General features: G+C 64.7%; 94 protein-coding genes, 2 tRNA genes, 1 other RNA gene and 1 pseudogene. 59 read left to right on the top strand and 39 right to left on the bottom strand.

The features are described 5' to 3' along the window. Positions 1-290 precede the first annotated feature (290 nt). Complete coding sequence (locus SR3_RS12775; protein WP_157098824.1) at positions 291-485, top strand: hypothetical protein; 195 nt, start codon at positions 291-293, stop codon at positions 483-485. 60 nt (positions 486-545) lie between these two features. On the opposite strand, the gene SR3_RS12770 is transcribed toward SR3_RS12775, so the two are convergent. Both SR3_RS12770 and SR3_RS12765 read right to left on the bottom strand, forming a co-directional pair. Beyond that, entirely contained in the window at positions 546-974 is a 429-nt protein-coding gene (locus tag SR3_RS12770; protein ID WP_068086320.1) for an organic hydroperoxide resistance protein, read from the bottom strand. 236 nt (positions 975-1,210) lie between these two features. Beyond that, positions 1,211-1,717, bottom strand: a complete 507-nt coding sequence (locus tag SR3_RS12765; RefSeq protein ID WP_068086311.1) for an Lrp/AsnC family transcriptional regulator — start codon at positions 1,715-1,717, stop codon at positions 1,211-1,213. A gap of 201 nt (positions 1,718-1,918) precedes the next feature. On the opposite strand from SR3_RS12765, the gene SR3_RS12760 reads away from it, so the two are divergent. After that, entirely contained in the window at positions 1,919-2,374 is a 456-nt protein-coding gene (locus SR3_RS12760) for a hypothetical protein (RefSeq protein WP_157098823.1), read from the top strand. Between the two features lie 7 nt (positions 2,375-2,381). Here the strand turns inward: SR3_RS12760 and SR3_RS12755 are convergent, their stop codons facing one another. The 4 genes from SR3_RS12755 to SR3_RS12740 form a co-directional block, all read right to left on the bottom strand. Beyond that, entirely contained in the window at positions 2,382-3,791 is a 1,410-nt protein-coding gene (locus SR3_RS12755) for a nicotinate phosphoribosyltransferase (protein ID WP_068086305.1), read from the bottom strand. Between the two features lie 148 nt (positions 3,792-3,939). Continuing rightward, positions 3,940-4,506, bottom strand: coding sequence for a dCTP deaminase (dcd, locus tag SR3_RS12750; protein ID WP_068086302.1), 567 nt, complete (start codon positions 4,504-4,506; stop codon positions 3,940-3,942). A 59-nt stretch (positions 4,507-4,565) separates the two neighbouring features. Beyond that, the gene (locus SR3_RS12745) at positions 4,566-5,561 is read right to left on the bottom strand and encodes a GDP-mannose 4,6-dehydratase (RefSeq protein ID WP_068086299.1); all 996 of its coding nucleotides are present in this window, start codon (positions 5,559-5,561) and stop codon (positions 4,566-4,568) included. 90 nt (positions 5,562-5,651) lie between these two features. Next, positions 5,652-5,975: a GNAT family N-acetyltransferase gene (locus tag SR3_RS12740; protein ID WP_068086296.1), complete on the bottom strand. Its 324-nt coding sequence runs from the start codon at positions 5,973-5,975 to the stop codon at positions 5,652-5,654. Positions 5,976-6,294: 319 nt separating this feature from the next. Here SR3_RS12740 and SR3_RS12735 point away from each other — a divergent pair, with 319 nt between their 5' ends. Together SR3_RS12735 and SR3_RS12730 are read left to right on the top strand one after the other, a co-directional pair. After that, complete coding sequence (locus SR3_RS12735) at positions 6,295-7,296, top strand: threonine aldolase family protein (RefSeq protein WP_068086292.1); 1,002 nt, start codon at positions 6,295-6,297, stop codon at positions 7,294-7,296. Then, positions 7,293-8,210: a DMT family transporter gene (locus SR3_RS12730; protein ID WP_068086290.1), complete on the top strand. Its 918-nt coding sequence runs from the start codon at positions 7,293-7,295 to the stop codon at positions 8,208-8,210. The genes SR3_RS12735 and SR3_RS12730 overlap by 4 nt, the downstream gene beginning before the upstream one ends. A 258-nt stretch (positions 8,211-8,468) precedes the next feature. Here the strand turns inward: SR3_RS12730 and SR3_RS12725 are convergent, their stop codons facing one another. Further along, positions 8,469-9,263 carry a Rossmann-fold NAD(P)-binding domain-containing protein gene (locus SR3_RS12725; RefSeq protein ID WP_068086287.1) on the bottom strand — a complete coding sequence of 265 codons (795 nt, stop codon included), beginning with the start codon at positions 9,261-9,263 and terminating at the stop codon, positions 8,469-8,471. A gap of 59 nt (positions 9,264-9,322) precedes the next feature. On the opposite strand from SR3_RS12725, the gene pepN reads away from it, so the two are divergent. From pepN to SR3_RS12680, 9 genes are all read left to right on the top strand, one after another. Then, positions 9,323-11,962 (top strand): aminopeptidase N, encoded by a 2,640-nt coding sequence (pepN, locus tag SR3_RS12720; RefSeq protein ID WP_068086285.1) that lies wholly within the window; start codon positions 9,323-9,325, stop codon positions 11,960-11,962. Continuing rightward, positions 11,928-12,716: a peptidoglycan editing factor PgeF gene (pgeF, locus tag SR3_RS12715; RefSeq protein WP_068086282.1), complete on the top strand. Its 789-nt coding sequence runs from the start codon at positions 11,928-11,930 to the stop codon at positions 12,714-12,716. The genes pepN and pgeF overlap by 35 nt, the downstream gene beginning before the upstream one ends. A 254-nt stretch (positions 12,717-12,970) precedes the next feature. Next, complete coding sequence (petA, locus tag SR3_RS12710; protein ID WP_068086279.1) at positions 12,971-13,537, top strand: ubiquinol-cytochrome c reductase iron-sulfur subunit; 567 nt, start codon at positions 12,971-12,973, stop codon at positions 13,535-13,537. 41 nt (positions 13,538-13,578) lie between these two features. Next, the gene (locus tag SR3_RS12705) at positions 13,579-14,880 is read left to right on the top strand and encodes a cytochrome b (protein ID WP_068086276.1); all 1,302 of its coding nucleotides are present in this window, start codon (positions 13,579-13,581) and stop codon (positions 14,878-14,880) included. Positions 14,881-14,898: 18 nt separating this feature from the next. Further along, positions 14,899-15,711 (top strand): cytochrome c1, encoded by an 813-nt coding sequence (locus SR3_RS12700; protein WP_068086273.1) that lies wholly within the window; start codon positions 14,899-14,901, stop codon positions 15,709-15,711. A 175-nt stretch (positions 15,712-15,886) separates the two neighbouring features. After that, the gene (locus SR3_RS12695) at positions 15,887-16,456 is read left to right on the top strand and encodes an adenine phosphoribosyltransferase (protein WP_068086271.1); all 570 of its coding nucleotides are present in this window, start codon (positions 15,887-15,889) and stop codon (positions 16,454-16,456) included. 154 nt (positions 16,457-16,610) lie between these two features. Continuing rightward, positions 16,611-17,921 (top strand): flavin-dependent oxidoreductase, encoded by a 1,311-nt coding sequence (locus SR3_RS12690; protein WP_068086268.1) that lies wholly within the window; start codon positions 16,611-16,613, stop codon positions 17,919-17,921. Further along, positions 17,905-18,360 (top strand): DUF3237 domain-containing protein, encoded by a 456-nt coding sequence (locus SR3_RS12685; protein ID WP_068086265.1) that lies wholly within the window; start codon positions 17,905-17,907, stop codon positions 18,358-18,360. Before SR3_RS12690 ends, SR3_RS12685 begins: the two co-directional genes overlap by 17 nt. Before the next feature lie 143 nt (positions 18,361-18,503). After that, positions 18,504-18,577 (top strand) — tRNA-Gly (locus SR3_RS12680). A 104-nt stretch (positions 18,578-18,681) separates the two neighbouring features. Here the strand turns inward: SR3_RS12680 and SR3_RS12675 are convergent. Continuing rightward, positions 18,682-19,413 (bottom strand): superoxide dismutase, encoded by a 732-nt coding sequence (locus tag SR3_RS12675; RefSeq protein WP_068086263.1) that lies wholly within the window; start codon positions 19,411-19,413, stop codon positions 18,682-18,684. Between the two features lie 82 nt (positions 19,414-19,495). Here SR3_RS12675 and SR3_RS12670 point away from each other — a divergent pair, with 82 nt between their 5' ends. Further along, a complete protein-coding gene (locus SR3_RS12670) occupies positions 19,496-19,792 on the top strand; it encodes a 4a-hydroxytetrahydrobiopterin dehydratase (protein WP_068086260.1) in 297 nt (98 codons plus the stop codon). 81 nt (positions 19,793-19,873) lie between these two features. Further along, positions 19,874-20,992 carry a bifunctional DNA-binding transcriptional regulator/O6-methylguanine-DNA methyltransferase Ada gene (gene ada, locus SR3_RS12665; RefSeq protein WP_084455492.1) on the top strand — a complete coding sequence of 373 codons (1,119 nt, stop codon included), beginning with the start codon at positions 19,874-19,876 and terminating at the stop codon, positions 20,990-20,992. Positions 20,993-21,052: 60 nt separating this feature from the next. On the opposite strand, the gene SR3_RS12660 is transcribed toward ada, so the two are convergent. Continuing rightward, complete coding sequence (locus SR3_RS12660; RefSeq protein WP_068086258.1) at positions 21,053-22,168, bottom strand: NADH:flavin oxidoreductase; 1,116 nt, start codon at positions 22,166-22,168, stop codon at positions 21,053-21,055. Between the two features lie 124 nt (positions 22,169-22,292). Here SR3_RS12660 and modA point away from each other — a divergent pair, with 124 nt between their 5' ends. From modA to SR3_RS12645, 3 genes are read left to right on the top strand one after another with little or no spacing between them, the layout of a single operon-like run. Further along, positions 22,293-23,060 carry a molybdate ABC transporter substrate-binding protein gene (modA, locus tag SR3_RS12655; RefSeq protein ID WP_068086358.1) on the top strand — a complete coding sequence of 256 codons (768 nt, stop codon included), beginning with the start codon at positions 22,293-22,295 and terminating at the stop codon, positions 23,058-23,060. After that, complete coding sequence (modB, locus tag SR3_RS12650; RefSeq protein ID WP_068086255.1) at positions 23,041-23,790, top strand: molybdate ABC transporter permease subunit; 750 nt, start codon at positions 23,041-23,043, stop codon at positions 23,788-23,790. Before modA ends, modB begins: the two co-directional genes overlap by 20 nt. Continuing rightward, positions 23,780-24,397 carry an ATP-binding cassette domain-containing protein gene (locus SR3_RS12645; protein WP_068086251.1) on the top strand — a complete coding sequence of 206 codons (618 nt, stop codon included), beginning with the start codon at positions 23,780-23,782 and terminating at the stop codon, positions 24,395-24,397. Before modB ends, SR3_RS12645 begins: the two co-directional genes overlap by 11 nt. Positions 24,398-24,410: 13 nt before the next feature. Here SR3_RS12645 and SR3_RS12640 read toward each other — a convergent pair whose 3' ends face one another. The 3 genes from SR3_RS12640 to SR3_RS12630 form a co-directional block, all read right to left on the bottom strand. Further along, positions 24,411-25,415 (bottom strand): inorganic phosphate transporter, encoded by a 1,005-nt coding sequence (locus SR3_RS12640; RefSeq protein WP_068086247.1) that lies wholly within the window; start codon positions 25,413-25,415, stop codon positions 24,411-24,413. An 11-nt stretch (positions 25,416-25,426) separates the two neighbouring features. Beyond that, the gene (locus SR3_RS12635) at positions 25,427-26,530 is read right to left on the bottom strand and encodes a DUF47 family protein (protein WP_245653898.1); all 1,104 of its coding nucleotides are present in this window, start codon (positions 26,528-26,530) and stop codon (positions 25,427-25,429) included. Positions 26,531-26,729: 199 nt separating this feature from the next. Continuing rightward, positions 26,730-28,262: a methyl-accepting chemotaxis protein gene (locus tag SR3_RS12630; protein ID WP_068086241.1), complete on the bottom strand. Its 1,533-nt coding sequence runs from the start codon at positions 28,260-28,262 to the stop codon at positions 26,730-26,732. 244 nt (positions 28,263-28,506) lie between these two features. Here SR3_RS12630 and SR3_RS12625 point away from each other — a divergent pair, with 244 nt between their 5' ends. Both SR3_RS12625 and SR3_RS12620 read left to right on the top strand, forming a co-directional pair. Further along, positions 28,507-29,403 carry a tetratricopeptide repeat protein gene (locus SR3_RS12625; protein ID WP_169805624.1) on the top strand — a complete coding sequence of 299 codons (897 nt, stop codon included), beginning with the start codon at positions 28,507-28,509 and terminating at the stop codon, positions 29,401-29,403. Between the two features lie 15 nt (positions 29,404-29,418). Beyond that, positions 29,419-29,649: a hypothetical protein gene (locus tag SR3_RS12620; RefSeq protein WP_068086235.1), complete on the top strand. Its 231-nt coding sequence runs from the start codon at positions 29,419-29,421 to the stop codon at positions 29,647-29,649. 277 nt (positions 29,650-29,926) lie between these two features. Here the strand turns inward: SR3_RS12620 and rpoH are convergent, their stop codons facing one another. Then, positions 29,927-30,832, bottom strand: a complete 906-nt coding sequence (rpoH, locus tag SR3_RS12615; RefSeq protein ID WP_068086232.1) for an RNA polymerase sigma factor RpoH — start codon at positions 30,830-30,832, stop codon at positions 29,927-29,929. Between the two features lie 44 nt (positions 30,833-30,876). Next, positions 30,877-31,932, bottom strand: a complete 1,056-nt coding sequence (locus tag SR3_RS12610; RefSeq protein WP_084455489.1) for an RluA family pseudouridine synthase — start codon at positions 31,930-31,932, stop codon at positions 30,877-30,879. 16 nt (positions 31,933-31,948) lie between these two features. Here SR3_RS12610 and SR3_RS12605 point away from each other — a divergent pair, with 16 nt between their 5' ends. The 4 genes from SR3_RS12605 (at position 31,949) to rnpB (ending at position 34,292) form a co-directional block, all read left to right on the top strand. Continuing rightward, positions 31,949-32,359: a Mov34/MPN/PAD-1 family protein gene (locus SR3_RS12605; RefSeq protein WP_068086355.1), complete on the top strand. Its 411-nt coding sequence runs from the start codon at positions 31,949-31,951 to the stop codon at positions 32,357-32,359. Between the two features lie 61 nt (positions 32,360-32,420). Continuing rightward, entirely contained in the window at positions 32,421-33,092 is a 672-nt protein-coding gene (locus SR3_RS12600) for a histidine phosphotransferase family protein (protein ID WP_068086229.1), read from the top strand. An 18-nt stretch (positions 33,093-33,110) separates the two neighbouring features. Further along, positions 33,111-33,839: an N-acetylmuramoyl-L-alanine amidase gene (locus SR3_RS12595; protein WP_068086225.1), complete on the top strand. Its 729-nt coding sequence runs from the start codon at positions 33,111-33,113 to the stop codon at positions 33,837-33,839. Positions 33,840-33,870: 31 nt separating this feature from the next. Further along, an RNA gene (gene rnpB / locus SR3_RS12590) (RNase P RNA component class A) lies at positions 33,871-34,292 on the top strand. Positions 34,293-34,602: 310 nt separating this feature from the next. On the opposite strand, the gene SR3_RS12585 is transcribed toward rnpB, so the two are convergent. Then, positions 34,603-35,283: a hypothetical protein gene (locus SR3_RS12585; protein ID WP_068086222.1), complete on the bottom strand. Its 681-nt coding sequence runs from the start codon at positions 35,281-35,283 to the stop codon at positions 34,603-34,605. Positions 35,284-35,499: 216 nt separating this feature from the next. Further along, entirely contained in the window at positions 35,500-36,312 is an 813-nt protein-coding gene (locus tag SR3_RS12580) for a metallophosphoesterase family protein (RefSeq protein WP_068086352.1), read from the bottom strand. A gap of 147 nt (positions 36,313-36,459) precedes the next feature. Here SR3_RS12580 and SR3_RS12575 point away from each other — a divergent pair, with 147 nt between their 5' ends. The 6 genes from SR3_RS12575 to SR3_RS12550 all read left to right on the top strand — a co-directional run bounded on the left by SR3_RS12575 (position 36,460) and on the right by SR3_RS12550 (position 43,291). Further along, positions 36,460-36,888 (top strand): VOC family protein, encoded by a 429-nt coding sequence (locus SR3_RS12575; RefSeq protein ID WP_068086219.1) that lies wholly within the window; start codon positions 36,460-36,462, stop codon positions 36,886-36,888. 183 nt (positions 36,889-37,071) lie between these two features. Beyond that, positions 37,072-38,541 carry a glycosyl transferase family protein gene (locus SR3_RS12570; protein ID WP_245653897.1) on the top strand — a complete coding sequence of 490 codons (1,470 nt, stop codon included), beginning with the start codon at positions 37,072-37,074 and terminating at the stop codon, positions 38,539-38,541. After that, positions 38,538-39,713, top strand: coding sequence for a hypothetical protein (locus SR3_RS12565; RefSeq protein ID WP_157098821.1), 1,176 nt, complete (start codon positions 38,538-38,540; stop codon positions 39,711-39,713). The genes SR3_RS12570 and SR3_RS12565 overlap by 4 nt, the downstream gene beginning before the upstream one ends. Before the next feature lie 111 nt (positions 39,714-39,824). Next, positions 39,825-40,727 carry a sulfite exporter TauE/SafE family protein gene (locus tag SR3_RS12560; RefSeq protein WP_068086214.1) on the top strand — a complete coding sequence of 301 codons (903 nt, stop codon included), beginning with the start codon at positions 39,825-39,827 and terminating at the stop codon, positions 40,725-40,727. Next, positions 40,727-41,497 (top strand): TIGR02186 family protein, encoded by a 771-nt coding sequence (locus tag SR3_RS12555; RefSeq protein WP_068086347.1) that lies wholly within the window; start codon positions 40,727-40,729, stop codon positions 41,495-41,497. The genes SR3_RS12560 and SR3_RS12555 overlap by 1 nt, the downstream gene beginning before the upstream one ends. Before the next feature lie 168 nt (positions 41,498-41,665). Next, positions 41,666-43,291, top strand: coding sequence for an ATP-binding protein (locus tag SR3_RS12550; protein ID WP_068086344.1), 1,626 nt, complete (start codon positions 41,666-41,668; stop codon positions 43,289-43,291). Between the two features lie 258 nt (positions 43,292-43,549). On the opposite strand, the gene SR3_RS12545 is transcribed toward SR3_RS12550, so the two are convergent. Genes SR3_RS12545 through SR3_RS12535 form a run of 3 tightly spaced genes read right to left on the bottom strand, consistent with a single transcriptional unit; the run spans position 43,550 to position 48,436 of the window. Further along, a complete protein-coding gene (locus tag SR3_RS12545) occupies positions 43,550-44,959 on the bottom strand; it encodes an MATE family efflux transporter (protein WP_068086211.1) in 1,410 nt (469 codons plus the stop codon). Then, a complete protein-coding gene (locus tag SR3_RS12540; RefSeq protein WP_068086341.1) occupies positions 44,956-45,699 on the bottom strand; it encodes a 7-carboxy-7-deazaguanine synthase QueE in 744 nt (247 codons plus the stop codon). The genes SR3_RS12545 and SR3_RS12540 overlap by 4 nt, the downstream gene beginning before the upstream one ends. Before the next feature lies 1 nt (position 45,700). Next, positions 45,701-48,436 carry a valine--tRNA ligase gene (locus SR3_RS12535; RefSeq protein ID WP_068086338.1) on the bottom strand — a complete coding sequence of 912 codons (2,736 nt, stop codon included), beginning with the start codon at positions 48,434-48,436 and terminating at the stop codon, positions 45,701-45,703. A 145-nt stretch (positions 48,437-48,581) separates the two neighbouring features. On the opposite strand from SR3_RS12535, the gene SR3_RS12530 reads away from it, so the two are divergent. From SR3_RS12530 to SR3_RS12515, 4 genes are read left to right on the top strand one after another with little or no spacing between them, the layout of a single operon-like run. Further along, entirely contained in the window at positions 48,582-49,691 is a 1,110-nt protein-coding gene (locus tag SR3_RS12530) for an MlaE family ABC transporter permease (RefSeq protein ID WP_068086208.1), read from the top strand. Then, entirely contained in the window at positions 49,688-50,572 is an 885-nt protein-coding gene (locus SR3_RS12525) for an ABC transporter ATP-binding protein (RefSeq protein WP_068086205.1), read from the top strand. Before SR3_RS12530 ends, SR3_RS12525 begins: the two co-directional genes overlap by 4 nt. Before the next feature lie 8 nt (positions 50,573-50,580). After that, on the top strand, positions 50,581-51,519 hold the full coding sequence (locus tag SR3_RS12520) for an MlaD family protein (protein ID WP_068086202.1): 939 nt from the start codon (positions 50,581-50,583) through the stop codon (positions 51,517-51,519). Positions 51,520-51,548: 29 nt separating this feature from the next. Continuing rightward, entirely contained in the window at positions 51,549-52,136 is a 588-nt protein-coding gene (locus tag SR3_RS12515; RefSeq protein WP_169805623.1) for an ABC-type transport auxiliary lipoprotein family protein, read from the top strand. 83 nt (positions 52,137-52,219) lie between these two features. On the opposite strand, the gene SR3_RS12510 is transcribed toward SR3_RS12515, so the two are convergent. From SR3_RS12510 to SR3_RS12490, 5 genes are read right to left on the bottom strand one after another with little or no spacing between them, the layout of a single operon-like run. Next, entirely contained in the window at positions 52,220-52,915 is a 696-nt protein-coding gene (locus SR3_RS12510) for an ATP12 family protein (protein ID WP_068086197.1), read from the bottom strand. A gap of 3 nt (positions 52,916-52,918) precedes the next feature. Then, a complete protein-coding gene (locus tag SR3_RS12505) occupies positions 52,919-53,137 on the bottom strand; it encodes a hypothetical protein (RefSeq protein WP_068086194.1) in 219 nt (72 codons plus the stop codon). Further along, positions 53,134-53,793 carry an HAD-IA family hydrolase gene (locus tag SR3_RS12500; protein ID WP_068086191.1) on the bottom strand — a complete coding sequence of 220 codons (660 nt, stop codon included), beginning with the start codon at positions 53,791-53,793 and terminating at the stop codon, positions 53,134-53,136. Before SR3_RS12500 ends, SR3_RS12505 begins: the two co-directional genes overlap by 4 nt. Further along, entirely contained in the window at positions 53,790-54,404 is a 615-nt protein-coding gene (locus tag SR3_RS12495) for an FMN-binding negative transcriptional regulator (RefSeq protein ID WP_068086189.1), read from the bottom strand. The genes SR3_RS12500 and SR3_RS12495 overlap by 4 nt, the downstream gene beginning before the upstream one ends. Then, positions 54,404-55,747: an RluA family pseudouridine synthase gene (locus SR3_RS12490; protein WP_068086186.1), complete on the bottom strand. Its 1,344-nt coding sequence runs from the start codon at positions 55,745-55,747 to the stop codon at positions 54,404-54,406. The genes SR3_RS12495 and SR3_RS12490 overlap by 1 nt, the downstream gene beginning before the upstream one ends. A gap of 324 nt (positions 55,748-56,071) precedes the next feature. Here SR3_RS12490 and rpsU point away from each other — a divergent pair, with 324 nt between their 5' ends. From rpsU to SR3_RS12460, 6 genes are all read left to right on the top strand, one after another. Then, a complete protein-coding gene (gene rpsU / locus SR3_RS12485; protein ID WP_039331685.1) occupies positions 56,072-56,278 on the top strand; it encodes a 30S ribosomal protein S21 in 207 nt (68 codons plus the stop codon). Positions 56,279-56,563: 285 nt separating this feature from the next. Continuing rightward, a complete protein-coding gene (locus SR3_RS12480) occupies positions 56,564-57,118 on the top strand; it encodes an FKBP-type peptidyl-prolyl cis-trans isomerase (RefSeq protein WP_068086184.1) in 555 nt (184 codons plus the stop codon). Between the two features lie 253 nt (positions 57,119-57,371). Continuing rightward, a complete protein-coding gene (gatC, locus tag SR3_RS12475) occupies positions 57,372-57,674 on the top strand; it encodes an Asp-tRNA(Asn)/Glu-tRNA(Gln) amidotransferase subunit GatC (RefSeq protein ID WP_068086181.1) in 303 nt (100 codons plus the stop codon). Continuing rightward, complete coding sequence (gene gatA, locus SR3_RS12470; protein WP_068086179.1) at positions 57,674-59,155, top strand: Asp-tRNA(Asn)/Glu-tRNA(Gln) amidotransferase subunit GatA; 1,482 nt, start codon at positions 57,674-57,676, stop codon at positions 59,153-59,155. The genes gatC and gatA overlap by 1 nt, the downstream gene beginning before the upstream one ends. A gap of 1 nt (position 59,156) precedes the next feature. Continuing rightward, the gene (gene gatB, locus SR3_RS12465) at positions 59,157-60,653 is read left to right on the top strand and encodes an Asp-tRNA(Asn)/Glu-tRNA(Gln) amidotransferase subunit GatB (protein WP_068086177.1); all 1,497 of its coding nucleotides are present in this window, start codon (positions 59,157-59,159) and stop codon (positions 60,651-60,653) included. Positions 60,654-60,729: 76 nt separating this feature from the next. Beyond that, positions 60,730-61,614 (top strand): hypothetical protein, encoded by an 885-nt coding sequence (locus tag SR3_RS12460; protein ID WP_068086175.1) that lies wholly within the window; start codon positions 60,730-60,732, stop codon positions 61,612-61,614. Positions 61,615-61,635: 21 nt separating this feature from the next. On the opposite strand, the gene SR3_RS12455 is transcribed toward SR3_RS12460, so the two are convergent. Beyond that, positions 61,636-64,491, bottom strand: coding sequence for a M16 family metallopeptidase (locus SR3_RS12455; protein ID WP_068086172.1), 2,856 nt, complete (start codon positions 64,489-64,491; stop codon positions 61,636-61,638). A gap of 176 nt (positions 64,492-64,667) precedes the next feature. On the opposite strand from SR3_RS12455, the gene clpB reads away from it, so the two are divergent. The 4 genes from clpB to mtnP all read left to right on the top strand — a co-directional run bounded on the left by clpB (position 64,668) and on the right by mtnP (position 69,944). Further along, positions 64,668-67,244 carry an ATP-dependent chaperone ClpB gene (gene clpB / locus SR3_RS12450; RefSeq protein ID WP_068086169.1) on the top strand — a complete coding sequence of 859 codons (2,577 nt, stop codon included), beginning with the start codon at positions 64,668-64,670 and terminating at the stop codon, positions 67,242-67,244. A 318-nt stretch (positions 67,245-67,562) separates the two neighbouring features. Beyond that, positions 67,563-68,348, top strand: coding sequence for an SDR family NAD(P)-dependent oxidoreductase (locus SR3_RS12445; protein WP_068086166.1), 786 nt, complete (start codon positions 67,563-67,565; stop codon positions 68,346-68,348). Next, positions 68,348-69,010: a TetR family transcriptional regulator gene (locus SR3_RS12440; RefSeq protein ID WP_068086163.1), complete on the top strand. Its 663-nt coding sequence runs from the start codon at positions 68,348-68,350 to the stop codon at positions 69,008-69,010. Before SR3_RS12445 ends, SR3_RS12440 begins: the two co-directional genes overlap by 1 nt. Positions 69,011-69,065: 55 nt before the next feature. Then, on the top strand, positions 69,066-69,944 hold the full coding sequence (gene mtnP, locus SR3_RS12435; protein WP_068086161.1) for an S-methyl-5'-thioadenosine phosphorylase: 879 nt from the start codon (positions 69,066-69,068) through the stop codon (positions 69,942-69,944). A 176-nt stretch (positions 69,945-70,120) separates the two neighbouring features. Here mtnP and SR3_RS12430 read toward each other — a convergent pair whose 3' ends face one another. Beyond that, positions 70,121-70,825: an extensin family protein gene (locus SR3_RS12430; protein ID WP_084455483.1), complete on the bottom strand. Its 705-nt coding sequence runs from the start codon at positions 70,823-70,825 to the stop codon at positions 70,121-70,123. Between the two features lie 190 nt (positions 70,826-71,015). Between SR3_RS12430 and SR3_RS12425 the strand changes: the two genes are divergently transcribed. The 3 genes from SR3_RS12425 to SR3_RS12415 all read left to right on the top strand — a co-directional run bounded on the left by SR3_RS12425 (position 71,016) and on the right by SR3_RS12415 (position 75,279). Continuing rightward, a complete protein-coding gene (locus tag SR3_RS12425) occupies positions 71,016-72,152 on the top strand; it encodes a phosphoserine transaminase (RefSeq protein WP_068086159.1) in 1,137 nt (378 codons plus the stop codon). Between the two features lie 78 nt (positions 72,153-72,230). Beyond that, positions 72,231-73,814, top strand: coding sequence for a phosphoglycerate dehydrogenase (gene serA / locus SR3_RS12420; protein WP_068086156.1), 1,584 nt, complete (start codon positions 72,231-72,233; stop codon positions 73,812-73,814). A 343-nt stretch (positions 73,815-74,157) separates the two neighbouring features. Beyond that, positions 74,158-75,279 (top strand): ATP phosphoribosyltransferase regulatory subunit, encoded by a 1,122-nt coding sequence (locus SR3_RS12415; protein WP_068086152.1) that lies wholly within the window; start codon positions 74,158-74,160, stop codon positions 75,277-75,279. Between the two features lie 227 nt (positions 75,280-75,506). On the opposite strand, the gene SR3_RS12410 is transcribed toward SR3_RS12415, so the two are convergent. Next, the gene (locus SR3_RS12410) at positions 75,507-76,406 is read right to left on the bottom strand and encodes an alpha/beta hydrolase (protein ID WP_245653896.1); all 900 of its coding nucleotides are present in this window, start codon (positions 76,404-76,406) and stop codon (positions 75,507-75,509) included. Positions 76,407-76,664: 258 nt separating this feature from the next. Between SR3_RS12410 and SR3_RS12405 the strand changes: the two genes are divergently transcribed. The 4 genes from SR3_RS12405 (at position 76,665) to SR3_RS12390 (ending at position 82,703) form a co-directional block, all read left to right on the top strand. Continuing rightward, complete coding sequence (locus tag SR3_RS12405) at positions 76,665-77,954, top strand: adenylosuccinate synthase (RefSeq protein WP_068086149.1); 1,290 nt, start codon at positions 76,665-76,667, stop codon at positions 77,952-77,954. A gap of 276 nt (positions 77,955-78,230) precedes the next feature. Beyond that, positions 78,231-79,238: a winged helix DNA-binding protein gene (locus tag SR3_RS12400; RefSeq protein WP_068086146.1), complete on the top strand. Its 1,008-nt coding sequence runs from the start codon at positions 78,231-78,233 to the stop codon at positions 79,236-79,238. A gap of 289 nt (positions 79,239-79,527) precedes the next feature. Further along, positions 79,528-81,036 (top strand): DUF4139 domain-containing protein, encoded by a 1,509-nt coding sequence (locus SR3_RS12395; RefSeq protein ID WP_084455481.1) that lies wholly within the window; start codon positions 79,528-79,530, stop codon positions 81,034-81,036. Between the two features lie 17 nt (positions 81,037-81,053). Then, positions 81,054-82,703, top strand: coding sequence for a DUF4139 domain-containing protein (locus tag SR3_RS12390; RefSeq protein WP_245653894.1), 1,650 nt, complete (start codon positions 81,054-81,056; stop codon positions 82,701-82,703). Between the two features lie 129 nt (positions 82,704-82,832). Here SR3_RS12390 and SR3_RS12385 read toward each other — a convergent pair whose 3' ends face one another. Further along, the gene (locus tag SR3_RS12385) at positions 82,833-83,888 is read right to left on the bottom strand and encodes an NAD(P)-dependent alcohol dehydrogenase (RefSeq protein ID WP_068086140.1); all 1,056 of its coding nucleotides are present in this window, start codon (positions 83,886-83,888) and stop codon (positions 82,833-82,835) included. Between the two features lie 108 nt (positions 83,889-83,996). On the opposite strand from SR3_RS12385, the gene SR3_RS12380 reads away from it, so the two are divergent. From SR3_RS12380 to SR3_RS12370, 3 genes are all read left to right on the top strand, one after another. Continuing rightward, entirely contained in the window at positions 83,997-84,923 is a 927-nt protein-coding gene (locus tag SR3_RS12380; RefSeq protein ID WP_068086137.1) for a LysR family transcriptional regulator, read from the top strand. Between the two features lie 66 nt (positions 84,924-84,989). Next, a tRNA-Val gene (locus tag SR3_RS12375) sits at positions 84,990-85,065 on the top strand. 167 nt (positions 85,066-85,232) lie between these two features. Beyond that, complete coding sequence (locus SR3_RS12370; protein ID WP_068086133.1) at positions 85,233-86,456, top strand: tyrosine-type recombinase/integrase; 1,224 nt, start codon at positions 85,233-85,235, stop codon at positions 86,454-86,456. Between the two features lie 313 nt (positions 86,457-86,769). Here the strand turns inward: SR3_RS12370 and SR3_RS12365 are convergent, their stop codons facing one another. Then, a complete protein-coding gene (locus SR3_RS12365; protein WP_068086130.1) occupies positions 86,770-87,150 on the bottom strand; it encodes a response regulator in 381 nt (126 codons plus the stop codon). Between the two features lie 308 nt (positions 87,151-87,458). Between SR3_RS12365 and SR3_RS12360 the strand changes: the two genes are divergently transcribed. From SR3_RS12360 to SR3_RS32800, 3 genes and pseudogenes are all read left to right on the top strand, one after another. Continuing rightward, positions 87,459-88,463: an HWE histidine kinase domain-containing protein gene (locus SR3_RS12360; protein ID WP_068086122.1), complete on the top strand. Its 1,005-nt coding sequence runs from the start codon at positions 87,459-87,461 to the stop codon at positions 88,461-88,463. Positions 88,464-88,689: 226 nt separating this feature from the next. Continuing rightward, positions 88,690-90,231 (top strand): Fic family protein, encoded by a 1,542-nt coding sequence (locus SR3_RS12355; RefSeq protein WP_068086120.1) that lies wholly within the window; start codon positions 88,690-88,692, stop codon positions 90,229-90,231. An 86-nt stretch (positions 90,232-90,317) separates the two neighbouring features. Next, positions 90,318-90,452: pseudogene (locus SR3_RS32800) on the top strand (hypothetical protein); the annotation flags it as partial. Positions 90,453-90,505: 53 nt separating this feature from the next. Here the strand turns inward: SR3_RS32800 and SR3_RS32415 are convergent. From SR3_RS32415 to SR3_RS12330, 5 genes are all read right to left on the bottom strand, one after another. After that, a complete protein-coding gene (locus SR3_RS32415) occupies positions 90,506-91,561 on the bottom strand; it encodes a hypothetical protein (RefSeq protein WP_245653893.1) in 1,056 nt (351 codons plus the stop codon). A gap of 73 nt (positions 91,562-91,634) precedes the next feature. After that, positions 91,635-92,264 (bottom strand): JAB domain-containing protein, encoded by a 630-nt coding sequence (locus tag SR3_RS12345; protein WP_169805621.1) that lies wholly within the window; start codon positions 92,262-92,264, stop codon positions 91,635-91,637. Next, positions 92,216-92,644 (bottom strand): hypothetical protein, encoded by a 429-nt coding sequence (locus SR3_RS31845; RefSeq protein WP_068086103.1) that lies wholly within the window; start codon positions 92,642-92,644, stop codon positions 92,216-92,218. The genes SR3_RS12345 and SR3_RS31845 overlap by 49 nt, the downstream gene beginning before the upstream one ends. A 63-nt stretch (positions 92,645-92,707) precedes the next feature. Continuing rightward, entirely contained in the window at positions 92,708-93,040 is a 333-nt protein-coding gene (locus SR3_RS12335) for a hypothetical protein (RefSeq protein ID WP_068086101.1), read from the bottom strand. A gap of 68 nt (positions 93,041-93,108) precedes the next feature. Then, positions 93,109-93,600, bottom strand: coding sequence for a helix-turn-helix domain-containing protein (locus tag SR3_RS12330; RefSeq protein ID WP_157098819.1), 492 nt, complete (start codon positions 93,598-93,600; stop codon positions 93,109-93,111). A 549-nt stretch (positions 93,601-94,149) separates the two neighbouring features. On the opposite strand from SR3_RS12330, the gene SR3_RS12325 reads away from it, so the two are divergent. Beyond that, on the top strand, positions 94,150-94,344 hold the full coding sequence (locus tag SR3_RS12325) for a helix-hairpin-helix domain-containing protein (RefSeq protein ID WP_068086326.1): 195 nt from the start codon (positions 94,150-94,152) through the stop codon (positions 94,342-94,344). On the opposite strand, the gene SR3_RS12320 is transcribed toward SR3_RS12325, so the two are convergent. From SR3_RS12320 to SR3_RS12300, 5 genes are all read right to left on the bottom strand, one after another. Beyond that, on the bottom strand, positions 94,331-95,860 hold the full coding sequence (locus tag SR3_RS12320; RefSeq protein WP_068086094.1) for a cryptochrome/photolyase family protein: 1,530 nt from the start codon (positions 95,858-95,860) through the stop codon (positions 94,331-94,333). The genes SR3_RS12325 and SR3_RS12320 overlap by 14 nt on opposite strands. Before the next feature lie 191 nt (positions 95,861-96,051). Next, on the bottom strand, positions 96,052-96,288 hold the full coding sequence (locus SR3_RS12315) for a hypothetical protein (RefSeq protein ID WP_068086091.1): 237 nt from the start codon (positions 96,286-96,288) through the stop codon (positions 96,052-96,054). A 310-nt stretch (positions 96,289-96,598) separates the two neighbouring features. Next, entirely contained in the window at positions 96,599-97,318 is a 720-nt protein-coding gene (locus SR3_RS12310; protein WP_068086088.1) for an RES family NAD+ phosphorylase, read from the bottom strand. Beyond that, on the bottom strand, positions 97,290-97,664 hold the full coding sequence (locus tag SR3_RS12305) for an antitoxin Xre-like helix-turn-helix domain-containing protein (RefSeq protein WP_157098818.1): 375 nt from the start codon (positions 97,662-97,664) through the stop codon (positions 97,290-97,292). The genes SR3_RS12310 and SR3_RS12305 overlap by 29 nt, the downstream gene beginning before the upstream one ends. A gap of 373 nt (positions 97,665-98,037) precedes the next feature. After that, positions 98,038-98,253, bottom strand: a complete 216-nt coding sequence (locus tag SR3_RS12300) for a helix-turn-helix transcriptional regulator (protein ID WP_068086083.1) — start codon at positions 98,251-98,253, stop codon at positions 98,038-98,040. A 606-nt stretch (positions 98,254-98,859) separates the two neighbouring features. On the opposite strand from SR3_RS12300, the gene SR3_RS12295 reads away from it, so the two are divergent. Further along, positions 98,860-99,591: ArdC family protein (locus tag SR3_RS12295; protein WP_157098817.1), on the top strand; the 732-nt coding region annotated here is incomplete at its 3' end.

The raw sequence follows: 99,591 nt of genomic DNA, 5'->3' as shown, positions 1-99,591 counted from the left end.
GGTTTCGGCCTTGCGCCCAGCTTGCCGCGCCGCAGGCATAACGCTCATTGCCCAGCCAAACATTCACTGCCTGCGGCGCCTTACCTCGCGCAGGTGGACAGGTCCCGCACAACGACCGGGTGCCACCAACCCATCGCCGGAAGACGTCATGGGAGCGCGAGGGGGTAACCCCCTCGCTTTCTTCCCTTCCTTAAATCCCCTTAAAACAAGGATTCATGTTCAAACTGGGTTCAGCATTCGGCGGCAAAAAGAGCCATCGGTGCGACGCTCTTTTTGAGCAAGATCTTATCATGCAACGCAAAACTCAGCCTGATCCGCGTCAGGTCCAATCCCTTATCGCTGTCCTTGATGGCGTGCTGATCGAACTCGATCGCGCCCAGCTTGGCCTTGCGGCTGTGGATGTCGCTTCGGCGATCATCAAGCTGCAGAGGTTGCATGATCCGGCGCCTCAGCCCGCGATCTACACGCTGCGTTCGACGGCTTGAGAACGACAAAAGCCGGAAAGGGCACCCCCTTTCCGGCCTTGTCAGAACGCAACCCGCAAATCAGGCGACCGACAGGTCCACCGTGATGTTGCCGCGCGTGGCGTGGCTGTAGGGGCAGATGGTGTCGGCCTCGGCGACCAGCGCCTCGGCGGCGGCGCGTTCCACGCCGGGCAGGTTGATCGACAGCTTGACGGCCAGACCGAAGCCCTTGTCGGCGCGCGGGCCGATGCTGACGGTGGCCGAGACGGTGGTGTCGTTGGGCACGCGGGGCAGGTCCTTGTCCTGGCTGGCGGCGAACTTCATCGCGCCCAGGAAGCAGGCGGCGTAGCCGGCGGCGAAGAGCTGCTCGGGGTTGTTGCCCTGACCGTTGCCGCCCATTTCGACGGGAACCGCCAGCGTCACGTCCAGCGCGCCATCTTCGGTGCGGCTGCGGCCGTCGCGGCCTCCGTTGGCGGTGGCGGTGGTGGAGTAGAGGATCTTGCTGGCCATGAGACTGTCCTTTCGTTCGGGGGGATGTTGGCAATTAGATCGTGTGCGACCTATATGGATCAGGTGGGCATGCATGTCAATAGCGCACGATATAATCGTGCAATATTTAATTTCCGTGACGGCTCCAGACGACAAAAGGCGCAAACCGCAAGGGGTTCCGCCTCAGCCTTGCTGAAACAATCTGGCAGGAATAATGGATGATCCGGGCCGGGCAGGCCAGCCCGCCCGGTGTGGAATCACAGACCCGAAAGGGTAGGCCGCTCGAAAATGGCGGGGGGCACGCTGCGGTGAGTCACGCTGCGCATCACAAAGCTGGAGCGGATGCGCGCCACATGCGGCAGCATCGACAGTTCGCGGCGATAGACCCGGTCGTAATCGTCGAAGGAGCGGACATGGACCATCATCATGAAATCCATATCGCCAGAAATGAAGCTGCAATGGGTGACCGAGGGGCAGCGCACCACTGCGGCCTCGAACTCCTCCAGCACTTGGTCGGTCTGGGATTTCAGCTCGATGGCCACCATCACCATGATGCCCAGCCCCAGCATCGGCATGTCCAGCGCCGCCGTATAGCCCGCGATGGCGCCGCGATCCTCAAGGATCTTGCGCCGGCGCGCGGCCGCCGTGCTGGAAAGATTGACCTGCTCGCCCAGCATCACATCGGACATGCGGCCATCATGGGTGAGGGCGCGCATGATCCGGAAGTCGGTCATGTCGAAGTCGATCTCGATTTTGTCCGTCATCAACACCACCCCTGTTGATGGATTCCTGTACGCGGCGCGCGTTGGATGCCCGAAAGCGAGAGGACATCACAGAAGCGACGCGCTCAATACGCAAATCGCGCAGGGTTAAGTGATTCCACGGGGACAAGCCGGAACTCTTTATAAGCTCTGACCATGCATGGTTAACGCGTGCTTGCCATGGCCTGAAAGGAGGCGATGACGATGAGTTTGCCCCCCACGCATCTGACCCCGCTGACCCCCATGCCGCCCACGGTGGTGACGCTGACCCCCTGCTGGTACGCGCGCGACCATGAGCCGATGGAGCCGCCGTTGGATCTGGCCCCGGGCGAGCTGGCGGTTGACCGCTGCTGCCATTGCCACCGCCCGATCGTCAGCGCCGACCTGCGCCGCTGGCATATCGCCGGGGGCTTCAACATGGAGGCCTGGGGCACGCCCCGTTCACAGCCGTGCCTCGCCGTGGTCGACGAGCAGCAGGAGCGGGTGATCGCCCGTTTCCCGATCAAGGATTCCTCCGCCACCGGGGTCAACACGTTGCGCGCCCGGCTGCGCAGGGATTACCATATCGACGAGCCGAACAGCCCCTTCGTTCTGCGTGACTGTCTGCCGCCACATCTGGCGCAGATGGCTCAGTCCGGCGGTTACGGCGCGCTCTATTAACCCCTGATCAGGCCGGGAGTCTGATCCGGCTTTCATGCAGGCGCGAGCGCTGCCGCACCGCCTCGAAATCGTGGTGGAACAGCAGCCGTCCGTCGCGCCACACTTCGGTCAGCAGGTTGGTTCTGCCGCCCAGATCGTCCAGCCGCACCGCGCGCAGCGTGCCGTCTTCCCGCACCACGGCCTGACGCCCGGCCTTGCTGCGCTTGCTCGGATCGGTCGCGGGATCCTTGGCGATATCATGCCACACACCCGCATCGTCGCGCAGGGCATTGGCCTTCATGGCGAAGCGCAGCGTGTCGCGGTTGACCTGCTGCAGCAGCCCGCCGCCCATGCCGAAAGCGATGTTGTCCACCGCGAAGCCTTCCTCGATCAGCCTCGCGATCAGGCGCTCGATGGTGGCGGGGGTCATGCCGTCGCCCTGAATGACGCGCAGGCGCGGATCGAGCAGGCGATAGCCCTTGCCGTTGGTCGTGCCGCCAAAATGCTCCCACAGCGTGTTCAGCACGCGCAGCGGCGTTTCCACCGGATCGCCGCTGTCGGGCCGGATCACCAGCGTGCCCTTGTGGGCCAGCACGGCATCATGCAGATCCTCGCCCCAGAGATGGCCGACCGCGGCATCCAGATCATAGCTGTCCGACACCACCGCGACCATGCTGCCTTCCCCGGCGAAATGCCTGAGGATGTTGGCATAGGCCTCGCGCTCGCGCTCGCGGCCCCAGGCGGTGATGGTGGAATGCTCGGCGGCGGGGATCGAGAAGCCGGCCATGTCGGCGCTGTAATAGCGCCGCGCGGCCAGCAGGGCCTCCATCGTGTCGGTGCCCATGAAATTGACCAGATGCGCCATGCCGCCCAGCGCCGCGCTTTCCCCGCTGGAGACGCCGCGCGCGCCGAAATCATGCAGCTTGAAGGGGAGCTGGCCTTCCGGATCGTCGCTGGTGGTCAGCAGCCCGGCGCGGATGATCGCGCGACAGCGCCAGCTGACCGTCGCCACGGTGGTGGGATACCAGATGGCGCGCAGCAGGGCGGTTTCCACGAAGGTGGTCAGCCAGGGCAGCGCCGGATCGGTGTTTTCCACCTGCAGCAGGGGCACGCCGGTGGGGACGATCATCCCCTCGGGCAGGGCGGTGATCGAGAGCGGCAGATGGCCGCCATGGGTGCCCACGATGCGGTCCCACCCGGCGCGGTTGAAGGGCAGGCCATGGGCGCGGGTGATCTCTTGCGCTTCCTCCACATCATGGCGTGTGATGGTGTGGCCCAGAACATCGAGCAGGAAGGGTTGCAGGCCCAGAAACAGGATCTGGTCGGAAAAGCCGCCCGGGCGCGCTTCGACATAGGCTGAAAGCGTGCGCGTTTCGGGGGGATATTGCAGGAAGTGGCTGTGCTTGTAGCTGTCTGTCGTAAGGATCGGGTTGGTCACGCGCTGCTTCCTGCGGTGCCCGGCTCAGGGGGAGAGCCGGGCGGAGGTTGCAGGTTCATAGCCACAGTCGGGCGGCGAGGCCAAGCATGGAGTATCGTCGCAGCGGATCACCCGGGGCTGGTGTGCGCCGGGCGATCAAGGGCGCGCTTTACAGACGCGGCAGTGTCACGCCGCGCTGGCCCATATATTTGCCCGCACGGTCGGCATAGCTGACCTCGCAGGGTTCGTTGCCCTGCAGGAACAGGAACTGGCAGGCACCCTCATTGGCGTAGATCTTGGCGGGCAGCGGCGTGGTGTTGGAAAACTCCAGCGTCACATGGCCTTCCCAGCCCGGCTCCAGCGGGGTGACGTTCACGATGATGCCGCAGCGGGCATAGGTGCTCTTGCCAAGGCAGATCACCAGCACGTCGCGCGGCACGCGGAAATATTCCACGGTGCGGGCCAGGGCAAAGCTGTTGGGCGGAATCACGCAGCAATCGGTCTGGCGGTCCACGAAGGAGTTGGCCGCGAAATCCTTGGGGTCCACCACGGCGGAATCGACATTGGTGAAGATCTTGAATTCGTCAGCGACGCGCGCGTCATAGCCATAGGAGGACAGGCCATAGGAGATGATCCCGCCGCCCGCGTCATTGCGGGTCTGGCGTTCGACAAAAGGCTCGATCATGCCGTTTTCAAGGGCCTGCGAGCGGATCCAGCGGTCGGAGAGAATAGCCATGCGCGCGTTCATGGCGGATTGGCGCAGGCGGGGCAAGGGGGCAGGGAGGGACTGTCCCCTTACCCATGATACTCGCGATACCAGCGCACGAAATTGGGCACGCCCACATCGATGCTGGTGGTCGGCTGATAGCCCAGATCGCTGGAGATCGCCTCGATGTCGGCGAAGCTCTGGCGCGCGTCGCCCGGCTGCATCGGCAGCAGCTCGACTTCGGCCTTTTTGCCCAGCTCGCTCTCCAGAATCTCGACCACCTTCATCAGATGCTCCGACTTGTGGTTGCCGATGTTGTAGAGGCGATGCGGCTTGGTCGATCCGCCCGCCTTCACCAGACCGTCGTCGGGCGCGGGCGTGTCCAGCGTGGCCATCACGCCGCTGATGATGTCGTCGATATAGGTGAAGTCGCGGTACATGTCGCCGTGGTTGAAGACGGGGATCGGCTCGCCCGCCAGAATCTTCTTCGTGAAGATCCACATCATCATGTCCGGGCGGCCCCACGGCCCATAGACGGTGAAGAAGCGTAGCCCCGTGAGCGGCAGGCGGTAGAGATGGGCGTAGGTCTCGCTCATCAGCTCATCGGCCTTCTTGGTGGCGGCATAGAGGCTGATGGGCTGGTCCACCCGGTCGTCCACGCTGAAGGGCAGCTTGGTGTTGCCGCCATAGACCGAGGAGGAGGAGGCATAGACCATGTTCTCCACCCCGCGATGCCGCCCGATCTCCAGCAGGTTGAGGTGCCCGGCCAGATTGGAGGAGAGATAGGCATGGGGATTCTCGATCGAGTAACGCACCCCCGCCTGAGCGCCCAGATGCACGATCCGGTCGAACTCCAGCCCCTTCAGGCTCTCCACCAGCCCGGCGTAATCCGAGAAATCCTGCCTCAGAAAGGTGAAGCGGTTGCCGCCAGCCTCTTTCAGCCGCCCGATGCGGGCCTCTTTCAGCCGCACATCGTAATAGGCATTGACCATATCGACGCCGATCACCGTGTCGCCGCGCGCCAGCAGCCGCGCGATCAGGCTGTAGCCGATAAAACCCGCCGCGCCCGTGACCAGAACCTTCATGCTCAACCCTTTGCTGCTGCCATGCCTGCTCGGCGCGACCATTCAGCAAGGGGCGATAGGGAGCAAGCCCTAAGAAATTGATACAGACTCTCAGGCCTTCAGATCGGCCCATTCGGGATGACGGGCAAAAGCCACCGCCACATAAGAGCAAGCCGGAACGATGCGCGCGCCTTCTTTGCGGGCATCGTTGATGAGCGCCTCCACCAGCTTTGCCGCAATGCCGCGCCCGCCGATGGCCGAGGGCACCAGCGTGTGATCGGCGATCCACACGGGGCCTTCTTGCGAGGGCGCGTTCCGCCCGGTTGCGTTTTGCCACGTAAGCAGGCCGGTGGCCTCATGGCCTTCCAGTTTTGCGCGGTACTCGCCGCCGCCGGGTGAGGGGTGGCGGGTGATGGTGAGGGTTTCGTCGGTCATGTTCAGGGATGTAGGAACGGCATGAAGGAAAAGAAGATGCGAGGGTCATCACCCTCGCGCTCCTTTTACGTCTTCCGACGATAAGGTTGTGGCGCCGAAATGGCATGCCCAGCCTCTCCACCTGCATAAGCTCAAGGCGCCGCGGGCAGGGGCAGTTTTTATGCCTGCGGCGCAGCGTGGTTGCTCTGCTGCCGAACCTGTGGCGCAAGGTAGACGCTCAAAAGGAGCGCGAGGGTGATGACCCTCGCATTTTCCCCATCTTTCTGATCCGTCTTTCACTCTCTTGACGCCCGCCCCATTCCTCCTATCGAACACGCCCATGCAGTTCCTCTCCGACAACGCCGCCGCCGTTCACCCCGCCGTCTGGGAGGCGATGAGGGACGCTGACGCGCCTCAGCCGCCCTATGACAATGACGCTCTGTCTCAGGCGCTGGACGATGCTTTTTCGGCGCTGTTCGGCAGGCCTGTCAGCGCGATCTGGGTGGCCAGCGGCACGGCGGCCAACTGCCTTGCCCTGGCCACGATGGCGCCTCCGCATGGCGGCGTGATCTGCCACCGCGACGCGCATATCGAGAATGACGAATGCGGTGCTCCGGGCTTTTTCACCCATGGCGCCAAGCTGATGCTGGCCGAGGGCGATCACGCCAAGCTGACGCCCGAAAGCATCAACGCCGTGATCGGCCCGATCCGCCGCGATGTGCACCGGGTGTGGCCGCATGCCATCTCGATCACACAGGCCAGCGAGGCGGGTTGCGTCTATCAGCCCGGGGAACTCGCGGCGATTGGCGCCGTGGCGCGGGCGCAGGGCCTGAAGCTGCATATGGATGGCGCGCGCTTCGCCAATGCCGTGGCCCATCTGGGCTGCACCCCGGCGGCGGCGAGCTGCGAGGGGGGCGTGGATGCGCTGTCCTTCGGCTTTGTGAAGAACGGCGGGATGAGCGCCGAGGCGCTGGTCTATTTCGATCAGGCTCTGGCCGAGGATGTGAAATTCCGCCGCAAGCGCGCGGGCCATCTGCAGAGCAAGGGCCGCTTTCTGGCCGCGCAGATTCTGGCGATGCTGAAGGGCGATCTGTGGCTGGCCAATGGCCGCGCCGCCAATGCCGCCGCCGCGCAAATCGCCAGCAGCGTGGCCGACCGCCTGCTCTATCCCGTCGAGGCCAATGAGGTCTTCCTGCGCCTCTCCGAAACCGAGCGCGATGCCCTGCGCGCGCAAGGCTTCGGCTTCTATGACTGGGGCGCGGATGGCGCGCGTTTCGTGACGGCATGGAACGCGCGGGACGAGCATGTAACCGCGCTCTCCCGCGCCCTGTCCGCGCTGTGAGCGGGGAGGCTGCCTCCAAGAGCGGATTTTCCACGCAGGACATTCTGGGCTTCGCCACGGTCTGCCTGATGTGGGGCTCGACGTGGCTGGTCATCAAGGACCAGATCGGCTTCCTGCCCATCGGCTGGACCGTGACGGCGCGTTTCACCATGGCGGCGGCGGGCATGTTCCTGCTGGCCCGCCTGCGCGGCGAAGACCTCAGCCTGAACCGCCAGAGCGCCCTGCTGGCGCTGGCGGTCGGCCTGCTGCAGTTTTGCGGCAATTTCCAGTTCGTCTATCGTGCCGAGCATTATGTCACCTCGGGCCTCGTCGCGGTGATGTACGCCCTGCTGATGGCGCCCAACGCCCTGCTGGCGCGCATTTTCCTCGGCGCGCGCATGACCGGGCGCTTCCTGGCGGGCACGGGCGTGGCAGTGATCGGCATCGCTCTGCTGATGGTGCAGGAATACCGCAATGCGCCGCCCTCGGCCGCGATGGATGTGGCGCTGGGCGTGGGCTTCGCCATTGCGGGCACGCTCTGCGCCTCTTTCGCCAATGTGCTGCAGGCCAGCCCCATCGGGCGGCGGCAGGCGGTGGTGCCGCTGATCGCGTGGTCGATGCTGTTTGGCGCGGCCATCGATGCGGTTCTCGCCATCTTTTTGCATGGCGCGCCGGTGCTGCCGGCATCGCCGCGCTTTTGGGGCGGGGTGGCATGGCTGGCGATCATGGGCTCGGTGGTGACCTTCCCGGTCTATTTCAGCCTGATCCGCTCGATCGGGCCGGGGCGGGCGGCCTATTCCAACGCCGTGGTGCCGATTGTGGCGATGGCCTTGTCGACGTTTTTTGAAGGGTATCACTGGACGGCTTTGACCGCAGTGGGGGCGGTGGTGACGCTGAGCGGGGTGTTGATTGCGCTTTCCGGAAGGAAGGGGTGAAAGGAAGATGCGAGGGGGGGAAGTCTTAAGTTGGTCGCATCTCTCAAGAGAGATGCTCCGGCCCCTCGCGCTCCCATTCCGTCTTCCGACGAAAACGCAGTGGTGCCGCATCGTGGCGCTTGACCTCTCCGCCTGCGCAACCCAGAGCGCCGCAGGCCTTAAGATATTCTGCCTGCGGCGCGGCAAACTGGGCGCAAGGCCGAACCCGATGCGCCACGCAGACAGCAAAGGGAGCGCGAGGGCGATGGCCCCTGCATTTCACCTTTCGCCTTCTTCTTCCAGAATGCCTCTCAACCCTTCCCGATAGCTGGGGAAGGAGGGCCTCCACCCCAACTCCCGCCGGGCCTTGCCGTTCGCGACACGGCGGTTCTCCCGATAGAAACCCCGGCTGGCCTCGGACAAGGACGGATCGTCCAGAGCCACAGCAGGCGGCGCCTCAACGCCCAGCAACCGGGCTGCTTCCTCGATCACACGGTTCTGATGGCAGGGCTCATCGTCGGCGATGTTCCACGGGCCGGGCGTGGCCTCGCTCTCCAGAGCCAGCAGCACGGCGCTGACGATATCCGCCACATGGATTCGGCTGAACACCTGCCCCGGCAGATCCAGACGGTGAGCGCGGCCCTCACGCAACCGGTCGAAGGCGCTGCGGCCCGGACCATAGATGCCGGGCAGGCGAAAGGCGTGGGCGCCGCGCCCCAGCCACTGCGCCTCGGCGAAGACGCGGGCCGCGCGGCGTCCGGCGCCGATGGGCGCGCTTTCGTCCACCCATGCCCCGCCCGCATCGCCATAGACGCCGGTGGAGGAGATATAGCCCAGCCATGGCGAATGCAGCACCGCGCCATAGCGGCTGAGCACGGGGTCTTCGCCCTGGGCGGGAGGCACGGTGGAGATCACGGCGGTGGCTTGCGCCAGCGCGCGGTGGACGCGATAGGTGTCGTCGAAGCTCATGGTGCCGTGCGCGCCGGTGCCGTCGACCAGCCAGCCCCGGGTGCGCAGCGCGGTTGCGATGGCCGAGCCGGTGTAGCCCATGCCGAAGATCATCATCACTTTCATCGTTCAAGCATAAGGAGCGGACTGGAAAACCGAAACCCTTTGCGTCAGAAGGAGGCATGATGGATGCCCAGACGAGCCCTAGCGCCCCCGCCGCCCCGCAAGCTCCCACCGTGATCCGGCGTGAGGATTATCAGCCTCCGGTGTGGTTGGTAAGCGAGGTCGATCTCGACTTCCATCTGGGGCTGGAGGCGACGCGGGTGACCAGCCTGCTGCGCGTGCAGCGCAATCCCGATGGCAGCGGGGAGGGGACGATCCGCCTCAATGGCGACGGGCTGACGCCGCTGGTGGTCAAGGTGGACGATGTCGTCCGCAATGACTGGCGGCTGGAGGGCGAGGATCTGCTGATCGACCTGCCCGACGACAGCCATGAGATTTCCATCGTTACCCAGATCCATCCGGCGGCCAACAGCCAGCTGATGGGGCTTTATGCCTCGGGCGGGATGCTCTGCACGCAATGCGAGGCCGAGGGCTTCCGCCGCATCACCTATTTCCCGGATCGCCCCGATGTGCTGAGCGTCTATCGCGTGCGGATGGAGGGCGACAAGGCCCTGTTCCCGGTGCTGCTGGCCAATGGCAACTGCCTTGCCAGCGGAGACTGCCCGGATTCAAACGGAAAAGCGGGCGCACATTGGGCCGAGTGGCACGATCCCTGGCCCAAGCCGTCCTACCTCTTCGCGCTGGTGGCGGGCGATCTGGTGGCGAGTAGCGACAGCTTCACCACCGTGAGCGGGCGCGAGGTGGCGCTCAACATCTGGACGCGCGCCGGGGACGAGACCCGCACCGCCCACGCCATGCGCAGCCTGATCAATTCCATGCGCTGGGACGAGGAAGCTTTCGGGCGCGAGTATGATCTCGACCTGTTCAACATCGTGGCCGTGTCCGATTTCAACATGGGGGCGATGGAGAACAAGGGGCTCAACATCTTCAACACCCGCTATGTGCTGGCCGAGCAGGACACCGCCACCGATGGTGATTTCGACGCCGTTGAGGGCGTGATCGGCCATGAGTATTTCCACAATTGGTCGGGCAACCGCATCACCTGCCGCGACTGGTTCCAGCTTTCCCTGAAGGAGGGCTTCACCGTGCTGCGCGACCAGCTGTTCAGCGCCGACATGGGCAGCGAGCCGGTCAAGCGCATCGAGGATGTGCGGGTGTTGCGCGGCAGCCAGTTCCCTGAGGATTCAGGCCCGCTGGCTCATCCGATCCGCCCGGATTCTTATCAGGAAATCAGCAATTTCTACACCGCGACCGTCTACAACAAGGGCGCCGAGGTGATCCGCATGATGCGGACCATGGCAGGCACGGAACGCTTCCGCCAAGGCACCGACCTCTATTTCGAGCGCCATGACGGTGAGGCGGCGACCTGCGAGGATTTCGTCAAGTCCATCGAGGATGGCGCCGGGCTGGATCTCACCCAGTTCCGCCTGTGGTACGCGCAGGCCGGCACGCCCACCGTCACCGCGACGCTGAGCCATGAGGGCGATAACGCCACGCTGCATCTTACCCAGAGCGTGCCCGCCACGCCCGGTCAGCCTGACAAGGCGCCCATGCCCATTCCGCTGCGCATTGCCCTGTTCGACCGCGCCTCGGGCCAGCATCATGGCGAGCAGCTGGTGGTGCTGGAGAAGGAAGGCGCCAGCTTCCATTTCGCGGGCCATGCCATGCGCCCCGTGCTGTCGATCAACCGTGGTTTTTCCGCCCCCGTGGTGGTGGAGAGCGACGAGAGCGAGGAGGATCTGGTCTTCCTCGCCGCGCATGATGACGATCCCTTCGCCCGCTATGAGGCGATGCAGAGCCTGATCCTGCGCCATCTGGTGGCCGCCACCTCGGGCGCTTTGTCGGATGAGGCGCGCGGCGCGGGCCGCACAGGCATCGCCACCGCTCTGCGCGCCATTCTGGAGGATGGTTCGCTCGACGATCTGATGCTGGGCGAATTGCTGATGCTGCCCACGCACTCCTATCTGTCGGAGCGCCTGCCCGTCAGCGACCCGGGCGTGCTGAACGCCGAGCGCGAGGGGCTGAAGGCATGGCTGGGCGTGCAGCTGGGCGATTTGCTGCGCGCGCATCATGATCGCGTCAGCGCGGTGCCGTTTGGCCATGATGCCGCCTCCAAGGGCGCGCGCAAGGTCAAGACGCAGGCACTGGTCTATCTGGCCGCCAGCGAGCCTGAGGCCGCCGCCATCCGCGCCGCCGCCCAATATGATGCGGCGGACAATATGACCGATCGTCAGGGCGCGCTGGCCGTGCTGTGCAGCCTTGAAAGCCCGCTGCGCGAGGAGAAGCTGGCTCACTTCCACGCCCGCTATCAGGGCAATCCGCTGGTGATCGACAAGTGGTTCAGCCTTCAGGCCGGTTCGCTGCATCCCAAGGTGCTGGATCACGTCAAGGCGCTGGCCGGGCAGGCCGATTTCACCATGAGCAACCCCAACCGGGTGCGCGCGCTGTTTATGTCGCTGGCGGTCAACCCCGCCGGTTTCCATGACGCCAGCGGCGAGGGTTACCGCATGATCGGCGATCTGATCCTCGCGCTGGACCCGATCAACGCCCAGACGGCGGCGCGTTTCGTGCCGCCCTTGGGCCGCTGGCGCCGGGTCGAGCCGGGGCGCGGCGCGCTGATGCGTGAGCAGCTGGAGCGGATCGTCGCGCAGCCGGGCCTCTCCAAGGATGTCTTCGAGCAGGCGAGCAAAAGCCTTGGTTGAGGTTCCCGCGCTCCGCGCCGATGTTCTGGCTGGCGTGCCGCATGGTTTCCTCGGGCGGCGCGGTGGCGTGTCCACCGGCGCCGTCGCCGGGCTGAATGTTGGTCTGGGCGCCGATGATGCGCCCGAGGCGGTGAGGGAAAACCGCGCCCGCGCCGTGGCGGCGGTGGCGCCGGCTGCGCGCCTCACCACGGTCTATCAGGTTCATTCCGGCGATTGCGTGGTGGCGGGCGACTGGGATGACGCCCATCGCCCCCATGCCGACGCTCTGGTGACGGACAAGCCCGGCGTGGTGCTGGGCATCGTCACCGCCGATTGCGCGCCGATCCTGCTGGCTGATGCGCAGGCCGGCGTGGTGGGCGCGGCCCATGCCGGATGGAAAGGGGCGTTCGGCGGCGTGGCCGAGGCGACCGTCGAGGCCATGGTGGCGCTGGGCGCCAGCCGCAACCGTATCGTGGCGGCGATCGGCCCCTGCATCGCCCAGGCCAGCTATGAGGTCGATGACGGCTTCCGCGCCCGCTTTATCGCGCGGGATGAAACGCTTGGCCGTTTCTTTGCCCAGGGGCGGGAAGGGCACTGGCAGTTCGCGCTGGAGCCTTTTGTGGCCCATCGGCTGGCTTTGGCCGGTGTCGGGCATGTCGAGTCGCTCTCACGTGATACTTATGCTGATGAAGAAGGATTTTTCTCATTCCGGCGCGCCACGCATCGCTCTGAAGCGACCTATGGACGGCAGTTTTCGCTGATCGCCCGCCCCTGATCGCATCGAGAGAAGAAAAATGCGGTTGAGGTGAAGGGTTTTGATGTTTATCAAACTCAAAAAAGCCGTCGTCAGCCAGTGAAACACACGGGTGAAACGGCGGCAGGGGATTCCTGAACACGCGCCGTTACGCGTTCCGATGAAGTGTTTCGTTTGGTTTCTCGCCGGTGGTGGGAAGCCAGTGGTGCAGGGCGTTCTTGTGGGCCGGATCCGGTGGATCGGGGTCGTGGGGGCGAATGAGGCAAGGCTCGATCATGACGCAAAGTGAAGCCGCCGAAACGGGGCTGGGCAGTGAGGCATCGGGCGTGCGCCGCCGCGATTTTATTGAAGTGGCCGCCGTCAGCGCGGCCGGGGTCGGGGCTCTGGCGGCGCTGGTGCCGCTGATCAGCCAGATGAGCCCGTCCGCCGACGTGCTGGCCGAAGCCTCGACCGAGGTGGATATTTCGGCCATCGCCGTGGGGCAGGCGATCAAGGCGGTGTTCCGCAAGCAGCCGGTCTTCGTGAGGCACCTGACGCCGGAGGAAATCTCCAAGGCCGATGCGGTGCCGCTTTCCGAACTGCGCGATCCCGAAACGCTGGAGCAGCGCACCAAGCCGGGCAAGACCCAGTGGCTGATCACCATGGGCGTCTGCACCCATCTGGGCTGCGTGCCGCTGGGCACCGCCGAGGGTGAGCCCAAGGGCGAGTTCGGCGGCTATTTCTGCCCCTGCCACGGGTCGCAGTATGACACGGCCGCGCGCATCCGGAAGGGCCCCGCGCCCAAGAATCTGGTCGTGCCCGATTACGCCTTCACATCGCCCACCGTCGTCAAGATCGGCTGATTGCCGCTTCCCACGCGAGCCAAGACGCGAGGATTTCTGCCATGAGTTTTCCATGGGCCAATGAATACAAGCCGAGCCATCCGGCGATGGTGTGGCTGGACGAAAAGCTGCCGCTGCCGCGCTTCGTCTTCAATGCGGTGGGCGCGGGCTATCCGGTGCCGCGCAATCTGAACTATATGTGGAATTTCGGCGTGCTCGCCGGGTTCTGCCTGATGCTGCAGATCGTGACGGGCGTCATTCTGGCGATGCATTATGCCGCCGACACGAGCGTCGCCTTCAACTCCACCGAGCATATCATGCGCGACGTCAACTGGGGCTGGATGCTGCGTTATGCGCATGCCAATGGCGCCAGCGCCTTCTTCGTGGTGGTCTATGCCCATATCTTCCGGGGGTTCTACTTCGGCAGCTACAAGGCCCCGCGTGAGATGATCTGGCTGCTGGGCGTGGTGATCTTCCTGCTGATGATGGCCACCGCCTTCATGGGCTATGTGCTGCCCTGGGGCCAGATGAGCTTCTGGGGCGCGCAGGTCATCACCGGGCTCTTCTCCGCCATTCCGCTGGTGGGCGATGCGCTTCACACTTGGCTGCTGGGCGGCTTCGCGCCCGATCAGGCGGCGCTCAACCGCTTCTTCTCGCTGCATTTCCTGCTGCCTTTCGTCATTCTGGGCGTGGTGATCCTGCATATCTGGGCGCTGCATATCCCCGGCTCCTCGAACCCCACGGGCGTCGAGGTGAAGAGCGAGAGCGACACCGTGCCCTTCCATCCCTACTACACGGCGAAGGATGGCTTCGGGCTGGCGGTGTTCCTGTTCCTCTATTGCGCGATGCTCTTCTTCTTCCCCAACGCGCTGGGCCATCCGGATAACTATATCCCGGCCAACCCGATGCAGACCCCCGCGCATATCGTGCCCGAATGGTATTTCTGGCCCTTCTACGCGATCCTGCGCGCCTTCACGGCGGATCTGACCATCCCCTTCACCCATGTGGTGCTGGTGCCGGCCAAGCTGCTGGGCGTGCTGGCGATGTTCAGCGCCATTCTGGTGTGGTTCGCCCTGCCCTGGCTGGACACCTCGCCGGTGCGTTCGGGCCATTACCGGCCCACCTTCCGCAAGATCTACTGGCTGCTGGTGATCGACGTGGTGATCCTGGGCTATTGCGGGGGGTCGCCCGCCGAGGAGCCCTTCGTGATGATCAGCCAGATCGCGGCGGCTTACTATTTCCTGCATTTCTTCATCATTCTGCCGCTGGTTTCGCTGATCGAAACCCCGCAGCCGCTGCCTTTCTCGATCACCGAAAGCGTGCTCGGCAAGGACGTTGAAACCACCCCGGCCCCGGCCGAATAAGCGAAGGGAGGAAGATCCATGGTCCGCCTGATTTCCGCCCTGATCGGGGCTTTCTTCACCCTCTGTCTGCTGATCGCGTTTGGCACGGGGCTCATCAGCTACATCAAGGAGCCGCCCGCCAAGACGGTGGAGGCCGCCTTCCACAAGCATCCCGGCGAGCTGGCGCTGCAAAGCGACGGCGCCTTCGGCAGCTTTGACCGCCAGCAGCTGCAGCGCGGCTTCCAGGTTTACAAGGAAGTTTGCTCGGCCTGCCATGCGATCAAATATGTCGCCTTCCGCGACCTGAAGGAGCTTGGCTACAACGATCCTGAGGTGAAGGCGATCGCCGCCGGCTTCAAGGTGCCCGTCTACAACCCCGGCACCGGTGAGCTGAAAACGCGCGACGGCGTGCCGACCGATCACTTCCCGCCCGTGGTCTATGGCGGTTCGGGCACGCCGCCCGATCTGTCGCTCATCACCAAGGCGCGCCATGGCGGGGCGTCCTATGTCCACGCGCTGCTGACCGGCTATGCCGAACAGCCCGCCGAGCTGCTCAAGAAGTATCCCGAGAGCAAGACGCCCGACGGCCTGTTCTACAACCCGTATTTCGCCAACCTCAACATCGCCATGCCGCCGCCGCTGGCGAGCGAGGGTCAGGTTTCCTACAAGGATGGCACCAAGGCCACGGTGGACCAGATGGCCACCGATGTCGCTGCCTTCCTGGTGTGGACCGCCGAACCCAAGCTGGAAAAGCGCCACCAGACGGGCTGGCCGGTGCTGGGCTTCCTGCTCTTCGCTTCGGTGTTGGCCTATATGGCTTACCGCAACGTCTGGGCTGACAAGAAGCACTGAGGCCGACGGAGCGATGGATGCGATTGCACCCATCGCTCCTGATTTTTGGTTGGTCGCGTTTTCCGAGCAGCCGGCTGTTCCACCCGGCTCGAAAACGCTCTAAGGGCTGACGCAACAGGGGGCCCCTTGCATCGCAGGATGCAGGGGGCCTCTGGCGTGATGAAAGGACGCGGGCATGACTGCCGACGTAATCGTGAAAGCCGATTTGCTTGAGGCCGAAGACCTGAAAGCTCTGGTGCGCAGCGTGCCCGATTTCCCCAAGCCGGGCATCCTGTTCCGCGACATCACCACGCTGATCGGGCACGGCGCGGGCTTCGCCGCCAGCGTCCGCCTGCTGGCCGACCGCGCCGAGGCGGCGGGGGCTGAGGCCATTGCTGGCATGGAGGCACGCGGCTTCATCTTCGGCGCGGCGGTGGCGGCGCGGCTGGGCGTGCCTTTCGTGCCGGTGCGCAAGCCGGGCAAGCTGCCGGTGCCGGTGATCTCGATCGACTATGCGCTGGAATATGGCACCGATCGTCTGGAGATCGACCCCGAGGCCATTGCGGCGGGCCAGCGCGTGGTGATCCTCGACGATCTGATCGCCACGGGCGGCACCGCTCTGGCTGCAACGCAACTGCTGCGCCGGGCGGGGGCTGAGGTGACCCATGCGCTCTTCGCCATCGACCTGCCCGATCTGGGCGGCGCCGAGAAGCTGCGCGCCGCAGGGATCACTGTCGATGCGCTGATGGATTTTCCGGGGCACTGATTTGAGGCCGCCGGGCGGGGAACACTCTGCCTCGTTCGGTTTCAGCATCCGCGCGCAGGCGATCACCGCCTGATTGCTGGCAATTATAGCAAACTGCGCCTATGGCCGCATGCAGACGCCACTTGGCGTAACGAAATTGCTGCGGATGGCCTGAATGAAGAGTGATTGTGTCCTGATTGCCGGTGGTGGCATCGGCGGTCTGGTGTTGGCGCTGACCTTGCATGAGATCGGCGTGCCCTGCATCCTGTTCGAAAGCGTGACAGACTTGCGCCCGCTGGGTGTGGGCATCAACCTCCAGCCCAATGCCGTGCGCGAGCTGGACGATCTGGGCATCGGCGAAAGCGCGCTGGACAGCGTGGGCGTGCCGGCCCGCGAATGGGCGCTGATCGGGCTGAACGGTAAGGATATTTACAGTGAGGCGCGCGGCAAGCTGGCGGGTTACCGCTGGCACCAATATGCCGTGCATCGCGGTGAATTCCACATGCTGCTCCATCGCCACGCCGTCGAGCGGCTGGGGGCCGATGCCATCCGGCTGGGCCACCGCGTCACCGGTTACGAGATCCAGCCCGATGGCTCGGTCCTCGCCACGGTGGCCCGCGCCGATGGCAGCACGATCACGCAGGAGGGCGCGCTGCTGATCGGCGCCGACGGCATCCATTCCGCGATTCGCGCGCAGATGCACCCCGATCAGCCGCCGATCCGCTGGGGCGGCACGATCATGTGGCGCGGCACCTGCCGGGCCAAGCCGATGCGCACCGGCTCTTCTTTCGTGGGGCTGGGCACGGATCGCCACCGCGTGGTGGTCTATCCCATCTCCGCGCCCGATGCCGATGGTCTGGCCACGATCAACTGGATTGCCGAGCAGACCTATGACGCCGATCACGACTGGTCGAAGACCGGCTGGTTCCGCGCCGTGCCGCTGTCCGAATTCGCCCATGAGTTCGCGGATTTCGTCTATGACGGGCTCGATTTGCCTGCGCTGCTGGCCCAATCGGCCACGGCTTACGAAAATCCGATGATTGACCGCGATCCCATTCCCTCATGGGTCGATGGCCCGGTGGCGCTGATGGGGGATGCGGCCCATCCCATGTATCCCACCGGATCGAACGGGGCATCGCAGGCGATTATGGATGCGCGGATTCTGGGCCGCCAATTTCTGACCGGCGGCGTCAATGCGGCCAGCCTTGCGGCTTTCAACGCGGAACTGTGCGGGCCGGTGGGCCAGTTGGCGCTGCGCAACCGCGGGGCGGGGCCCTTTGGCCTGCTGCGCCTGGTGGATGAGCGCTGTGGCGGCCAGTTCGATTCCATCGACGATGTGGTTCCCGAGGCCGAGCGCATGGCTTTCATGCAGGCCTACAAGCAGGCCGCCGGTTTCGCCCGCGATACGCTCAATGCCGCGCCGCGCACGGTGCCCCTCGGCGTGAAGCTGCCCGTGACGGAGGTCTGCGATGGCGCCCCGGCTTGAATTTGTCTGCGATTTCGCGGTGGCGCTGACCAAACCGCATGAGATGGAGGGCTGCGGCGCGGGCGTGCGCAGGATCATCCCGATCGTGGGCGGGACGGTGAGCGGCCCCTTGCTCAACGGGGAAATCCTCAATGTCGGGGCGGATTGGCAGACCGTGGATCACAACGGCATCGCCCAGCTGGACGCCCGCTATGCCGTGGCCACCGCCGATGGTGCGGTGATCGAGGTGGTGAGCCAGGGCATACGCCATGTCTCGCCCGAGGTGGCTGCGCGCATTGCCGCAGGTGAGGATGTCAGCTTCGACGATTATTACATGCGCACCGCCGTGCGGTTGGACACCGGCCATGCCGATTATGCCTGGGTCAACCGCTCGCTGTTTCTGGCGACGGGCGGCAAGCGGGGGGCGACGGTCCATCTGGCGATCTATCGCGTGGTCTGAACGGCTGTGGCGGCCCGCGCGGACGCGGCGTCGATAATTCGCAAAAGAGACGTTGACGAGGCGGCCATCCCCGTGGCAATCGGCAGGCGCGTTGTAGGGGCCGAAAAACGGCACCGTCGATGACCATCTAGGTCGTTGATTATGCGGGTATAGCTTAGTGGTAAAGCTCCAGCCTTCCAAGCTGGCTATGCGGGTTCGATTCCCGCTACCCGCTCCATTTTCTTTATTTTCATATAGTTAAGCGGAAGCGGCGCCCATAGGCCCTGCCTCCATCACGCTACGCCTGCGGCAAGGATAGCCCTCACCGCAGGCGCGCGAGCATCAAGCAGTCGCAGCCGCAAACCGGCGCGAGGCATTGTCCCAATTGAGCAGCTTGTGGATCAAGCCCTCCACATAATCGGCGCGGCGGTTCTGCTCGTCGAGGTAATAGGCATGCTCCCAGACGTCGATCACCAGCAGCGGCACCGCGCCCGATGCCAGCGGGTTCTCGGCATTGGAGGTGGCCACCACCTTCAGCTTCCCGCCATCCAGCACCAGCCACGCCCAGCCACTGCCGAACTGGCCGACCGCCGCCTTGGACAGCTCCGCTTCCAGCGCGGCCTGAGTCTGGAAATCCCGCGCAATGGCGGACGCCAGACCGCCCGAGGGCGTGGATGCCTTGGGGCTCAGGCTCTGCCAATAGAGGTTGTGGTTCCACGCCTGCGCGGCATTGTTGAAGATGGCGCGGCGCTCCGGATGGCCCGCGCTGGCCAGCACCACCTCCTCAAGGCTGACGGTGGCCAGCGGCGTGTTCGCCACCAGCTTGGCCAGATTGGTGAAATAGCCCGTGTGATGCTTGTTGTAATGGAAATCCACCGTGCGCGCCGAAATCACCGGCGCCAGCGCATCGGGCGCGAAGGGCAGGGGGGGCAGCGTCTGGGGCGATTTGTCGATCAGACGGGGGCTGGGCCCATGACCGGGCGCGTCGGCGGCCTGCGCGGTCCCGGCCATCAGGGCCAGACCTGAGGCCACACCGACGGATTGCATGAAACCTCGGCGGCTGTCGCTGTGCATGTCACTCTCCTTTGGGCTGGTCCCCCGGCGCGCATCTATGGCATAGAGCGAAGCCTTGTTCATCCATGGAAATCTCATAAAGATGACAAAGCTTCTCACCGATGATGCCCTGACCCAAGCGCTGGCTGATCTGCCGCAATGGCGCCACGACCCGGAGCGCAAGGCCCTGCATCGCCAGATCGTGCTCAAGGATTTCGGCCAGGCGCTGGGGCTGATGGTGGAGATCGGCCTCGTCGCCCAGCAGTTGAACCATCACCCGGAATGGGCCAATGTCTACAACCGCCTCGACATCTGGCTGACCACCCATGACGTGGGCGGTATCTCCCTGCGCGACACCGATCTGGCCGTGCGCATCGACCGGATCGTGGCCCGGAATTAATCGCAGGATTTGGCCGCAGGAAACGGCACGCACCCATCGGCCAGGCAGGGCACAAGAGGGCCATACACAGGAGTATGCCTCATGAACCCTGCTTTTCCCGTGCTTTGGCCCTCGGATCTGGGCCATACGATCGCCACCCGCCCCCTCCGGAGCCCCACCTTGCCCAAACCGCCTGAAGACCAGCGCTGGGCCCAACTGGCCGCCCGCGATGCCTCGGCAGACGGCGCCTTCTGGTATGGCGTCAGCACGACTGGCGTTTATTGCCGCCCCTCCTGCCCATCGCGCGCGGCAAGGCGCGAGAACGTCACCCTCTTCGACAGCCTCGACGCCGCCCGCGCCGCCGGTTTCCGTCCTTGCCGCCGCTGCAATCCGGACGGCCTTGCGCTGGCCCAGCAGCACGCCGCGCTGGTGGAGCAAGCCTGCCGCCTGATCGAAAGCGCCGAAGACCTCCCTCAACTCGCCACGCTGGCCGATGCGGTGGAGATCAGCCCCGCCCATTTTCACCGCCTGTTCAAAGCGCACACCGGCCTCACCCCGCGCGCTTATGGCCAGGCGGTGCGTGCCCGCCGCGCCCGCGAAGCTTTGGCCGAGGGCGCCAGCGTGACCCATGCCCTCCATGGCGCAGGCTACGGCTCCTCCAGCCGTTTCTACGCGGAGGACGCGCTGGGCATGGCCCCCCGCCGCTATCGCTCAGGCGGAACGGGCGAGCAATTGCGCTTCGCCATCGGCCAAGCCGACCTCGGTGCGGTGCTGGTGGCCAGCAGCGCCCAGGGCGTCGCCGCGATCCTGCTGGGCGACGATCCCGCCACCCTGCTGCGCGACCTGCAAGACCGCTTCCCCAAGGCCGAACTGGTTGGCGGCGATGCAACCTATGAAGCGTTGGTCGGGCAGGTGATCGCCTTTATCCAGACGCCGGATCTGGGGCTGGATCTGCCTTTGGATATCCGCGGCACCGCCTTCCAGCAGCGCGTCTGGGCAGCCCTGCGCACCATTCCTCGCGGTGAAACGCGCAATTACGGGCAGATCGCTCAGGCCATCGGCAAGCCCGGCGCGGTGCGGGCGGTGGCAGGGGCCTGCGCGGCCAATGCTCTGGCGGTGGTGGTGCCGTGCCATCGCGTGATCCGCACAGACGGGAGCCTCTCGGGCTATGCATGGGGCGTAGAGAGGAAGGCAGCCCTGTTGGAAAGAGAGAAGGCTTAAAGGAGCAAAGGATAAGTGCGAGGGGGTAACACCCTCGCACTTATCCTTCTTACCGAACCTTCAAACCAAAGCCGCCAGATCCGCCGCCTTGAAGCCCTTCAACTCGGACGACTTTCCATGCAGCACCTGCGCTGCCCATGCGGGGTTGGAAATCAGCGCGCGGCCCACGGCGATCAGGTCGAACTCCTCACGCTCCATCCGCGCCACCAGCGCGTCGAGGCCCGAGGGTTGCGAACCCTCACCGCTGAAGGCGCCGAGGAAATCGCCCGAGAGGCCCACCGACCCGACGCTGATCGTCGCCGCGCCGGTCAGCTTCTTGGCCCAGCCTGCGAAGTTGAGGCCTTGCTCGCCATCGATCTCGGGGAATTCGGGCTCCCAGAAGCGGCGCTGCGAGCAGTGGAGGATGTCCACCCCGGCGTCCACCAGCGGTGCGAGCCAGTCGGTCATGGCCTCGGGCGTGGGGGCTAGGCGGGCGGCGAAGTCCTGCTGCTTCCACTGGCTGACGCGCAGGAGGATGGGGAAGTCCGGCCCCACGGCGGCGCGGGTGGCGGCCACCACCTCGGCGGCCATGCGCGAACGTTCCTTGATGGAGGCGCCGCCGTAGCGGTCCGTGCGGGTGTTGGTGCCGCTCCAGAAGAACTGGTCGATCAGGTAGCCGTGAGCGCCGTGGATTTCGATGGTGTCGAAGCCCAGCTTCCTGGCATCGGCGGCGGCCTTGGCGAAGGCGGCGGCGGTGTCGGCGATGTCTTCATCGCTCATGGCGATGCCGCGCGGGGTGCCGGGAGCCAGCAAGCCGGAGGGGCTTTCCACCTCGCCTTCGGGCTGCCAGCCGCTCATGCCCTGGGTCGAGCCGGTGTGCCACAGCTGGGGGCCCATGCGGCCGCCGGCGGTGTGGACGGCGTCGATCACGCCTTTCCAGCCTTTCAGCGCGGATTCCCCGTGGAAGAAGGGAATGTTGGGCTCATTGCGTGAGACGGGGCGGCCCACCACCGTGCCTTCGGACAGGATCAGGCCCACGCCGCCTGCCGCGCGGGCGGCGTAGTAATCGGCATTGGGGCGTCCGGGGACGCCGTCCGGGGCCATGTTGCGCGTCATGGGGGCCATGACGATGCGGTTCTTCAGCTCGAGCGATTTGAGGCTGAAGGAACGGAAAAGCACATCGCGGGAGGATGTCACGTTGGGGGGTCTCCATGAAATATGTACCGACAGGTATGTTATTGTGGCGCGGATTGCAATGGGGTCTTTGCAGGCGCTGCTTTTGGGGCTGTGGGACTGGGGTGTTTTCGCTATGCTGGCGGATATGAAACGGTTTTTCCTGCGCTCCGCTCTGGTCTGCCTCTCCATGCTGGCGGGGGGGCTGCATGCCGCGCCTGCGCGCGGGCCGGTGGTGCTGGCGGCGGCCAGCCTTCAGGAGTCGCTCAATGCGGCGGCGGACACATGGGCGGCCAGGGGGCATCCGCGCCCGGTGCTGTCTTTCGCGGCCTCCTCCACGCTGGCGCGGCAGGTGCAGTCCGGAGCGCCTGCCGACCTGTTTATCAGCGCCGACGAGGACTGGATGGATGCGCTGGAGAAAAAGCAGCTGCTGCGTTCGGGCACGCGCGTCGATTTGCTGAGCAACCGGCTGGTGCTGGTCGCGCCCGCGTCTTCGCGCATCAGCATCACGATCCGGCCCGGCTTTCCGCTGGCGGCGGCTTTAGGCAATGGGCGGCTGGCGACGGGGGCGGTGGATAGCGTGCCTGCCGGGCTCTATGCGAAAGAGGCGCTGACCAGGCTGGGCGTCTGGCCGCAGGTGGCGGGTAAGCTGGCCCCGGCGGAGAGCGTGCGGGCCGCCCTGGCGCTGGTGGCGCGGGGCGAGGCGCCGCTGGGGGTGGTCTATGCCACCGATGCGCTGGCCGATAAGCGGGTCAGGATGGTCGCCACCTTCCCGGAAAACAGCCATGCGCCGATCCGCTATCCGCTTGCCGTTCTGGCGGCCTCGCATCAGGCGGATGCCGAGGGTTTTCGGCGCTTTTTGCTCTCGCCGGAGGGGCGGGCCATCTTCCGCCCCTATGGTTTCGGCGGTCGGTAACAGGCCGGTGCTGAGCCCCGAGGAGGTCTCCATTCTGATCCTCTCGCTGAAGGTCAGCGTGGTGGGGGTTCTGGTGGCGACGCCCTTTTGTCTGGGCTGCGCCTGGGTTCTGGCGCGCGGCGGGCGGGCCGGTCTGGCGGGGCTGGGGCTGATTGTGCTCGATGCGGTGGTGCATCTGCCGCTGGTGCTGCCGCCGGTGGTGACGGGCTGGCTGCTGCTGCTGGCCTTTGGCGCTCAGGGGCCGGTGGGGCGCTGGCTGGCAGCTTGGGGCATCGGCGTGATGTTCCGCTGGACGGGTGCTGCGCTTGCTGCTGGCGTGATGGCCGTGCCCTTGATGGTGCGTTCGATGCGCCTGTCGCTGGAAGCGGTGGACCCCCGGCTGGAGCAGGCCGCGCGCACGTTGGGCGCCGGGCCCTGGCGTAGTTTCGCCACGGTGACCTTGCCTCTGGCGATGCCGGGGGTGCTGGCGGGTCTGGTGCTGGGCTTTGCGCGCTCTCTGGGCGAGTTCGGGGCGACGATCACCTTCGTCTCGAACATTCCGGGCGAGACTCAAACCCTGCCGCTGGCGATCTATTCCGCGCTGCAGCTGCCCGATGGCGATACGGTCGTCACAAGGCTGGCGGTGCTGGCGGTGGCGCTGTCTCTGGGCGCTCTGGTGGTGGCCGAGGTGCTGGCGCGGCGCATGGCGCTGGCCGGAGGCATGCGGCGGGAGCGGTTCGGTGGGCTTTGATCTCGATCTGACCCTGCGCCGGGGTGAGCGCACCATGGCCCTGAAGCTGAACACCGGGCCGGGGATCACGGCGCTGGTGGGGGCGTCAGGCGTGGGCAAGACCAGTGTGCTGATGATGGTGGCCGGATTGCTCAAGCCCGACGCCGGCCGGATCGCGGTGGAGGGGCAGGTGCTGTGCGATACCGCGCAAGGCCTGCATCTGCCGCCGGAACGGCGCGCTTGCGGCATGGTGTTTCAGGATCATCGCCTGTTTCCGCATCTGAGCGTTCAGGCCAATCTGCGCTATGGCATCAGGCGGGGCCACGCGGGCATGGGCTTGCACGAGATGGCGGCGTTCCTCGGCATCGCAGCCTTGCTGAAGCGCATGCCTCGCAGCCTTTCGGGCGGTGAGGCGCAGAGGGTGGCGCTGGGGCGGGCCTTGCTCTCGGCCCCGCGCTTTTTGTTGCTGGATGAACCGCTCTCGGCGCTGGATGAGGCGCGCAGCGGCCAGATCATGATGTTGATCGAAAAGATCCGCGATGAACTGGCGCTGCCGATCCTCTATGTCAGCCATGACCGGGCGGAGGTTGCCCGGCTGGCCGATCAGGTGGTGGAGATGGGGCCTTAGCCCCACCTCTGGATCAGAACCGGCTGGCGATAAAGTAGAACGTCGCGCCCACCGCCGCCGAGGCGGGGATGGTGATCAGCCATGCGATCACCACGCGCTGGGCCACGCTCCAGCGCACGGCGGAGGCCCGGCGCGCCGCGCCCACGCCCACCACGCAGCCGGTGATGGTGTGGGTGGTCGAGACCGGAATGCCCAGCCCGCTGGCCAGAAACATGGTGATCGACCCGCCCGCCGAGGCGCAGAAACCCTGATGATGCGACAGCTTGGTGATCTTGGAGCCCATCGTCTCGATGATCTTCCACCCGCCCGACAGCGTGCCAAGGCCGATCGCCGTGTAGCAGCTGATCACCACCCATGTCGGCACATGGAAGGTCGGGCCCAGCAGGCCCTGCGAGTAGAGCAGCACGGCGATGATGCCCATGGTCTTCTGCGCGTCATTGGCGCCATGGCCCATTGAATAGGCCGCCGCCGAGACCAGATGCAGCTTCTTGAAGATGCCTTCTGCCGCCCTGGCCGTGGCCTTCATGAACAGCCAGCTCGTCAGCAGCATCAGCGCCATCGACATGAACATGCCCACCATGGGCGACAGCACGATCCAGGTGGTGGTGGTGTTCACACCCTTCCACACGATCACGCCCAGACCGCCATGCGCCACGCCCGCGCCCAGCAAGCCGCCGATCAGCGCATGCGACGAGGAGGAGGGAATGCCCTTCCACCAGGTGATCACATTCCACGTCATCGCGCCGACCAGCGCGCCGAAGATCACCTGCGGGGTGATGACATCCTTGTTGACGATGCCCTTGCCCACCGTCTCGGCCACCTTGAGGCCGAAGAGCCAATAGGCAGAGAAGTTGAAAAAGGCGGCGAAGATCACCGCCTGCACCGGGGTCAGCAGCCGCGTCGTCACCACCGTGGCGATCGAGTTGGCGGCGTCATGCAGCCCGTTCAGAAAGTCGAAGGCCAGCGCCATCGCCACCAGAACCAGCACCAGCGGGGTGACGGTTGCGAGGATACTCATCCGCGCGCGCCTCAGGCGTGGTCGATCACGAGACCGTCGATCTCGTTGGCGACATCCTCGAAGCGGTCCACCACCTTTTCCAGATGGCTGTAGATTTCGCGCTCGATCAGGAAGCGCACCGGCTCGGTGGCGCCGATTTCCTGATAGAGGCGCTTGAGGCCACGGTCGTGGATCTCGTCGGCCTGATCTTCCATGCGCACGAGGCGCTCGGTCAGCTCGTGCAGGCGACCGGCATTGGCGTGGATCGAGCGGAGCAGCGGCAGCGCCTCGCCCAGCAGGCGCGAGGCATCGACGATGATCGCGGCCATGTCGCGCATTTCCGGCTCGAAGGCCTGCACGTCATAGAGGGTGATCGCGCTGGCGGTCTTCTTCATCTGGTCCAGCGCATCGTCCATGGCGGTGATCAGGCTGGTGATCGCGCCGCGGTCGAAGGGGGTCAGGAAGGTGCGGCGCACGGTCTGCAGCACGTCGCGCGTGATCTGGTCGGCCTCTTCCTCGCGCTCGGCGATCTCGCGGGCGTGATCGGCGGTCTTGGCGCCCTGAAGCAGGCGGGCCAGGGCATCGCTGCCGGCGGCGAGCAGGGTGGCATGGGTCTCGAACTTCTCGAAGAAGTCGTGCTGACGCGGCAACAGACCCTGAAACCACTGAAACATCTTGAAACCTTCCTTGAGGACGGCAACGCCGCCGCTTGCCGCGCCATTACGTGACAGTTCTGTGACCGTGCAAGGGCCAAAGGTCTGGAGAATCGCCTTCAAACCTTCTTCATCCACCAGTTCCGCCGCCTCGGGCAGATTGAACCACTGGCGGGTGCGCTGATCGGCCTCTTTCCAGTCCTCCAGCGCCTGGGTGACGGCGAGGGGAAACACCGCCACATCGGTCTGCAGCGAGGCGCCGGAGCCCAGCAGCTTGCGATAGCGATACTCGCCAATCGGCACCGGGCAGATCGCGCCCAGCACGCCGGCTTCTTCCAGCGCCTCGCGCTCGGCGGCGGCATGGTCTGAAAGATTGCGCGAGACATTGCCCTTGGGAATCACCCATCGCCCGGTCCCGCGTGAGGTCACCAGCATCACCTCGAAAGGGGCGTCTGGTGCGGGGCCGGTTTTACGATAGGGCAAGGCGGCAATCTGGCGAACAGTCTGTCTCCGAAATGTAAAACGGTCCCGCTATGCGCGCGCGAGCGAATCGTCAAGGATTCGGGAGAAAGACGCCCTTCTTCAAGCGGGATGCGTGATTCCAAAATCACGCTCCCGCTTGAAGATTCAGTTGTCGCATCGTTTTCGTGAAAAACCGGTTCCCACTTTTTCGCACGATGCTTTAACGCAGGTTGGCCACGCGTATCGGATTGGGGGTGGCCGGATCGGGGAAAACCGGATCGGCATGCAACACAGATGACTGCACGCGATGGATGCGGCGCTGGCTGGTCTTTCTGTCGTCCTTGCGCAGTTCCTCGCGGCGCTCCAGCTGGAACTGGCCAACGATCCGCCCCATCACCTGCGCCTGATCGCGCAGCGCGCGCGAAGCAGCGTTGGATTCCTCGACCATGGCGGCATTCTGCTGGGTGTTGAGGTCCATCTGGCGGATATCGTCGGTCACCTCATGGATGTTGCCCGCCTGGCGCTGGGCGGCCTGAGCGATCTGTTCGGCCTGAACGGTGGTTTCGCCCAGCTGCTGGATGATGCGGTCAAGCGAGGTGCCGGTCTGCGCCACCAGATCGACGCCCTGCCGCACATCGATAGTGGATTTGCCGATCAGCGCCTTGATATCCTTGGCCGACTGGCCGGTGCGATGCGCCAGCGCGCGCACTTCCGTGGCCACCACGGCGAAACCGCGTCCGGCGTCGCCCGCGCGGGCGGCCTCGACCCCGGCGTTGATCGCCAGCAGATTGGTCTGGAAGGCGATGGCCTCGATCACATCGGTGATCTGGGCGATTTCCTCGCTGGAGGTCTTGATCTTGTCCATCGCCTGCACGGCGGATTCCACCACCTTGCCGCCATGCTTGGCCTCCTTGTCGATCTCGATCACGCTCTGGTTGACCTGCGCGGCGGTGGCGGCGGTGGCGGCGATGCCCTCGGCCACGCTGGCCATCACCTCTGCGGTGCGGGTGACGGTGAGCGACTGGCGCTCGGTGCGGATGGCCAGATCATGGGCGGCCATATCGATCTCGCGCGCGCCGGTCTCGACATGCTCGGACGCCTCGGCCATGCGCAGCACCATGGTGCTGACGTTGAAGCGCATGTTGTGGAAGTCTTCCGCGATGCGCGCGTAAGCTTCGGGCAGGCTGTCGAGCTGGCTGCGCAGGTCGCCTGTCGCCATATCCGAGAGGCCGCGCCCCACCGAGGCGATGACATCGTGGCGCGCCTGTTCCTCGGCCTTGAAATAGGCGCCAAGCGCGGCCTGCATATCGAGCAGCGCGGCCTTCACCAGCGTGCCCGCCGCCTGAGCGCGGGCCCGGCTGCCGGGCAGGGGGACCGGCCCCTGCGCGATCTGCGTCACCAGATCGGCCAGCACCGCAGCATAGCTGGCGATGTAGAGATCGGGCGTGAAGCCCTGATCGCCATAGGCCCTGGCCATCTGTTCGGAGCGGGCCTGCGCCTCCGTGTCGAAGCCTTCGGAAAAGATGCTTTCCCAGTGGTTGAAGCGCAGATCGGCGGCCCTGTCGCGCGAAGCCTCGTCAGGCAGCAGGCGCGCGGCCAGCGGATGGGCGGCGATCTTGTCGTAAAGGCGGCCCAGCGCGCGGCGGCCATGGCGGATCAGCACGGATCTGATCCGTCCGAAGCTGCGGTAATCCGCCTCATCCAGCTCCACCAGCGGCGGATGGGAAGAATGGGCGGGGGCGGGTTCAGACATGCACGGTCCTTGCGGGCGTCAGGGATATAAGGCCTTGTAAAACGGGAATGGTTGCCCCTGCATGGGGTAAGACTTACGGCCTTGTCCGTAAAAAGGGTCGGACGATCGCCGGTTTCAGGGCGCGGACTGGCGTAATTTTGCGCCGGATCAGGGGGTGTTCATCTTGAACTTGCCACAAACCTTCCCAGATCGCGCCCGTTGCGCCGCATGAATTCAGGCATCGGTGCGCGTGTGGAGACGTATGATGACGCTTTCGATCCGCAAGCTGGCTCTGGCATCGGCCCTGCCGTTGGCTTTGGCGCTGAGCGCGCCCGCCATGGCGCAGGATGCCACGGTCGATCAGGTCTATTCCGCCGCCAAGGCCGGCCAGACCGACAAGGCGCTGGAACTGATGCAGCCCGTCCTCAAGGATCACCCGGGCAGCGGCAAGGCCCATTATGTGGAAGCCGAACTGCTGGCCAAGGCCGGTCGCCTCGACGAAGCCCGCACCGAACTGGCCAAGGCCGAGCAGCTCAAGCCGGGCCTGCCTTTCGCCAAGGCTTCCGCCGTCGCCGAGCTGAAGCAGCAGCTGAGCGCGGGGGGAAAGGGCGGCACGCTCGTCCCTGACCGCCCGGCGGTGGCCCCGCGCGCGAGTCATGGCTTCCCCTGGGTTCCGGTGATCGTGGTGCTGGGCTTGGTGTTCCTGGTGATCGCCTTCATGCGCCGCCGCAGCGAGGCGCAGCAGAGCTATTACGAGCCCCAGCCCGCCAACCCCTATGGCGGCCAGCAGGGCTTTGGCGGTCCGGGCTATGGCAATGGCCCTCAGGGCGGCCCGTGGCCCGGTGGCTATCAGGGCGGCGGCTATCCGCAGCAGGGTGGCTTCCCTCCCCAGCAGCAGGGCGGCATGGGCGGCGGCATCATGAGCTCTCTGGCCGGTGGCGCTGCGGCAGGTGCGGGCTTCGCGGCGGGCGAAGCCGTGATCGGCCGCATGTTCGGCGAGCACGACCGCGAGCGCGTGGTGGAGCGGGATACCTCCTCCAGCCGCGACGATGACGACGACGATCGCCGCTACAACCAGGATATGGGCGGCAATGATTTCGGCATTTCCGACAGCGGCTCGTGGGACGACAGCTCCTCGGGCGGCGGCAACGACGACTGGTAAGAAGGGGACGTTCCGATGCGCAAGATTCTCTCGATCCTCGCCCTTGGCGCGCTGGTCAGCCTGAGCCCGGCTCAGGCAGAGGCCAAGGGTTGCGTGCGCGGCGCCGTCGCTGGGGCGGTGGCGGGGCACTACGCCGGGCATCATGCCGTGGTGGGCGCCGTTGGCGGCTGCGTCGCGGCGCGGGCCTACTACAAGCATAAGGCTGCGCAGCAGGCGCAGCAGCATCAGGTTGCGCCGCATCATTGATGTTTAAGGGAGTTGGAGGAAGTTTGCCTCCGGCGGGCAAAGGGCCATCGCCCTTTGCAATCCCTTTCGTGGCTGCCTTGTGCTGAGCGCGCGGTGCCGGAGCATTTTAGCCTGCGGCGCAGCGACGTTGCTCCATGGCCGAACCCGAAGCGCAAGGCGGACATTAAAGGGAGCGCGAGGGCGGTGGCCCTCGCATTGTCTCTTCTTCCTTGAACCGGAAACAAAAAAGCCGGGGCGCTAACCCCGGCTTTTTCAAACCCAAAGCTCAATGCAGAACTTAATGTGCGGGCAGCAAACGCCGATCCGTCGCGATCTTCTGCATCGCCTTCTGCAGCTTTTCAAACGCGCGCACCTCGATCTGGCGGACGCGTTCGCGGCTGACGCTGTAGGTCTGGCTCAGCTCTTCCAGCGTCTTGGGATCGTCGGTCAGGCGGCGCTCGGTCAGGATGGCGCGCTCGCGGTCGTTCAGATCGCCCATGGCCTCGGTCAGCATGGCGTGGCGCCAGCCGGCTTCCTGAGCCTCGGCGACGGTCTCATCCTGCAGCGGGCCGTGATCGGCCAGCATGTCCTGCCACTGGCCTTCGCCTTCCTCATTGAGGCTGACGTTGAGCGAGGCATCGCCGCCCATCATCATGCGGCGGTTCATGTTGACCACATCCTGCTCGGACACGCCCAGATCGGTGGCGATCTTGCGCACCTGATCGGGGTGCAGGTCGGTGTCCTCGAAGGCGTCGATGTTCTTCTTCATGCGGCGCAGGTTGAAGAACAGCTTCTTTTGCGCGGCGGTGGTGCCCATCTTCACCAGGCTCCAGCTGCGCAGGATGAACTCCTGCATGCTGGCCTTGATCCACCACATGGCATAGGTGGCCAGACGGAAGCCGCGTTCCGGCTCGAACTTCTTGACGCCCTGCATCAGGCCGATGTTGCCCTCGGAGATCAGCTCGCTCATCGGCAGGCCGTATCCGCGATAGCCCATGGCGATCTTGGCGACGAGGCGCAGGTGGCTGGTGACGAGCTGGCGCGCCGCATCGGGGTCCTCATGCTCGGCATAGCGCTTCGCGAGCATATATTCCTGCTCGGCGGTCAGCACCGGGAATTTCTTGATTTCCGACATATATCGGTTGAGCCCGGCCTCCCCCGTGGCGGGGGCGGGTACAGCGGGCAGGTTCGATTCGGTGCTCATCGGTCTCATCGTCCTTGTACTGTCAGCACGCCCTTGCTGGACCCTTAAGAGGCATCCCTCGGTGGCGGCCACGTACCGGAACCCACTGGTTCCGGCAGGAAATAACCCGGCTGGTCGGCATGGTAACTGCCCAACCGGGCTAAAAGATCCCGCATGTCTGCGGGCAGGTCGCTAGCAAACCGCAAGGTCTTGCTGGTGACCGGATGGATAAACCCCAGAACGGCGGCGTGCAATGCCTGCCGGGCAAAACCGAGCTCCGAAAGGAGGGGTTTTAGCGATTTCTGTGATCGGCAATACATTGGATCGCCTATTAAAGGATGGCCGATGGATGCCATGTGAACGCGCACCTGATGGGTCCGTCCGGTCTCCAGACGGCACTCGACAAGGGCGGCCCGGTCCAGCCCCTCGCGCAGGCGGAAGTGGGTGACGGCATGTTTGCCGCGCCCGGTTTCGTCGCCCGGTGGCAGCAGGGCCATGCGCTTGCGGTCGGTGGGATGGCGGGCGATGGTGCCGCGCAAAGTGCCCTGCGGCGGCATGGGCGTGCCATGGGTGAGGCACAGATAGGCCCGCTCGATCGAGTGATCGGCGAACTGTCTGGCCAGCCCCTCATGCGCGGCATCGCTCTTGGCGACCACCAGCAGGCCCGAGGTGTCCTTGTCGATGCGGTGGACGATGCCGGGCCGCGCCACGCCGCCAATGCCCGACAGCCGCCCGGCGCAGTGATGCAGCAGCGCGTTGACCAGCGTGCCGTCCAGATTGCCCGCCGCCGGATGGACCACCAGCCCGGCAGGCTTGTCGACCACGATGAGATACTCGTCCTCATGCACGATGGTGAGGGGGATATCCTGCGCCACCGCCTCCAGAGGCACGGTTTCGGGCAGGCTGATGGTGAAGGCCATGCCCTCCGCCGCCTTGGCCGATCCCGAACTGACAGGCTTGCCATCCAGCGTGACGCGGCCTTCGGAAATCAGTGCCTTCACGCGCTCACGGCTGAGGTCGCCGCCGCCCGGCAGCGTGCCGGTGCAGGCCTCCGCCAGCGCGCGGTCGAGTCGGCCCGCGCTGCGAATGCGCCCTTGAAGTGTGGTAGCCCCCTGATCCATTACGCTTAAAATGGGCATGCAAATCATCCTGACAAGGGGCCTCCACGCGGATCTGCTGGCTGTGGCGGTCCGCGAAGCCCCGCGCGAGGCCTGTGGTCTGCTGCTGGGCCCGGCGCAAGAGGGTGGCATCGCGCGAGTCGCCAGTCTGCTGCCCGCCGCCAATGTCCACCCTGATCCCGAACGATTTTTCGAGATCGACCCCGTGGTGCTGATCGCCGCCACCCGCGCCGCAAGGCAGGGAGGCCCTCAGGTGCTGGGCTGCTATCACTCGCATCCCTCCGGCGTGGCGGCGCCCTCGGCCACCGATGCCGCCATGGCCGCGCATGACGGAAAACTGTGGGCAATTGTCGCTGCCGACACGATCACATGGTGGCGGGATGGGCCGGATGGCTTCGAAGCGCTTTCCTCGCCGGATCAACGGGGTTAAGGGGCAGAGGATAGGGGTGGCCAGCCGGATTCTCTCAACGCCCCTCGGGAAATTGCCTCACATGTCCAATCAAACGATCGACACCGATGCGGCGCTGGAACTGGCCAGCCTGCTCTGCTCGCGCCTGTGCCATGATTTGCTGAGCCCGGTGGGCGCGCTCTCCAACGGCCTGGAACTGCTGACCGAGGAGAAAGACCCCGCGATGCGCCAGCGCTGTTTCGAGCTGCTGGAGCAATCCGCCCGCACCAGTGCCGACAAGCTGAAGTTCTTCCGCCTGGCCTTCGGCGCGGCGGGCGGTTTCGGCGAAAGCATTCCCACTGCCGAGCCCAAGGCGCTGATCGATGCGCTGGTGGCCGGGAAGGACCGCCTGTCGATCCACTGGCAGGTCGGCGCCGACGCGCTGCCCAAGCCGGCGGTGAAGACGCTGCTCAACCTGTCGCTGATCGCCATCGAGGCGCTGGTGCGCGGCGGCACGGTGGACATCGCCGCCGAAGTGCGCGCCGATGGTGGCCGCCAGCTGGCCGAGATCGTGGTGCGTGCCTCGGGTCCGCGCATCGCTTTCGACGACACCATCGGTCAGGCGCTGGAAGCTCGCCTGCCGGCCTCGGAACTCTCCAGCCGCACGGCGCCCGCCGCCATGCTGGCCGCGATCGCCGCAAGACTGGGCGGCCAGCTGCAATATGCGCGCAGTGACGATGCGCTGGTGATGGGCGCGGTGCTGCCGGTCGGTTAAGAAAGGCGGGGCGCAACCATGGACGAACTGATCCACCGCGACACGCCTTCGCCCAACTGGAACGAGCGCAAGCTGCCCGTCAGCATGGTGGTGTTGCACTACACCGGCATGAAAAGCGCGCAGGATGCGCTCGACCGCCTGTGCGACCCCTCCGCAGAGGTCTCCGCCCATTATCTGATCGAGGAAGACGGCATCGTCCACCGCCTGGTCGCCGAGGACAAGCGGGCATGGCACGCCGGGCGCAGCTACTGGCGCGGGATCACCGATGTGAACTCCGCCAGCGTCGGCATCGAGCTGGTCAACCCCGGCCATACTCTGGGCTATCGCCCCTTCCCGGAGGCCCAGATGGAGGCGCTGATCCCGCTGCTGGCGGGCATCATGGCGCGGCACAACATCGCTCCGGCCAATGTGGTGGGCCATTCCGATGTGGCCCCGGTGCGCAAGATCGATCCGGGCGAACTCTTCGAATGGGAGGTGCTGGCGCGCTATGGTCTGGCGCTTTCCACTCCCAAGCCGCGCATCCGCCTGCTTCACGAGAACCCCGGCGCCTTCTTCCTCTCGCTCGAACGCTTCGGTTACGATGTCACCGATGGGCGCGCCGCCGTCACCGCCTTCCAGCGCCGCTTCCGCCCGCGCATCATCGATGGCGAACTCGACGGCGAGGTGGGCGCGCTGCTCTTCGAACTGCTGATCGCCCGCGATTCCTCCGAGCAGGACGATTGCGATGGCGACGATTTCCCTTGGTAAGCTGCCGCAAAGCCTGCTAGTCGCCCCGGCGTCAGGCGGCCGGGCAGCCGCGTCAGGGTTTGCGTTTCGCGTGAATGCCTGCCGAGGAAAGTCCGGGCTCCACGAAACAGGGTGGCGGGTAACGCCCGCCCGGCGAGGGTTTCGGCCCGAAGTCGAGGGACAGTGCCACAGAGAAGAGACCGCCGTAGCCTTTCGAGGCGAGGTAAGGGTGAAACGGTGCGGTAAGAGCGCACCGCGCAAGTGGTAACACAAGCGGCACGGCAAACCCCACCCGGAGCAAGACCGAATAGGGACGGCACGCCGCAAGGCAGGCGGGTTTCACGCCAGTCGTCCGGGTTGGTTGCTGGAGCGGCATGGCAACATGCCGCCAAGAGGAATGGCTGCCGCTGGCCTCCGCGTCTTTCGGGATACGAGGGGCCTTCACAGAACCCGGCTTACAGGCCGCCTGACGTTTTTAAGATTTGGAAGAAAAAGGAAGATGCGAGGGGGGCGTCCTTGTTGGTCGCATTCCTCAAGAGGAATGCTCCGGGCCCTCGCGCTCCCATGACGTCTCCCGACGCAAGGGCAGTGGTTCCGAAGCGGAGCGCCCAGTCTCTCCACCTGCGCAAGGCCAAGCGCCGCAGGCAGTGGAGTCATGAAGCGAAATTGAAAGCCTGCGGCGCGGCGATATTGGCTCTTTGGTGGAACCTGATACGCAAGGCAGACAATAAACGGATTGCAAAGGGCGAGGGCCCTTTGCCCGCCGGAGGCCCCCTTGAACCCCTTAAGGCGCCAACCCCGGCTCACGCGTCACAGGCCGCGCATCCTGAGCCACCAGAGCTGCCTTCACGCTCATCACATAGGGCACGCTGAAGCCTTCGATCCCCACATGCTGCCCGGGCGTCAGCTTGCGGGCGGCGGGGCAGATGGCGGTCACCAGATCGAGCTGGCCTTCGCCCTTGCCGGGGCGGCAGTCCTGCACCACGCCCTCGGGCGAGACCCAGAGCAGCAGGCGCACCTCGGTGCGGTCCAGACCGCCGGGCAGGTGGGGGGTCTCCATCTCGACATCGGCGGGGGCTTCGATGGGGCGGATGCGGTCGCCGTCGCCGGTGCCGGGGATGATGAGGCGGGCCAGACCGCGCACGAGGCCGTAGGCGGGCTTGCCCTGCGCGTCATGGGCGGGGGGCTGGTGCTTGTATTTGAGGATGTCGCAGAAGCCGTCGGCAAGCTGGTTGTCGCCCCAGCTCTTGCCGGCCTTGCAGTCGATCACGCGGCCCTGCGGGGAGACGAAAACCTCGACCACGCTGGCCGCCGACAGATCATGGATCAGGGCGAATTGCGGATAGTCGTCCGGTTCGAGCAGATGCTCTGAGTCGGGGGCGTCCATGGCGGATGGGGCGGGGGGCGCCGGGGCGTCCGCCTGCCCGGCGGCCAGCAATGCGGCGAGCAAAAACGTGGAGAGCATCGCGGTGTCAGCCTCTGCCGTGGCGGGAAGAGGGCTGGCTGGCGGCGGCGATGGTCATGATCGGGTGCTTTCCGGAAAACTGATGCTTACGCCTAGAGCATCGTGCGAAAAAGTGGGAACCGGTTTTTCGCGCGAACGATGCGACAACAGGATCTTCACGCGGGATGCGTGATGCCAAAATCACGCATCCCGCGTGAAGGTGGCGCGCCGTGGAGATCAAGGCAGCGGCTGAAAGCCCACGCGGATCCCTGCCTCATCTTCATCGGTCTGGATCAGCCAGCGTTCTTCGCCTTCCAGCCCGATGGCCGAGAGGTGGCCCGACTGGTAGGCGCCGGTGTCGATGCCCAGACGGTTGGGCCTCTGCTCGATCTCGTCGGTGATCGTATGGCCGTGGACGACCACCGCGCCATGGTCCTGCGGGCTGGAGAGGAAAGGCTCGCGGATCCAGCGCAGGTCTCCGCCGCTCTGGCCCTCCAGCGGCACGCCGGGGCGGATGCCGGCATGGACGAAGACATAGTCGCCCATGCGGATCATGGTCTGGAAGCTGCGGATGTAATCCAGCGTGGCGGCGGGGATATGGGCGTGGAGCAGGGCCTGCACCTCCTCGAAGCTGGCCGCTTCATAGGTCGCCTCGTCGATGTCGAAGCTGAGCAGTGTCTCGCGCCCGCCGTGGCGCAGGAAATGGCGCAGCACGTCCAGATTCTCGGCGGCGTCGAGCAGCATTTCCTCGTGATTGCCCAGCAGGATATGCATGGCGCGCTTGCGCCCCCAGCGCGCGGCCAGATCGAGCACGCCCCGGCTGTCCGGCCCGCGATCGATCAGGTCGCCCAGCAGGATGATGGTGGTCTGGCGGGGCGTGGCGGCGGTGTCGCGGCGGCTGATGTCACCTTCGATGGCGTCGATCAGCGCGGACAAGAGGTCGGCCCGGCCATGGATATCGCCTACGGCATAGATCCGCTGGCCCGGCGGCACGCAGGGCCGGGCGGCGGCGGCGCGGGGCCGCAGAAGGGATCGCAGGGCGTTGAGCATAGAGGAGCCGCCCCGCACATAGGAACAGGCCGGGGGAGGGTCAAGGCAGGCAGCTTGGGGTATCCGGGGCGAAGGGTCTGGCCTGTGGGGGTGTTTCGAGGCTAGAAGAAACGCAAAGCCAAGCGTTTAATCAAGTGGAGCCCCCCAATGGTCAGTTTTTTGCACACGATGGTCAGGGTCACCGATCCTGACGCCACCATCAAGTTCTTCAACCTGCTTGGCGTCAGGGAGACCCGCCGATTCTCCAGCGAGCAGGGCCGCTTCACGCTGATCTACCTTGCCGCCCCCGGTCAGGATTATGAGGTCGAATTGACCTATAACTGGCCTGAGGAAGGCAAGGACGGCGAAACCTACACCGGTGGCCGCAACTTCGGCCACCTCGCCTTTCAGGTCGAGGACATCTACGCCACCTGCCAGACGCTGGCCGATGCGGGCGTGACCATCAACCGTCCCCCGCGCGATGGCCATATGGCCTTTGTGAAGACGCCCGACGGCATTTCCATCGAATTGCTTCAGAACGGCCATCTTGAGCCTGCCGAGCCCTGGGCCTCGATGCCCAACACCGGCAGCTGGTAAGAAGCTGCGGCACCGGGCGAAGGATCGGCTTTCGTCCGGCGTCGCAGTCAATCCGGCATGGCAGTCAAAATGTACTAATCCATAATTTCATGATTAACGATCATTCATATTTGAAATTTATTCTTAAGCCGTCATACGTTGAACGACAGAAGATCGTTGCGAGTCATAGCGAGGGAGAGACTCGTGTTCGACGGCGTACCAGCGGCAGACAGTGCGATACGGTTCTTTCACGGGTTCCACTGGCTCCAGATTCTGGAGCGCGAGCTGCTGTACTTTGCACTCTTCTGGTTTGTGATCGGCATGATCGACGAGATGCTGATCGATATCTTGTGGTTCGCTCTGAGGCTGCGCAGCGGGCGCTTTGAAAGCCCGGTGCTGCCGGCGACCCATGCCCTGCCCGTGGCGCCTGCCCCCATCGCCGTGTTCATCGCCGCCTGGCAGGAGGCCGATGTGATCGGGGCCACCATCGGCCATATGCTGGGCGTGTGGGCGCGCGAGAGCATGCGCATCTATGTCGGCTGCTATTGCAACGATGCGCCGACCATCGCCGCCGTCATGAGGGCGGCGCGGGGCGATCCGCGCATCAGGATCGTCATCAATGACCATCCCGGCCCCACCACCAAGGCCGATTGCCTCAACCGCCTCTATGCCGCGCTGGTCGAAGATGAACTGCGTCAGGGGCAAAGGTTCCTCGGCGTGGTGCTGCATGATGCCGAGGATATGGTCCATCCGCGCGAGTTGTCGGTGATCGGTGAGGCGCTGGCTTCGGTCGATTTCGTGCAACTGCCGGTCCGCCCGGAAATGCCGCCGGGCCCGCATTGGGTGGGCGGCCATTACGCCGATGAGTTCGTCGAGAGCCATACCCGCGTGCTGACGGTGCGCGATGCTCTTGGGGCAGCTTTGCCCGCCGCTGGCGTGGGCTGCGGCTTTGCCCGCGCCATGCTCTCGCGCATCGGCGTCCTGCGCCGCGAGCAGGGTGAGCGCGGGCCTTTCGTGGCCGAATGCTTCACCGAGGATTATGAGATCGGCATGCTCGTCAGCCATCTGGGCGGCAAGGCGCGCTTTTTGCGGCTGCGTGACGAGACCGGAGAGCTGATCGCCACCCGCAGCTATTTTCCCGATACGGTGGCTGGCGCGGTGCGGCAGAAGACGCGGTGGATTCACGGCATCGCTTTGCAAAGCTGGGACCGGCTTGGCTGGATGGGCCGCCCGGTCGATGTGTGGATGGCGCTGCGCGACCGGCGCGGGCCGCTGGTGGCGCTGGTGCTGAGCGTCGCCTATGCTCTGCTGCTGCTTCAGGCGGCGCTGGCCCCCTTGCGGGCCATGCACTGGATCGAGGGCGATCCGGGCCTGCCTCTGGTGCATCGCCTGGTGTGGCTGAGCTTTCTGGGGCTGCTGTGGCGCATGGTGATGCGCTTCGGCTTTTCCGCGCGCGAATATGGCGCGATGGAGGGCTTGCGCGCGGTGGGGCGCATCCCGGTGGCCAACATCATCACCATCATCGCCGGGCGGCGCGCTCTGGTGGCCTATTGTCGGACCCTGCGCGGCAAGACGGTGGCGTGGGACAAGACCCCGCATCTCGACCATCCCGTGCTGGCCAAAAAGGTGATGCGCCCTGCGATGGCTCCATCGCCGGAAGGCCTGCCGGCGTGAGCGCCCTGCCGGGCCGTCAGCGCCGCAGGGGGCAGCCGGTCTGGGTGTTGGCGGTGATTGTGGTCGGCTGGATCGGGGCGCGCGCCGTGACCTTGGGCGTGTCTCCGTGGGACAGCTCGCGCACGCAATTCGGGGAGGGGCCCGGGCCGATCGCGCGGCCTGTCTCAGCGCCTGCCGGGCGGCTGGTTGCGCCCCTTGCACAGCGTGGCTCGGCGAGGGTGGCGACCGTTGCGCCCGGCGCTCTCCGCTCCGATCGGCCTGTCGCCCCCGCATCGATGCCTGTCCAACGACTGTTGTCTGCCGGGACTCTGGCCAAACCATCGTCATCCGTTCCGCTGGTGGCCATGGCGGAGGGCGCGCATGAGCTGATGCTGATGGCTGCCATGGCGAATCTGCCGCTGATCTTCCCGCCCAAGGAAATCGCCCCCGGTCCGGAGACGCCGCCTTCGCTGACACCGCCCCGCGCCGCGCCCATGCTTGAAGCCCCCTCCGCTCCGGCCCATGGCGCGATGCTGCCGCGCTGGTCGGCCGACGGCTGGCTTCTGGTGAGGCAGGGGGGCGGCAGCGCTCCCGGCGGCTCGCTGCTGCTGCCCAGCTATGGCGCCAACCAGTTGGGCGCGGTGCTGCGCTATCGCATGGCCCCCGCCAGCCCTTTCCGTCCCGAAGTCTATGGCCGGACCTATGGCGCGCTGAACGACACCGGCGAGCGTGAGGCGGCGCTGGGCCTTTCCGTGCGCCCCATCCCCACCCTGCCGCTGTCGGCCATGGCGGAAGCGCGGATCAGCCGCTTTGCCGGCCGGAAGACGCATCTGCGCCCGGCGGTGACGCTGGTGACTCACCTGCCGCCCCTGCTGCTGCCGCTGGCCCTGCGTGCCGAAACCTATGTGCAGGGCGGCTATGTCGGCGGCGTGGCCTCCACCCCTTTCATCGACGGCCAGTTCCGGCTGGAGCACATCGCCCACCGCCATGGACGGGGCGAACTGAGGCTGGGCGGCGGCCTTTGGGGCGGGGGGCAGCGAGGGGCAGGGCGGCTGGATATGGGCCCGGGGGCGACGGTCGCCTTCGCCACGGGGCGTGCCGGAGCGCATCTTTCGCTCGACTGGCGCTTTCGTGTGGCGGGCCATGCCATGCCGGGATCGGGCCCGGCGCTCACGCTGGCGGCGGGCTTCTGAACCTTTTTTGCAAATTCGCCCCAAAACATGTTCAATCGATCCGATGAGAGGCAAAGGCTGACCGATCCGGCCTTTCCAGCGCGGCCCATGGGCGCTAGTTTGCCCGCACTCATGGATGTTTATCTTCCCATCGCCAATCTTTCGGTCAACGGACTTGTCATCGTCGGGCTGGGGATGATCACCGGCCTGCTTTCGGGCATGTTCGGCGTGGGCGGCGGCTTTCTGACCACGCCGCTGCTGATCTTCTACGGCATTCCGCCCACCGTCGCCGCCGCCAGCGCCGCGACTCAGGTAACCGGCGCCAGCGTTTCGGGCGTGATCGCCCATGGCAAGCGCGGCGGGGTGGATTACCAGATGGGCGGCGTGCTGGTGGCGGGCGGCATTCTGGGCGCGGGGCTGGGCTCGGCGCTGTTCAACCTGCTGCAGAAGCTGGGGCAGATCGATACGGTCATCAACATCCTCTATGTGGTGATGCTGGGCTCGATCGGTGGACTGATGGCCAAGGAAAGCATCCAGACCATGCGCGGCGCCGCCGGAGAGGCCGCCAAGCGCCGCCATCATCCGTTGGTCTCCACCCTGCCGCTGCGCTGGCGCTTTTATCGCTCGGGCCTGTATATTTCGCCGCTGGCGCCGCTGTTGCTGGGGATCTTCACCGGCATTCTCACCATGCTGATGGGCATCGGCGGCGGCTTCGTGCTGGTGCCCGCGATGCTCTACATTCTGGGCATGAGCGCGGGCGTGGTGGTGGGCACCAGCCTGTTCCAGATCCTGTTCGTGACCATGGCCACCACCATGATCCACGCGCTCACCACCCATGCGGTGGACGTGGTGCTGGCCGCGCTGCTGCTGCTGGGATCGGTGACGGGGGCGCAGTTGGGCACCTTGTTCGCGGCGAAGGCCTCGCCGGTGAAGCTGCGGCTGGCGCTGGCGGTGATCGTGCTGGGGGTGGCGGCGCGCATGGCGCTGGGGCTGACCTGGCATCCCGATGAAATTTTCACGGTGACGCCTCTGTGATCCGCCGGTGTCTGCTGGCCGCGCTGGCGCTGGTCGCGCTGACAGGGGCAAGGGCTCCCGCGCCGCGCCCCATTCTGGTGCCCGATGTCTCGCAGCATGAGGTGCTGCTGCGGCAAGGTTTCACCGGAGCCGACCTGCTGCTCTATGGCGCGATCATGACGCCCGAGGGCCACCGGGCAGGCCGCGATTACGACATCGTGGTGGTGCTGGAAGGCCCGACCAGCCCGATGGTGCTGCGTGAAAAGAGCAAGGTGGCGGGCATGTGGGTCAATACCGACAGCACCACCCTGCGCTCGGTGCCCAGCTTCTACGCCATGGCGTCGACTCGGCCCATCAGCAAGATCGTCGATGAGCGCACCGCCGCGATCTATGAAATGGGGCTCGATTCGCTGCAGCTTTCGCCCGGTGGCGGCGCGGTGGACCCGGCCACGCAGAAGCGCTTTTCTTCAGGCCTTGCCGATCTGATGGTGCGGCGCGGCCTCTATGGCCAGAATGAGCATGGGGTGACGATCACCGATCAGGTGCTGTATCGCGCGCGCATCTCGCTGCCCTCCAGCGTGCAGACCGGCACCTACACTGCAGAGACTTTCGCCATCAGCCAGGGCCGCGTGCTGGCCTCCGCCGTCTCCCGCGTGGAGGTGCGCAAGGAGGGGATGGAAAAGGCCGTGGCCGATTTTTCCCACCGCAATGCCTTTGCCTATGGCCTGCTGGCCGTCGGCCTTTCGGTGCTGATGGGCTGGTTGGCCGGGCGGCTGTTCGTGCGGCGATAAGCGGATATCCTTTGCGAATTACAAACCGGCGTTAGGTTAGAATTAACCAAGCCTGCCTAAGGCTGTGCCCAATATGGATTCAGCGCAAAAGATCGGGCACCGCTTATGCTGGCCAACCATCAGCCTTTCTCCCTTGCCGGCGCGCAAGCCGACGGGACTTCCTCTCCCATGAACGCGGGCGTTCCGCAGGACAATGCCGTCCTGCCGATCGGCGTGCTGATCGAGATCGCCGGTGGCGGCTCGGTGGTGGCGCTGGATCTTGACCGGCTGACCGAATGCGCGCGCGATACCGATCCGGCGATTGCGCTGTCCGGGCAGGTTGGCAGCCAGATCCGCATCCGCCATGGCAACCGCTGGCTGCTGGCCAGCGTGCGCGAGCAGAAGCAGGGCCGCCGCGCGGGCGAGGGCGTGCTGGCCACCGTCGATTTCCTCGGTGAAGGCATGGCCGATGCCGAGCATGGCGGCATTGCCTCTTTCCGCCGCGGCGTCACCAACTATCCGCTGCCCGGCGCTTTCGTCTATCCCACCACCACGCGCGATCTTCAGGCCGTCTATGCCGGAGACGGGCGCAACGCCATCGAGGTGGGCACCGTCTTCCCCACCAGCGACATTCGCGGCAGCCTTTACATCGATTCGCTGCTGGGCAAGCATTTCGCGCTGCTGGGCTCGACCGGCACCGGCAAGTCGACCAGCCTCGCGCTGATCCTTCATCGCATCTGCCAGAGCGCCCCGCAGGGCCATGTGCTGATGATCGATCCGCATGGCGAATATGCCAGCGCCTTCCGCAACGAGGGCATGACGCTGGATGTCTCCAACCTGCAGCTGCCCTACTGGCTGATGAATTTCGAGGAGCATTGCGAAATCCTCCTCTCCAGCCGGGGCGACATGCGGCAGATCGATGCCGAGATCCTGGCCCGCTGCGTGCTGCAGGCCCGCCAGAAGAATCGCCTCGCCGAGGATGTGGGCCGCATCACGGTGGATTCGCCGATCCCCTATCTGCTCTCCGATCTGGGCGCGATCCTCCAGAACGAGATGGGCAAGCTGGACAAGGCCACCAACACCGCGCCCTATATGCGCATCAAGGCCCGCCTTGAGGAGTTGAAGGGCGACCGCCGCTACCAGTTCCTCTTCTCCGGCATGCTGGTGGGCGACACGATGGTCGAGGTGATCGGCCGCATGTTCCGCCTGCCCGCGCGGGGGCGCCCGATCTCGATCATCGATGTCTCCGGCGTGCCCTCGGAGATCACCTCGACCGTGGTGGCGCTGCTCAGCCGGCTTGTGTTCGACTTCGCCATCTGGTCGCGCCGCGAGCAGACCAGCCCGATCCTGCTGGTCTGCGAGGAAGCCCACCGCTACGTCCCCAGCGAGAAAAACGCCGATGACAGCTCGGTGGGCCGCATCCTCTCGCGCATCGCCAAGGAAGGGCGCAAATATGGCGTGGCGCTGGGGCTGGTGACGCAGCGGCCTTCGGATCTGGCCGAGGGCGTGCTCTCGCAGGTCGGCACGATCATCTCGATGCGCCTGAACAACGACCGCGATCAGGCCTTCGTGAAAGCGGCCATGCCCGAGGGCGGCAAGGCCTTCCTCGATTCGATCCCCGCGCTGCGCAATCGCGAATGCATCGTGGTGGGCGAGGGCGTCTCCGTGCCGATGCGCATCGCTTTTGACGATCTTGAGCCCGAGAAGCGTCCGGCATCATCTGATCCATCCTTCAGCGAACTGTGGCGTCAGGCCGGGGGCGAGGACGAAATGGTCACGCGGACCGTGCAGCGGTGGCGGGCTCAAGGGCGGTAAGGGGTTTCGAGAAAAGGGGAAAAGCGAGGGCCATCGCCCTCGCGCTCCCTTTAATGTCTACGTTGCGTATCGGGTTCGGCCAAAGCGCTAAGGTTGCAGCGCCGCAGGCAAGAATCGATGGCGCAGCACTGGCAGATTGAAAGCCTGCGGCGCCCAAGGTCATGCAGGTGGAGAGGCTGGACGCATCATTTCGGCGCCACTGCCCTTGCGCCGGGAGACCTAAAGGGAGCGCGAGGGCGATGGCCCTCGCATCTTCTCTTACTTCCTGCCTTTAAGCAAAACCTTCTCCCGCCAACCCGGCCGCACATAGGCCCCGATCATCAGCCCCACCGACACCGCCGAGCCCACCGGATAGGCCCACCACAGCGCCTCTGATCCGATGGCGTGATAGGCGGCGTAATAGAACCCCAGCCGCACCGGATAGAGTGAGATGAAGATCACCACCAAAGGCGTGATCACCGCTCCATAGGCGCGCATCGTGCCCGAGAGGATCATCATGATCCCCGTCAGCGCGTAGGACCATGTAACGATGGCCTGCATGTGGCTGGCGATGGGCAGGGCGGGGCTGTGGCTGCCCAGGAACAGCACCAGCGGTGCGCGGGCGAAGACAACCATCAGCGTCGCCATGGAGATGGTGAAGATCGTGGTGGAGACCAGCCCCTGCCAAGTGATGTCTTTCACGCGCTGGTGCTGCCCGGCGCCGATGTTCTGGGCGACCATGGCGCTTACCCCGCTGGCGATGGCGAAGGCGGGCATCTGAAGGTAGTTCCACAGCTGCATGGCGGCGCCATAGGCGGCGGCGGTTGCGGCGCCTTCCTGATTGACCAGCCGCACCATGACCACGCCAGCGGAGGAGACCACCAGCATCTGCGCGCCCATCGGCAGGCCCTTGGTGATGACATAGGCCAGTTCCGCACGGCGCGGCCAGAGCCAGCCCAGTTCCGCGCCGCTCAGGCGGAGCGGCAGGTCTTTCCAGTAGATCCAGCCCAGCATCGCCACGCATCCCGCGAAGTTGGCGGTGGCGGTGGAGAGAGCGCTGCCGGTGATGCCCAGCGCCGGGATGGGGCCGATGCCGCGGATCAGCAGCGGGTTCACGGCGACATCGATCGCCACGGTCAGGATCATGGCATAGAGCGGCAGTCTGGAATTCCCGATGCCGCGCAGGCCCATGGCCACCATGATCGAGAGCGTGCCCAGCGGCAGCGTCAGGAAGGTGACGGTGAGGTAATCCAGCGCCTCGCCCCGGCTTTCGCCCGGCGTGCCCAGCGCATCGAGCAGCGGGCCGGCCAGCAGCCAGCCCAGCAGGCCGACCACCACCGAGATCATCAGGCAGAAGCCCACGCCGGTGCCGAAGGTGGCGCGGGCGGCGGGTACATCGCGCGCGCCGAAATGCTGGCCCACGCGCACGGTGGTGGCCATGCCGAAGCCGAAGACCGCCGCCATCGTCAGGAACATCACGATGTTGACGTTGGCCGTGGCCGCCAGCGCCGAATTGCCGATCAGCCGCCCGACCCAGATCGAGTTGATCGTGCCGTTGAGCGTCTGCAGCAGGTTGGAGATCAGCGTGGGGATCGAGAAGGCCAGCAGGGTCTTCAGGATCGGCCCTTGCGTCAGATCGCCGCGCAGGCGGGCCATCGGTGGGGCGGTGTCGGCAATGGCGTCGCTCATGTGCCCCTCGTATCGCCCGAAAGGTGGATGTGCAGCCGGTCTGTCAGCGAATATCCGAATTGCATGCACAGATCGGAGAGCCAGATCTGGCGGGCGCGCAGGGTGGCGCTGTCGCGGCCCTCGGCCATCAGGAAGATGCGTTCGGCAGGGATGGCGTGGACGGCGGCCAAAGCGCGGACCTGCTCGACATCGTCGGGCGTGGCGACCACGAATTTGAACCAGGCGCGCGGTTCTGTCGCCCATGCGTCGAGCCGCGCGGGGGGCAGGGCCAGATCGGCGGGGTTGCCGGAATGCGCCAGTTTGGGGCTGATGTTGAACTGGGCGATCAGCGGATCGAGCGCGGCGGTGGGCGCCACGGTGCCGTTGCTTTCGATTTCAATCCGCCAGCCGGGCAGATGGGCCAGCAGCTTGACCAGCGCGGGCCCCTGCAGCAGCGGCTCGCCGCCGGTGATGACCAGGCGCGGGAAGGGCAGATGGCCGCCCAACTCCTTGATGCGGTTGGCGGTTTGCTCCTCGCTCCACGTCACCTGATTGTCGGTGCGGGAGAAGGCGATGCCGTCCTTGTGAAGGCGGTTGTCGCCCTCGAAATGCCAGGTGTAAGCGGTGTCGCACCACTGGCAGGCCAGATTGCAACGCGACAGGCGCAGGAAGACGCAGGGGCGCCCGATGGACGCCCCTTCACCTTGCAACGCGGCAAAAATCTCCGGTTTCCCGGGAGTTATCGTAGCCAGCGCGAGCATATCACCCCAGCCGCGCCAGCGCCGCTGCCAAGCGTTCGGCTTCCGCCGAATGATGGGCATGGTCGGCACGGGCCTTGTCGATGGCCTCGGGCTTGGCCTTTTCGACGAAGGCGGGGTTCGACAGGCGCTTGTCGAGCGAATCGCGCTCCTTCTGCGATGCCGCCATGCCCTTGGCGAGGCGCGCCTTTTCGGCGGCCACGTCGATCAGGCCCTCCAGCGGCACGATCAGGCTGGCGTCACCCGCGCCCACCTGCATCGCCGCGCCAGCAGGGGCGGGAGCGAAGTGGATGGCCGAGAGGCGGGCCAGACGGTCGATGGCGCCGGGGTTGCGCTCGATGATGCCGCGCGTGGTGGCGCTCGGCTCGGGCAGATAGGCTTCGAGGCGGGCGCCGGGGGCCAGACCCAGCTCCACCTTGGCGCCGCGCAGATTGCCGATGAGGGCAATCAGCCACTCGACCTCGCGCTGGGCCTCGGCATCCACCGTGGCTTCGGGCTTGGGCCAGTGCGAGACGATCAGCGCCGTATCGCGCGTGCCCAGTTTCTCCCACAGCTCTTCGGTGACGAAGGGCATGAAAGGGTGCAGCATCACCAGAATCTGGTCGAGCACCCAGCCCGCGACAGCCTTGGTCTCGTCGTCGAACTGGCCCTTGATGAGTTCGATGTACCAGTCGCAGAACTGGTTCCAGACCAGGCGGTAGATGGCGGCGGCGGCGGCGTCGAAACGCATGTCCTCCATCGTCTTGTCGATGGCGGCCAGCGTTTCGACCACCTCGCCGATGATCCACTTGTTCACCGCGCTGGTGGCGGCGGGGGCGGCCACCGAGGTGCTGCCCGTGATGCCGTTCGACTGGCAGAACCGCGCGGCATTCCACAGCTTGGTGGCGAAGTTGCGGTAACCCTCGACGCGCTTTTCATCCATCTTCACATCGCGGCCCTGCGATTCCATCGCGGCCATGAAGAAGCGCAGCGCGTCGGCGCCATATTTGTCGATCAGACCCAGCGGATCGACGACATTGCCCTTGGACTTGGACATCTTCTGCCCATCCGAAGCGCGCACCAGACCATGCAGGTACAGACGCTTCCACGGCACATCGCCCATGAAATGCATCCCCTGCATCGCCATGCGGGCGCACCAGAAGAACAGAATGTCAAAGCCCGAGATCAGCAGATCGTTGGGATAGTGGCGCGCCACCATCTCGGGCGTCTGGTCCGGCCAGCCCAGCGTGGCGAAGGGCCACAGGGCGCTGGAGAACCACGTATCCAGCACATCGGAATCGCGCGTCAGCACCACGCCCGGGCCAGCCTTGGCCTGCGCCGCTTCCTCGGATTCCGCGACATAGCACTGGCCATCATCGCCATACCACGCCGGGATCTGGTGACCCCACCACAGCTGACGCGACACGCACCAGGGCTGGATGTTGTCCATCCAGTTGAAATAGGTCTTTTCCCAGCTCCTGGGGACGATCTCGATGGCGCCGGTCTTCACCGCCTCGATCGGGGCCTTGGCGAGTTCGGCGGCGTTCACATACCACTGGTCGGTCAGCCAGGGCTCGATCACCACGCCGCCACGGTCGCCGAAGGGCGTCTGGATGGTGCGGGCCTCGGCCTCCAGCATGGGGATGTTGCCCTCGGCATCCGCCTTGCCGGGGTGGAGCACCAGCAGGCCGAGCGCCTTCATCGCGGCCACAACGGCCTCGCGCGCGCCATCCACACCATCGCGCTTGAAGCGGTGCAGGCCGAGATATTCGGCGGGGATCAGCCCGTCCGTCACCTGCACCACATTGGCATCGGCGTCGAACATATTGAGCATGTCGGCGGCGGCGATGCCGGCGCGGCGGCCCACCTCGAAGTCGTTGAAATCATGGCCCGGGGTGATCTTCACCGCGCCGCTGCCCAGCTCGGGGTCGGCATGGTCGTCGGCCACGATGGGCACCAGACGGCCCGTGATCGGCAGCTTGACGAACTTGCCGATCACCGACTGATAGCGCGGATCCTCGCCATTCACCGCCACGGCCATATCGGCCAGCATGGTTTCGGGGCGCGTGGTGGCCACCACGATATGATCGCGGCCATCGGCAAGGCGAACGCCGTCTGCCAGCGGATAGCGGAAGTGCCAGAACCCGCCCTGAATTTCCTGCGTTTCCACCTCAAGGTCGGAAATCGCGGTCTTCAGCTTGGGGTCCCAGTTGACCAGACGCTTGTCGCGGTAGATCAGGCCCTCATTGTAGAGGTCCACGAAGACCTTCACCACCGCACCGGTGAAATGCGGGTCCATGGTGAACTGCTCGCGGCTCCAGTCCATCGAGCAGCCGAGGCGACGCAACTGGCCGGTGATCGTGCCGCCGCTCTCCGCCTTCCATTCCCACACCTTCTGGATGAAGGCTTCGCGGGTGTAGTTGGTGCGCTTGTCCTGACGGGCCTCCATCTGGCGTTCCACCACCATCTGCGTGGCGATGCCCGCATGGTCGGTGCCCACCACCCACAGCGCGTCCTTGCCGCGCAGGCGCTCGTAACGGATCACGATGTCCTGCAGCGTGTTGTCCAGCGCATGGCCGATATGCAGGCTGCCCGTCACATTCGGCGGCGGGTTGACGATGGTGAAGGGCGCAGCATCGGGGCGGGCGGGGCGGAACAACCCGCCCTGTTCCCAATGGGCATACCATTTGGCCTCGATCCCGGTGGGGTCAAAGGTCTTGTCAAGCGCGGCGCTGTCGATCTGGGTGGAGTCCTCGGTCATGTTGGGGCCTTTGCCAGCGGGCATAAACGCGCGCAAGCCTTTCGGAACAAGCGGGGCCTCTCACGCGTATCTGCTTGCTCCTGCCCCGCTTTTCCCTCATGACCCTTCCAAGTCCCTCCGTCACGAAGCGATCTCCGCCCCCCGCATGACTGCCTCCGCGCAATTCACCCTTGAAGATCAGGCCGATGGCGCGGCCCGTCTGGTGCTGAGCGGGCGGCTGATCGTCTCCACGCTGACCTCGGTCGAGAGCAAACTGCGCGCCGTGGATGCGGCCAGCGTGGTGGATATTTCGGGGCTTGAGGAAGTGGATACGGTGGGCGCCTGGATCGTCTACCGCCTGTCGCGCGATCTCGATGCCCCCATCGAGGGCGCGAGTCCCGAGGCCGAGCGCCTGATCGAGGCGGTGAAGGACACGCCCGACGACACCCAGACCGTCCCGCCCGAGGAGCCCCTGGCCACCAAGGTGCCCGCCGAAGTGGGCACGGCGGTGCTGGGCGGCATCAGCGGCACGCAACAGGCGCTCAGCTTTCTGGGCGCGGTGGTGCTGGCGATCTTCCGGGTGATCCGGCATCCCTCGCGCTTGCGGATGACGGCACTGGTGCGCCAGCTGCAGCTGGTGGGCGTGGATGCCCTTTTCATCATCGGCATGATGAGCTTTCTGGTCGGCATCGTGATCGCCCAGCAGGGCGCGGTGCAGCTTCAGCAGTTCGGCGCGGAAATCTACACCATCAACCTGACGGGACGGCTCGCCCTGCGCGAACTGGGCGTGCTGATGACGGCGATCATGGTCGCGGGCCGTTCGGGCAGCGCCTTTGCCGCGCAGATCGGCACCATGAAGCTGACCGAGGAGGTGGATGCCATGCGCACCATCGGCGTCGATCCGATGGAGGCGCTGGTGCTGCCGCGCGTCATCGCCTGCGTGGTGATGCTGACGTTGCTGGGCTTTTATTCCTCGGTGATCTCGATCATCGGCGGCGCGGTGCTGGGGCAGCTGGCGCTGGGCATTCCCTTCATCACCTTCCTCTCGCGCATCAAGGAGGTGGTGCCGGTGCTGGATCTGTGGGTCGGGCTGATCAAGGGCCCGGTCTTCGGCCTCATCATCGGCATGACCGGCTGCTATCAGGGCATGAAGGTGGAAGGCAATTCCGAAGAGGTTGGCCTGCGCACCACCAAGGCGGTGGTGGAGGGCATCTTCATGGTGATCGTGCTTGACGCCTTCTTTGCGGTCTTCTTCTCCAAGATCGGCTGGCTATGAGCGAGGAGACGGTTACCGCGCCGCAGCCCGATACGCACGGCGGCGATGACGCGATCATCCGCATCGAGGGGCTGGTCAACCGCTTTGGCGAGCATGCCGTGCATGACGGCCTGTCGCTCTCCATGCGGCGGGGCGAGATTCTGGGCGTGGTCGGCGGTTCGGGCACCGGCAAATCGGTGCTGATGCGTTCGATCATCGGCCTTCAGCAATTCACCGAGGGCACGGTCGAGGTGCTGGGCCAGCGCATGGGCGAGGCCTGCAATGATGAGATCGATATCCGCAGCCGCTGGGGCGTGCTGTTTCAGGGCGGCGCGCTGTTCTCCACGCTGACGGTGGCGGAAAACGTGCTGGTGCCGCTGCGTGAATTCTACCCGAAGATGTCGGAACAACTGTTCCATGAGATCGCTTGCCTCAAGGTGATGCTTTCCGGGCTCCCGGCTGAGGCGGCGGCCAAATATCCTTCCGAACTGTCGGGCGGCATGCGCAAGCGTGCCGGTCTGGCGCGCGCTCTGGCGCTCGATCCGGAACTGCTGTTTCTCGATGAGCCCACCGCCGGTCTCGATCCGATCAGCGCGGCGGGTTTCGACAATCTGATCAAGGAATTGCACGAGACGCTGGGGCTGGGGGTCTTCCTCATCACCCACGATCTCGACACGCTGCATGAGATCTGCGACCGCGTTGCGGTGCTGGCCGACAAGAAGGTCATCGCCATCGGCACGATTCCGGAACTGATGAAAAGCGATCACCCCTGGATTCAGGAATATTTCGCCGGGCCACGCGGGCGGGCAGCGCTTTCCAGCCGTGAGGCGGGAACAACGCCCAGCCGCGAACCGGGCGACGACAATCGCCCGATAGACAGCAACCCCGGCAGCAAGGCATAGGGACGAGTATGGAAACGCGCGCCAATCATGTCTGGGTCGGGGTCGTCACGCTGGCGCTGCTGGCCCTTGTGGCCGGTGCCTTCATCTGGATGGCGCATCTCTCCAAGGACAGGCAGGATGTCTATGACATCTACTTCCCGCAATCGGTGGACGGTCTGGCCAAGGGCTCGACGGTCAATTACGCGGGCGTTCCGGCGGGGATGATCTCCGAGATCGAGCTGTGGAAGCGCGATCCCTCCTATGTCCGCGTGCGCATCTCGCTGGACCACAAGATCCCCATTCTGGAGGGCACCACCGCCACGATCCAGGGCAGCTTCACCGGCGTGTCCAACATCCAGCTGGCCGGTGGCGTGAAGGGCCGCCCGCCCATCACCGAGATTGGCCCGGATGGCGTGCCGGTGATCCCCACCAAGCGTTCGGGTCTGGGCGAGCTGCTGACCAACGCCCCGCTGCTGATGGAGCGTCTGGCCACGCTGACCGAAAAGCTGGGCAACATGCTGACGGATGAGAACCAGAAGCATCTGGCCGGTATCCTCAAGAACACCGACCGGCTGACCGGCAATCTGGCCGATGCCTCGCCGCAATTGCGCCAGACGCTGACCAACCTCAACGCCACGCTGGCGGGTGCCAAGGATGCCGTTGCGGAGTTCCAGTCGGTGGCGGCCAATGCCAACAAGCAGCTGGACCCCAATGGCCCGTCGATCGTGCATCACGTGAATGACACGCTGAACGCGGCGCAGCATGCGGCGGAATCACTGCAGGCCGAGCTGGACGCCGCCCGCCCGGCCACCGCGCGCCTGTCCACCGACACGCTGCCTCAGGCCGAGGCCGCGATCCGCGATCTGCGCGCCACCACCAAGGCGCTGCGCGCCATCACCGAAAAACTCGACTCCCAGGGCGGAGCGGCTCTGCTGGCCGCGCCCAAGGTGCCGGTCTACAAGCCATGAAAGGGGTTCTGGCCATGAAGGGGCCTCAGATGAGCAAGGCGAAACTGCTGCGGTGGGCCGCGCCTCTCGCGCTGATGACTTTGGGGGCCTGCGTCAGCATTGGCGGCGGCAAGTCGCCCGCGCAGCTTTACACGCTGACCTCCAACGCCAAGGCGCCGCAGGGCACGCAGGCGGCCTTCAAGCCCGCCGACACGCTGGTGGTGGCCGAGCCGGATACCGATCGCGGTCTGGCGACGGCGCGCATGGTGGTGCAGGTCAATCCCACTGCGATCGCCTATATGAAGGACTCCTTCTGGGTGGAGCGCCCCGCGCGCCTGCTGCGCAATCTGCTGGCCGAGGATCTGCGCGCCACGGGTAAGCGCCCTGTCACGCTGGATGAGGATGGCACCGGCGCAACCCGCCTCGATGGGCGCCTGCTGGCGATGGGTTACGATGCGCACAGCCACTCGGCGGTGATCCGCTATGACGCGGTGCTGCATCACGCCAATGGCGAGGTGACGATGCACCGCTTCGAGGTGACCGAGCCCGACGTCTCGCCCAATGGCGGCGATCTGGCTCAGGCGCTGAACCGCGCGGCCAACACGCTGGCCGGGCAGGTTGCGGAGTGGATCGGCTAACTGATCCCGGCTTCCGCGCGATGCTGAAGGTCTGATCGGCGCCCGGCTTCGGTCGGGCGCCGATTGTCGTGAGAGGGCTGGGCTCAGCCCCGTGCCAGCCTGGCGAACTCCGCTGCGGCCATAAAGGCGGCGCGGCGCTTTTCCTGGCGCTGTTCGGCTTCATAATCGCTGCCCCAGAGTTCGATCTGCCAGTTTTCCTCCAGATGGGCGGCATCCCACAGGGCGGCCAGATCGGCATCCTCTTCCAGCGCCAGCAGGCCCGTCACCAGCGAGGCGGCCAGCCCCGCCAGATTGCGCAAGGCGGCCAGAGCAAAGGCATCCTTGCCCGCCAGCAGATCCTCCACCCGCGCCATGGTCTCGGCAGGCTGGGGTTTGGCGATGATGCCGGAAACGCGCTCGAAACGCAGGCCATAGCGGGCCTCGGCGTCCTTCAGGATCGGCTCCCACTCCGCCTGCTGGCGCTGCCACAGGGCCTCATCGGGATCGGCGCGGTAGCAGAGCGTATCCGTCTCGGCATAGGGCGCCAGCGCGCGCATCGCCTCGGTGGGATCGGCAGCGACCACATCCAGCGCGTAATCGGCCATATCGCGCAGCAGGAAGACGCGGGTGTCGATCTCCTCGCCTTGCCCGGCCCATTCCGCCGCCATGGCCTGCGCCAGAGCTTCGGCAGGCACCACCTGCGGGCGACCACCCACGGTCTTCACAGCGCGGCCATCGAGCCGCACGCCGAAACCGCCCTCGGTCGGCTCAACCGAGACGCTTTTGTAGAAACGCTTCAAAACTTAACCTTTCTTCCAGCGGCGCACCAGCATGCGGGGGAAGACCAGCACATCGAACACGCCGATGATGATCAGCAGCAACCCCAGCCAATGCGGCAGCGCCACCTTGTCCGCCGCGATGGCCGCGCCCACCATCGCCACCACCACGCCGCCGAAGCGCACATAGGTCAGGCGCTTGAACCGCGCCTTGGCGATCTCCTCGGGGGTGAATGTCTTGCTCAACCCAGAATATCCTTCAGCTCGGCGGGGGTCATGGCCACCGCCTCGGCCCCGGCGGCGATCAGCTCGCTGGGCGGGTGATAGCCCCAGGCCACGCCCACCGCGCGTACGCCCGCCGCGCGGGCCATGGTGATGTCATAGGTGGTGTCGCCGATCATCACGGCGTCCGCGGGCAGCGTCATGGCCTGATCCAGCGCGGCCTGCAGCATGGCGGGATGCGGCTTGGAGGGGTGATTGTCCGCCGTCTGCAGCGTGACGAAATGATCGGAGAGCGCATTGACCGCCAGGCAATGCAGCAGGCCGCGCATGCTCTTGCCAGTGGCGACGCCCAGATCCCAGCCGCCCTCGCGCAGCCCATCGAGCAGCGGGCGGATGCCGGCGAAGATCGGCTCGCTCACCCGGCCCTCGGCGCGGGCGGTGCGATAGGCTTGCTTGTAGGCCTCGACCAGCGCGGTCTGGATCTCGATGCCTTCCTCGCTGGCGAGGTGGCGCATGGTCTGCGGCAGGCTGAGCCCCACCGCGCGGCGCACCGCGCCATGGGCGGGCGGGCGCAGGCCGAGGGTGAGGAAGGCCTCATCCATCGCCGCGCAGATTTCGTGCTGGCCATCGACCAGCGTGCCGTCGCAATCGAAGACGGCCAGACGAACAGCCCCACTCATGCCAGTCCCCGCATCATTTCGGCCATGGCGCGCGCGCCGGTCTCTTCCAGACCCGCGATCACGCCCGCGCGCTGCGCCTCATTCTTGTTCTGCGAGAGCTTGAAGGTGGGGCGCCACGCGCGCACCTCCATCTCGAAGCCGACGATGGCCGAAAGCATGCGGCGGCGCAGATCGCCATCCAGCTTGTCCATTGTCCATGCCGGTTCGGGCAGGCGGGCTTCCTCGCGTGCTGACAGCGCTTCGAGCAGATCGACCAGCCCGTCCTCCTCCATGCGCCGCACCGGCCCTTCCAGCTCCAGCGACACATAGTTCCATGTCGGCACCTGAGAGGGATCATCGCCATACCAGCGCGGCGAGACATAGGCGTCTGGCCCGTTCACCACCGCCAGCGCATCCGCCCCGCCCAGATGGCGTGTGAGGGCATTGCCGCGCGCCAGATGGAACTGCACGGCCCCGTCGCCTGTCGAGCGCAGCGGCGTATGCGCCACGCGCGGGCCATCGGGCGTGGCGGCGAAGACCATGCCGAAGCCCACCTCGGCGATCAGGCGCTCCATCAGCGCGCGGTCGTCCTGCGGGGCTCCGGTCAGGCGGAAGGCGGGATTGGGATGCATCAGCGGCTCTTGGGGCCACCACGCGGAGCAGAGGGCTTGCGCGGCGCCGCAGGCTTGCCAGTGGCCGGACGCGATGCGCCGCTGCGGGGCGCGGCAGGCTTGGCGGCGGCCGCCTTGGGACCGGTAACGCCCTTGCCCTTGGCGATCTTCACCCCGCCGGGGCGGGCCTTGCCGGGCACGGGCTTGCGCGGCTTGGCATCGGTGCGGGCGCGGCCGTTTTCGGCGCGGCCCCGGCGCTCGCCCCGGCGTTCCTTGCGGTATTGCTTGGCATGCGCCTTGGCGATCGACTTTTCCTCGTCGCGCGTCAGCTCGCCCGAGGGATCGGGGATGTATTCGCCGTCATCCTCGTTGAAGCCCAGCTGGGCGAGGCTGGCCGCGAAATGCTCGGGCAGGGGGGCGGTCACATCCAGCGGGGTGCCATCCGGGTGATCGATGATGATGCGGCGGGCATGCAGATGCATCTTGCGGCTGATGCTGCCCGTCAGGAACGCGTCCTGACCGCCATATTTGCCATCGCCCACGATGGGGTGGCCGATGGCGGCCAGATGCACGCGCAGCTGGTGGGTGCGGCCCGTCAGCGGCTGCAGCTCCATCCAGCAGGCGCTGTTGCCCGCGCGGTCGATCACGCGGTAGCGGCTCTTGGAGGGCTGGCCCTGCTCGGAGTGATCGACCATCATCTTCTCGCCGCCGGTGCCCGGCTGCTTGGCGAGGGGCAGGTCGATCAGGCCTTCATCGATGCTGGGCACGCCCGTCACCAGCGCCCAATAGATCTTGGTGGCCTGACGCGAGGAAAAGCGCTTCGAGAAATAGGCCGCGCTGCCCGGCGTGGCGGCGACCAGCAGCGCGCCGCTGGTGTCCTTGTCGAGGCGATGCACGAGGCGCGGACGCGGGCCATCGGGGGCATAGGCGTCCAGCAGGCCATCGACATGCTCGAAGGTGCCGCTGCCGCCCTGCGTGGCCAGGCCCGGGGGCTTGTTGATCACGATGGCGCTGGGGTCGCGGTGCAGCACGATGCGGTCGGCCAGCTCCAGCTGCGCGTCGGTCAGCGGCTTGCGGGCCTTGGCGCCCTTGCCGGTGCCCGCGCCGGGGGCATGGGTGTCGCCCGGGGGCACGCGCAGGACCTGCCCGGTGGTCAGGCGGTCTTCGGGCGCGCTGCGCTTGCCGTCCACGCGAATCTGGCCGGTGCGGGCCCAGCGGCTGATGGTGGCGAAGCCCACCTGCGGCAGGTGGCGCTTGAACCAGCGATCCAGCCGAATGTCGTTGTCATCGGGCCCCACGGTGAATTGGCGCACGGTGTCGGCGCTCTGGTGCTGGCGGGGCTTGTTCGTATTATCGTTGCTCATGCAGGCCCCGTTAGCCTAAGGAGCGCCCGAGGAACAGCCCGCAGACGTTCGCACAAGGCGCGCGGGGTGTTGTCTCTGTGCGGGATGCGGGTTGCCGGTCGTAAAACTGTCACGCCTGGGGTGCAGAAGTGGCATTTCGCATGAAGGATTGGCTGCCAAGGCTTGCCTTCCGAGTGCGACTCTGGTAGCGGCGCCGCAATTCCGGTCGTTCCCCTCGGGAATCGGCCTGTCCGTGTGTTTTGAAATCCTTCAGGTGTTCCCCCGCTTTTTTGATCTGCGGATCGGTGGGGTTCTCGCCATGATGAGCGTGAGGTTGTTCTTTTTATGCAGATTCTCGTCCGCGATAACAATGTCGATCAAGCCCTGCGCGCGCTTAAGAAGAAGCTGCAGCGTGAAGGCGTGTATCGCGAGATGAAGCTGCGCCGTCACTTTGAGAAGCCGTCGGAAAAGCGCGCCCGCGAAAAGGCCGCTGCCGTGCGCCGCGCCCGCAAGCTGGAGCGCAAGCGCCAGGAGCGCGACGGCGTCAAGTAAGCATGGGTTGAGGGTGGGCTGCTTGCGGCCTGCCTGATCCGTGTTTTTCAAAGGCTCGTGGCTTTGCTGTGTTTCGGATTGAGTCCGAAAAGCGGTAAAGCTGGCGGGCCTTTGGCGTATCTGCGCTCCGTGGCGCACGACGCGACCGCAAAAGCGCTCCCGATTCTTTGGTGCCATAGGCTGCGCGCGGGGCTTGCTCCTGCGGGCGGCTTGAGCCATGAGGGGCGGCGAAATTTCCGGCGCTTGGGGCCCCCTGTGTCCCGCGCAACAGATCAGGATGGCACGATGACCGAGATCACCCGCGTTCCCCTCCAGCCGCTGGCCAAGGGCTCGAAGTCGAAGCTGTGGCTGGCCGCGTTTGTCGCGGTGGCGCTGGGCGGCGGCGTGGCGGCGGCGGTGCGCCCGCAGCTGGTCGATGTGCAGACGCTGCGTGCGGGTCAGGGTGGCAACCCGACTCCGGCGGACGTCATCCTCATCAACTATGTCGGCAAGCTGTCGAACGGCACGGTCTTCGATCAGGCCCAGCGCGTGCCGGCCCAGATGCAGGGCGTGATCCCCGGCTTCGCCAAGGCGCTGGCCCAGACCCAGGCGGGCGGCAAGTATCTCGTCCATATTCCCGCCAAGCTGGCCTATGGCGACCATGCGCAGGGCCCGATCCCCGCGAACAGCGACCTGACCTTCGAGATCGAGGTGCTGCAGTTCGCCAACCGCGCCGAGCTGGAAGCCCAGCAGCGCATGATGGAGCAGATGATGCGCCAGCAAATGGGCAAGGGCGCTCAGGGTGGCGCGCAGGGCGCTCCTCAAGGCGCGCCCGTCGGTCCGGACGGCGCTCCGCAGTAAGTTTTGCCGGGCTTTATCCCTCGCGCGTTGTTTGATTGAGGCGCGGTTTCCGCGCTTCGCTTGATGAGGCGCTTGCGGGATGCTAGCTCCGAGGCAGATTTGCGAAGGCCGGGTCCATGGCCCGGCCTTCTGTTTGCTGGATCATGCCGCGTGATTTGAGAATCACACAACATGATCCGGGTTTTTGTGGTCGCATCGTTTTCGCGAAAAACTGGTTCCCACGTTTTCGCCCGATGCTCTGAAGGTTTGATCTATGTCGGTTGATACCGCGACCGTGGCGAAAATCGCCTCGCTGGCCCGCATCAAGGTGACCCCGGGCGATCTGGAGGCCATGGTGCCCAAACTGAACGGCATCCTCGCCTGGGTCGAGCAATTGGGCGAGGTCGATGTCACCGGCGTCGAGCCGATGACCGCCGTTATCCCCAACACGCTGCGCCTGCGCGAAGACATCACCAATGCCGATCCGCTGACCGGCGGCGGCATTCGCGATGCGGTGCTGGCCAATGCTCCGGCTGCCGAACATGGCTTCTTCGGCGTGCCCAAGGTGATCGAATAATGACGAACTTGACCGATCTGACGCTCACCGGCATCCGCGATGGCGTGGCCGGTGGCGACTTCACCGCGACCGAGGTGGCTGGTGCGTTCAACGCTGCCGTGGCCGAGGCGCAGGAGGCTTTGAACGCCTTCATCGTGACCACGCCGGAGGCCGCTCTGGCCGCCGCCGCCAAGGTCGATGCCGACCGCGCCGCTGGCAAGCCTTTAGGCAAGCTGGCGGGCGTGCCCATCGGCATGAAGGATCTGTTCGCCACCAAGGGCGTGCAGACCACGGCGGCCTCGAAAATCCTCGAAGGCTTCAAGCCCGAGTATGAATCGACCGTCTCGCAGAAGCTGTGGGATGCGGGCGCGGGCCTGCTGGGCAAGCTGAACCTTGACCAGTTCGCGATGGGCTCGTCGAATGAGAGCAGCGCCTATGGCAAGGTAACCTCGCCCTGGCGTCGTCCGAATGACACTTCGGCTCTGGCGCCGGGTGGTTCCTCGGGCGGGTCATCGGCGGCGGTGGCGGCGCGCATCGTGCCTGCCGCGACCGGCACCGACACCGGCGGTTCGATCCGCCAGCCTGCGGCCTTCACCGGCATCAGCGGCATCAAGCCGACCTATGGCCGTTGCTCGCGCTGGGGCATCGTGGCCTTTGCCTCCTCGCTCGATCAGGCCGGGCCGATGGCGCATACGGTGCAGGATTGCGCCGTGATGCTCGAAGCCATGGCCGGTTTTGACGCCAAGGATGCCACCAGCCTCGATCTGCCGGTGCCCAATTGGGAAGCCGCGCTGTCGGGCGATCTGAAGGGCAAGAAGGTTGGTATTCCACGCGAATATCGTCTGGAAGGCCTCAATGCCGAAGTCGCCAAGAGCTGGGACGATGGCATCGCCTGGCTGAAGGATGCCGGGGCCGAGGTGGTGGACATCTCGCTGCCGCATTCGAAGTATGCACTGGCGACCTATTACATCATCGCCCCTGCCGAGGCTTCGTCGAACCTCGCGCGCTATGATGGCGTGCGTTACGGCCTGCGCGATCTGCCCGATGGCGCCAACCTTCAGGAGATGTATGCCGCCACCCGCGCCGCCGGTTTCGGTGACGAGGTCAAGCGCCGCATCCTGATCGGCACCTATGTGCTCTCGGCGGGTTTCTACGACGCCTATTACACGCAGGCGCAGAAGGTCCGCACGCTGATCGCGCGTGACTTCGAGGAAGCCTTCAAGCAGGTCGATGTGATCCTTGCGCCCACCGCGCCGACCTCGGCCTTTGCGCTGGGTGAGAAGACCAATCCGCTCGATATGTATTTGGGCGATGTGTTCTCGGTGCCGGCCTCGCTGGCTGGCCTGCCCGCGATGAGCGTGCCTGCCGGGCTGGATTCTCAGGGCCTGCCGCTGGGCCTGCAGATCATCGGGCGTCCGTTTGACGAGCAGGGCGTGCTGAACGCCGGTCTGGCGATCGAGCAGCGCGCTGGTTTCAGCGCCAAGCCGACGAAGTGGTGGTAAGATGAGCGATTATCGTATTCAGGGCGCAACGGGCGAATGGGAGGTCGTGATCGGCCTTGAGGTCCATGCGCAGGTCACCTCCAACGCCAAGCTGTTCTCCGGCTCGGCCACGGCCTTCGGCGCGGAGCCCAACAGCCAGGTCTCGCTGATCGATGCGGCCATGCCCGGCATGCTGCCCGTGCCCAATATGGAGTGCATCCGCCAGGCGGTGCGCACCGGCATCGCCATCGGCGCGCAGATCAACAAGTGGTCGCGGTTTGATCGCAAGAACTACTTCTACGCCGATTTGCCGCAGGGCTATCAGATCAGCCAGCTCTACCACCCTATCGTGGGCGAGGGCGAGATCGAGATCACGCTGGATGAAAAGAACCCCGAGACCTCGAAAAAGGTGATCGGCGTCGAGCGCATCCATGTCGAGCAGGATGCGGGCAAGCTGATGCACGATCAGCATCCCACGATGTCCTATGTCGATCTCAACCGTTCGGGTGTGGCGCTGATGGAGATCGTCAGCCGCCCCGATATGCGTTCGCCCGCCGAGGCTGGGGCCTATCTTTCCAAGCTGCGTTCGATCCTGCGCTATGTCGGCTCGTGCGATGGCAATATGGATCAGGGCTCGATGCGTGCCGACGTCAACGTGTCGGTGCGCCGTCCCGGCGATGAGTTCGGCACGCGCACCGAGACGAAGAACGTTAATTCGGTGCGCTTCGTGATGGCCGTGGTGGAAAGCGAGGCCAAGCGTCAGGTCGCCCTCATCGAGGATGGCGGCAAGGTGGTGCAGGAAACGCGCCTCTACGATCCGGACCGCAATGAAACGCGGAGCATGCGCAGCAAGGAAGACGCGCATGATTACCGCTATTTCCCCGATCCCGATCTGCTGCCGCTGGTGCTGGACGATGCTTTCGTGGAAGAGGCCCGCGCCTCGCTCCCCGAACTGCCCGATGCCAAGCGCGCGCGCTATGAAGGCGCTCTGGGCCTGACGGCCTATGCCGCTGGCGTGCTGACCGCCGAGGTCGACACCGCCCGCTGGTTCGAGGCGCTGCTGGCCGCCACCGCCACCGCGCAGAACAAGCCCGAGGGCGAGGTCGCCAAGCAGGCCTCCAACTGGCTGCTCTCGGAGTTCTTCGGGGCGCTGAACAAGCTGGGCAAGGATCTGGCCTCCAGCCCGATCACGCCGGAAGGCGCGGGCCAACTGCTGGCGCTGGTCGGGAATGGCACGATTTCGGGCTCCATCGCCAAGCAGGTGCTGGAAAAGATGCTCGAGACCGGTGACGATGCCGCCACCATCGTCGAGCGTGAGGGCCTCAAGCAGACCAGCGACACCGGCGCCATCGAGGCGGCGGTGGCCACCATCATGGCCAACAACGCCGATAAGGTGGAGCAGTACAAGGCTGGCAAGGAAGCGCTTTTCGGCTTCTTCGTGGGCCAGACGATGAAGGCGATGGCGGGCAAGGCCAACCCGCAGATCGTCAATGAACTGGTGAAGAAGGCTCTGGCCTGAACCACTTAACCGCGATAGCCTGCCTGCCGTAGCGATACGGGGGCAGGCTATGCGGGGATGGTCTTGGTGTCTTGCGATGATGACGGCTGTGCTGCCGGTTTCAGCCATGGCGCAGACCTTCGACAATGATGCCGTGATCGCCCTGCACCGCGCCGGGCTGGGCGATGGGCCGGTGATCGCCAAGATCCATGCGATGCCCTGCCATTACGACACATCGACATCCGCCATGGTCGGTCTGAAAAAGGCGGGCCTGTCCGATGGCGTGATCGTCGCCATGGTGGAAAGCTGCGCCACGCTGCGCCCGGTGGCAGAGGCCATGCCTTACCCGGAAGGCCCCGCTGTCCGCACCTCGGCCGTGCCGCAAGCAGGTCCGGCGGCAGGGGGGATGTTCGCCTCCACGCGCCCTTCTGTCGCGCCATCGCGTCAGCCTGAGGGCATCTATTGGAATGGCGGTGATGCCCATGGCCTCACCCTGTTGCGCCCCACAGGGCAGACGGCTGTGAAGATCGTGGGCAATGGCTCGGTGCTGTTTCCGCATATGGCGAAACTGATCGTGCCGCGCGCCAATGCGCAAATGGCGATCGCCGCCCCGCGTCCCACCTTTCGCTTCTATTTCAATCCGCAGGACAATCGCGTCAGCGAATTTGGCGGGGTGGGCGGCACGGCGGCGCAGTCGCCCAATGAATTCAGCCTGGTCCATTTCCGGCAGGACGGCGCCACGCGGCAGATGACCATTGGCCGGGTGGCGCCCTATGTCAGCGTCTCGGGCATCGATCCGAAAAACACGCTGCCTTTCGGCATGACCGACCTTGGCGATGGCGTGTTCAATGTGGATCTGCCCGGCGATCTGCCGCCGGGCGAATATGGTTTCGTGCTGATCGGCGAATCCCAGCGCTCCAAGCAGAGCGTCTACCGCGTCTATGATTTCACGATCACGGGGGCTGCTGCCGGGGCCCATTAACGGACCCCGGCAGGCCATCGCTTACGGCGTAACGGTGGTCACCTCCACCGGCAGGCCCACTTTCTGCAACTGGGGCTCGACCAGCTTGCGGTCGCCCACCACCACGAAGACCAGACCATCGGGCTGCAATTGCGCGCGGATGGCCGTGTTCAGCGCCGCAGCGTCGATCTGGCGATAGAGCGTCGGCAGGTGAGCGTCATAATCCTCCGGGCGGCCCAGCAGGCGGTTGCTGGTGATCGCCCCCAGCACCTGCCCATTGGTCTGGTAACGGTTGGCCAGGCCACGGATGTTGCCATCGGTGACGCGCTGCACCTCCTCGGGCGTGACCGGCTTGTCGCTGGCCAGCGCCTTCATATCGGCCACCATCGCCACAATCGAATCGCCGGTGCGGTCGGTCTGCACCGGGGCCAGCACCAGCAGGCTGCGCTGGCCCACAGGCTGGCGCACGATGGATTGCACGCCATAGGTCCAGCTCTTCTCCTCGCGCAGATCGCTGTTGAGGCGCGAGAGGAAATCGGCGCCCAGCACCTCATTGGCCAGGCCCAGCGCCTCCTGCCCCGGCTGCGTGCCCTTGAGCGGCAGCAGGCGCCCGGCCACGATCATCGACTGCGGCGAGTTAGGCCGGTCGATCAGCACGATGCGCGGGCGGGCGGGCAGGGCGGGGGCATCGATCGCCTTCACCGGCTTTGGCGTGGCCGGGGCCTTCCAGTCTCCCAGAGCCTTTTCCAGCTGGGGCTTCAGCGCCGCCATGGTGATATCGCCCACCACGGTGATGCGCGCCAGATCGGGGCGCAGCCACTGGGCTTGCGCCGCGCGCAGGCTCTGGCTGGTGAAGCCCTTGATGCTGGCCAGCGTGCCCAGCCCGTCTCCGGCATGGCCATAGGGATGGTTGGGCCCGAAGAGGATCGGGTTGAAGACATGGAAGGCCAGACCCTGCGGGCTCGCCATAGTCTGGGCCAGAGAGGCGAGGCGCTGCTGCTTCACCCGCTCCAGCTCGGCGGGGGCGAAGGCGGGGCGGCGCACCACATCGGCCAGCAGATCGAGCGAGGGCGCCAGATTGGCCGACAGCGCCGAGAGCATCACATTGCTGGTGTCCATCGCGGCACCGGCCTGCAGCTCGGCGCCCAGCCTTTCCTCTTCCTCGCGGATCTGCGTGGGGTTGCGGCTGTGGCCGCCGGTGGCGTCCTGCGCGGTGCCTTCATCCAGCATCGCCATCAGCATGCCCTGCGTGCCAGGCGCATCGAGCGCATCGCCCGAGACGCCGGCATCGAACTCCACATTGACCAGCAGCTTGGGCACGGCGGTGCGCCGCGCCAGCACCACCTCGATGCCGTTGGAGAGCTTGGCATGCTCCAGCGCGGGGAAGGTCAGGCTGCTGACCGGGGCGACAGGCGGGCTTTGACGCGGCGGAGACTGTTTCACCGGCGGCACCGGCGCCTTGGCATCGGGCTTGGGAGCGGGTTCGTTCGCGCCATCGTCCCAGCCGCCCAGCTGGTCGCCGCTCATGGTGCGCTCGCCCGGCGTGATGGCCAGCATCAGCGCGGGGCGGCCCAGCCACTTGTCGATGGCGGATTTGATCGTGGCGGGGGTCTGCGCGGCGATCTCGGCCAGTTCCTTGCGGTAATGCGCCGGATCGCCCGAATAGAGCTGCCCTTCGGCCAGCTGCGCGCCCTTGCCCGTAAAGCCGCCGACAACCTCCAGCATGCCGATCGCCTGCGACACCTCTCTGGTGGCGGCGCGCTTCACCTCATCGGCGCTGGGGCCTTCCTTCAGGAAGCTGGCGATCTGGGCGTCCAGCGCGGCCTCGGCCACCTTGCGGTCCACGCCGGGTTTCACATCCATGCTGACGGTGATGACCGAAAGCTGCTCATGCTGTTCGACATTGGCGCTGACCGAGACGGCCAGCTGCTGCCCGCGCACCAGCGCATTGTCCAGCCGCGAGGAGGCCAGCCCCCCCAGCACCGACATGCCGACATCCAGCGCAGAACTCTCCGGATCGTTCAGATTGGGCCCGGACCACACGCGCAGCAGGCGCGTGGTGGCGACCTGATCGGTCATCTCGCGACGTAGCGGGGCAGGCAGGGTGACAGGGCCTGCTGTCACCGGCTTTACGGCGGGGCCACCGGGGATATCGCCGTAATACTTCTCGACCAGCGGGCGGGCGGTGGCGACATCGATATCGCCGCTCAGCACCAGCACGGCGTTGTTGGGGGCGTAATGGTCGGTGAACCAGCCGCGCACATCGGTGAGATTGGCCGAATCGAGATCGCCCATCGAGCCGATGGTGGTGTGGCGATAGGGATGGCCGACCGGGAACAGCCCGTCGGACACGGCATACTGGACCAGGCCATAGGGCTGGTTGTCGCCCTGACGCTTCTCGTTCTCGACCACGCCGCGCTGCTTGTCGAGCTTGTCCTGCGTGACGGCGCCCAGCAGATGGCCCATGCGGTCGCTTTCCTGAAACAGGGCGAGGGGCAGGGCGCCCTTGGGCACGGTCTCGACGTAATTGGTGCGGTCGTAATAGGTCGAGCCATTGGTGGAATCCGAGCCGGCAGCCTCCAGCGGCACGTCGAAATTCGGCACATTCTCGCTGCCGCCGAAGAAGAGATGCTCATAGAGATGGGCAAAGCCGGTCTTGCCCTTGGGCTCATTCTTGGAGCCGACGCGGTAATAGGTGGTGACCCCCACGATCGGCGCCTTGCGATCGGTGTGGACGATGACGGTGAGGCCGTTCTTCAGCCGGAAGGTTTCGTAAGGAATATCCACCGCCTTCACCAGATCGGCCAGCGGCGCGGGCTCTGGTGCTGTTTGGGCCTGAGCGGGGACGCTCAAAGGCAGCAGGCAGGAGGCAAGAAGCAAGGCTTTGACAGGACGCATGAACGATCCTCTGAGACGGGCGTTAAATCCCTGAATGATCCGAAGTGTATGAGCGCAGGGTTAAAACGCCAAGCCGCCGATGGTGGGTCTTGTTATGAAAAGCGGAAATTTGATCTGCACCCTTGTGTGTTAAAACGGCAACACTATCTCTTGCGGCAACAGGAGGTTTGATCCCCATGAATCTCGAAAAGTTTACCGACCGCGCCAAGGGTTTCCTGCAAGCCAGCCAGACGCTGGCGATCCGTCTGTCTCACCAGCGCATCACCCCCGAGCATATTCTGAAAGCCCTGCTGGAAGACGATGAAGGCATGGCCGCGGGCCTGATCCAGCGTGCCGGTGGCGCCACCCCGCTTGTCACCGCCGAGGTGGATAAGGCTCTGGCCAAGATCCCCGCCGTTTCGGGCGGTGGCGCACAGCAGCCTCCGGGGCTGGACAATGACGCCGTGCGCGTGCTGGACAGCGCCGAGCAGCTTTCGGCCAAGGCGGGCGACAGCTTTGTCGCCGTGCAGCGCATTCTGCAGGCGTTGGCGATGTCCGGCGGTGCTGCCGGGCAGGCCTTGAAGCTGGCCAATGTCACCCCCGCCACGCTGGAAAAGGCCATTCAGGACCTGACCGGTGGGCGCGCGGCAGACAGCGCCGGGGCCGAAAACGCCTATGAGGCGATGAAGAAATTCGCCCGCGACCTCACGCAAGCCGCGCGCGACGGCAAGCTGGACCCGGTGATCGGGCGCGACGAGGAAATCCGCCGCACCATCCAGATTCTGGCGCGCCGCACCAAGAACAATCCGGCGCTGATCGGCGAACCCGGCGTGGGCAAGACCGCCATCGCCGAGGGGCTCGCGCTGCGCATCGCCAATGGCGACGTGCCCGATAGCCTGAAGGACCGCCGCCTGATGTCGCTCGATATGGGCGCGCTGATCGCGGGCGCCAAATATCGCGGCGAGTTCGAGGAACGCCTCAAATCCGTGCTCGACGAGGTGAAGGGCGCGGAAGGCGAAATCATCCTCTTCATCGACGAGATGCACACGCTGATCGGCGCGGGCAAAAGCGAGGGCGCCATGGATGCGGGCAATCTGCTGAAGCCCGCTCTGGCGCGCGGCGAACTGCATTGCATCGGCGCGACCACGCTGGATGAGTACCAGAAGTATGTCGAGAAGGACCCGGCCCTGCAGCGCCGTTTCCAGCCCGTCTTCGTGGGCGAGCCGACCGTGGAAGACACGATCAGCATCCTGCGCGGGCTCAAGGAGAAGTACGAGCTGCATCATGGCGTGCGCATCGCGGACAATGCCATCGTGGCCGCCGCGACGCTTTCCAACCGCTACATCGCGGACCGCTTCCTGCCGGACAAGGCCATCGATCTGATGGACGAGGCCGCCAGCCGCATCCGCATGGAGGTGGAGAGCAAGCCCGAAGAGATCGAGACGCTCGACCGCCGCATCATCCAGCTCAAGATCGAGGAAATGGCGCTCGCCAAGGAAAGCGATCAGGCGTCGAAAGACCGTCTGGCGGCCCTGCGCGAGGAGCTGGCTAATCTGGAACAGCGCAGCGTGGAACTCACCACCCGCTGGCAGAATGAGCGCGACAAGATCGCCGCCGAGGGCAAGATCAAGGAAGCTCTCGACGCCGCGCGCCTCGAGCTGGAGCAGGCCCAGCGCCAGGGCGACCTCGCCAAGGCGGGGCAGCTGACCTATGGCCGCATCCCCGAGCTGGAAAAGCAGCTGGCCGAGGCGCAGGCCACCAGCAGCAACGCCATGCTGCGCGAGGAAGTCACGGCGGACGACATCGCCGCCGTGGTCAGCCGTTGGACCGGCGTGCCCGTCGACCGCATGCTGGAAGGCGAGCGCGAGAAGCTGCTCAAGATGGAAGAGGTGATCGGTGCGCGCGTCATCGGCCAGAAGGATGCGGTCACGGCGGTTTCCAAGGCCGTGCGCCGCGCCCGCGCGGGGCTGCAGGACCCCAACCGGCCGCTGGGCAGCTTCCTCTTCCTCGGCCCCACGGGCGTCGGCAAGACCGAGCTGACCAAGGCGCTGGCCGGCTTTCTCTTCGACGATGACAACGCCATGGTCCGCATCGACATGAGCGAGTTCATGGAGAAGCACGCGGTCTCCCGCCTGATCGGCGCCCCTCCGGGCTATGTCGGTTACGACGAGGGTGGCGTGCTGACCGAGGCCGTGCGCCGCCGCCCCTATCAGGTGGTGCTGTTCGACGAGGTGGAAAAGGCCCACAGCGACGTCTTCAACGTGCTGCTGCAGGTGCTCGACGATGGCCGCCTCACCGACGGGCAGGGCCGCGTGGTGGATTTCACCAACACGCTTATCATTCTGACCAGCAACCTTGGCAGCCAGTATCTCGCCAATCTGGACGACGATCAGGATGTGTCCTCGGTCGAGCCGCAGGTGATGGATGTGGTGCGCGGGCACTTCCGCCCCGAATTCCTCAACCGTCTGGACGAGATCATCCTGTTCCACCGCCTGGGTCAGGACCATATGGCGCCCATCGTGGAGATCCAAGTGCAGCGCGTACAAAAGCTGCTGAAGGATCGCAAGATCACGCTGGATCTGACTCAAGGCGCCAAGCGCTGGCTGGGCCGGGTGGGCTATGATCCCGTGTATGGCGCTCGGCCTTTGAAGCGGGCGGTGCAGCGGTATCTTCAGGACCCGCTGGCGGAGAAGCTGCTGGGTGGCGAGGTGCCCGATGGCTCGGTCGTCCGCATCGATGATGGGGATGGGGCTTTGGTGATGGACGTCGAGTAAGGAAGATGAGTGCGAGGGGGTTACCCCCTCGCGCTCCCATAACGTCTTCCGACGATAGGGTAGGGGCGCCGAAAGGGTGCGCCCCGGCTCTCCACCTGCGTAAGCTAAAGCGCCGCAGGCAATCAATCCCATGGTCTTGACACTGCCTATGGAATGGCTGCCTGCGGCGCGGCGATGTTGCTCTGTGGCCGAACCTGAAGCGCTGAGGCCGACACGTAAAGGGAGCGCGAGGGCGATGGCCCTCGCATTTCCTCTTCCTTCTTGCCCGATCCCTCTTTAATCGTCCGCTTAAACAACAACAGAGGACGATGCCTGACCATGGAACTGAACTCATCGATTGCGGCGGTGGTCACGGGCGGGGCCTCGGGCCTTGGGCTGGCGACGGCGGCGGCTCTGGCGCAGCAGGGCGTGCAGGTCACCATTTTCGACCGGGACCAGGAAGCCGGGCACAAGGCCGCGCAGGAAATCGGCGCACTGTTCGCCCATGTCGATGTCACCAGCGATGAGAGCGTTCAGGCCGGCTTCGCTCAGGCGAGGGCCGCCCATGGGCAGGAGCGTGTGCTGGTCAATTGCGCGGGCATTGTCACGGCGCGCAAGACGGTGGGGAAGGATAAGGAGACGGGTTCGATCCTGCCCTATCCCGCCGCCGAATTTGAACGCGTGCTGGCGGTCAATCTGGCGGGCACGTTCCGTTGCATCGCGGCCAGCGCGGCGGGGATGGTGGCGCTCAACCCCATCGATGCGCATGGGCAGCGCGGGGTGATCGTCAACACGGCCAGCATCGCGGCGCAGGATGGGCAGATGGGGCAGGTCGCCTATGCCGCGAGCAAGGCGGGCGTGGCGGGGATGACCCTGCCGATCGCGCGCGATCTGATGGGCGACGGCATCCGCGTCAACACCATCCTGCCGGGCATCTTCGAGACGCCGATGATGGCCAGCCTGCCCGAGAAGGCGCAGCAGGCGCTGGCCGCCAATGTGCCTTTCCCCAAGCGCCTTGGCCGGGCGGCGGAGTATGCGCAGACCGCGCTGTTCCTGATCGGCCACGACTATATGAACGGCGAGTGCATCCGCATGGATGGCGCGATCCGCATGGGGCCGCGTTGATGGCGGCAGCGCCTGCCCCGTCTTCGGCCACGCCCCCGCCCGCCGCGCGTGAGCAATTGCTGGAAACCGCCAGCCAGATCATGCGCGACGAGGATACGGTGGATGTCTCGCTGTCGGAGCTGGCGGCGCGCTCGGGGCTGAATTCGGCGCTGGTGAAGTATTATTTCGGCAACAAGGCGGGGCTGATGAAGGCCCTGCTGGAACGCGATTTCGCGGGCATTCTCAAGGCCGTGGACGCGCTGCTCGCCAAGGAGGCCGATCCCGAGACCAAGCTGCGCCTGCATATGACGGCGGTGGTCAACACCTTCTTCCGCACGCCCTATATCCACCGCCTGCTGATGCGCCTGATCCGTCAGGAACCGCCCGAGGTGGCGCAGCATCTGGCGGATACCTGCCTGCAACCCATGCTGGACGCCTATGAGCGGCTGATCGGCGAGGGGGTGGAGGCCGGGGTCTTCCGCCCCGTCGATCCGCAGTTCTTCTACTTCACGGTGATCGGCGCGGCGGACCGGTTTTTCTCGGCGCGGCTGGTGCTGCGCTATTGCTCTGGCCGCGATGTGCTGGACGAAAGTCTGCGTGACGGATACCGCGCCCATCTCAACGACTTCGTCGTGGCGGGCATTCTGGTGCCCCATGACGGACAGTGCGACAGATTGTCATAATCCGCCGCCAAGGGTGGATTTTTGACGCACGGAACAGCGGAAGGAACAGCATCGCATGAGCAGCACGCAGTGGCATATCGGCGTGATGGGCGGATCGGGTCTGGCCGAGGGTCTGGGGCTGGAGGATGCTCAGGAAATCCGCGTGCAGAGCCCCTTCGGTGCCCCCTCCGGCCCGGTGGTGCAGGGCCGCATCGGCGATGTGCGTTTCACCTTCCTCGCCCGCCACGGTGCAGGCCATGCCATCCCGCCCTCGGACATCAACTTCCGCGCCAACATCGATGTGATGAAGCGCTGCGGGGTCACCGATCTGATCTCGCTCTCGGCCATCGGCTCGCTGCGGGAGGAGATGGCGCCGGGTCATGTCGTCGCGGTGGACCAGCTGATCGACCGCACCCATGGCCGCGCCAGCAGCTTTTTCGGCACCGGCCTTGTGGCGCATGTCAGCCTTGCCGATCCGGTCTGCCCGCGCCTCTCCGGCCTGCTGGGCGCCGCGGCGCGCGAAGCCGGCTCCACGGTGCATGATGCGGGCTGCTATGTCGCCATCGAGGGGCCGCAGTTCTCCACCCGCGCCGAAAGCCGCATGTACCGCGCCTGGGGCGCCGATGTGATCGGCATGACCGCCATGCCCGAAGCGCGCCTCGCCCGCGAGGCGGAGCTGCCCTACGCCATCCTCGGCATGGTCACCGACTATGACGCCTGGCGCGACAGCGAGGCCGGCGTGGAGGCCGCCGAGGTCTTCGCGGTGATGAAGGCCAACGCCGAGCGCGCCCGCGCGACGGTGGGCCATCTGGCGGACATCCTGCCTGCGGTCCGCGAGGTCAGCCCGATCGAGACGGCGCTGGAGTTCGCCTTCGCCACGGCGCCTTCCGCACGCGATGCTGCGTTGGTCGCAAAGCTGGATGCCGTGGCGGGGCGGGTTTTGAAGAAGGGTTGAAGGGAGAAGGTGCGAGGGCCATCGCCCTCGCGCTCCCTTGACTGTCTGCCTTGCGCTTCGGGTTCGGCCATGGAGCAACGTCGCTGCGCCGCAGGCAGGTTTGCGCGCGCGGCGCTATCGCACCAGGATTGACCGGCTGCGCTGCTGCCCCTCGCATCTCTCTTTTCTTCAAACCCTTACCGGCAAAAATGCGAATCCACCGCCTCCACATGGAAGTGGTTGCGGTGAGCGGTGTTGTAATCCGGCCCCAGCACCATCCCGAATCGCCGACAGGCGCTGGTGTGAATCACGCGCAGGAACTCCCGCTCCTGGGGCGTCCCGGCGTTCCACTGGCCGAGAACCGAAACCCGCCGCCCATCGGCCAGCACGAAGGCGGAGACGTCGATGGCGCTGGCGGTGGCGTGGCCGGAGCGGTGATCGCTGCCCGCCACGTTGCGGCAATTGTAGCTGCCCATGGTCTCGATTCGCACCAATTGGCTGCCGAGAATCTGGCGTGCGGCGCGGTCCACGCCATAGCGGGCCCATCCGGCGAAGGCGTCGGCCAGACGGCAGGTGACGGGGCCGAGATTGCTGATGCCCAGCGCGGAATAGTCGCCGCGCACCGAGAGCAATTTCACCGTCTGGATGGTGGAGCAGCCCGCGCCGAAATACTGGTCGGGCAGGGGGGTGAAGGTGGCTTCCTTGGCGCCGAGATCGGCCAGACACCGGTTGTAATCGGGCGCGGGGGACCAGTTGTTCGTCGTGCGCCGGGGCGTCTGCGGTGCCTGGGGCGCGGAAGAGCAGGCGGCCAGCGCCAGTGCGGATAAAGCGCTGACAGCGAATCGGAATGAGAGGCATGTGCCGCTTGGGCGGCGCCGGGGGGAGGCTGGCCACGGGTGCATATGGTTAATCTGCGGCAGGAATGATTAACATTCTGTTGCAAAGGGGCGCGCAACAAGCTTGCCAGAGGGCTTGCGAAACTTTTCATTTGCAAATGTTCAAGGCGGGTTGACTTGCCACGGCGCATATCTACAAGCGGCGCCGGGCCACGCGGTCCCAACGCCGCGCGTGCTCTCTGTGAGGAGAGTCTACATGACTGTTACTATTCCGGCTACCAAACCCGCTCGTCCTTTTTTCTCGTCGGGTCCCTGCGCCAAACCCCCCGTTTATGATCTGACCAAGCTGGCGACCGAGTCGCTGGGCCGCTCGCATCGCGCGAAGATCGGCAAGACCCGCCTCGCTTACTGCATCGACCTGATGCGCGAGCTGCTGGGTCTGCCTGACACCCATCGCATCGGCATCGTGCCTGGTTCGGATACCGGCGCCTTCGAAATGGCCATGTGGACCATGCTGGGCGCCCGCGAAGTCACCGCTCTGGCCTGGGAAAGCTTCGGTGAGGGCTGGGTGACGGATGCCGTCAAGCAGCTCAAGCTGGACGCCACGGTGATGCGCGCCGATTACGGCCAGCTCCCCGATCTGGACAAGGTCGACTGGTCGAACGATGTGCTCTTCACCTGGAACGGCACCACCAGCGGTGTGCGCGTGCCCGACGCCGAGTGGATCCCCGCCGACCGCGAGGGCCTGAGCTTCGCCGACGCCACCAGCGCCGTTTTCGCTTACGACATCGACTGGACCAAGATCGACGTCGCCACCTTCTCCTGGCAGAAGGTGCTGGGCGGTGAGGGCGGCCATGGCGTGCTGATCCTGGGGCCCCGCGCTGTCGAGCGTCTGGAAAACTTCACCCCCGACCGTCCGCTGCCCAAGGTGTTCCGCCTGGTGTCCAAGGGCAAGCTGGCCGAGGGCATCTTCAAGGGCGAGACCATCAACACGCCCTCGATGCTGGCCGTGGAAGACGCGATCTTCGCGCTGGAATGGGCCAAGTCGGAAGGCGGTCTGAAGGGTCTTCAGGCGCGCTGCACCGCCAACGCCAACGCGCTGGACAAGATCGTTGCCGAGCGTGACTGGCTGGGCCATCTGGCTGTCGACAAGGGCACCCGCTCGAAGACCTCGGTCTGCCTGACCGTCGAGGGCGCCGACGCCGACTTCATCAAGAAGTTCGCCGCCATCCTCGAAAAGGAAGACGCCGCTTACGACATCGCGGGCTATCGCGATGCCCCGGCGGGCCTGCGCATCTGGTGTGGCGCCACCGTCAACGTCGAGGACATCGAGGCGCTGGGCCCTTGGCTCGACTATGCCTATGCCTCGGTCAAGGCGACCGTCGCAGCCTGACGCTATCATGGCGGCGCGCCAATCCGCGCCGCCATCTCCCCTGAACACAGCGATATTCCGCATGAGGAAGGACTTCCCATGACCAAGCCCCGCGTTCTTATTTCCGACAAGATGGACCCCAACGCCGCCCGCATTTTCGAAGAGCTGGGCTGCGACGTCGATGTCATCACCGGCGAAACCCCCGAGCAGCTGATCGCCCGCATCGGCGATTATGATGGCCTGGCCATCCGCAGCTCGACCAAGGTGACCAAGGAAATCCTCGACGCCGCCACCAATCTCAAGGTGATCGGCCGCGCCGGTATCGGCGTCGATAACGTGGACATCCCCTACGCCAGCGCCAAGGGCGTTGTCGTGATGAACACGCCTTTCGGCAACTCGATCACCACCGCCGAGCATGCCATAGCGATGATCTTCGCCCTGGCCCGCCAGATCCCCGAAGCCAATGAGCAGACCCAGCAGGGCCTGTGGCCGAAGAATGGCTTCATGGGCGTGGAAGTCACCGGCAAGACGCTGGGCCTGATCGGCGCCGGCAACATCGGCAGCATCGTCGCCAGCCGCGCGCTGGGCCTGAAGATGAAGGTCGTGGCCTTCGATCCCTTCCTGACGCCCGAGCGCGCCGTGGAAATCGGCGTCGAAAAGGCCGATCTCGACACGCTGCTGGCCCGCGCCGATTTCATCACGCTGCACACGCCGCTGACCGCCGACACCAAGAACATCCTCTCGGCCGAAAATCTGGCCAAGACCAAGAAGGGTGTCCGCATCGTCAACTGCGCCCGTGGTGGCCTGATCGACGAAGCCGCGCTGAAGGCAGGCCTCGATTCGGGCCATATCGCCGGCGCCGCCCTCGACGTGTTCCAGACCGAGCCCGCCAAGGACTCGCCGCTGTTCGGCACCAAGAACTTCATCTGCACCCCGCATCTGGGCGCTTCGACCACGGAAGCCCAGGTCAATGTGGCCCTGCAGGTGGCCGAGCAGCTGGGTGAATACCTCACCACCGGCGGCGTCACCAACGCGCTCAACATGCCCTCGCTGTCGGCTGAGGAAGCCCCGCGCCTGAAGCCCTACATGGCTCTGGCCGAGCGCCTTGGCTCGCTGGTCGGCCAGCTGACCACCAGCGCCGTCGCCCGCATCTCGATCCACACCGAGGGCGCCGCCGCCGAACTGAACGCCAAGCCCATCGTGGCCGCCGTTCTGGCCGGTTTCCTGCGCGTGCAGTCTGCAACGGTGAACATGGTCAACGCTCCGTTCCTCGCCAAGGAGCGCGGCCTTGAAGTGCGCGAAGTGAAGACCGAAAAGACCGGCGACTACCACACGCTGATCCGCGTCTCGGTGAAGACGGAAGCGGGCGAGCGCTCGGTGGCCGGCACGCTGTTCAGCAACGCCGAGCCGCGTCTGGTCGAACTCTTCGGCATCAAGGTCGAGGCCGAGCTGACCGGCGACATGATGTACATCGTCAACGAGGACGCCCCCGGCTTCATCGGCCGCATCGGCACCCTGCTGGGCGAGAACGACATCAACATCGGCACCTTCAACCTGGGCCGCCGCGATGCCGGTGGCGAGGCCGTGCTGCTGCTGTCCGTGGATAGCCCGGTGGGCGAAGAGGTTCTGGCCAAGGCCGAGAACCTGCCCGGCGTAAAGCGCGTGAAGGGGCTGGCGTTCTGATTTCAGACGCTGGTTTGTAAACAAGATGAGGCGGGGTCGGAAGGCTCCGCCTTTTCTTTTGAAGGGTTTAGAAGAGGAAATGCGAGGGCCATCGCCCTCGCGCTCCCTTGAATGTCTGCGTGGCGCATCGGGTTCGGCCTTGGAGCAACGTCGCTGCGCCGCAGGCAGGAATGCATGCCTGCGGCGCCTTAGGTGGCGCTGGTGGAGAGTTTGGGCGCAACCTTTCGGCGCCACTGCCTTGGCGTCGGGAGACGTAAAGGGAGCGCGAGGGCGATGGCCCTCGCACCTTCTTTTCTTTCTTCCCTTCCCCCAACCTTAAACCAACGCTAAAGCCCGCCCCATCATGAACGACACGACCCGCGATCTGCTCCCCGAAGGCCTTGAAGACCGCCTGCCTCAGGCGACTGCGGCCGCCACGCGCATCACCCGCGCCATCATGGATGTGATGGACGCGCATGGATACGATCGCGTCCAGCCCCCCAGCATCGAGTTTGAGCAGTCGCTGGCCAGCCGCATGGCGGGCATTCAGTCGCGCCGCATGTTCCGCTTTGTCGATCCGGCAAGCCTGCGCATGATGGCGCTGCGCAGCGACGTGACGCCGCAGGTGGGCCGTATCGCCGCCACGCGCATGGCCGCGCAGGCCCGCCCGCTGCGCTTGTGCTACAATGGCCAGGTGTTGACCATCAAGGGCGACGGTCTCGATCCGGTACGTGAACGCCTGCAGCTCGGCGCCGAGCTGATCGGCAGTGACAGCGTCGCCGCCGCCGCCGAGGTGGTGGCCGTGGCGGTCGAGGCGCTGGCGGCGGCTGGTGCTCAGGGCATTTCGGTCGATTTCACCATGCCCGATCTGATCGAGGATCTGGCTTCCGGCCCGCTGCCCCTCTCGCCCGAGGCGCGCGATGCCGTGCGCGTGGCGCTGGATTCCAAGGATGCGGGCGCTCTGACGGCTGCTGGCGGTCAGGCCTATCTGCCGCTGCTCTATGCTACGGGCCCGCTGGACAGCGCCATCGAGCGCCTCTCCGCGCTGGATGTCGGCGGCGTGCTGGATGACCGCATCGCCGCGTTGCGCCTCATCGCCGCCCGCGTGGGCGACGCCGCCCGCCTGACGCTCGACCCCACCGAGCGCCATGGCTTCGAATATCAGAGCTGGTTCGGCTTCACGATCTTCGCCGACGGTCTGCGCGGCTATGTCGGTCGCGGCGGCACCTATCGCATCCTCGGCCCCGCCGGTGACGCGCCGGAACCCGCGACAGGCTTCTCGCTCTATCCCGATCCGCTGATTGCGGCTCTGGCCGCGCAGGAAGCGCCGCGCCCGCTGCTGTTCCTGCCGTTGGGACATGAGGCTGCGGTGGCGGCTGCGTTGCGGGCGGAATGGCGCACGGTGGCGGCCTTGAGCGATAGCGACGATGCGGCTGCTTTGGGTTGCACTCACCAGTTGGTGGATGGGGTGATTCAGGGCGTCTGAAAAGGAAGATGCGAGGGGGTTACCCCCTCGCGCTCCCATGACGTCTTCCGGCGATAGGGTGATGGTGCCGAACTGAAGCGCCCAAACTCTCCACCTGCGGTGACCTAAGGCGCCGCAGGCCTATTTCCTGCCTGCGGAGCGGCAAACTGAGCGCCTTGGCCGAACCCCAAGCGCAACGCAGACAGTAAAGGGAGCGCGAGGGCGATGGCCCTCGCTTTTCTCTCTTCCTACTTCCCGAAAACCTTCTTCAACCACTCATCCACAACCGGCGTGACCTCATAGGATGGATCGCCCAGCCGCTGATTGATGGCCAGATGGCCCATCAGCCCGGTGCCCGGGAAGCCTTTGATCTCCACATCCGTCCCACCAGCCCGCAGCGCGTCCGCTAATTCCTGCGCCTGAGCCACCCCATCAGGCCGCTGCACATGCAGCAGCAGGAAGCGCGAGGCATTGGGCGCTTCGGCATGGAGGGTGGCTGACAGGGCCCTCTGCCGCGCCGGGTCGGTCCCGAAGGCCTGATCATAACGCGCGCCCATATAGGCGCCGGAGGTCTCCATCTGCTTGGGGATATCATAGGCGGCCCCGTCGATGGGGATGACGCCCGCGATGTCCGCGAAGGATAAACCCTCGGCTTTCAGATAGCTTTCATCTGTACCCACCAGCGCCACCAGTTGCGCCCCCGCGCTATGGCCCATCAGCACGATGCGGTGGCGGTCCACACCGAGGCGGTCGGCATTGCGCAGGATGGCGTGCAGGGCGTGGGCGATATCGGCGGCCTGATCCTCCACGCGGGCCTTGGGGACGAGGCGGTAGTCCATCGAGGCAAAGGCATAGCCTTCCCCAGTGTAATGCGGCGCTTTCCATGGCCCGGTGGCCGTATCCTTGCTGCCGCGACTCCATGCGCCGCCATGGACGAAAAGCACCAGTGGCGTAGGGCCGTTGGGATGCAGCGGCGCGTAGAAATCGTAGGATTGCCCATTGCCATAAGCCAAAGTCTGATGCGGCGGGGCGGACGGCGCCATCGCCTGGCGGTTGCGCATCATGCCGCGCGCCCACATGCCGGGGCCGAGCATCTGCGCCCGCGCGGCCAGCGGCAGAATCAGCGCCATGGAGAGGGCTGCGGCCATCGGTATAGCGATTTTGCGCATCCGTATTGGCATGATTTCGGCGTCTCCCGGCAACCCATTTCTGTGCCTAACCTAGGCGCAAGGGCGCTCATGCACCAGTACCGGTCTGCTTGGGGTTGACGGTTCTGGCCGGGCCCTCTAACGGCCACCGCGCATATCCGGGCCGCCGCTTTGACGCGCCCGTCTGATCCACCCGCTGCGCCGAGTCCTGTCGAAGGGCGCTTCCGGGTCCACCTGGCAGGGTGAGGGATTCTATCCATGGCAAATGTGACCGTGATCGGCGCCCAGTGGGGCGATGAGGGCAAGGGCAAGATCGTCGACTGGCTGGCTGCGCGCGCGGACGCCGTCGTGCGTTTTCAGGGCGGCCACAACGCCGGCCACACGCTGGTGGTGGGCGAGAAGGTCTACAAGCTGTCGCTGCTGCCCAGCGGCATCGTGACCGGCACGCTCTCGATCATCGGCAATGGCGTGGTGCTGGACCCGTGGCACCTGAAGGCCGAGATCGAGAAGCTGGAAGGCCAGGGCGTTGTCATCAACACCGAAAACTTCGCCATCGCCGAGAATTGCCCGCTGATCCTCTCGGTCCACCGCGAGCTGGACGTGATGCGCGAGGCCGCTGCCGGTTCGGGCAAGATCGGCACCACCGGTCGCGGCATCGGCCCGGCCTATGAGGACAAGGTCGGCCGCCGCGCGATCCGCGTGTGCGATCTGGCGCATCTCGATGCGCTGGAGGCCCAGCTGGACCGCCTGTGCGCGCATCATGACGCGCTGCGCGCCGGTTTCGGCCAGCCGCCGGTCGATCGCGAGGCGTTGCTGAATGAGCTGCGCGAGATCGCGCCTTCGGTGCTGCAATATGCCCAGCCGGTGTGGAAGCGTCTGAATTCGGTGAAGAAAGCCGGCGCGCGCATCTTGTTCGAGGGTGCGCAGGGCGTGCTGCTCGATGTCGATCACGGCACCTATCCTTTTGTCACCTCGTCGAACACGGTTTCGGGCACGGCGGCTTCGGGCTCGGGCCTTGGCCCCAGCGCCACCGGCTTTGTGCTGGGCATCGTGAAGGCCTACACCACCCGCGTGGGCTCCGGCCCGTTCCCCACCGAGCTGGAGGACGAAACCGGCCAGCGTCTGGGCGAGCGTGGCCATGAATTCGGCACCGTCACGGGCCGCAAGCGCCGCTGCGGCTGGTTCGATGCCGTGCTGGTGCGCCAGTCTTGCGCCATTTCGGGCGTGACCGGCATTGCCCTGACCAAGGTGGACGTGCTCGACGGTCTGGAGAAGGTGAAGATCTGCACCGGCTACCGCCTGAACGGCAAGGTTTTGGATTATTTCCCGGCGCACGCCGCCGATCAGGCCAATGTCGAGCCGATCTATGAGGAAATGGATGGCTGGCAGGGCACGACTGCTGGCGCGCGTTCGTGGGCCGATCTGCCCGCTCAGGCGATCAAGTACATCCAGCGCGTGCAGGAGCTGATCGAGACGCCCGTCGCGCTGGTCTCCACCAGCCCCGAGCGTGAGGACACGATTCTGGTCCGCGATCCCTTCGCCGACTGATTCGGTTTTTCCGGATGCAATAGCGCCGCTGTCAGCCCTGTGCTGGCGGCGGCGTTGCTGTATCGGCCTTGGAAAGTTTCGTGTTTTCAGCATCTTTATGGGTGTTCCGTTTAATATCCATAATCGATCCTTATTTGTTCCTTAAGTGACTTGACGGAATCTGCATTTGTTCTAGTTTTATTCACGGAATGCCGCTGAGACCTGCTCTGGCTCAGCCATCGAGGGAGTAAAACACCCATGTCGAGCCAAGCTCCGAGCCGTCCCCCCAGCCAGACCATGCAGGCCCGATTTGGGGGCTTCACCGATGATGTTTCGGATTTTTCCTACGGCGCGCCTGCCAATGATGCGGCGGGCCTGCGGTTGAGCGTCTCGGTCTTTGCCGATCGCGGCCATCTGCGCGATGAAATGGGTGAGGATGCCGCCAGCGCAGGCTTCCGGCTGGCCGATACGGGGCGGTTGAATGTGGTGCTGGATGGCGCGGCCAAGCCGCTGGGCGATGTGGTGCTGATCGATTGTCCGCAGGTGGATGGCGCGACGATGGCGGCGCTGGCGCGGCTGGATATGCGGGCGGCGCATGTGGGCGCGCAGCTGATCGTTTCGACCAGTGTAGAGGCGCTGGACGATGTCTTCGCCGCTTTGGACCAGAGCGATCCGCAGATTCTGGTGGCCCCCAGTCGGGCCGAGCGGATCATCGCGCTGGGCCATGTGTTGGCCCGTCTGCCACAACGGCGGGTGCGCGAGCTGTCCGAGGAAGACCGGCTGGTGCTGTTGCGCCTCACCCAGCAGGTGACCCAGATCGCGGAACGGATCGACCGGTTGGGTGGCGAAATGCCTTCCGCCGTTCCGGCAGCGCCCGCGGTGGTCTCGGCGTTCCGGTTCGATACGCCCTCGCCTGATGAGGGCGATGAGCGCGTCGGGCGTGCTGCCCGCCCGGCGCTGCCTGATCCGCGTCTGGTGCGTCGGATCATCCGCCAGCGCCAGTTGCGGGCACGCCATTTCGAGGGAGACCTGTTCGCCGATCCGGCGTGGGACATGCTGCTGGATCTGACGGCGGCACGGGCGGAACATGCGCGTGTTTCGGTCACCAGCCTGTGCATCGCCTCGGGCGTGCCGCCGACGACAGCGCTGCGCTGGATCGGTCAGATGACCGATGCGGGTCTGTTCAAGCGCGTGGAGGATGAAACCGACCGCCGCCGCGCCTTCATCACCCTGACCGACAAGGCGGTGGATGCGATGGCGCGCTATTTCGCGGAGATTGATCTTGTTGCGGCGCGGATGAGCTAATGCAGGGATTGTTGCTCTAATAAGGAGGTAAAGCGTAACAATCGGGCGTCCCTGTAGTCTCGCCGGAAGACGCTTTGGGAGCGCGAGTGGATAACCCCCTCGTATCTTCGATGTCCACTATATGCTTTTTCTACACTCCATCCGTCTTTCTTTCAGCACGCGTTCACCGATTCAACGCGATGAGACGGCAAGGAAAGCTCTTCCGGGATGACCTCGCATGTGGGAGGTAGGCTGGGCTTAAGACTGCTCGGTCCGTCATCACGGTCGGGCGCATGATCTGGAGAATGCGATGCGGTGGATGGCGGTTGTCGGGGCTGGTGTTTCGCTTTTTGCGCTGCAGGGCGCGGAGGCGATGGCCAAGGATGCGCCGACGCAGGGCTCGGTGGTGCAGCCGGGCAATGCGCAAGGTGATCTGTCACTGACCATCTACAACAACGATCTGGCGCTGATTCAGGATGTGCGCTCGCTCAACCTGCCGCATGGGCATGTGGCGCTGGATCTGCCCGATGTCTCGGCGCGGATCAGGCCGGAGACGGTGACGATCGCGGCGGCGAACACCAGCGTGATCGAGCAGAATTTCGACTACGATCTGCTCTCGCCGCAGCGGCTGCTGGACAAGTCGGTGGGGCAGGATGTCAGCCTGGTACGGACCAATCCGGCCACGGGCGTGGAAACCACCGAGCAGGCCAAGGTGCTGGCCAACAATGGCGGCACGCTGGTGCAGATCGGCAATCGGATCGAGGTGCTGGGGCAGACGGGCGGCCGGCTGGTCTTCCCGGGTCTGCCAGAGGGGCTGAAGGCGCATCCCACGCTCTCGGTTACGCTGGATTCGGGGGCTTCGGGCACCAGGCCGGTGACGCTGAGCTATCTGTCGCAGGGCTTTGGCTGGAAGGCGGATTATGTTGCGCTGTTCGATGAGGCTTCGGGCAAGCTGGATGTGCAGGGCTGGGTGACGCTGAACAACAGCACCGGCACGGCTTTCCCGCATGCCAGGGTGTTGCTGGTGGCGGGCCGTGTGGGTGGCGGGGATGAGCCTTCGCCGCCGCGCATCTTCCGTGCGCGCACGGGCGGGCTGGTCAAGGCGGGCACACAGAGTTCCGAACGTGAGCAATTGGGCGATTACTACGTCTATCCGATTGACGGGCGGACGTCGGTGGCCGGCATCCAGCAGAAACAGATCGGCTTTCTGGATGTGAAGGGGGCTCAGGCAGAGCGGGCCTATGTCTTCACCAATGGCTGGCAGGGCAGTCAGGATGAAGCGCAGAGCGCGACCACGCAACTGCGCTTCACCAGTTCGCGCGAGGGTGGTCTGGGCGATGCGCTGCCCGCCGGGACGGTGCGGGTCTATATGCGCGATGCGCGCGGGCAGCCGCAATTTATCGGTGAGGACAACATCGGTCATACGCCGATGGGCAGCAGCGTGGCGCTGGGCCTTGGCTCGGCCTTCGATGTGAAGGTGCAGCCGGTGGTCGAGGGTCGCGATCATATCACCGGTGCCGAATGGGACCGCGTCGCCAGCTATCGCATCACGGAGGGCGGGGCGCCGCGCGTGGTCACGGTCGACCGGACGGCTACCTATTGGCGCACCCGTATGAGCTATCGTCTCACCAACGCCAAATCCGTGCCGGTGACGGTGGAACTGGCGCAGGATGGGCTGGACAATGGCTGGCACGATACGCGCGTTTCGGCGGAAAGCGTGAAGGGTGAGCAGGTCAATGCCGACCGACGCCTGTGGCGGGTGACGGTGCCCGCGCATGGCGAGGTGAAGCTGACGGCGCAATTCGATACGCGTTACTGACCGGAAGGCTGCGGTCGATGGCACGTATTTCCTTGATAACGCCTGCCGTGGCGGTGCGGGCTATGGCGCGGCGAAAGGCCGTGGATGGCCTGTGGCTGATGCCGTTCGTTCTGGCGTTGGCCTGTGGCGTGGCGCAGGCTGGCGCGCAAGCCGGGCCTGCCCCAGGGGAAACGGATGAGTCCGGAACCACGGTGATATCCAAAGCGCCTGCTGCGCTTTCCGTGGCGATCTATCGCAATCCTCATGGTGGTGGCGATGGCGCTTTGCGGCCCGGCTCATGGCTGGGTGGCTATGCGCTGGTCAGCGAGGAGCGCGAGGTCGATCTGCCCGCGGGTGCAGCTGTGCTGCGTTTCGAAGGTGTGGCGGCGGGCATGCTGGCGGAAAGCGCGATCATCACCGGTCTGCCGGATGGCGTGCGCGAAAAGAACCTCGACGCCGATCTGCTCTCGCCGCGCAACCTCTATGCCCGCGCTTTTGGCAGGCCGGTGACGCTGCGCCGGCAGCGCCCGGGCGGGCAGGTGACGGAGGAGGAGGCGATCATCCGCTCCGGGCCCGATGGCGCGGCGATCCTGCAGACGCGGCAGGGGTTCGAAGTGGCCAATTGCGGCGGCCTGAAGGATGGCATCGTCTATAATGGCCTGCCTGCGGGGATGAATGCGCGGCCCACGCTTTCGGTGGCCACGCAGTCCGATCGTGCGCAGCATGTGCGGATCAAGCTGTCCTATCTGGCCTGGGGCTTTGACTGGCGGGCGCATTACGTGCTGGCCTTGCGCCCCGGCGCGCGTGAGGCGGAGATGACCGCCTGGCTCACTCTGGCCAGCGGGGATGATACCAGCTTCCCGCAGGCGCAGGCGGGCGTGGTGGCCGGGCGACCGCATATGGCGGAATACCCGTCCGGCAGCCATTACGCGCAGCAGCTGGTGCTGGAATGCCGCCTGTCCGCGCCTCTGGCGGTGCCGCCGCCACCACCTCCACCCCCGCCACCGGCACCGATGGCGATGATGGCGCCTGCGGCCGTTGTGGTGATGGACGCCAAGCGGATGATGAACGAGGCCTATGTCGCCCAGGCCGAGGCGCTGGGGGATCTGAAATTCTACCGTATTCCGATGCCCACCTCGATCGCCGCGCATGGGCAGAAGCAGGTGGCGCTGATGACCGAGCGCCCCATCAAGCTGGCGCTGATCCACACGGCAACCATCGAACCGGGGCAGCAAGGCGCTGCCCGCCGCATGGTGCGCCTGCGCAACCGTCGCGAGGATGGCCTGGGGCTGGCGTTGCCCGGCGGTGAGGTCAGCGTGGTCGAGGGGGTGCATGGCGCCGACATTCCGTCCGGTGAAGGCCGCATGGCGGATAAGGCGGAAGGCGAAACCGTGGACATTCAGCTGGATGAATCGCCTCAGGTGCAACTGGACGCAGTCGTCACGCGGGACAGTGTGCAGCAGGGCCACAGGCGGCAGGTGGTGCGGCTCAGCGTCACCAACGCCAATCGCTGGCCGATCCGCTTCGAGGGCAAGCTGGCGCTGGAGGCGGGCCAGAGCGTGGCATCAAGTTCGGCCCGGCTGGGGCGCAAGGATGGCCTGCCGCTGTGGGAGGCGCCGATCCCGGCGCAGGGGCGTGTGGTTCTGACCTATGTTCTGGCCGATCAAAGGCCTGCCAGCCGGCGGTAAGTGCCGGAGCGTGGCCAGCCCATGTGGTCAGCGGCTCAGACATGCGGCATCGGAAGATTGAAGCGTTTTCGCTCAATCGTCAAAACGCTGTGAAGGGGGCGGGCGTGAACCCGCCCCCGTCCTGCGCGATCAGCCCAGCGTGGCGCTGTCGATCACGAAGCGATAGCGCACATCGCCTTTCAGCATGCGGTCATAGGCTTCGTCGATCTGGCTGGCGGCGATCATCTCGATGTCCGAGGTGATGCCGTGCTCGGCGCAGAAATCGAGCATTTCCTGAGTCTCGGCAATGCCGCCGATCAGCGAACCGGCAATCGAGCGGCGGCTGAAGATCAGGTTGAACACAGCGGGACTGGGGTGGGGATGCTCGGGCGCGCCCACCAGGGTCAGCGTGCCGTCACGCTTCAGAAGCGCCACGAAGGGGTCCAGATTGTGCGAGGCGGCCACGGTGTTGAGGATGAAATCGAAGCTGCCCGCGTGAGCGGCCATCTCGTCCTCATTCTTCGAGACGATCACCTCATGCGCGCCCAGCGCCAGCGCGGCCTCGCGCTTGCTCTCGCTGGTGGTGAAGGCCACGGTGTGAGCGCCCAACGCGCGCGCCAGCTTCACGCCCATATGGCCAAGGCCACCGATGCCCACGATGCCCACCTTCTTGCCGGGCCCCGCGTTCCAGTGGCGCAACGGCGACCAGGTGGTGATCCCGGCGCAGAGCAGCGGCGCGGCGGCGGCCAGCTGCTCGGGCTTGTGGTTCACGCGCAGCACGAAGTTCTCGCTCACCACGATGGATTCGGAATAGCCACCCATCGTGTAGCCCGGCGCATCGGGGGTGGGGGCGTTGTAGGTGCCGGTGAAGCTGCCCTCGCCGGTGCAATACTGCTCCAGCCCTTCCTCGCAACTGGGGCAGTGCTGGCAGCTGTCGACCATGCAACCCACGCCTACGGTGTCGCCCACCTTGAACTTGGTGACATGCGCGCCCACGGCGGTGACATGGCCGACGATCTCATGGCCGGGCACGCAGGGGTACAGCGCGCCGCCCCATTCGTCGCGCGCCATATGCAGGTCGGAATGGCAAACGCCGCAATAGGCGATCTTGATGGCGACATCATGCGCGCCGGGTTCGCGGCGGGTGATGGCGAGGGGTTCGAAGGGTTTGTCGGCGGCGGGCGCGCCGATGGCCTTGACGGTCATGGGGGGATCTTCCTGTCAAAGGGGGAGAAGAGGAAGCCTTGTGTAGGCCATCGCCATTATCGCGATAATATGCCATTTGCGGCATGAACTTATGATCGAGATGCATCAATGCAGCAGGCCGACCATCACGAATTGCGCGCCTTTCTGGCCGTGGCGCGGGAACGCAGCTTCACCCGCGCCGCCGCGCAGATGGGGCTGTCGCAATCGGCGCTGAGCCGTTCCATCGCCAATCTGGAGGCGCGGCTGGGAGTGCGCCTGCTCAACCGCACCACTCGCAGCGTGGCGCCGACGGTGGCGGGAGAGCGGCTGGCTGCGGGCCTCGCGCCGCATTTCGAGGGGATCGAGGCGCAACTGGCCGCGCTGGGCGATATTCGCGAAAGGCCCGCCGGGCTGGTGCGCATCACCGCCGATGAAAGCGCGGCGCAATGCGTGCTGTGGCCCGCCTTGTCGCGCTTTCTGCCCGACTATCCCGATGTCGAGGTCGAGGTGGTGGTGGACAATGCGCTGACCGACATCGTGGCGGCCGGGCTGGATGCCGGGGTGCGCTCGGGCGATATCGTCGACCGTGACATGATCGCCGTGCCCATCGGCGAGGATCAGCGCATGGCCGCGGTCGCCTCGCCCGCCTATCTGGCCGGGCGCACGCCGCCGCGCCATCCGCGCGAGCTGACCGAGCATCGCTGCATCAACATCCGGCTGGCCACGCTGGGCGGGCTCTATGCCTGGGAATTCGACCGTGATGGGCGCGAGATGCGGGTGAGGGTGGGCGGGCAGCTGACCTTCAACACCTCCGATCTGGTGGTGCGGGCGGCGCTGGATGGTTTCGGCATCGCCTTTTTGCCCGAATGCCAGTTTCAGGACCATATCGCGACGGGCCGCCTGATCCGCCTGCTGGATGACTGGTGCGAGCCCTATCCCGGCTATCACCTTTACTATCCGAGCCGCAGGCAGGTGTCGCCAGCATTGCGGGTGGTGATCGACGGCTTGCGGCTGGCGCGGCGGTCTGTGAGCATGCGCGCGACGGTTGGGGATTGACGCGGCGCGCGAAAGGCAGCAAGAGCGCGGCTTCCCGGTCCTGAAGCCAAGGTTTTCAGACTTCGGGGGCGATTAGCTCAGTTGGTAGAGCGCTTCCTTTACACGGAAGATGTCGGCGGTTCGAGCCCGTCATCGCCCACCACATTCCCCTTCTCATCACATCTCACTGACCATTGTAAGCGTCAGAAAACAGGCGTATTTTTAGGGCCTCCTGGCTCATGGCGTCTGCCTTTATCTCACTGCTGCTCAGCCCATTCGGGACTGATGGGGGCACCGCTGAAGCCTTAATTTTGAAAAAGGCCCCCAGCTATGCCCCTAACAGATTTTGCCATCAAAAATGCCCGTGCCCGTTCAAAGCCTTACAAGCTTGGTGATTATGGTGGGCTCTTTATTCAGGTGCAGCCTACGGGCAGCAAGCTCTGGCGACTGAAGTATCGCATTGAGGGGAAGGCGAAGGTCATAGCCCTTGGCGCCTATCCTGCCGTCCCGTTGCTCATGGCACGTCAGCGCCGTGATGAAGCACGAGCCCAGCTTGCTCAAGGGCAAGACCCCGCACGCGAAAGGATGCTGGCCAAGTACCGAGAGATAGCAAGCTCTCAGGACACCTTTGCCAAGGTTGCGCAGGAGTTCATCGACAAGCGCCGACTTGAAGGCATGTCGGAAGGGACGGCGAAAAAATGCGAATATTACATATCGCGGTTGGGAAGCGCGGTCGGGCGGCTTCCCATCACAAAGATTGCGACAATCGATGTCCTGGTCGCCCTTCGAAAGATCGAGGCCAAGCGGAATTATGAGACGGCGAGGCGTGTCCTGCAACTGGCTGGCAGGGTGTTTCGCTATGCGGTGGCAACGGCGCGCATCGCGGTAGACCCCACCCGTGACATGCGCGGGGCGCTCATCACACCGCGCCCTAAGCATTATGGGGCGATCGTCGAGCCGAAACGCGCAGGAGATCTGCTGCGCGCAATCGACGGTTATGTGGGCCAGGAGATCACGAGGCTGGCCTTACGCCTGTCCCCGCATGTTTTCGTTCGTCCCGGCGAGTTGCGAAGGGCAGAATGGAGGGAGATCGATTTCGATCAGGCGATCTGGACGATACCTATCGAAAAAATGAAAATGCGCCGCCCGCACTATGTGCCCCTTTCGCGCCAATCGCTCGAAATTCTGCGGGAGCTACATAAAATAACGGGACCGTTCGGTCATGTTTTTCCATCGATCAGGACGTCTCTGCGTCCGATGAGCGAGAACACTATAAATGCAGGCTTGCGGCGGCTTGGTTTCTCCGGTGATGAAATGACCGCCCATGGATTTCGGGCCCTGGCCAGCACCCTGCTGAACGAATCGCGCAAGTGGAGCGCAGATGCCATCGAGCGTGCGCTTGCCCATGGGGATGCCAATCGAGTGCGGGCAGCCTATCATCGAGGGACGCATTGGGATGAGCGCGTGGAGATGGCGCAATGGTGGTCGGACCATCTTGACGTACTGCGCGATGGCGGCACGGTGCTTCCGTTTGGCAAGAAAACCGGCACCTGACTTTGCGCGGGAGGTCAAGGAAGGTAACGCAATTGTCGGGAGTTGATCGATAGGATCGACGTCTATCGATCATACTTCGCGATTTTTTGATCCGTAGAACCGGGTTCTCTCCATCTGTGTTAGGGCTTTGCTGTCGCTCGACCCGCATCCGGCGAATGACGGCTCAGCGGAGAAATGGTCAGTCTGCAGGTGCCTTACAGGCCAACAGGCTGTGCGTCATAAAACAATGATTAGGCTTAAAGCCAGATTCCGGTCCGGACCCTCATAAGGCGCATTGGGAGACGATAAAATGAAGCAGTCAGACAGATCATCATCAGTCTGGACAGAGAAGGCTGACCTGGTCGAGCAACGCACCAATTTCATACGGCTTCTCAAGGACGGCTTGGAATAGATCCGGCCGCTCTCGGCCAATTGCGCCCTGTGCGCCGCTCACGAGAATGATCGGGGTTTTACCCAGTTCTGACAGAGCGCGCACAGCTGTGGCGAGCTCAAGCCCGGTCAGCCGAGGCATCATGAAATCGGTGATCACAAGATCGGGCCTGAAACTTGAAACGTGGTCGAGCGCTTCCTGACCATCCGACGCGGTCTGCACCAGATAGCCAACGTCCTCTAATGCCTCTGCCAGCCACGTCGCTAGAAGCCATTCGTCATCGACGACCAGGATTCGACGCGGATTTTTAGCATCTGCAGCCATTTGCACCGCCTGGATCGGCTGATTGGCACAGAGGAACAGCCATCAAATTCATTCGACTCCCACCTTGCTCGACAGCGATTCGTCAGGCCAAATGAGGGGATTGCCGACGAGAACGGATCTTGGCTGCCAGTTGTAATACTTACCTGTGCTCAAAGATCCTCTCCCTTTAGGGCATGGTTGGCGGGGTAACGGAATTCGTTTCGTCACACAGATGGCTCAGTTGGTCGACCGCGTGGTTCCATAGGGGGGATTTGTCATGCGGCTCGAAGGGCTCTCTGTTCGCCTCCAGCAGATGCAAAACCTCGCGCATGAACACCGATGATCTTTATCGTCTTCTGCGCATCAATCATGTGCAGGCGCAGGGGATTGTCGACACGGTTTCCGATCCCCTGGTGGTGCTGGATAGCAGCCTCAACGTCCAGGCCGCGAGCCGCGCGTTTTTCGATACCTTCGGGGTTGATAGCGATGAGACCATCGGCCAGCCTTTTTATGGACTGGGCAATGGACAATGGGACATCCCTGAACTTCGGCGCTTGTTGGAGGATGTGATCCCGAGAAGCGCGGCTGTCATCAAATATCAGGTCGAACATGACTTCCCGCGCCTGGGTCAACGAACAATACTGCTCACCGCACGAACGCTGCAGGATGACAAGCCACACGGCCGTACGATGCTGCTGACAATCGTGGATGCGACGGATCAACGAAGGAGGGATGATGCCAAAGACCTCCTGTTCGGCGAAATGCGACACCGGATGAAAAACCTGTTCGGCGTGGCGCAGTCCCTTGCGCGTCAGACGACGACCGAAGGTCGATCTGCTGAAGAGTATCGCGATGCTTTCTTGGGGCGGTTTGCCGCGCTGATAGATGCGGAGGATCTTGCGTTTGACGAGCAGGAGGAAAGCATTCTCCAGGAGCTGCTGGGACGCATACTCTCGCCCTATTCCTCCGAACCGTCTCATGTGGTGGTCGAGCCGGGCCCGCCTGTCCTGCTGAAACGCCGAACCATCACCTCCCTCTGCTTGATCCTGCATGAGCTGGCGACGAATGCCGTGAAATATGGCGCCCTATCGTTGTGGACTGGGGAGCTGCGGATCAGTTGGTCACTGGAGGATGGGGGGCGCCGATTAAGGTTCAGGTGGCAGGAGGCAGGCGGCCCGTCGGTGACGGCACCGGCTCAAACCGGTTATGGGACGAAGCTTATAAAGGCTACCGCGACCTATGACCTCGGGGCCGACTTGAACCTGGACTACGCACGCGATGGTTTTCGAGCCGAGATGCTGATCCCGCTCCCGAACGCCTCTCCAGACGCGTGATATCGTGAGGGCGTTCCGACGCGCCTATGTTCAATCCGCAACTGCGCACCCTAGAGAGCGAATATCGGCGCTGAAGCTGCCAGATTGACGCTTTCAAACCCTGTGCGCGCGTGGTTGTTGGGGGCCAATTTTCACAAAAATTAGTTTTGGTGATGGATTTTCAGGGAAGGTGATGCATACTCGCAGTTAGTCTAAGTCGGGGTGATCGGTTTTCACGGGAAATGCGATGAGTGAGTGGCCTTCACGACCGGTGACTGATTTTCGCGGACGGCGTTTACCCGAACCGGCGACGCCGCAGGGCTATGCGGCGCTGATCGCGCATTACGATCTCGCACTGCCTTTGCCGCCGCACCTTGCCGCGATTGCCGAACGTCATCACCCAGTCTCAACGCAGGAATGGACAGTGCTGACACCCCGCCATCGGGCGGAATCGACGCTCGCTGGGCAGCTTGTCTTCGCGATGAAGTGGGAGGGGATCGATCTTGCCGTCCTAGCCCGCCTGTTCGAAGCGGTTGGCGCCGATCCGATCCGCGCGTTCATTCTCGCGACGCCAACCGGAGCTTTCGCCCGGCGGGTCTGGTATCTCTATGAATGGCTGACAGGAATCGAGCTCGATATCCCGGACCCTGGGAAGGTCAAGGTCGTGCCTATTGTTGACGGTGATCTTCAGTTTGCGCTTGCGCAGGGGCGAGTGTCCTCACGGCACAAGATCATCGACAATTTGCCCGGCACGCCTGCCTTCTGCCCCATGGTCCGACGCACGCCCGGCCTCAATGCGGCTCATGCAAAGCAGCTCGACCAACTCGCCCGCCAGGTTTTGGGGCGCGTGCGCGCTGATCTGGTCGCGCGCGCAGCAGCTTTCCTGTTGCTCAACGACTCCAAATCATCCTTTGCCATTGAAGGCGAACGCCCCTCGGGCATCCGTGCCGTCCGCTGGGGGCAGGCGATCGCACAGGCCGGGATGCATCCGCTCAGCCCCGCTGAATTCGAGCGGCTGCAAGCCATCGTCATTGGCGATTCCCGTTTCGTGCAGCTTGGATTGCGCACCCAGGGTGGCTTTGTCGGCGTCCATGATCGTGAGACAGGCGACCCGCTTCCCGACCATATCAGCGCGCGGCATCAGGACGTCGAAGCTCTTATCACCGGGCTGGTTGCCTATGGCGAGCGCACGCGCGAGGGCGGCTATGACCCGGTCGTGGCGGCGGCCGCGATGGCCTTCGGCTTTGTCTACATCCATCCCTTCGAGGACGGGAACGGACGTATCCATCGCTGGCTGATTCATCACGCGCTTGCCGCCGCGCACTATAATCCGCCTGGACTTGTTTTTCCCGTGAGCGCGGCCATTCTGCGCCGCCTTGAGGATTATCGTCTCGTTCTCGAAACGTATTCCCGGCCGCTTTTGCCTCAGATAGAATGGCAGCGGACTGCTGCCGGGAATGTCGAGGTGCTCAACGAGACGATCGATTTTTATCGCTATTTCGACGCTACCGCACATGCCGAGTTTCTCTATGAATGCGTCGAGCAGACGGTCGTTGCGGATCTGCCTCAAGAGGTGCGCTTCCTTGAGGCCTTCGATCAGTTCGGTGACGGCGTCCAGCAAATCGTTGATATGCCAGCCGCGCACATCGAACTGCTACAGAAATTCCTGCAGCAGAATGGCGGTCGCTTTTCGCAGCGGGCGCGCAGCAAGGAATTCGCGGCGCTCACTACCGAGGAGGCTGATCGTATCGAGCAGCTTTACGCCGACGCTTTTGGTGAGGCAGCATGATTGCCGTCGTCCATTAGATGTTTGGTCCCGGGATTTGATGGTGCACTACCTGATCAGGAATCGATACACTATGGGCCAGGTTCTGCATGGGAGTGCCCGCAAGACAGCGGCAATCCATCGAGCCGTCATTGGATATCGCATACCAGTATGATTTCGGCGATGACTGGAACACAGTCTTATCCTGTGGCCCAGCCAGAGCGAAGGGCATGAAGTATCCCCGCTGCATCTCCGGCTTACAGGCCTGTCCTCCCGAAGATGTCGGTGGTTACGGTGGCTATAACTTCGCCCCGCTATCTCTTTGCAGAGCTGGGCCCGCGTCGCCCGGCAGTTGTGATAGGTCGAGCGTCCATCGAGGGCGGCACCACCGATGTGGATCCGATGGTGCGGCCCCTGGATCATCGTATGAAAAGATGATCGGGTCCGAGAACATGCTGGCGCCCGGCGCCGGCAACAAAAATGAGCTCCGATTGATGAGGGCGGAGAAGGGCATTGTGTCCGCAATACGAACTTGAGTGAACGGATTGGCGGGGTCGGCACCCGCCATGCAGATCAAATTGAAGTGGAGAGAATCGCAGTGTTTCACCAACCATGCCTGAGTCTCGGGCGTCAGTCCGAAACGGCGTGGCCGCGTTTCTGAACATGTCGGATCGCATTCTTCAACCGAACCCGTCGTGCTGAGGGGCTCGCCAGGCCGGGTGAGCATGAAAGCAGCATGGAATTGCGAGCTCTCCAGCTCTCGCGAAAGCCGACGGCCGAGCAATTTATCGACGATCGCGTTGATATCGCGGCTGCGCTGCTCGGCGGGGACACTGGCGTAGTCCAGATCAAGCAGGCTCATGCTTGCTCGAATCTCGGCGGCGACGCCCGCAGCGTCAAGAGATGTTCCAACCCGTGCCGGCGCTCGGGGGATGTCGATTTCGACGAATTTCCTGGTCTGGTTCAGGAGAGAAATCTCGATCCGTGATGGTCGTGCAGTAATGAGCATCCTTGTTCTTGGGCCTGCGCCGGGCAGCCACGCCATGTCGACCGGCGATCGAAATTCATCGATCTGGAACCAGCTGATGTGGCTGCTGAGATGGTCAAAGCAAGCGTCGGAGGCCCTATCGGGCACATAGTTGAGTTGGCTGATTGAGAGATGCCGCTCAACGATTTTCAGAATATCCCGACCAACGGCGCGCTGCTCCAGACTTGGCGCGGCGCGCGCGCCCCAGCGCAGATCGAGCCACGGTGCGGTCCAGTCACGATGCTGCCAGCTCAAAGGCATTTGTGGCGCGGAGGAGGTAAGGTAGATCGTGTCGCGCGTCGGGCCGGGGGACGAAGTACGCAGCATTGAAAGAATCTCCCGCGACGCGCGGATAGCTGGCGCGCCGGTTCCAACAATTGAATCTGGAGGGTTAGGGCTCTTATGGGTCGGTTTGTTCAAGGTGACCCGCTGCCCTGATGCTGACCCAGCCACTCCGGGAAATGATCAGATGATCGAGCAGACGAATGCCGTTCTCCTGGCAGATCTGATCAAGTTTGAGCGTTGCCTGCTTGTCGGCGCAACTCGGCTCCGGGTCGCCCGACGGGTGGTTATGGACGATGATAATGCCGGTCGCGCCCAGGTTCTTGGCAAGGGCGGTGATGACGCGCGGCCGGATGGCAGCTTCCCGACCGTTGCCTCGCGCGATAACTCTTTCAGTGATCAGCCTGAGGCGGGAGGTCAGAAACAGGACATGGACTTCCTCGTTTGGAAGAAAGGCCATCTCCGATCGCAGATAGTCAATCAGGGCTTGCGAGGTACTGATGACCGGACGGCTCTCCAGGATCTGGCGCAAAGCCAGGCGGCAAGTCGACCAGGCCGAAGTTACAAGATCGGCGATGTCGCGATTGCTGATCTGAGCGATGCGCTCGTGGTCGCCTCCCATGACAGCCTGAAGCGCGCCAAACTCTCGCAGGAGGTTGCCGGCAAAATATGATGCCTGTTCGCCGGCGATGCTGCGGATCAGATTTGAGAGGCGTTCGCGGTCTTCTGACGGGCTTGACGAAACCACGTCCCCACCATCAGCGCCGTCAAGGCCGGCCAGGCCCAGAAGCTCTCCGTTCTCTGGTAAAGGTGCCAGACGCTGTCCTGACCTATCAGTTTGGCGAGATGAGCGACCACTGATGGGATTGCCATGCCTAGGGACCATATCGGCCAATACCTATCGGAGCGGGCGGCGATTTCGAGGAAACCGATACAGACCGCGATGTCTATGACCAGGAGCGGATAGATCGCGCTCCAGCCGAGCGTGATGACAGCCACGACTGACAACAGAGACGCGACCAGATTGAGGATCACTCCCTGGCGTTCGGGCCGTCCCCCACAGCAGAGGGCATAGGCGAATGCCAGGATTGTGAAGACCGCAAAGCTCATCTGGCGAAGTTCAGGCATGCCTTCTGCACACCATGACGATGCCTACCCGTCAACGGGGGTATTGCTTCCCGCTCAAGTTGTTCAGGCCGCTTCCACGATGTTGAGCGGGATTTTGGCGCCGTATGGGACGCAGTCGCCCCATTGGGTCTCCTGGATTCCGAGCTTGCGGCCGAAGGCTGCGAGACGATTGTGCGCGGACAACAGCGCCCTTTGTCCTTGATGAATTGAGGTCAGCGCGCCCATTGCCTCGTCCATGACCCCTTGGTCGGCAACGCCGTTCGCGACGAAGCTGTGGGCGATCTCGGCGATCGCGCGGGCGGTATCGCGCATGGCGGAAAGGTTGGTGGCTTCGCTGGTGTCCAAGGCGGTTTTGATTTCGCGAGCGGACTGGATGAGATTGGGGGTCACGGACATGCAGGTCTCCGTTCCGCGAGTGGCATGGCACACGCGGTCTCTGGCGGTTTACGTGTGTGAAGACGGTCCTAGTGAAGCAGTCCGCGCATTGCGCCGAGCAGGGAGACGGCCATAAAGGCGATCAGCAGTGCCCACCCCAACATTTCAATGCGTGACAACGTATTAGTTGGCCTCCTCGCCGTTGGTACGGGCCAGCCGAAACTTCTCTGTTCCGTCGGCTGCTGGGCGGAGTAAGGCGCCAGAGCCTCTTGAACATAGATGGTCTCGTCCAGCTCGATCGCGGACGAGGCCAAATTGCCTATTTCCGGTGCTTCGTGGAGTTCAGTTGGAGGGGATACCACCGGATGGGATGGGGTCAGCCCCTCATGTTCGGCAAACAGGCGGGCTGCTTCAGAGCTCCGATTGACGCCCAGATGTTGCCTGGCGCGCTTCAGGTGCTGAGTCACCATATCTGGACTGATAGAGAGTTTTGCCGCGATCTCTTTCGTTTCGTGTTGGCCGTATTTCAGCCGAAGGCAGTCCTTTTGCCGGTCGGTGAGCCGATCAAATCCCTGCGCCATGAACCTAATTTGCCCCTTCAAGCACTATATCGTTTTCCGAATTGGTGAAATTTTTCGAAGCCGATTTTCGTTCAACGGGGGACGGAAACGCTGAAGCCTCCCCCTGGAATGAAATCGCCGCAACCCTTCCACCTGGATCTCGTCAATCAGGCGACGTGTTATCACGCGGTATGGTTGAGGCAATATCGCCTGTCGCAATCGTTCTCATTTCATCGTGAAGCGTAGCTGGGAAAAGCTGCGTCCTCCCCGTGAAGCGCGGGAAAACAAGCTGGCACGTGGTGCAGCGAAGTGACAACCGCGTTACCGTCAGCGGGCGAACCCGGCTTTTTGGCAGGCATCTCGCCCCATGTCCGGCGCGGACATCGACTGCTTGTCGATGCTCTCTCGATCTCCACGGTGTCGGATCACCGCCACCAACGGCCATGGGTTTTGCCTTGGTCCTCATAGACGTCGTTCGCGGCCTCGTCATGCCGGGGCTCGGTCCCCCCAGGCGCAACAAGCGGCAATTTCGAGCGTTTGCAGGCCATCAAGCGCGACGGGGAGACGGTTATGCCACGGAAAATCAAAATCAATACTGCCAGCGCCGACGAGCTTGATGCTGTTCCGCAACTCCAGGGTCATGGCTATGAAATCGTCCGCTATCGCAGCGAGCGCGGACGATTCGGAGAAATGCGACAGCTTGAGGAAGTGCCCGGGATGACAGGTCATATCGATGGCCTTGAGGCCCTGCTCAGCTTCGATTGAGGCTTTCGAGGAAACTCTTGGCCTGCCGGCGGGTCGCCGTCTGGTCATCCGAGGTTTGGCGGTCCCAGGTGCGGTAGGGCATGGCAAGCCGGTGGTTGTCGCCAAGCTTGTCGCGATGCCGGGCAAGGAAATCCCAATATAGCGCATTGAAGGGGCAGGCATCCTCGCCGACGCGTTCCTTGACCGCGTAGCGGCATGCGCCGCAGTAATCCGACATGCGGTTGATATAGGCACCCGACGAGATGTAGGGTTTCGAACCGAGCAGGCCGCCGTCGCCAAACTGGCTCATGCCGAGCGTATTGGGCAGTTCCACCCATTCATAGGCGTCCAGATAGATCTCGAGATACCATTGGTGAACCTGCTTTGGATCGGCGCCGATCAGCAGAGCGAAATTGCCGATGACCATCAGCCGCTGGATATGATGGGCATGAGCGGTGGCAAGGGTCTGCCCGATCGCCTGATGCAGGCAATTCATCTCTGTCTTGCCGGTCCAGAACCAACCGGGCAGCGACCGCTTGTGGTTCAAGAAGTTGCGATCAACATAGCCAGGCCCCTCTCGCCAATAGATGCCGCGCATATATTCGCGCCAGCCCAGAATCTGGCGGATGTAGCCCTCGACGGAGTTCAAGGGCGCGCGTCCCGCCCGAAATTCCGCTTCGGCGCGTCGACACAGGTCAAGCGGATCGAGCAGTCCGGAGTTGATGTAGGGTGATAGGATCGAATGCCAGAGGAAGCGCTCCCCGGTGAGCATCGCGTCCTCATAATCGCCGAACTGAGGCAAGGTATCTGCGAAGAAACTCGCGGCCTGGCGCTCGGCATCTGCCGCGGTGACCGCGTAATCAAACCCTTCGAGGGAGCCTGGGTGGTCCGCGAACCGCATCTCGACAAGAGCGATCACCTCTTGGGTTATCGCGTCGGGAGGAAACCTCAGGGGCCGGGGCATCAAAAGATCCGGCTTTGCCGGTTTGCGGTTGTCCTTGTCGAAGTTCCAGCGGCCGCATGCGGGCTTGCCATCCTGCATCAGCAATCCGGTTTTTCTGCGCATCTCACGATAGAAAAATTCCATCGTCAGTTCGCGCCGATCGCTCGCCCAGGCTTCGAATTCCTTGTGTGAGCAAATGAAGCGGTTGTCGCGACAGATGGACACGGGGAGGCCGAAGATGGTCTCCCAGCTGTCGAGCATAGCGGAGACCCGCCATTCCCCGGCTTCCGTAACAACAATCTGGCGAGGATCGTGCCGCTCGATAGCGCGGGCCATTTCGCCGGTGAAACTGCCGCTGTTGTCCGGATTGTCGAGGCGCATGTAATCGACCCGCCAGCCCGCCTCCCTCAGTGCCTGGGCATGATGCCGCATTGCTGAGATGATGTAGACAAGCTTCTGTTTGTGATGGCGCACGTAGGTGGTCTCGTCAGAAACCTCCATCATCAGCACAATGGCGTCCTGCTGGGAGACCGTGGCGAGAGATGACAGATCAAACGATAGCTGATCACCCAGGACGGGAACGAGGACCGTCATGGGCTGCACCGCTCTCGGTGAATGTCAGGGTGGGGGCGGCGCAATTCGCCAGGGCTCGGCTTCATGATGCGTAGGCCTGATAGGAGCACCGCGATCTTCACGCTGCGATCGCGCGGTGATTGAGATTGTGCCTCAATTTTGGAGAAGCGACAGCAAAATGTGGAGATCGGCTGCTGCGGCAAGCCCATCGATCATTCCGTATCGTTGTCCGGATCTGCCCTGAAATGGGCCTGGACCCACGCGGCATCGAACTTTTGTCCCATGCACTCGATCCACAATACGCTCCCGTCCTCGGGCGGCGACATTTTCATGAGGACCTTGGCGCAACTCTGGAAAGCGTCATCGAAGACGGCTAAAATGGCGCCCTGCTTGTTCTCAACAAAAAGCGTGGCCGCTGCTTTTCCAGGTGGAAGAATCTCCGGATTCATGGGGTTTACTCGCGCGTGGTCCGTGACTTGCCGTAAGTGAAAATGCTGGGGTGCTCCGTCAACGAAAGAGGTGTGTTTTGGTTCCAGCGCGAACCGCACTCCTTACCAACAGGAATGCGGCCTTAAGATTGCCCGCCGATCGTTCCGGAAAGCGCGGCGCGACCAATCACAAAAGCCTGGCTGGTCGAAAATGGACAGAAATGGCGTGCTGACTCGGTCTGGAGGCAGGCATGATCCTTCTCCAAGGCTGGCCCAGGTGCAGTGCGTTTCGCCTCGGCACCAGCCATGCCCAAGGTGGCCGATCGCTCGCTTATAATCCGAATTCGGCGCCAGAGAATTCGTGCCGGTCCTCGGAAGGGAAGGCGCCGAGCACCGATAGGCGGCCACCCTGGTGACGAAAATGCCATGTCCTGTGGATCGTGGGCATGGCAACCTCAAAGGCTTCGGGAGCAAGAACCACGATATTGCATTGTCCTTTTTCCGCGCGCACGGACAAGGTGCGGATCAAGGCGGTTTGGGCCTCGCGCGCTTGCGTGGCCAGATCCTGGCAGGCGGTGTAGTCATCTGGGGCCATCCAGTTGCCTTCCTGTTCCGCGAAAGGCTCGGTCGTGAGATCCAGGGCACGGTCGGTCGCAACGCGCACATGGAAGCTGGTGTATTCCACTGTCGTGGTGGGAGGGGAGAAGCCCGGCGATCGGCTGAAGAAGCGCAAAGACCAGTAAGCGGTTTCGGCGATGGCGGTTGTTTCGGCCTCGGCGGCATAGAAGATGCCGGGGCGCTCATTGGCGCGGCGGAAGCGGCTCGCGCTCTTATGGCCATAGCGAAAAGGCGTGGCGAGCAGGAAGTGCAGATGCCGAGCGCCTTCCGGCACCATCGGCTTTACCTCCTCCGCCAGTTCTTCCAGCAAGGCCTGGGTGGCACCGTCCCGGGCCAGCCGGTTCGTCGAAATCCGGTGCTGTCCCTCAACCAGTCGCCAGATCGTGCCCTGGTAGCTCCGATGCTCAGACGCGAGCGCGGTAGAAGTCCACATAATCACACACTTCGATCAGGCCGCGCATCGTGTCGAGTTTGTCGATCGGCTTGGCCGCCATATCAAGATTGACCGTGTCGAGCCAGCGACGCGCGGCGGCATCATCGCTGCCGAGCAGGGCATCGAGACTACGAAACAGGCGCAGCAGGAATTGCCCGGCTTCGAAGGATTTGGAGGCTGGATCCAGTTCGCTTGTTCCCCGTTTCAGGCGGGAGATCGTCGGGGCGGAGAGGCCGAGAATCGCGCCCAGCTTGGTGTTGCTGAGCGCCCAGAACTCGGCGATGCGGACGATGGCTCCGCTCAGCGCCGTGGCGCGATCGGTCTGCGGGGTGGCAAGTGCGGTCATCACAGCATCCTTTCAGATGAAGGATATATGTTGTTTCCGTTCAAATGAAAAGACCCTTGGCGGAATGCCAGTCTAGTTGGTAGAACGCCGATTGCCTACATGGAGCGCGTTCCGATCCGCTGGGCTGCTTCGTTTAGTCCTCCTGAAGTGGGTGCGCTTCAAGATGGTTGGCCAGCTTTTCGGCGACTTCCATGGTGGTTTCGCGACGAGCGGCGCAACGTGTCGTCCATTCCCGACCGGGATAGCGATCGTCCGATATGAGGCGGAGCTCAACCAGGGTTCGGGCGGGGAAAGCTGCTATTGACGCCTTGCTCGATCAGGCTTCTCTGGCTGACCAACGTGTGGGATTTTCGAGCCAGGCCCGAATGGCGGATTACTGATTTTCCGGAGATTGCATGCTGGCCGCGCTCCAGTTCATGGGATTGTCACACCAATTCTGGAGGACGGATTCTTTCCATCCGCAGCGCCGGGTGGAGAGCTTGGTCTGGGCCGGGAAGCTTCCGTCCTGGATTTTCCGATAGAGAGTCGCCCGGCTCAGGCTCGTGCGCTTGAGCACTTCGGCGAGGCGGATGAAGGAATCGGTGGCCATAAGGACAATCCTTTCACGAGAAATCGTGCCGCGATTTTCGTCTAAAATGCTGCCAGTTTGAACCGGACAAAACGGTGCAAATAGGTGCATCTCACTGCATCCTGAAGTTGCCTCTCGTCGTCTCTCGCCATGCGATCTGCATGACGGGGCCGCTCTGGAAGTCCTTGAGCGGGTGACGGCGTGGTGGTGGTGAACACTCTCAGGGCGTCTCCGGCTCCCCTGTTCGGGGTGCCGGACCGCGCTCTGGTTCCGCTGCGCTCCACCCGAGCCGCCTGCGGCGTCTCGTCAGCATAGCTGCTTACGATCGCTGACGCGGAAGGGGGGAAGGGCCGCGCCCTTGGCGCGGGGGCCGGGCTTTGCCCGTCCTGGCGGACAGCGCGCTGTGCGCGCTGGCGTTGGCCTCCGGCTCCAGTCTGACGGGTGGGCGTCGCTGCCCTGTAGGCCCGTCGCGTCGCGGCGCAACCCCCGGCAGAGCCGGGGTCCTCCATTCCATTCCGGCCCTGCGGGTGCCCCGCGCCTTTATCGACAGGCCTTCTGGTCATGCTCCTGCCGCCCACCCGCCAGACCGGCGCCGGTTTGCGGCGGTTTAGGCAGGAGTGAAGGATCATGGCTTTCAATCATACCTCGCGCAGGCTTTCCGGGCGTTCGGGCTCTTCCCAGGCGGAGGCTTCCCGGCCTCGGCCCATGGAGGAGCTTTATTCACAGGTGACGACGCGCATTATTGCGCAGTTGGAGGAGGGGCGGCTCCCTTGGGTGCAGCCTTGGGATAGCTCTACGGTGCTAGCGGGGCTTCCCCGCAATGCCAGCAGCGGGCGGGCTTATTCGGGGATCAACATTCTGATTCTCTGGCATGCCCTTTTCGAGGGGAAGTTTACCGCGCAGCGTTGGCTGACCTTCAAGCAGGCCGAGGCGTTGGGCGGGCATATCCGCAAGGGCGAGCGCGGCGTGACGGTTTGCTATGCGGATCGTTTCACGCCCAAGAATGCGCGGGGCGGTGATGGTGGGGCGGCTGGTGTCAGCTCTGGCGCGGATGTCTGCGCATCTTCTGGCGGGGGCGATGAGGTGCGGCAGGTGGCGTTCCTCAAGCGCTTCACGGCTTTCAATGTCGCGCAATGTGACGATCTGCCGAGCCATCTCTATGAGGCGGAGGGCAGCGAGCAGCGGGCCGATCTCGTGACCATTCCCGAGGCCGAGGCGCTGATCGCGGCCAGCGGAGCGAACATGGCTATCGGGGCGCCGCATGCCTGCTATATGCCGCGCGCTGATCGGATCGAGGTGCCGTTACAGGCCGCTTTCATCGAGCCCATCAATTACTATCGCACCGTGCTGCATGAGCTT

This window comes from Novosphingobium rosa NBRC 15208, assembly GCF_001598555.1.
GTDB lineage: Bacteria > Pseudomonadota > Alphaproteobacteria > Sphingomonadales > Sphingomonadaceae > Novosphingobium > Novosphingobium rosa.
The sequence above is the reverse complement of the archived record's forward strand: the minus strand, read 5'-3'. Positions and strand labels throughout refer to the sequence as shown.

Coding starts and splice junctions, on each gene's coding strand:
- modB (WP_068086255.1), top strand. CDS start 23,041: ATGGTTTCGGCGGTCGGTAACAGGCCGGTGCTGAGCCCCGAGGAGGTC.
- SR3_RS12400 (WP_068086146.1), top strand. CDS start 78,231: ATGCAGGCCCGATTTGGGGGCTTCACCGATGATGTTTCGGATTTTTCC.
- SR3_RS12495 (WP_068086189.1), bottom strand. CDS start 54,404: ATGCATCCCAATCCCGCCTTCCGCCTGACCGGAGCCCCGCAGGACGAC.
- SR3_RS12640 (WP_068086247.1), bottom strand. CDS start 25,415: ATGAGTATCCTCGCAACCGTCACCCCGCTGGTGCTGGTTCTGGTGGCG.
- SR3_RS12605 (WP_068086355.1), top strand. CDS start 31,949: ATGCAAATCATCCTGACAAGGGGCCTCCACGCGGATCTGCTGGCTGTG.
- SR3_RS12455 (WP_068086172.1), bottom strand. CDS start 64,491: ATGCGTCCTGTCAAAGCCTTGCTTCTTGCCTCCTGCCTGCTGCCTTTG.
- gatB (WP_068086177.1), top strand. CDS start 59,157: ATGAGCGATTATCGTATTCAGGGCGCAACGGGCGAATGGGAGGTCGTG.
- SR3_RS12585 (WP_068086222.1), bottom strand. CDS start 35,283: ATGCTCTCCACGTTTTTGCTCGCCGCATTGCTGGCCGCCGGGCAGGCG.
- SR3_RS12735 (WP_068086292.1), top strand. CDS start 6,295: ATGCAGTTCCTCTCCGACAACGCCGCCGCCGTTCACCCCGCCGTCTGG.
- SR3_RS12595 (WP_068086225.1), top strand. CDS start 33,111: ATGGACGAACTGATCCACCGCGACACGCCTTCGCCCAACTGGAACGAG.
- SR3_RS12745 (WP_068086299.1), bottom strand. CDS start 5,561: ATGAAGGTTCTGGTCACGGGCGCGGCGGGTTTTATCGGCTACAGCCTG.
- SR3_RS12410 (WP_245653896.1), bottom strand. CDS start 76,406: ATGGCCGCAGCCCTCTCCATGGCGCTGATTCTGCCGCTGGCCGCGCGG.
- gatC (WP_068086181.1), top strand. CDS start 57,372: ATGTCGGTTGATACCGCGACCGTGGCGAAAATCGCCTCGCTGGCCCGC.
- pgeF (WP_068086282.1), top strand. CDS start 11,928: ATGTCTTCGAGCAGGCGAGCAAAAGCCTTGGTTGAGGTTCCCGCGCTC.
- SR3_RS12310 (WP_068086088.1), bottom strand. CDS start 97,318: ATGTGGACTTCTACCGCGCTCGCGTCTGAGCATCGGAGCTACCAGGGC.
- SR3_RS12535 (WP_068086338.1), bottom strand. CDS start 48,436: ATGACCGAGGACTCCACCCAGATCGACAGCGCCGCGCTTGACAAGACC.
- SR3_RS12740 (WP_068086296.1), bottom strand. CDS start 5,975: ATGACCGACGAAACCCTCACCATCACCCGCCACCCCTCACCCGGCGGC.
- SR3_RS12440 (WP_068086163.1), top strand. CDS start 68,348: ATGGCGGCAGCGCCTGCCCCGTCTTCGGCCACGCCCCCGCCCGCCGCG.
- ada (WP_084455492.1), top strand. CDS start 19,874: ATGAACCCTGCTTTTCCCGTGCTTTGGCCCTCGGATCTGGGCCATACG.
- SR3_RS12515 (WP_169805623.1), top strand. CDS start 51,549: ATGAGCAAGGCGAAACTGCTGCGGTGGGCCGCGCCTCTCGCGCTGATG.
- SR3_RS12560 (WP_068086214.1), top strand. CDS start 39,825: ATGGATGTTTATCTTCCCATCGCCAATCTTTCGGTCAACGGACTTGTC.
- SR3_RS31845 (WP_068086103.1), bottom strand. CDS start 92,644: ATGCCTGAACTTCGCCAGATGAGCTTTGCGGTCTTCACAATCCTGGCA.
- SR3_RS12300 (WP_068086083.1), bottom strand. CDS start 98,253: ATGGCCACCGATTCCTTCATCCGCCTCGCCGAAGTGCTCAAGCGCACG.
- SR3_RS12670 (WP_068086260.1), top strand. CDS start 19,496: ATGACAAAGCTTCTCACCGATGATGCCCTGACCCAAGCGCTGGCTGAT.
- SR3_RS12305 (WP_157098818.1), bottom strand. CDS start 97,664: ATGACCGCACTTGCCACCCCGCAGACCGATCGCGCCACGGCGCTGAGC.
- gatA (WP_068086179.1), top strand. CDS start 57,674: ATGACGAACTTGACCGATCTGACGCTCACCGGCATCCGCGATGGCGTG.
- SR3_RS12550 (WP_068086344.1), top strand. CDS start 41,666: ATGAACGCGGGCGTTCCGCAGGACAATGCCGTCCTGCCGATCGGCGTG.
- SR3_RS12355 (WP_068086120.1), top strand. CDS start 88,690: ATGAGTGAGTGGCCTTCACGACCGGTGACTGATTTTCGCGGACGGCGT.
- SR3_RS12315 (WP_068086091.1), bottom strand. CDS start 96,288: ATGAATCCGGAGATTCTTCCACCTGGAAAAGCAGCGGCCACGCTTTTT.
- SR3_RS12335 (WP_068086101.1), bottom strand. CDS start 93,040: ATGTCCGTGACCCCCAATCTCATCCAGTCCGCTCGCGAAATCAAAACC.
- clpB (WP_068086169.1), top strand. CDS start 64,668: ATGAATCTCGAAAAGTTTACCGACCGCGCCAAGGGTTTCCTGCAAGCC.
- SR3_RS12695 (WP_068086271.1), top strand. CDS start 15,887: ATGACTGCCGACGTAATCGTGAAAGCCGATTTGCTTGAGGCCGAAGAC.
- modA (WP_068086358.1), top strand. CDS start 22,293: ATGAAACGGTTTTTCCTGCGCTCCGCTCTGGTCTGCCTCTCCATGCTG.
- SR3_RS32415 (WP_245653893.1), bottom strand. CDS start 91,561: ATGCTGCGTACTTCGTCCCCCGGCCCGACGCGCGACACGATCTACCTT.
- SR3_RS12770 (WP_068086320.1), bottom strand. CDS start 974: ATGGCCAGCAAGATCCTCTACTCCACCACCGCCACCGCCAACGGAGGC.
- SR3_RS12330 (WP_157098819.1), bottom strand. CDS start 93,600: ATGGCGCAGGGATTTGATCGGCTCACCGACCGGCAAAAGGACTGCCTT.
- SR3_RS12690 (WP_068086268.1), top strand. CDS start 16,611: ATGAAGAGTGATTGTGTCCTGATTGCCGGTGGTGGCATCGGCGGTCTG.
- SR3_RS12545 (WP_068086211.1), bottom strand. CDS start 44,959: ATGAGCGACGCCATTGCCGACACCGCCCCACCGATGGCCCGCCTGCGC.
- SR3_RS12610 (WP_084455489.1), bottom strand. CDS start 31,932: ATGGATCAGGGGGCTACCACACTTCAAGGGCGCATTCGCAGCGCGGGC.
- petA (WP_068086279.1), top strand. CDS start 12,971: ATGACGCAAAGTGAAGCCGCCGAAACGGGGCTGGGCAGTGAGGCATCG.
- mtnP (WP_068086161.1), top strand. CDS start 69,066: ATGAGCAGCACGCAGTGGCATATCGGCGTGATGGGCGGATCGGGTCTG.
- SR3_RS12490 (WP_068086186.1), bottom strand. CDS start 55,747: ATGAGCAACGATAATACGAACAAGCCCCGCCAGCACCAGAGCGCCGAC.
- SR3_RS12725 (WP_068086287.1), bottom strand. CDS start 9,263: ATGAAAGTGATGATGATCTTCGGCATGGGCTACACCGGCTCGGCCATC.
- SR3_RS12630 (WP_068086241.1), bottom strand. CDS start 28,262: ATGTCTGAACCCGCCCCCGCCCATTCTTCCCATCCGCCGCTGGTGGAG.
- SR3_RS12600 (WP_068086229.1), top strand. CDS start 32,421: ATGTCCAATCAAACGATCGACACCGATGCGGCGCTGGAACTGGCCAGC.
- SR3_RS12385 (WP_068086140.1), bottom strand. CDS start 83,888: ATGACCGTCAAGGCCATCGGCGCGCCCGCCGCCGACAAACCCTTCGAA.
- SR3_RS12405 (WP_068086149.1), top strand. CDS start 76,665: ATGGCAAATGTGACCGTGATCGGCGCCCAGTGGGGCGATGAGGGCAAG.
- SR3_RS12775 (WP_157098824.1), top strand. CDS start 291: ATGCAACGCAAAACTCAGCCTGATCCGCGTCAGGTCCAATCCCTTATC.
- SR3_RS12675 (WP_068086263.1), bottom strand. CDS start 19,413: ATGCACAGCGACAGCCGCCGAGGTTTCATGCAATCCGTCGGTGTGGCC.
- SR3_RS12480 (WP_068086184.1), top strand. CDS start 56,564: ATGACCGAGATCACCCGCGTTCCCCTCCAGCCGCTGGCCAAGGGCTCG.
- SR3_RS12760 (WP_157098823.1), top strand. CDS start 1,919: ATGAGTTTGCCCCCCACGCATCTGACCCCGCTGACCCCCATGCCGCCC.
- SR3_RS12500 (WP_068086191.1), bottom strand. CDS start 53,793: ATGAGTGGGGCTGTTCGTCTGGCCGTCTTCGATTGCGACGGCACGCTG.
- SR3_RS12380 (WP_068086137.1), top strand. CDS start 83,997: ATGCAGCAGGCCGACCATCACGAATTGCGCGCCTTTCTGGCCGTGGCG.
- SR3_RS12395 (WP_084455481.1), top strand. CDS start 79,528: ATGCGGTGGATGGCGGTTGTCGGGGCTGGTGTTTCGCTTTTTGCGCTG.
- SR3_RS12580 (WP_068086352.1), bottom strand. CDS start 36,312: ATGCTCAACGCCCTGCGATCCCTTCTGCGGCCCCGCGCCGCCGCCGCC.
- SR3_RS12360 (WP_068086122.1), top strand. CDS start 87,459: ATGAACACCGATGATCTTTATCGTCTTCTGCGCATCAATCATGTGCAG.
- SR3_RS12575 (WP_068086219.1), top strand. CDS start 36,460: ATGGTCAGTTTTTTGCACACGATGGTCAGGGTCACCGATCCTGACGCC.
- SR3_RS12460 (WP_068086175.1), top strand. CDS start 60,730: ATGATGACGGCTGTGCTGCCGGTTTCAGCCATGGCGCAGACCTTCGAC.
- SR3_RS12415 (WP_068086152.1), top strand. CDS start 74,158: ATGAACGACACGACCCGCGATCTGCTCCCCGAAGGCCTTGAAGACCGC.
- SR3_RS12325 (WP_068086326.1), top strand. CDS start 94,150: ATGCCACGGAAAATCAAAATCAATACTGCCAGCGCCGACGAGCTTGAT.
- SR3_RS12525 (WP_068086205.1), top strand. CDS start 49,688: ATGAGCGAGGAGACGGTTACCGCGCCGCAGCCCGATACGCACGGCGGC.
- rpsU (WP_039331685.1), top strand. CDS start 56,072: ATGCAGATTCTCGTCCGCGATAACAATGTCGATCAAGCCCTGCGCGCG.
- SR3_RS12520 (WP_068086202.1), top strand. CDS start 50,581: ATGGAAACGCGCGCCAATCATGTCTGGGTCGGGGTCGTCACGCTGGCG.
- SR3_RS12625 (WP_169805624.1), top strand. CDS start 28,507: ATGACGCTTTCGATCCGCAAGCTGGCTCTGGCATCGGCCCTGCCGTTG.
- SR3_RS12540 (WP_068086341.1), bottom strand. CDS start 45,699: ATGCTCGCGCTGGCTACGATAACTCCCGGGAAACCGGAGATTTTTGCC.
- serA (WP_068086156.1), top strand. CDS start 72,231: ATGACCAAGCCCCGCGTTCTTATTTCCGACAAGATGGACCCCAACGCC.
- SR3_RS12370 (WP_068086133.1), top strand. CDS start 85,233: ATGCCCCTAACAGATTTTGCCATCAAAAATGCCCGTGCCCGTTCAAAG.
- SR3_RS12685 (WP_068086265.1), top strand. CDS start 17,905: ATGGCGCCCCGGCTTGAATTTGTCTGCGATTTCGCGGTGGCGCTGACC.
- SR3_RS12320 (WP_068086094.1), bottom strand. CDS start 95,860: ATGACGGTCCTCGTTCCCGTCCTGGGTGATCAGCTATCGTTTGATCTG.
- SR3_RS12445 (WP_068086166.1), top strand. CDS start 67,563: ATGGAACTGAACTCATCGATTGCGGCGGTGGTCACGGGCGGGGCCTCG.
- SR3_RS12365 (WP_068086130.1), bottom strand. CDS start 87,150: ATGGCTGCAGATGCTAAAAATCCGCGTCGAATCCTGGTCGTCGATGAC.
- SR3_RS12530 (WP_068086208.1), top strand. CDS start 48,582: ATGACTGCCTCCGCGCAATTCACCCTTGAAGATCAGGCCGATGGCGCG.
- SR3_RS12705 (WP_068086276.1), top strand. CDS start 13,579: ATGAGTTTTCCATGGGCCAATGAATACAAGCCGAGCCATCCGGCGATG.
- SR3_RS12390 (WP_245653894.1), top strand. CDS start 81,054: ATGGCACGTATTTCCTTGATAACGCCTGCCGTGGCGGTGCGGGCTATG.
- SR3_RS12425 (WP_068086159.1), top strand. CDS start 71,016: ATGACTGTTACTATTCCGGCTACCAAACCCGCTCGTCCTTTTTTCTCG.
- SR3_RS12700 (WP_068086273.1), top strand. CDS start 14,899: ATGGTCCGCCTGATTTCCGCCCTGATCGGGGCTTTCTTCACCCTCTGT.
- pepN (WP_068086285.1), top strand. CDS start 9,323: ATGGATGCCCAGACGAGCCCTAGCGCCCCCGCCGCCCCGCAAGCTCCC.
- SR3_RS12430 (WP_084455483.1), bottom strand. CDS start 70,825: ATGCACCCGTGGCCAGCCTCCCCCCGGCGCCGCCCAAGCGGCACATGC.
- SR3_RS12765 (WP_068086311.1), bottom strand. CDS start 1,717: ATGACGGACAAAATCGAGATCGACTTCGACATGACCGACTTCCGGATC.
- rpoH (WP_068086232.1), bottom strand. CDS start 30,832: ATGAGCACCGAATCGAACCTGCCCGCTGTACCCGCCCCCGCCACGGGG.
- dcd (WP_068086302.1), bottom strand. CDS start 4,506: ATGGCTATTCTCTCCGACCGCTGGATCCGCTCGCAGGCCCTTGAAAAC.
- SR3_RS12620 (WP_068086235.1), top strand. CDS start 29,419: ATGCGCAAGATTCTCTCGATCCTCGCCCTTGGCGCGCTGGTCAGCCTG.